The sequence below is a fragment of the Caulobacter sp. HJHS_5 genome (assembly GCF_056683955.1).
This window is the reverse complement of sequence record NZ_JBWZNC010000003.1, coordinates 276,084-384,973: the sequence shown is the minus strand read 5'-3', so window position 1 is coordinate 384,973 and position 108,890 is coordinate 276,084. Positions and strand designations below refer to the sequence as shown.

The 108,890-nt window shown below is 69.7% G+C and carries 114 protein-coding genes (2 of these 114 cut by a window edge); 61 read left to right on the top strand and 53 right to left on the bottom strand.

Translation table 11 applies throughout. The features are described 5' to 3' along the window. Nucleotides 1-432, bottom strand: the 5' end (the start) of a protein-coding gene (rpoN, locus tag ACFLIT_RS08135) for an RNA polymerase factor sigma-54 (protein WP_479910708.1). 1,068 nt of this gene lie to the left of the window's left edge; 432 of the gene's 1,500 nt are visible here — the first part of the coding sequence; its start codon is at nt 430-432; the stop codon falls past the left edge of the window. 165 nt (nt 433-597) lie between these two features. Here rpoN and ACFLIT_RS08130 point away from each other — a divergent pair, with 165 nt between their 5' ends. Beyond that, nucleotides 598-1,419, top strand: a complete 822-nt coding sequence (locus ACFLIT_RS08130) for an enoyl-ACP reductase FabI (RefSeq protein WP_479910707.1) — start codon at nt 598-600, stop codon at nt 1,417-1,419. A gap of 12 nt (nt 1,420-1,431) precedes the next feature. Here ACFLIT_RS08130 and dut read toward each other — a convergent pair whose 3' ends face one another. Further along, on the bottom strand, nt 1,432-1,881 hold the full coding sequence (gene dut, locus ACFLIT_RS08125; RefSeq protein WP_479910706.1) for a dUTP diphosphatase: 450 nt from the start codon (nt 1,879-1,881) through the stop codon (nt 1,432-1,434). A 110-nt stretch (nt 1,882-1,991) separates the two neighbouring features. Between dut and ACFLIT_RS08120 the strand changes: the two genes are divergently transcribed. Next, nucleotides 1,992-2,570: a hypothetical protein gene (locus tag ACFLIT_RS08120; protein ID WP_479910705.1), complete on the top strand. Its 579-nt coding sequence runs from the start codon at nt 1,992-1,994 to the stop codon at nt 2,568-2,570. Here the strand turns inward: ACFLIT_RS08120 and ubiB are convergent. After that, nucleotides 2,567-4,069, bottom strand: a complete 1,503-nt coding sequence (ubiB, locus tag ACFLIT_RS08115) for a 2-polyprenylphenol 6-hydroxylase (RefSeq protein ID WP_479910704.1) — start codon at nt 4,067-4,069, stop codon at nt 2,567-2,569. The two genes, ACFLIT_RS08120 and ubiB, sit on opposite strands and share 4 nt — an antisense overlap. Nucleotides 4,070-4,072: 3 nt before the next feature. Further along, on the bottom strand, nt 4,073-4,828 hold the full coding sequence (locus ACFLIT_RS08110) for a class I SAM-dependent methyltransferase (protein WP_479910703.1): 756 nt from the start codon (nt 4,826-4,828) through the stop codon (nt 4,073-4,075). Nucleotides 4,829-4,861: 33 nt separating this feature from the next. Here ACFLIT_RS08110 and mutM point away from each other — a divergent pair, with 33 nt between their 5' ends. From mutM to dnaA, 5 genes are all read left to right on the top strand, one after another. Beyond that, a complete protein-coding gene (mutM, locus tag ACFLIT_RS08105; protein ID WP_479910702.1) occupies nt 4,862-5,728 on the top strand; it encodes a bifunctional DNA-formamidopyrimidine glycosylase/DNA-(apurinic or apyrimidinic site) lyase in 867 nt (288 codons plus the stop codon). Nucleotides 5,729-5,736: 8 nt separating this feature from the next. Then, nucleotides 5,737-6,594 (top strand): TraB/GumN family protein, encoded by an 858-nt coding sequence (locus ACFLIT_RS08100; protein ID WP_479910701.1) that lies wholly within the window; start codon nt 5,737-5,739, stop codon nt 6,592-6,594. A 30-nt stretch (nt 6,595-6,624) separates the two neighbouring features. Further along, a complete protein-coding gene (locus ACFLIT_RS08095; RefSeq protein ID WP_479910700.1) occupies nt 6,625-7,413 on the top strand; it encodes an enoyl-CoA hydratase in 789 nt (262 codons plus the stop codon). 132 nt (nt 7,414-7,545) lie between these two features. Continuing rightward, nucleotides 7,546-7,815: a 30S ribosomal protein S20 gene (gene rpsT, locus ACFLIT_RS08090; RefSeq protein WP_479910699.1), complete on the top strand. Its 270-nt coding sequence runs from the start codon at nt 7,546-7,548 to the stop codon at nt 7,813-7,815. 408 nt (nt 7,816-8,223) lie between these two features. After that, on the top strand, nt 8,224-9,681 hold the full coding sequence (gene dnaA, locus ACFLIT_RS08085; protein ID WP_479910698.1) for a chromosomal replication initiator protein DnaA: 1,458 nt from the start codon (nt 8,224-8,226) through the stop codon (nt 9,679-9,681). A 4-nt stretch (nt 9,682-9,685) separates the two neighbouring features. Here dnaA and ACFLIT_RS08080 read toward each other — a convergent pair whose 3' ends face one another. Both ACFLIT_RS08080 and ACFLIT_RS08075 read right to left on the bottom strand, forming a co-directional pair. Continuing rightward, a complete protein-coding gene (locus ACFLIT_RS08080) occupies nt 9,686-10,972 on the bottom strand; it encodes an NAD(P)/FAD-dependent oxidoreductase (protein WP_479910697.1) in 1,287 nt (428 codons plus the stop codon). 180 nt (nt 10,973-11,152) lie between these two features. Continuing rightward, a complete protein-coding gene (locus ACFLIT_RS08075) occupies nt 11,153-11,764 on the bottom strand; it encodes an alpha-ketoglutarate-dependent dioxygenase AlkB (RefSeq protein ID WP_479910696.1) in 612 nt (203 codons plus the stop codon). A 68-nt stretch (nt 11,765-11,832) separates the two neighbouring features. Between ACFLIT_RS08075 and ACFLIT_RS08070 the strand changes: the two genes are divergently transcribed. From ACFLIT_RS08070 to dnaJ, 3 genes are all read left to right on the top strand, one after another. Further along, the gene (locus ACFLIT_RS08070) at nt 11,833-14,418 is read left to right on the top strand and encodes a M1 family metallopeptidase (protein WP_479910695.1); all 2,586 of its coding nucleotides are present in this window, start codon (nt 11,833-11,835) and stop codon (nt 14,416-14,418) included. A 255-nt stretch (nt 14,419-14,673) separates the two neighbouring features. Further along, nucleotides 14,674-16,578, top strand: coding sequence for a molecular chaperone DnaK (gene dnaK / locus ACFLIT_RS08065; protein WP_479910694.1), 1,905 nt, complete (start codon nt 14,674-14,676; stop codon nt 16,576-16,578). 180 nt (nt 16,579-16,758) lie between these two features. Beyond that, complete coding sequence (dnaJ, locus tag ACFLIT_RS08060; RefSeq protein ID WP_479910693.1) at nt 16,759-17,913, top strand: molecular chaperone DnaJ; 1,155 nt, start codon at nt 16,759-16,761, stop codon at nt 17,911-17,913. A gap of 8 nt (nt 17,914-17,921) precedes the next feature. Here the strand turns inward: dnaJ and ACFLIT_RS08055 are convergent, their stop codons facing one another. Next, entirely contained in the window at nt 17,922-18,752 is an 831-nt protein-coding gene (locus ACFLIT_RS08055) for a TonB family protein (protein WP_479910692.1), read from the bottom strand. Nucleotides 18,753-18,871: 119 nt separating this feature from the next. Then, a complete protein-coding gene (locus tag ACFLIT_RS08050; protein ID WP_479910691.1) occupies nt 18,872-19,342 on the bottom strand; it encodes a TonB family protein in 471 nt (156 codons plus the stop codon). Nucleotides 19,343-19,440: 98 nt separating this feature from the next. On the opposite strand from ACFLIT_RS08050, the gene mutS reads away from it, so the two are divergent. The 19 genes from mutS to ACFLIT_RS07955 all read left to right on the top strand — a co-directional run bounded on the left by mutS (nt 19,441) and on the right by ACFLIT_RS07955 (nt 41,238). Next, on the top strand, nt 19,441-22,143 hold the full coding sequence (gene mutS, locus ACFLIT_RS08045) for a DNA mismatch repair protein MutS (protein ID WP_479910690.1): 2,703 nt from the start codon (nt 19,441-19,443) through the stop codon (nt 22,141-22,143). 188 nt (nt 22,144-22,331) lie between these two features. Next, a complete protein-coding gene (locus tag ACFLIT_RS08040) occupies nt 22,332-25,145 on the top strand; it encodes a [protein-PII] uridylyltransferase (protein ID WP_479910689.1) in 2,814 nt (937 codons plus the stop codon). A gap of 46 nt (nt 25,146-25,191) precedes the next feature. Continuing rightward, on the top strand, nt 25,192-26,859 hold the full coding sequence (murJ, locus tag ACFLIT_RS08035) for a murein biosynthesis integral membrane protein MurJ (RefSeq protein WP_479910688.1): 1,668 nt from the start codon (nt 25,192-25,194) through the stop codon (nt 26,857-26,859). A 20-nt stretch (nt 26,860-26,879) separates the two neighbouring features. Further along, on the top strand, nt 26,880-27,914 hold the full coding sequence (trpS, locus tag ACFLIT_RS08030) for a tryptophan--tRNA ligase (RefSeq protein WP_479910687.1): 1,035 nt from the start codon (nt 26,880-26,882) through the stop codon (nt 27,912-27,914). A 15-nt stretch (nt 27,915-27,929) separates the two neighbouring features. After that, on the top strand, nt 27,930-28,403 hold the full coding sequence (locus ACFLIT_RS08025; RefSeq protein WP_479910686.1) for a universal stress protein: 474 nt from the start codon (nt 27,930-27,932) through the stop codon (nt 28,401-28,403). Continuing rightward, on the top strand, nt 28,404-29,054 hold the full coding sequence (locus ACFLIT_RS08020; protein WP_479910685.1) for a DUF6629 family protein: 651 nt from the start codon (nt 28,404-28,406) through the stop codon (nt 29,052-29,054). It abuts the gene before it with no gap. Nucleotides 29,055-29,069: 15 nt separating this feature from the next. Continuing rightward, nucleotides 29,070-29,639 (top strand): NifU family protein, encoded by a 570-nt coding sequence (locus ACFLIT_RS08015; protein WP_479910684.1) that lies wholly within the window; start codon nt 29,070-29,072, stop codon nt 29,637-29,639. Nucleotides 29,640-29,719: 80 nt separating this feature from the next. After that, complete coding sequence (locus tag ACFLIT_RS08010; RefSeq protein WP_479910683.1) at nt 29,720-33,082, top strand: glycosyltransferase; 3,363 nt, start codon at nt 29,720-29,722, stop codon at nt 33,080-33,082. A gap of 60 nt (nt 33,083-33,142) precedes the next feature. Then, on the top strand, nt 33,143-33,730 hold the full coding sequence (locus tag ACFLIT_RS08005) for a malonic semialdehyde reductase (RefSeq protein ID WP_479910682.1): 588 nt from the start codon (nt 33,143-33,145) through the stop codon (nt 33,728-33,730). A gap of 19 nt (nt 33,731-33,749) precedes the next feature. Further along, nucleotides 33,750-34,355: a tRNA (adenosine(37)-N6)-threonylcarbamoyltransferase complex dimerization subunit type 1 TsaB gene (gene tsaB / locus ACFLIT_RS08000; protein ID WP_479910681.1), complete on the top strand. Its 606-nt coding sequence runs from the start codon at nt 33,750-33,752 to the stop codon at nt 34,353-34,355. Beyond that, nucleotides 34,259-34,819 carry a GNAT family N-acetyltransferase gene (locus tag ACFLIT_RS07995; RefSeq protein WP_479910680.1) on the top strand — a complete coding sequence of 187 codons (561 nt, stop codon included), beginning with the start codon at nt 34,259-34,261 and terminating at the stop codon, nt 34,817-34,819. Before tsaB ends, ACFLIT_RS07995 begins: the two co-directional genes overlap by 97 nt. Nucleotides 34,820-34,831: 12 nt before the next feature. Further along, complete coding sequence (locus ACFLIT_RS07990) at nt 34,832-35,239, top strand: Fur family transcriptional regulator (protein WP_479910679.1); 408 nt, start codon at nt 34,832-34,834, stop codon at nt 35,237-35,239. A 3-nt stretch (nt 35,240-35,242) separates the two neighbouring features. Next, on the top strand, nt 35,243-35,446 hold the full coding sequence (locus ACFLIT_RS07985) for a hypothetical protein (RefSeq protein WP_479910678.1): 204 nt from the start codon (nt 35,243-35,245) through the stop codon (nt 35,444-35,446). A gap of 45 nt (nt 35,447-35,491) precedes the next feature. Next, on the top strand, nt 35,492-36,844 hold the full coding sequence (gene miaB / locus ACFLIT_RS07980; RefSeq protein WP_479910677.1) for a tRNA (N6-isopentenyl adenosine(37)-C2)-methylthiotransferase MiaB: 1,353 nt from the start codon (nt 35,492-35,494) through the stop codon (nt 36,842-36,844). A gap of 10 nt (nt 36,845-36,854) precedes the next feature. Then, nucleotides 36,855-37,808 (top strand): PhoH family protein, encoded by a 954-nt coding sequence (locus ACFLIT_RS07975; protein ID WP_479910676.1) that lies wholly within the window; start codon nt 36,855-36,857, stop codon nt 37,806-37,808. After that, the gene (gene ybeY, locus ACFLIT_RS07970; protein WP_479910675.1) at nt 37,805-38,254 is read left to right on the top strand and encodes an rRNA maturation RNase YbeY; all 450 of its coding nucleotides are present in this window, start codon (nt 37,805-37,807) and stop codon (nt 38,252-38,254) included. The genes ACFLIT_RS07975 and ybeY overlap by 4 nt, the downstream gene beginning before the upstream one ends. Before the next feature lie 5 nt (nt 38,255-38,259). Beyond that, entirely contained in the window at nt 38,260-39,153 is an 894-nt protein-coding gene (locus ACFLIT_RS07965; RefSeq protein ID WP_479910674.1) for a hemolysin family protein, read from the top strand. Next, the gene (lnt, locus tag ACFLIT_RS07960) at nt 39,150-40,772 is read left to right on the top strand and encodes an apolipoprotein N-acyltransferase (RefSeq protein WP_479910673.1); all 1,623 of its coding nucleotides are present in this window, start codon (nt 39,150-39,152) and stop codon (nt 40,770-40,772) included. Before ACFLIT_RS07965 ends, lnt begins: the two co-directional genes overlap by 4 nt. Nucleotides 40,773-40,836: 64 nt before the next feature. Beyond that, nucleotides 40,837-41,238, top strand: a complete 402-nt coding sequence (locus ACFLIT_RS07955) for a helix-turn-helix domain-containing protein (RefSeq protein ID WP_479910672.1) — start codon at nt 40,837-40,839, stop codon at nt 41,236-41,238. 87 nt (nt 41,239-41,325) lie between these two features. On the opposite strand, the gene pnp is transcribed toward ACFLIT_RS07955, so the two are convergent. From pnp to rimP, 11 genes are all read right to left on the bottom strand, one after another. Then, complete coding sequence (pnp, locus tag ACFLIT_RS07950) at nt 41,326-43,476, bottom strand: polyribonucleotide nucleotidyltransferase (RefSeq protein WP_479910671.1); 2,151 nt, start codon at nt 43,474-43,476, stop codon at nt 41,326-41,328. A 208-nt stretch (nt 43,477-43,684) separates the two neighbouring features. Further along, the gene (gene rpsO, locus ACFLIT_RS07945) at nt 43,685-43,954 is read right to left on the bottom strand and encodes a 30S ribosomal protein S15 (protein ID WP_479910670.1); all 270 of its coding nucleotides are present in this window, start codon (nt 43,952-43,954) and stop codon (nt 43,685-43,687) included. A 15-nt stretch (nt 43,955-43,969) separates the two neighbouring features. Next, nucleotides 43,970-44,899 carry a tRNA pseudouridine(55) synthase TruB gene (gene truB, locus ACFLIT_RS07940; protein ID WP_479910669.1) on the bottom strand — a complete coding sequence of 310 codons (930 nt, stop codon included), beginning with the start codon at nt 44,897-44,899 and terminating at the stop codon, nt 43,970-43,972. After that, nucleotides 44,883-45,305, bottom strand: a complete 423-nt coding sequence (rbfA, locus tag ACFLIT_RS07935; RefSeq protein WP_479910668.1) for a 30S ribosome-binding factor RbfA — start codon at nt 45,303-45,305, stop codon at nt 44,883-44,885. The genes truB and rbfA overlap by 17 nt, the downstream gene beginning before the upstream one ends. Nucleotides 45,306-45,359: 54 nt before the next feature. Continuing rightward, nucleotides 45,360-45,917, bottom strand: a complete 558-nt coding sequence (locus ACFLIT_RS07930; RefSeq protein ID WP_479910667.1) for a hypothetical protein — start codon at nt 45,915-45,917, stop codon at nt 45,360-45,362. Next, nucleotides 45,917-46,381 carry a hypothetical protein gene (locus tag ACFLIT_RS07925; RefSeq protein WP_479910666.1) on the bottom strand — a complete coding sequence of 155 codons (465 nt, stop codon included), beginning with the start codon at nt 46,379-46,381 and terminating at the stop codon, nt 45,917-45,919. Before ACFLIT_RS07925 ends, ACFLIT_RS07930 begins: the two co-directional genes overlap by 1 nt. A 13-nt stretch (nt 46,382-46,394) precedes the next feature. Continuing rightward, a complete protein-coding gene (locus tag ACFLIT_RS07920) occupies nt 46,395-46,904 on the bottom strand; it encodes a DUF2939 domain-containing protein (protein WP_479910665.1) in 510 nt (169 codons plus the stop codon). A 123-nt stretch (nt 46,905-47,027) separates the two neighbouring features. After that, nucleotides 47,028-50,012, bottom strand: a complete 2,985-nt coding sequence (infB, locus tag ACFLIT_RS07915) for a translation initiation factor IF-2 (protein ID WP_479910664.1) — start codon at nt 50,010-50,012, stop codon at nt 47,028-47,030. 85 nt (nt 50,013-50,097) lie between these two features. After that, nucleotides 50,098-50,748 (bottom strand): RNA-binding protein, encoded by a 651-nt coding sequence (locus tag ACFLIT_RS07910; RefSeq protein WP_479910663.1) that lies wholly within the window; start codon nt 50,746-50,748, stop codon nt 50,098-50,100. 37 nt (nt 50,749-50,785) lie between these two features. Next, complete coding sequence (gene nusA, locus ACFLIT_RS07905; protein WP_479910662.1) at nt 50,786-52,465, bottom strand: transcription termination factor NusA; 1,680 nt, start codon at nt 52,463-52,465, stop codon at nt 50,786-50,788. A gap of 2 nt (nt 52,466-52,467) precedes the next feature. Beyond that, nucleotides 52,468-53,016 (bottom strand): ribosome maturation factor RimP, encoded by a 549-nt coding sequence (rimP, locus tag ACFLIT_RS07900; RefSeq protein WP_479910661.1) that lies wholly within the window; start codon nt 53,014-53,016, stop codon nt 52,468-52,470. Nucleotides 53,017-53,258: 242 nt separating this feature from the next. On the opposite strand from rimP, the gene ppa reads away from it, so the two are divergent. The 3 genes from ppa (at nt 53,259) to ACFLIT_RS07885 (ending at nt 55,987) form a co-directional block, all read left to right on the top strand. Then, the gene (gene ppa, locus ACFLIT_RS07895) at nt 53,259-53,792 is read left to right on the top strand and encodes an inorganic diphosphatase (RefSeq protein WP_479910660.1); all 534 of its coding nucleotides are present in this window, start codon (nt 53,259-53,261) and stop codon (nt 53,790-53,792) included. Between the two features lie 123 nt (nt 53,793-53,915). Further along, nucleotides 53,916-55,697, top strand: a complete 1,782-nt coding sequence (gene fliK, locus ACFLIT_RS07890) for a flagellar hook-length control protein FliK (protein WP_479910659.1) — start codon at nt 53,916-53,918, stop codon at nt 55,695-55,697. Then, entirely contained in the window at nt 55,694-55,987 is a 294-nt protein-coding gene (locus tag ACFLIT_RS07885; RefSeq protein ID WP_479910658.1) for an EscU/YscU/HrcU family type III secretion system export apparatus switch protein, read from the top strand. Before fliK ends, ACFLIT_RS07885 begins: the two co-directional genes overlap by 4 nt. A gap of 4 nt (nt 55,988-55,991) precedes the next feature. Here the strand turns inward: ACFLIT_RS07885 and trmB are convergent, their stop codons facing one another. The 4 genes from trmB to ACFLIT_RS07865 form a co-directional block, all read right to left on the bottom strand. Further along, a complete protein-coding gene (gene trmB / locus ACFLIT_RS07880) occupies nt 55,992-56,666 on the bottom strand; it encodes a tRNA (guanosine(46)-N7)-methyltransferase TrmB (protein ID WP_479910657.1) in 675 nt (224 codons plus the stop codon). Between the two features lie 3 nt (nt 56,667-56,669). Beyond that, on the bottom strand, nt 56,670-57,896 hold the full coding sequence (fabB, locus tag ACFLIT_RS07875; protein WP_479910656.1) for a beta-ketoacyl-ACP synthase I: 1,227 nt from the start codon (nt 57,894-57,896) through the stop codon (nt 56,670-56,672). A gap of 51 nt (nt 57,897-57,947) precedes the next feature. Next, the gene (gene fabA / locus ACFLIT_RS07870; RefSeq protein WP_479910655.1) at nt 57,948-58,454 is read right to left on the bottom strand and encodes a 3-hydroxyacyl-[acyl-carrier-protein] dehydratase FabA; all 507 of its coding nucleotides are present in this window, start codon (nt 58,452-58,454) and stop codon (nt 57,948-57,950) included. A 63-nt stretch (nt 58,455-58,517) separates the two neighbouring features. Next, nucleotides 58,518-58,988 (bottom strand): SH3 domain-containing protein, encoded by a 471-nt coding sequence (locus ACFLIT_RS07865; protein WP_479910654.1) that lies wholly within the window; start codon nt 58,986-58,988, stop codon nt 58,518-58,520. 111 nt (nt 58,989-59,099) lie between these two features. Here ACFLIT_RS07865 and ACFLIT_RS07860 point away from each other — a divergent pair, with 111 nt between their 5' ends. Both ACFLIT_RS07860 and ACFLIT_RS07855 read left to right on the top strand, forming a co-directional pair. Then, the gene (locus tag ACFLIT_RS07860) at nt 59,100-60,086 is read left to right on the top strand and encodes a 2-hydroxyacid dehydrogenase (RefSeq protein WP_479910653.1); all 987 of its coding nucleotides are present in this window, start codon (nt 59,100-59,102) and stop codon (nt 60,084-60,086) included. 8 nt (nt 60,087-60,094) lie between these two features. Further along, nucleotides 60,095-60,859 carry an FkbM family methyltransferase gene (locus ACFLIT_RS07855; protein WP_479910652.1) on the top strand — a complete coding sequence of 255 codons (765 nt, stop codon included), beginning with the start codon at nt 60,095-60,097 and terminating at the stop codon, nt 60,857-60,859. Here ACFLIT_RS07855 and ACFLIT_RS07850 read toward each other — a convergent pair. Continuing rightward, entirely contained in the window at nt 60,856-61,605 is a 750-nt protein-coding gene (locus ACFLIT_RS07850; RefSeq protein WP_479910651.1) for a DUF6065 family protein, read from the bottom strand. The two genes, ACFLIT_RS07855 and ACFLIT_RS07850, sit on opposite strands and share 4 nt — an antisense overlap. Before the next feature lie 44 nt (nt 61,606-61,649). On the opposite strand from ACFLIT_RS07850, the gene ACFLIT_RS07845 reads away from it, so the two are divergent. The 4 genes from ACFLIT_RS07845 (at nt 61,650) to ACFLIT_RS07830 (ending at nt 64,064) form a co-directional block, all read left to right on the top strand. Further along, nucleotides 61,650-62,159 carry a prolyl-tRNA synthetase associated domain-containing protein gene (locus tag ACFLIT_RS07845; protein ID WP_479910650.1) on the top strand — a complete coding sequence of 170 codons (510 nt, stop codon included), beginning with the start codon at nt 61,650-61,652 and terminating at the stop codon, nt 62,157-62,159. Nucleotides 62,160-62,247: 88 nt separating this feature from the next. Beyond that, nucleotides 62,248-63,171: a tetratricopeptide repeat protein gene (locus ACFLIT_RS07840; RefSeq protein ID WP_479910649.1), complete on the top strand. Its 924-nt coding sequence runs from the start codon at nt 62,248-62,250 to the stop codon at nt 63,169-63,171. 22 nt (nt 63,172-63,193) lie between these two features. Then, on the top strand, nt 63,194-63,850 hold the full coding sequence (locus tag ACFLIT_RS07835) for an LON peptidase substrate-binding domain-containing protein (RefSeq protein WP_479910648.1): 657 nt from the start codon (nt 63,194-63,196) through the stop codon (nt 63,848-63,850). Nucleotides 63,851-63,860: 10 nt separating this feature from the next. Continuing rightward, nucleotides 63,861-64,064 carry a Trm112 family protein gene (locus ACFLIT_RS07830; RefSeq protein WP_479910647.1) on the top strand — a complete coding sequence of 68 codons (204 nt, stop codon included), beginning with the start codon at nt 63,861-63,863 and terminating at the stop codon, nt 64,062-64,064. 106 nt (nt 64,065-64,170) lie between these two features. Here the strand turns inward: ACFLIT_RS07830 and ACFLIT_RS07825 are convergent, their stop codons facing one another. Both ACFLIT_RS07825 and ACFLIT_RS07820 read right to left on the bottom strand, forming a co-directional pair. Next, nucleotides 64,171-64,563: a VOC family protein gene (locus tag ACFLIT_RS07825; RefSeq protein ID WP_479910646.1), complete on the bottom strand. Its 393-nt coding sequence runs from the start codon at nt 64,561-64,563 to the stop codon at nt 64,171-64,173. 49 nt (nt 64,564-64,612) lie between these two features. Then, nucleotides 64,613-65,872 carry a UbiH/UbiF/VisC/COQ6 family ubiquinone biosynthesis hydroxylase gene (locus ACFLIT_RS07820; RefSeq protein WP_479910645.1) on the bottom strand — a complete coding sequence of 420 codons (1,260 nt, stop codon included), beginning with the start codon at nt 65,870-65,872 and terminating at the stop codon, nt 64,613-64,615. A 134-nt stretch (nt 65,873-66,006) separates the two neighbouring features. Between ACFLIT_RS07820 and ACFLIT_RS07815 the strand changes: the two genes are divergently transcribed. The 4 genes from ACFLIT_RS07815 (at nt 66,007) to ACFLIT_RS07800 (ending at nt 70,543) form a co-directional block, all read left to right on the top strand. Next, complete coding sequence (locus ACFLIT_RS07815; RefSeq protein ID WP_479910644.1) at nt 66,007-68,400, top strand: FtsK/SpoIIIE family DNA translocase; 2,394 nt, start codon at nt 66,007-66,009, stop codon at nt 68,398-68,400. A gap of 139 nt (nt 68,401-68,539) precedes the next feature. Beyond that, nucleotides 68,540-69,178, top strand: a complete 639-nt coding sequence (locus tag ACFLIT_RS07810) for an outer-membrane lipoprotein carrier protein LolA (protein WP_479910643.1) — start codon at nt 68,540-68,542, stop codon at nt 69,176-69,178. A gap of 229 nt (nt 69,179-69,407) precedes the next feature. Next, on the top strand, nt 69,408-70,214 hold the full coding sequence (gene xth / locus ACFLIT_RS07805) for an exodeoxyribonuclease III (RefSeq protein ID WP_479910642.1): 807 nt from the start codon (nt 69,408-69,410) through the stop codon (nt 70,212-70,214). Further along, a complete protein-coding gene (locus ACFLIT_RS07800) occupies nt 70,211-70,543 on the top strand; it encodes an SMR family transporter (RefSeq protein ID WP_479910641.1) in 333 nt (110 codons plus the stop codon). The genes xth and ACFLIT_RS07800 overlap by 4 nt, the downstream gene beginning before the upstream one ends. Nucleotides 70,544-70,555: 12 nt before the next feature. On the opposite strand, the gene ACFLIT_RS07795 is transcribed toward ACFLIT_RS07800, so the two are convergent. Both ACFLIT_RS07795 and ACFLIT_RS07790 read right to left on the bottom strand, forming a co-directional pair. Further along, the gene (locus ACFLIT_RS07795; RefSeq protein WP_479910763.1) at nt 70,556-71,242 is read right to left on the bottom strand and encodes a response regulator transcription factor; all 687 of its coding nucleotides are present in this window, start codon (nt 71,240-71,242) and stop codon (nt 70,556-70,558) included. A 69-nt stretch (nt 71,243-71,311) separates the two neighbouring features. Next, nucleotides 71,312-71,965, bottom strand: a complete 654-nt coding sequence (locus ACFLIT_RS07790) for a YggS family pyridoxal phosphate-dependent enzyme (RefSeq protein WP_479910762.1) — start codon at nt 71,963-71,965, stop codon at nt 71,312-71,314. A 72-nt stretch (nt 71,966-72,037) separates the two neighbouring features. Between ACFLIT_RS07790 and ACFLIT_RS07785 the strand changes: the two genes are divergently transcribed. Next, a complete protein-coding gene (locus ACFLIT_RS07785) occupies nt 72,038-72,580 on the top strand; it encodes a thiamine phosphate synthase (RefSeq protein ID WP_479910640.1) in 543 nt (180 codons plus the stop codon). Here the strand turns inward: ACFLIT_RS07785 and ACFLIT_RS07780 are convergent. Next, the gene (locus tag ACFLIT_RS07780) at nt 72,577-72,981 is read right to left on the bottom strand and encodes an NtrZ family periplasmic regulatory protein (RefSeq protein ID WP_479910639.1); all 405 of its coding nucleotides are present in this window, start codon (nt 72,979-72,981) and stop codon (nt 72,577-72,579) included. The two genes, ACFLIT_RS07785 and ACFLIT_RS07780, sit on opposite strands and share 4 nt — an antisense overlap. A gap of 297 nt (nt 72,982-73,278) precedes the next feature. On the opposite strand from ACFLIT_RS07780, the gene ACFLIT_RS07775 reads away from it, so the two are divergent. Genes ACFLIT_RS07775 through holA form a run of 4 tightly spaced genes read left to right on the top strand, consistent with a single transcriptional unit; the run spans nt 73,279 to nt 77,986 of the window. After that, nucleotides 73,279-73,773, top strand: coding sequence for a DUF3576 domain-containing protein (locus ACFLIT_RS07775; RefSeq protein WP_479910638.1), 495 nt, complete (start codon nt 73,279-73,281; stop codon nt 73,771-73,773). 36 nt (nt 73,774-73,809) lie between these two features. Next, a complete protein-coding gene (gene leuS / locus ACFLIT_RS07770) occupies nt 73,810-76,407 on the top strand; it encodes a leucine--tRNA ligase (RefSeq protein WP_479910637.1) in 2,598 nt (865 codons plus the stop codon). Nucleotides 76,408-76,426: 19 nt separating this feature from the next. After that, nucleotides 76,427-76,933 (top strand): LPS assembly lipoprotein LptE, encoded by a 507-nt coding sequence (lptE, locus tag ACFLIT_RS07765; RefSeq protein WP_479910636.1) that lies wholly within the window; start codon nt 76,427-76,429, stop codon nt 76,931-76,933. A gap of 12 nt (nt 76,934-76,945) precedes the next feature. Further along, nucleotides 76,946-77,986 carry a DNA polymerase III subunit delta gene (gene holA, locus ACFLIT_RS07760; RefSeq protein ID WP_479910635.1) on the top strand — a complete coding sequence of 347 codons (1,041 nt, stop codon included), beginning with the start codon at nt 76,946-76,948 and terminating at the stop codon, nt 77,984-77,986. Nucleotides 77,987-78,126: 140 nt separating this feature from the next. Here the strand turns inward: holA and ACFLIT_RS07755 are convergent, their stop codons facing one another. From ACFLIT_RS07755 to ACFLIT_RS07730, 6 genes are all read right to left on the bottom strand, one after another. Next, a complete protein-coding gene (locus ACFLIT_RS07755; protein ID WP_479910634.1) occupies nt 78,127-79,023 on the bottom strand; it encodes a ParB/RepB/Spo0J family partition protein in 897 nt (298 codons plus the stop codon). A gap of 10 nt (nt 79,024-79,033) precedes the next feature. Further along, nucleotides 79,034-79,822, bottom strand: a complete 789-nt coding sequence (locus ACFLIT_RS07750) for a ParA family protein (RefSeq protein WP_479910761.1) — start codon at nt 79,820-79,822, stop codon at nt 79,034-79,036. Between the two features lie 46 nt (nt 79,823-79,868). Then, nucleotides 79,869-80,507: a 16S rRNA (guanine(527)-N(7))-methyltransferase RsmG gene (gene rsmG, locus ACFLIT_RS07745; protein ID WP_479910633.1), complete on the bottom strand. Its 639-nt coding sequence runs from the start codon at nt 80,505-80,507 to the stop codon at nt 79,869-79,871. Nucleotides 80,508-80,559: 52 nt separating this feature from the next. Beyond that, entirely contained in the window at nt 80,560-82,416 is a 1,857-nt protein-coding gene (gene mnmG, locus ACFLIT_RS07740) for a tRNA uridine-5-carboxymethylaminomethyl(34) synthesis enzyme MnmG (RefSeq protein ID WP_479910632.1), read from the bottom strand. Nucleotides 82,417-82,588: 172 nt separating this feature from the next. Continuing rightward, nucleotides 82,589-83,929 (bottom strand): tRNA uridine-5-carboxymethylaminomethyl(34) synthesis GTPase MnmE, encoded by a 1,341-nt coding sequence (mnmE, locus tag ACFLIT_RS07735; protein ID WP_479910631.1) that lies wholly within the window; start codon nt 83,927-83,929, stop codon nt 82,589-82,591. Beyond that, nucleotides 83,926-84,195 (bottom strand): DUF6489 family protein, encoded by a 270-nt coding sequence (locus ACFLIT_RS07730; protein ID WP_479910630.1) that lies wholly within the window; start codon nt 84,193-84,195, stop codon nt 83,926-83,928. The genes mnmE and ACFLIT_RS07730 overlap by 4 nt, the downstream gene beginning before the upstream one ends. A 122-nt stretch (nt 84,196-84,317) precedes the next feature. Here ACFLIT_RS07730 and ACFLIT_RS07725 point away from each other — a divergent pair, with 122 nt between their 5' ends. Together ACFLIT_RS07725 and ACFLIT_RS07720 are read left to right on the top strand one after the other, a co-directional pair. After that, the gene (locus ACFLIT_RS07725) at nt 84,318-85,025 is read left to right on the top strand and encodes a dienelactone hydrolase family protein (RefSeq protein WP_479910629.1); all 708 of its coding nucleotides are present in this window, start codon (nt 84,318-84,320) and stop codon (nt 85,023-85,025) included. Between the two features lie 6 nt (nt 85,026-85,031). Beyond that, entirely contained in the window at nt 85,032-86,000 is a 969-nt protein-coding gene (locus ACFLIT_RS07720) for a quinone oxidoreductase family protein (protein WP_479910628.1), read from the top strand. A 201-nt stretch (nt 86,001-86,201) separates the two neighbouring features. Here the strand turns inward: ACFLIT_RS07720 and rho are convergent, their stop codons facing one another. From rho to hemE, 4 genes are all read right to left on the bottom strand, one after another. After that, nucleotides 86,202-87,581 (bottom strand): transcription termination factor Rho, encoded by a 1,380-nt coding sequence (rho, locus tag ACFLIT_RS07715; RefSeq protein WP_479910627.1) that lies wholly within the window; start codon nt 87,579-87,581, stop codon nt 86,202-86,204. Between the two features lie 240 nt (nt 87,582-87,821). Then, entirely contained in the window at nt 87,822-88,295 is a 474-nt protein-coding gene (locus tag ACFLIT_RS07710) for a CopD family protein (protein WP_479910626.1), read from the bottom strand. Further along, nucleotides 88,295-89,275, bottom strand: coding sequence for a ferrochelatase (gene hemH / locus ACFLIT_RS07705; protein WP_479910625.1), 981 nt, complete (start codon nt 89,273-89,275; stop codon nt 88,295-88,297). Before hemH ends, ACFLIT_RS07710 begins: the two co-directional genes overlap by 1 nt. A 2-nt stretch (nt 89,276-89,277) precedes the next feature. Next, the gene (gene hemE / locus ACFLIT_RS07700; RefSeq protein ID WP_479910624.1) at nt 89,278-90,342 is read right to left on the bottom strand and encodes a uroporphyrinogen decarboxylase; all 1,065 of its coding nucleotides are present in this window, start codon (nt 90,340-90,342) and stop codon (nt 89,278-89,280) included. Between the two features lie 471 nt (nt 90,343-90,813). On the opposite strand from hemE, the gene ACFLIT_RS07695 reads away from it, so the two are divergent. The 6 genes from ACFLIT_RS07695 (at nt 90,814) to ACFLIT_RS07670 (ending at nt 94,784) form a co-directional block, all read left to right on the top strand. After that, nucleotides 90,814-91,740, top strand: a complete 927-nt coding sequence (locus ACFLIT_RS07695) for a pyruvate, water dikinase regulatory protein (protein ID WP_479910623.1) — start codon at nt 90,814-90,816, stop codon at nt 91,738-91,740. Further along, the gene (locus ACFLIT_RS07690) at nt 91,737-92,336 is read left to right on the top strand and encodes a Maf family protein (protein ID WP_479910622.1); all 600 of its coding nucleotides are present in this window, start codon (nt 91,737-91,739) and stop codon (nt 92,334-92,336) included. The genes ACFLIT_RS07695 and ACFLIT_RS07690 overlap by 4 nt, the downstream gene beginning before the upstream one ends. Next, nucleotides 92,333-93,157: a shikimate dehydrogenase gene (gene aroE / locus ACFLIT_RS07685; protein WP_479910621.1), complete on the top strand. Its 825-nt coding sequence runs from the start codon at nt 92,333-92,335 to the stop codon at nt 93,155-93,157. The genes ACFLIT_RS07690 and aroE overlap by 4 nt, the downstream gene beginning before the upstream one ends. Beyond that, the gene (gene coaE / locus ACFLIT_RS07680; RefSeq protein WP_479910620.1) at nt 93,154-93,756 is read left to right on the top strand and encodes a dephospho-CoA kinase; all 603 of its coding nucleotides are present in this window, start codon (nt 93,154-93,156) and stop codon (nt 93,754-93,756) included. Before aroE ends, coaE begins: the two co-directional genes overlap by 4 nt. Nucleotides 93,757-93,787: 31 nt before the next feature. Continuing rightward, the gene (gene dnaQ / locus ACFLIT_RS07675) at nt 93,788-94,492 is read left to right on the top strand and encodes a DNA polymerase III subunit epsilon (RefSeq protein WP_479910619.1); all 705 of its coding nucleotides are present in this window, start codon (nt 93,788-93,790) and stop codon (nt 94,490-94,492) included. A 67-nt stretch (nt 94,493-94,559) separates the two neighbouring features. Beyond that, nucleotides 94,560-94,784, top strand: coding sequence for an Ada metal-binding domain-containing protein (locus tag ACFLIT_RS07670; RefSeq protein WP_479910618.1), 225 nt, complete (start codon nt 94,560-94,562; stop codon nt 94,782-94,784). A 17-nt stretch (nt 94,785-94,801) separates the two neighbouring features. Here the strand turns inward: ACFLIT_RS07670 and secB are convergent, their stop codons facing one another. Further along, nucleotides 94,802-95,299 (bottom strand): protein-export chaperone SecB, encoded by a 498-nt coding sequence (secB, locus tag ACFLIT_RS07665; protein ID WP_479910617.1) that lies wholly within the window; start codon nt 95,297-95,299, stop codon nt 94,802-94,804. A 163-nt stretch (nt 95,300-95,462) separates the two neighbouring features. Here secB and timA point away from each other — a divergent pair, with 163 nt between their 5' ends. From timA to ACFLIT_RS07650, 3 genes are read left to right on the top strand one after another with little or no spacing between them, the layout of a single operon-like run. Then, complete coding sequence (timA, locus tag ACFLIT_RS07660; protein WP_479910616.1) at nt 95,463-96,077, top strand: TIM44-related membrane protein TimA; 615 nt, start codon at nt 95,463-95,465, stop codon at nt 96,075-96,077. Next, nucleotides 96,078-97,223: an MltA domain-containing protein gene (locus ACFLIT_RS07655; RefSeq protein ID WP_479910615.1), complete on the top strand. Its 1,146-nt coding sequence runs from the start codon at nt 96,078-96,080 to the stop codon at nt 97,221-97,223. Nucleotides 97,224-97,229: 6 nt separating this feature from the next. Beyond that, nucleotides 97,230-97,757, top strand: coding sequence for a Smr/MutS family protein (locus ACFLIT_RS07650; protein ID WP_479910614.1), 528 nt, complete (start codon nt 97,230-97,232; stop codon nt 97,755-97,757). Here the strand turns inward: ACFLIT_RS07650 and ACFLIT_RS07645 are convergent. The 7 genes from ACFLIT_RS07645 to nth form a co-directional block, all read right to left on the bottom strand. Then, complete coding sequence (locus ACFLIT_RS07645) at nt 97,754-98,095, bottom strand: phosphoribosyl-ATP diphosphatase (RefSeq protein WP_479910613.1); 342 nt, start codon at nt 98,093-98,095, stop codon at nt 97,754-97,756. The two genes, ACFLIT_RS07650 and ACFLIT_RS07645, sit on opposite strands and share 4 nt — an antisense overlap. Continuing rightward, entirely contained in the window at nt 98,092-98,877 is a 786-nt protein-coding gene (gene hisF / locus ACFLIT_RS07640) for an imidazole glycerol phosphate synthase subunit HisF (RefSeq protein WP_479910612.1), read from the bottom strand. Before hisF ends, ACFLIT_RS07645 begins: the two co-directional genes overlap by 4 nt. Further along, nucleotides 98,877-99,599 carry a 1-(5-phosphoribosyl)-5-[(5-phosphoribosylamino)methylideneamino]imidazole-4-carboxamide isomerase gene (gene hisA / locus ACFLIT_RS07635; RefSeq protein ID WP_479910611.1) on the bottom strand — a complete coding sequence of 241 codons (723 nt, stop codon included), beginning with the start codon at nt 99,597-99,599 and terminating at the stop codon, nt 98,877-98,879. Before hisA ends, hisF begins: the two co-directional genes overlap by 1 nt. 16 nt (nt 99,600-99,615) lie before the next feature. Beyond that, entirely contained in the window at nt 99,616-100,260 is a 645-nt protein-coding gene (gene hisH, locus ACFLIT_RS07630; protein ID WP_479910610.1) for an imidazole glycerol phosphate synthase subunit HisH, read from the bottom strand. 10 nt (nt 100,261-100,270) lie between these two features. Continuing rightward, nucleotides 100,271-100,864, bottom strand: coding sequence for an imidazoleglycerol-phosphate dehydratase HisB (gene hisB / locus ACFLIT_RS07625; RefSeq protein ID WP_479910609.1), 594 nt, complete (start codon nt 100,862-100,864; stop codon nt 100,271-100,273). Next, nucleotides 100,864-101,856: an adenosine kinase gene (locus ACFLIT_RS07620; RefSeq protein WP_479910608.1), complete on the bottom strand. Its 993-nt coding sequence runs from the start codon at nt 101,854-101,856 to the stop codon at nt 100,864-100,866. The genes hisB and ACFLIT_RS07620 overlap by 1 nt, the downstream gene beginning before the upstream one ends. A gap of 120 nt (nt 101,857-101,976) precedes the next feature. Then, nucleotides 101,977-102,654, bottom strand: coding sequence for an endonuclease III (gene nth, locus ACFLIT_RS07615; RefSeq protein ID WP_479910607.1), 678 nt, complete (start codon nt 102,652-102,654; stop codon nt 101,977-101,979). Between the two features lie 31 nt (nt 102,655-102,685). Here nth and ACFLIT_RS07610 point away from each other — a divergent pair, with 31 nt between their 5' ends. Together ACFLIT_RS07610 and ACFLIT_RS07605 are read left to right on the top strand one after the other, a co-directional pair. Continuing rightward, on the top strand, nt 102,686-103,150 hold the full coding sequence (locus tag ACFLIT_RS07610; RefSeq protein WP_479910606.1) for a DUF2244 domain-containing protein: 465 nt from the start codon (nt 102,686-102,688) through the stop codon (nt 103,148-103,150). A 51-nt stretch (nt 103,151-103,201) separates the two neighbouring features. Beyond that, a complete protein-coding gene (locus ACFLIT_RS07605) occupies nt 103,202-104,122 on the top strand; it encodes a methylated-DNA--[protein]-cysteine S-methyltransferase (RefSeq protein ID WP_479910605.1) in 921 nt (306 codons plus the stop codon). A 453-nt stretch (nt 104,123-104,575) separates the two neighbouring features. Here ACFLIT_RS07605 and hslU read toward each other — a convergent pair whose 3' ends face one another. Both hslU and hslV read right to left on the bottom strand, forming a co-directional pair. Then, the gene (hslU, locus tag ACFLIT_RS07600) at nt 104,576-105,871 is read right to left on the bottom strand and encodes an ATP-dependent protease ATPase subunit HslU (RefSeq protein ID WP_479910604.1); all 1,296 of its coding nucleotides are present in this window, start codon (nt 105,869-105,871) and stop codon (nt 104,576-104,578) included. Continuing rightward, nucleotides 105,871-106,428: an ATP-dependent protease subunit HslV gene (gene hslV / locus ACFLIT_RS07595; RefSeq protein ID WP_479910760.1), complete on the bottom strand. Its 558-nt coding sequence runs from the start codon at nt 106,426-106,428 to the stop codon at nt 105,871-105,873. Before hslV ends, hslU begins: the two co-directional genes overlap by 1 nt. 31 nt (nt 106,429-106,459) lie before the next feature. Between hslV and ACFLIT_RS07590 the strand changes: the two genes are divergently transcribed. Beyond that, nucleotides 106,460-107,218, top strand: coding sequence for a HesA/MoeB/ThiF family protein (locus ACFLIT_RS07590; protein ID WP_479910603.1), 759 nt, complete (start codon nt 106,460-106,462; stop codon nt 107,216-107,218). Here the strand turns inward: ACFLIT_RS07590 and ACFLIT_RS07585 are convergent. The 4 genes in view from ACFLIT_RS07585 to ACFLIT_RS07570 are tightly spaced (at most 46 nt apart) and all read right to left on the bottom strand, a layout consistent with a single transcriptional unit that may run on beyond the window. Continuing rightward, entirely contained in the window at nt 107,191-107,592 is a 402-nt protein-coding gene (locus ACFLIT_RS07585; RefSeq protein WP_479910602.1) for a YkvA family protein, read from the bottom strand. The genes ACFLIT_RS07590 and ACFLIT_RS07585 overlap by 28 nt on opposite strands. 4 nt (nt 107,593-107,596) lie before the next feature. Continuing rightward, nucleotides 107,597-108,178 (bottom strand): CC0125/CC1285 family lipoprotein, encoded by a 582-nt coding sequence (locus ACFLIT_RS07580; RefSeq protein WP_479910601.1) that lies wholly within the window; start codon nt 108,176-108,178, stop codon nt 107,597-107,599. Between the two features lie 46 nt (nt 108,179-108,224). After that, entirely contained in the window at nt 108,225-108,857 is a 633-nt protein-coding gene (locus ACFLIT_RS07575; RefSeq protein WP_479910600.1) for a LysE family translocator, read from the bottom strand. A 4-nt stretch (nt 108,858-108,861) separates the two neighbouring features. Continuing rightward, nucleotides 108,862-108,890, bottom strand: the end of a protein-coding gene (locus tag ACFLIT_RS07570) for an MAPEG family protein (RefSeq protein WP_479910759.1). It continues 379 nt past the right edge of the window; the window shows 29 of its 408 coding nt (coding positions 380-408); its start codon lies off the right edge, out of view; it ends in the stop codon at nt 108,862-108,864.

Below are 108,890 nucleotides of genomic sequence, written 5' to 3'. Positions count from 1 at the left end.
ATGTTCGTGCAGGGTCTTGTCGCGGGCCAGGGCGCCTTCCAGGCCCTCCTCGCCCTCGAAGCCGCCGCCGCGGCCGGCGCGGGACCAGTCGATCTGGCCGCCGGCCTGTTCGGGCTGGGCCGCCTCGCCGCTGTGGCGTTCGCCGGGCGAAGCGTCCTCGCCGCCCCCGTCCATTTCCGCCTGGGCGGCGCTGTCGGGCACGTGATCGGTGTCGTAGTCCATGGCCGAGCCGACGGCTTCGCCGTCCGACGCCTCGGGCGCCTCGGCGGCCGGCTCTTCGCGCGCGAGCAGGGGGTTACGCTCCAGCTCGCCCTCGACATAGGCGTCGAGCTCGAGATTCGACAGTTGCAGCAGCTTGATCGCCTGCTGCAGCTGCGGCGTGATGACGAGGCTCTGCCCCTGCCTGAGCTCTAGACGCGGACTGAGCGCCACAGCGCTGCCCCCTTTGGCCTGTTTCTTGCTCAAGCCTAACCGGCCGGGCTGAGCGATTAGTTAACCGCCGCGCGGGGCCTTCCGCGCGCCTTGCGTCTTGCGCGCGCCGCCGCCTCTGCTTACCCAACGCCCATGGAGGCGCCGTTCGGCGCGAGGAGAGACCCCATGGCCGACGAAACCGTCTTCCCCACCGGCGACCTGATGAAGGGCAAGAAGGGCGTGGTGATGGGGGTCGCCAACCAGAATTCCATCGCCTGGGGCATCACCCAGCAGCTGGCCGCCCAGGGCGCGGAGATCGCCCTGACCTATCTGGGCGAAGGCCTGGAGCGCCGCGTGCGGCCGCTGGGCGAGAGCGTCGGGATCAAGACCTTCATCCAGGCCGACGTTTCCGACGACGCCTCGATGGACGCCGCCTTCACCGAGATCGAGACGGCCTTCGGCGGCGAACTCGACTTCCTCGTCCACTCGGTGGCCTTCGCCAACAAGGACGAGCTGAAGGGCAGCTTCATCGACAACACCACCCGCGAGGGCTTCCTGACGGCGATGAACATCTCGGTGTTCAGCTTCGTGGACGCGGCCCGCCGCGCGGCCAAGCTGATGAAGCCGGGCGGATCGATCGTCACCATGACCTATCTCGGGTCCGAGCGGACGATCCCGAACTACAACACCATGGGCGTGGCCAAGGCCGGACTGGAAGCGGCCACCCGCTACGCGGCGCGCGACCTCGGGGCCAAGGGCGTCCGCGTCAACGCCATCTCGGCGGGCGCCATGCGCACCCTGTCGCTGGCCGGCATCAGCGGCGGCCGGGGCATGATCGCCCAGGGCCGCTCGTTCAGCGCCCTGAAGGAAGACACCTCGATGGAGGGCGTGGCCGGGGCCGCGCTGTGGCTGCTGTCGAACCTCGGCATGTCGACCACCGGCGAGGTGGTCCACGTCGACGCCGGCTTCCACATCATCGGCCTGCCGGAAGACCTCGGCGCCGAGTAACGCGCAAAAGCGTCAGGCGCGGCCGGTCGATCCGAAGCCGCCCGCGCCGCGCGCCGTCTCGTCGAGGCTCTCGACCTCGGCGATCCGCGCCTGGGCGACCGGCGTGATGATCATCTGCGCGACGCGCTCGCCGCGGGCGATGACGAAGTCGTCCTGGCCGAGATTGATCAGCACCACCTTGATCTCGCCGCGATAGTCGCTGTCGATGGTGCCGGTCAGGGTGGTGATCCCGACGCGGACCGCCAGGCCCGAGCGCGAGCGCACCTGGCCCTCGAAGCCGGCCGGGATGCCGAAACAGAGGCCGGTCGGCACGGCCGTGCGGGCGCCCGGCGCCAGGACGATCGGCTCGCCCTCCGGCACGGCGGCGCGCAGATCGAGGCCCGCCGAGCCGGCGGTCTCATAGGCGGGCAGCGGCAGGCCTTCGGCGTGCGGCAGACGGGCGATCGGCAGGTTCGGAGTCATGCCTCCGCTCATAGCGGATTCTGCGGCTTGAAAAAAAGACTCGACAGCCAAGCTGCATTGTTCTTCCTTTGTTCCATCGTTCCAGCGCGCATGAAGGGAGGGCTCTTGTCATGCGAAACCAGATTGGCCGCGGCGGCGCGGCGGGTGTGTTGCTTACGCTTTCGATGCTGTCCCTCACGGCCCTGGGCCTGTCCGCCTGCGACGGCGGCGGCTCGGCCGCCCTGGCCGCGCGCGACCACGCCGCGGCGGGCGCCTTCCCGAGCGCCGAGGAGGCCCGGCTCGCCTCCCGCGACGTGAACCTGACCTCCTCGCCGATCCGCCTGTCGCGCCCGACGGCGGAAGACAGCGACATCGCCTGGGCCTCCAGCCGCCAGGCCAGCGGGGCCGAGAACGCCCAGGCCCGCTTCGAGAAATACGGGGCCGAGTTCGACGCGGCGACGCCGGACGCCTATGCGGCCAAGGCGGCCGCCTTCCTGAAGAAGCCGCCGGCGGGCGCCCAGACCATCGAGCGGTCCAACGGCGACCGGCTGGTCTACGATGCGAAGTCCAACGTCTTCGCGGTCGGCAACGAGGACGGCCTGCCCCGCACCTTCTTCCACCCACGCGACGGGGCCGCCTACTGGACGCAGCAGAAGGCGGTGGAGGCGAAGCGGACGGCGAGCGCCTCGCGCGGCAGTTCGGACAGCTAGGTCATCCAGACCGCCAGCAGGAAGGCGAGGCCGGCGACGGCCGCGCCGATGGCGAAGCCGAGCGCGGCGCGCGAGCGCGGCGCCTCGACCACCGCCACGGCGGGGGGCGGGGCCTCGGCGAGGCGGGCCAGGGCCTTGATGGCCTTCACGGCCTCGGCGGTGAAATCGCGGGCCTTGGCGACCGGCGACAGTTCGCGGGCGATCCAGGCCTGGACCACCGGCTTGGCGGCGGCCCACAGGTCGTGGTCGGGATAGATGCGGCGGGCGACGCCCTCGACCGTGACCATGGTCTTCTGCAGCAGCACCAGCTCCGGGCGCAGCCGCATCTCGAAAAGGGCGGTGATCTCGAACAGCTGGGCCAGCAGCCGGCCCATGGAGACCTGGCTGGCGGCGCGGCCGAACACCGGCTCGCCCACCGCCCGCAGGGCCTGGGCGAAGGCGTCGACGTCCTGCCCGGCCGGCACGTAGCCGGCGTCGAAGTGCACCTGGGCGATGCGCGGATAATCGCGGTTGAGGAAGCCCCAGAGGATTTCCGCCAGGTAGCGCCGCTCGACCGGCCCCAGGCGGCCGACGATGCCGAAGTCGATGGCCGTCACCTCGGCCGGAGCGGCGACGAACAGGTTCCCCTCGTGCAGGTCGGCGTGGAACACCCCGTGGTCGAGGGCCTGGGCCAGGAAGCCGCGCACGATGTTGTCGGCCAGTTTCGGACGGTCGAGGCCGTCCTGGGTCAGGGACGCCGGATCGGAGAGCGGGACGCCGTCGGCCCAGCCGAGAGTGAGGACGCGCTTGCCGACCCCGTCCCAGATCACCGGCGGGCAGCGCATGTAGCCGTCCTTGGCCGCGACCTCGCCGAGCTCGTCGCCGCCGGCCGCCTCGAAGCGCAGGTCGAGCTCCAGCATCATGGCGCGCAGGACCACGGCCGCGAAGGCGCGCGGCTCCAGCCGGCGGGCGGGCGGCGCGAGGGTGTCGACCAGTTTGGCGGCAAGCGTAAGGCTGGCCGCCTCCTCGGCGACGCGGCGCTCGATCCCGGGCCGCAGCACCTTCACCGCCACGCGGCGGCCGTCGAGCAGCCGGGCCTGGTGGGCCTGGGCCAACGAGGCGGCGGCGACGGCCGGGCCGAACTCCGAGAACAGCGCCCCAATGGGGCGGTCGAGCGCGCGTTCGACTTCCGCCTGAGCCTCCGCGTGCGGGAAGGGCGGCAGGCGGTCCTTCAGGTGCGAGAGGTCGTCGGCGAATTCCTTGCCGAAGATGTCGGCGCGGGTGGAGAGGAACTGGCCGAGCTTGATGGCCACCGGCCCCATGCCCTCGAGGGCGCCCGCCAGACGCTGGCCCGGACGGCCCTGCCGCGCCTTCGGGCCGGCGACGAGCCTCACCAGCTTGCCGAGCAGCCGCGCGTTGGGCGGCAATACGGAATCCAGCTCGCGCGGGATCAGGGCGTCGACGCGCGCCAGGGTCCAGCCGGCGGCCACCAGCCGCAGGAAGGCCATGACGCTATCCATGGCTCAGATCGCCCGCCCGGTGTGCAGCGCCGCGACGCCGGCGGTGAAGTTGTCGAACCGCACCTGGCTGAAGCCCGCCTCGCGCATCATCCGCGCGAACTCTTCCTGCACCGGGAAGCGGCGGATGCTTTCGACGAGATACTGATAGGAGGCGCGATCCTTGGCGACCAGTTCGCCCATGGCCGGGATCAGGCCGAAGGAATAGGCGTCGTAGGCCGAGGCCAGGGCCTCGGTGACCGGGCGCGAGAATTCCAGGCAGGCGAAGCGGCCGCCCGGTTTCAGCACCCGGCGCGCCTCGCGCAGGGCGGCGGAAATGTCGGTGACGTTGCGGATGCCGAAAGCGATGGAATAGGCGTCGGCGCAGGCGTCGGGCAGCGGCAGCCGCTGGGCGTCGCCCACCGACCAGACGATCTCGGGCTCGCCGCCCTTGGCGATTCCGGCTGCGATCATCTCGCCGTTGTAGTCGATCACCGCCACCTGGGCGTCCGGACCGCCGCGCCGGGCCTGGGCCGCGCGGGCCAGCCTGGCGTAGCGCCGCGCCATGTCGCCGGTGCCGCCGGCCACGTCGACGATGAACTCGCCGGGCTGCGGGTTGATCTTGGCGGCCATGGCGTCCTTCCACAGGCGGTGGACGCCGAGGCTCATGACATCGTTCATCAGGTCGTAGCGGCTAGCCACGCGGTCGAAGACGCCGCGCACCAGTTTCGGCTTTTCGGCCGGATCGACGTCCTGATATCCGAAGGTGGCCCGAGTGTTCATGCGGGCGTCATAACTCTGCCGGCGCTTCCCGTCATGCCTGAACTGCCCGAGGTTGAAACCGTTCGTCGCGGTTTGGCGCCCGCCCTGGAGGGCCGCCGGCTGGCGCGCGTCGAGGCGCGGCGGCCAGACCTGCGCTTTCCCCTGCCCGACGGCTTCGTCCAGCGCCTGACCGGCGCGCGCATCGAGCGGCTGGACCGGCGGGCGAAATATCTGCTGGCCCCGCTGGATCGCGGCGACACCCTGGTGATGCATCTCGGCATGACCGGACGCTTCGACGTGACCACCCCGCGCGGCGAACGCCTGCGGCCCGGCGAATTCCACGAGGCCGTGGGCGACAATCCCAAGCACGAGCACGTGCTGTTCGTGACCGACGAGGGGACCCGCGTCGCCTATTCCGACCCCCGCCGCTTCGGCTTCATGGACCTGGTCGCCACCGACCGCCTGGCCGAACACCCCTGGTTCAGGGGCATGGGCCCGGAGCCCCTCGGCCCCGACTTCACGGTCGTGACGCTCGCCCGCGCCTTCGAGGGCCGCAGGCAGGGGCCCAAAACCCTGCTGCTGGACCAGCGCATCGTCGCGGGCCTGGGCAACATCTATGTGTGCGAGGCGCTGTGGCGGGCGCGCATCGACCCGTTCAAGCCGGCCGGGAACATCGCGAAGACACGGCTCGGCCCGTTGGTGGAGGCGATCCGCCAGGTTCTGGCCGAGGCCATCGAGGCCGGCGGCTCCACCCTGCGCGACTTCGCCCACGCCGATGGGGCGCTGGGCTATTTCCAGCACCGGTTCAACGTCTACGACCGCGAGGGCGAGCCCTGCCGGACGCCGGGATGCAAGGGCGTGGTCGCGCGGCAGGCGCAGGCCGGGCGCTCGACGTTCTTATGCCCCGTTTGCCAGCGCTAGATCGCCCGATGCTGCGCCGCCTTTTCGCTCTCGCCCTTCTGGCCCTGCCCGCCCCGGCGCTGGCCATGCCGCCGATGTGGGTGGTGCGCGACGCCGACAGCGAGATCGTGCTGTTCGGCTCGGTGCACGTGCTGCCGCGCGACCTGAACTGGCGCCCGCCGGCGCTGGGGGCCGCGCTCGCCCGCGCCGACGACCTGTGGTTCGAGATTCCGTTCGACGCCGCCACCCAGGCCCGGTTCGGCGCCCTGGCGCGTGACCATGGCCTGCAGCCGCCGGGGCGACGCCTGTCGTCGCAGCTTTCCCCCCGCGGCAAGGCGCGCCTGAGAACGGTCTGCGCCCGGCTGGGGCTCAGCGAAAACGCCATCGAGACGATGCGCCCCTGGCTGGCTGAGGTGCAGATCTCGCTCGCGGCCCTCGCCCGCTACGAGGCCGGCGCCGCCGACGGCGTGGAGCAGAAGCTTTCCGCCGAGGCGCCGCGCGCCGCGCGCCGGGAGGCGTTCGAAACGCCGGAGCAGCAGATCGCCATGTTCGCCGACGCCCCGGCGGCGGAGCAGATCGCCTCGCTGGAGCAGACCCTGCGCGAGGTGGATGACGATCCCAAGAGCTACCAGCGACTGCTCGACGCCTGGATGAGCGGCGATCCCAAGAAGATCGAGAAGGAAGGGCTGACCCCCCTGCGCCGAGCCTCCCCCGCCCTCTATCGCCGCCTGGTCACCGAGCGGAACGCCCGCTGGGTGCAGACCATCGCCCAGCGCATGAAGGGCTCGGGGCGGACGGTGATGGTGGTCGGCGCGGGCCACCTGGCCGGGCCGGACGGAGTGCCGGCGCGCCTGCGGGCGCTGGGCTTCAAGGTCGAAGGCCCGTAAATATCGGGGGCAGCGCGAGGAGCTCCCCCCATGGCCTACGAGACATTGATCGTCGAAACCGCGCCGGAGGGCGCGGATGGGGTCGTCCTCATCCGCCTCAACCGGCCGGAAGCGCTGAACGCCTTCAACGACGCGCTGATGAACGAGCTGACCGAGGCCCTGGACAGGACCGAGGCCGACGACGCCGTCGGCGCCATCGTCATCACCGGCTCCGACAAGGCCTTCGCCGCCGGGGCCGACATCAAGGCCATGGCCGCCAAGACCTATGCCGAAGCCTATGGCGAGGATTTCATCACCAAGAACTGGGAGCGGGCCGCCCGCTGCCGCAAGCCGGTGATCGCCGCGGTGGCCGGCTACGCCCTGGGCGGCGGCTGCGAACTGGCGATGATGTGCGACTTCATTATCGCCGCCGACAACGCGAAGTTCGGCCAGCCGGAGGTCTCGATCGGCGTCTCGCCCGGCGCGGGCGGCACCCAGCGCCTGCCGCGCTATGTCGGCAAGGCCAAGGCGATGGACCTGATCCTCACCGGCCGGATGATGGACGCCGCCGAGGCCGAGCGCTCCGGCCTGGTCAGCCGCGTGGTTCCCCTGGCCGATCTCGTGCCCGAGGCCCTGAAGGCCGCCGCCAGGATCGCCGCCCAGCCGCCGATGGTGGTGCGGATGACCAAGGAGATGATCGAGGCCGCCTTCGAGACCCCGCTGTCGGCCGGCCTGAAGCTGGAGCGGCGGCTGTTCCACTCCCTGTTCGGGCTGGAGGATCAGCGCGAGGGCATGGCGGCCTTCGTCGAGAAGCGGAAGCCGGTCTTCAAGGGCCGGTGACGCCGCCGAGGAATCTCGCCTCGTCCGGCCGCAGCGCATTGACCGGGGGCGGTCCTTGTCCTATAGGCGCGCCCTTCGAATTTTTTCCGTGCGTCGCCATGGGGCGATGCGCGCTACCGACTGGGAACACCGATGGCCAATAACCCCGGCGCCAAGAAAGCGATCCGCAAGATCGAACGCCGCACCGAGGTGAACGGGGCGCGCCGCTCGCGCGTTCGCACCTTCATCCGCAAGTTTGAAGAGGCCCTGGCCGGCGGCGACGCGGCCGTCGCCAAGACCGCCTTCGTCCAGGCGGAGTCGGAACTGATGCGCGCCGTCTCCAAGGGCGTGGTTCACAAGAACACCGGTTCGCGGAAGGTCTCGCGCCTGGCCGCCCAGCTGAAGAAGCTGGCCACCGCCTAAATATGCAGCGGCCATTTAAGGCTGCGCTATAATTCGAGCTATTTCAAACCCCTATGGGGTTAAGGCCGCCGTGCACCGGCGGCCTTTTTCGTGCCTGAAAGTTCGCCTTCCAGGGTAAAAACGCCGCATCACAAATTCGCCTCAGAAGCTTTCCCTTGGCGTTTCCACACCTTGTGAGAGTCAACAGGATTATCGCCGCGAAGAGTGATTCTTTGCGCTTGAAGGCGGCTCCCGCACGGCTAATTTGAACACCTCGACGGTTCTTCTTCCTTCTTTTGACGGTTGAATGACGGTGACGGCGAGCGCGTGCGTTCGGCGATTAAGTCTCTGTATTTGCTACATTTCAGCGGTCGCTTGGGGGCGGCCTCTGAACGTGTCGGCGGACTTCTGCTAAGGGGCGACCAAGGAATGACGATCAAGGGACATGCAGGCCAGACCGCCCCCGTGGGCGCCGTGTGGATCAAGGCTTGCCAGACCCTGAAACACGAGCTGGGCGACGCCGCCTTCGGCTCGTGGCTGGCTCAAGCCGCGCTGCGCGAAACCGCGACCGGTGATCTGGTTCTGGTGACGCCGACCGGCGTGGCGCGCGACTGGATTCGCCGCAACGCCTGGCGCCGCATCGGCGAGGTGTGGGCGCAGAACGACCCGGCTCACCGCCACATCGATCTGAAGTCGCGCCGCGAGTTCGAACTCGAGAGCGGCGCCGACGCCCCGTCGGGCCCGGTCGCCGAGATCATCGAGATCGCCCTGCCGGTGTCCTCGGACGTTCCGGCCGTGGCCCCGGCCTTCGGTCCGGCGGCCGTCGCCGGCGCCCAGCGTCCGCAGCGCCTCGCCGGCCTGCAGGAACGCCTGACCTTCGACAGCTTCGTACCGGGCCCGGCCAACGAATTCGCCCACGCCGTGGCCCGCCGCGTCGCGTCCTGGAGCGACGGCCACTTCAACCCCGTGCTGTTCCACGGCCCCTACGGCTTCGGCAAAACCCACCTGCTGAACGCCCTGGCCTGGGAAGCCATGCGCGCCGCGCCCGACAAGCGCGTGGTCTACCTGACCGCCGAGCGCTTCCTGTCGACCTTCGTGCGGGCGGTGATGGATCGCCAGACCTCGGCCTTCAAGGACGAGTTGCGCGCCGCCGACCTCCTGATCATCGACGACGTGCACTTCGTGGGCGGCAAGCAGTCGACCCAGGAGGAGCTGTTCCACACCCTGACCGCCCTGGTGGAGGACGGCCGCCGGGTGGTGTTCTCGGCCGATAGAGCGCCGAGCGCCCTGACCGAAATCGACGCCCGCCTTCGCTCGCACCTGCAGTCGGGCCTGGTCTGCGGCATCGAGCCGGCCGACCGCACGCTCCGCCTCGGCATCCTGGAGCGCAAGCTCGAGCAACTGGGCCGCCAGCAGAACTTCTCGGGCGCCGCCCGAGGCGAGGTGCTGCAGTTCCTGGCCGACCGCTTCACCGACAGCGTGCGCGAGCTGGAAGGCGCCCTGAACACCCTGGTCGCCCGCGTGGGCGACGGCGTGGCCACCCTGTCGCTCGACGAGGCCCAGGCGATCCTGCGCCCGCACCTGCGCGGCGCCGAGAAGCGCATCACCATCGACGACATCCAGAAGGCCACCGCCGAGCACTACGGCATGAAGCAGGCCGACCTGATCTCCGAGCGCCGCAACCGCTCGATCGCCCGTCCGCGCCAGGCGGCCATGTGGCTGGCCAAGCAACTGACCACCCGCAGCCTGCCCGACATCGGCCGCCGCTTCGGCGGTCGCGACCACACCACGGTGCTGCACGCGGTGCGCCGCATCGAGGCCCTGCGCGGCGAGGACGCGGGCCTGGCCCGCGATCTGGAAGCCCTGACCCGCAAGCTGCGGGGCTGAGACCTTAGGGGACCTTCGGCGGCGGAAGCTTTCCGCCGCTGGAGCCCTGGGTGATCAGCCGCGCGCTGCGCTGGTTGCGCGCGTGAATCCACAGCCAGTTGACGGCGACGTTCAGGCGCGTGCGCACCCCGATCAGGAAGTAGATGTGGGCGATGCCCCACAGCCACCAGGCCAGGGCCCCGCGCAGCTTGAGGTCGCCGAAAGCGATCACCGCCCGCTTCTTGCCGATCTGCGCCAGACCGCCCTGATGCCGGTAGCGGAAAGGCCCGCTCGCGGGGCGGGCCGAGAGGCGGCGGCGGATCGCCTCGGCGACATAGAACCCTTCCTGCTTGGCGGCCGGAGCGATGCCGGGCGCGGGCCGCCCGTCCGGCCCGGCGATGCTGACCGTGTCGCCGATGGCGAAGATCTCGGGATGGCCGGGGACGGTGAGGTCGGGCTCGACCAGCAGGCGGCCCGCCCGGTCGGCCGGAGCCCCCAGCCACTCCGCCGCCGGGGAGGCGCGCACGCCGGCCGCCCAGAGGATGGTGCGGGCCGCCAGATGCTCCTCGCCGAGGGCGACGCCGTCGGCGTTGACGTCGGTCACCGCCTGGCCGAGACGCACCTCGACCCCAAGCCGCTCCAGCGAGCGCCGCGCGTAGTCGGAAAGGTCGTCGGGATAGCCGCCGAGCACGCGGGGCCCGGCCTCGACCAGCAGCACGCGGGCGCCGGCGGTGTCGATGTTGCGGAACTCGGGCGGCAGGGTGTCGCGCGCCAGCTCGGCGATGGTCCCGGCCAGCTCGACTCCGGTCGGCCCGGCCCCGACGATGACGAAGGTGAGGAGCGCCGCTTGGCGCGCCGGGTCGGTCTCGCGCTCGGCCGCCTCGAAGGCCAGCAGCATGCGGCGCCGGATGGTGGTGGCGTCCTCGATGGTTTTCAGGCCGAGGGCGAAGGGCTCCCACTCGTCGTGGCCGAAATAGGCGTGCCGGGCGCCGGTGGCCAGGACCAGGGTGTCGTAGGCCAGGGTCGAGCCGTCCTCGAGGCGCACTTCCCGGGCGGCGGCGTCGACGCCGGTCACCGTGGCCAGCAGGGTGGTCACCTCCGGGCGGTCGCGCACCAGGCTGCGGATCGGCCAGGCGATCTCCGAGGTCGCCAGGGAGGCGGTGGCCACCTGGTAGAGCAGCGGCTGAAAGAGGTGGTGGTTGCGGCGGTCGACGAAGGTGATCCTTGTCGGTGCGCCCGCCAGGCCCTTGACCACCGAGAGGCCGCCGAAACCGCCCCCGACAACAACGACGTGATGCGCTTCGTTCGGCATGGGCGGCTCCAGCTTTGCTGGAGGCGCATCTAGACCCGACGCGGCCCGCAAGGCGAGGCCTAGAGCCTTTTAGGGCCAGATGGAATCATCTGGCCCGTTGAAAAAGGCTCTACTTTCTAATGTTTAGAGCGCGCCCGGGCGGGTTAACCGCGCACACTTAACCCTGGCGCGCTCTAAGCCTCAGCGCGCCCGGCGCAGGGTCAGGTTGATCCGCCCGCCGCCGGGGATCAGGCGCGAAGAGCCGGTCAGCACCCGGTCGATCCCATGCCGCGCTAGCCGCGCCTCGCCGGCCAGGGCGCAGACGTCGCCCGAAGCCAGGCGCACGCTCCGGGTCGGCCCGGCCTTTCCATTTTCCGGGGCCGGTCCGATGCGGAAGATCGCCGTGTCGCCGAGCGAGACCGACAGCACCGGCGCGGTCATGTCGGCCTCGTCGCGATCCTGGTGCAGGCCCATGCGGGCGCCGTCGCGGTAGAGGTTGACGAGGCAGGCGTCGGGCGGCCGGTCCGCATCGGCGAACTCGGCCCAGAGGTCGAGCAGAACCCCTGGGATCGCCGGCCAGGGGCGCCCGGTGACCGGATGGGTCGCCTGATAGCGATAGCCGCGCTCGCGATCCGTAACCCAGCCTAGCGGGCCGAGGTTGGTCATCTCCACGCTCATCGGACGCCCGCCGGGCGTTACCGGGCGGTAGAAGGGCGCGCCTTGCGCCGCCGCCAGCACCTCGGCGACCACCGCCGCCTGGGCCGCCGCGTCCAGCCGACCGGGCCATAGCCCGAATCCTGACAAAACCTTCATGTTGCCTATCTGGTCCCCTCACCGGCCCGGGCCTAGGGTGGCCGGCAAAAATTGGGAGCGAGCGCCGCATGAAGCGACTGGCGATGATCCTCACCGCCGCCGGACTGATCCTGGCGGCCTGCGGCGGCAAGACGAGCGCCCCGGCCCCGGAACGACACGTCCTACCCGAGGGGGTCACGCCCAGACACTATGACATCTCGGTGGTCCCCAACGCCGAGGCCCTGACCTTCACCGGCCGGGCGGGAATCGACATCGACGTCGCCAAGGAAACCTCCGAGATCACCCTGAACGCGGCCGACCTGCAGTTCGGCGCCGTGGTGCTCGACGGCGGCAACGCCGCGCCCACGGTCAGCTACGATGCGCCCAGGCAGCGCGCGACGATCGCCTTCGACAAGCCGGTGACCGTGGGCCGGCACCGCCTGGTCATCGACTACACCGGCAAGATCAACCAGCAGGCCATCGGCCTCTTCCGCATCGACTACGACAAGGACGACGGCTCCAAGGACCAGGTGCTGGCCACCCAGTTCGAGGCGCCGGACGCGCGCCGCTTCGCGCCCATGTGGGACGAGCCGGCCAAGAAGGCGAGCTTCACCTTGTCCGTCACCGGGCCGGCGAACCGCGCCTTCTATTCCAACATGCCAGAGGCCAAGAGCGAGACCCTGGCCGGCGGCCTCAAGAAGGTGACCTTCGCCCCCACGCCGAAGATGTCGTCCTATCTGCTGTTCATGGCCATCGGCGACCTGGAGCGCATCTCGCGCAATGTCGACGGGGTGGACGTGGGCGTCGTCGCCCGGCGCGGGGCCGGCGAGCAGGGCCGCTACGCCCTCGACAGCGCCGAGCGCCTGCTGCGCTACTTCAACGACTATTTCGGCGTGAAATACCCGCTGCCCAAGATGGACCTCCTGGCCGTGCCCGGCGGCGCCGTGCAGTTCGCCGCCATGGAGAACTGGGGGGCGATCCTCTACTTCGAAAAGTACCTGCTGCTCGACCCGAAGGTCTCCACCGAGGCCGATCGCCAGGACGTGTTCTCGACCGTCGCCCACGAGATGGCCCACCAGTGGTTCGGCGACCTGGTGACCATGAGCTGGTGGGACGACCTGTGGCTGAACGAGGGCTTCGCCGAATGGATGGCCAACAAGGCCACCGGCGACCTCAACCCGACCTGGGCCAACGCCGCCGGCTACATCGGCACCAGCGACCGGGCCGTGCGCCTCGACAGCCGCTCGGCCACCCACCCGATCGTGCAGCCGGTGGTCGACGCGGCCGACGCCCCCTTCGACCTGATCAGCTACCAGAAGGGCATGTCGGTGATCGGCATGATCGAGGACTACCTCGGGGCCGAGAAGTTCCGCGACGGCATCCGCGCCTACATGAAGTCGCACGCCTATTCGAACACGGTCTCCAGCGACCTGTGGGGCGCCCTGGCCAAGGCCTCGGGCCAGGAGATCGACGCGGTCGCTCGCGACTTCACCACCCAGCCGGGGGTGCCGCTGATCAACGTCGAGACCCAGAACGGCGGCCTGCGCCTGACCCAGGGCCGGTTCGGCGTCGACGCCGAGTCCAAGAAGGCCGAGACCTGGCTCGTTCCCGTCACCGCCCAGCCGGTCGGCGGCGTGGCCTGGCGCGGCCTCGTCTCGTCCGACAAGCCGGCGCGCGTCGAGGCGACCGGCCCCGTGGTCGTCAACGCCGGGGCCAAGGGCTATTTCCGCACCGCCTACGACCAGGCCAGCTTCAACGCCCTGCGCGACCGCTTCGGCGGGCTCGCGCCCGTGGACCAGCTGAAGGTGCTCTACGACTATTGGGCGTTCGGCCAGGAGAACACCCGGCCGATCGGCGACTATTTCGCCCTGGCCGACAAGCTGCCGGCCAACGCCGACCCGCTGGTCTGGATCCAGATCGCCGAGACCCTGCGGGAGGTGAACCTGCTCTACGCGGGCGATGCGCGCCAGACCGCCTTCCGCGCCGCCGGCCGCAAGCTGCTGGCGCCCGCCTGGGCTCAGGTGGGTTGGACGCCCAAGCCCGGAGAGAACGTCAACACCGCCCTCCTGCGCGCCGACCTGATCGCCACCCTCGGCCGCCTGGACGACGAGGCGGTCGTGGCCGAGGCCAACGCCCGCTTCCGCCGCATGGACAGCGACCCGAACGCCCTGCCCGCCGCCATCCGCGAGGCGACCCTGAGCGTGGTGGCCAGCCACGCCGACCGGGCGATGTTCGACCTCTATCGCGCCAAGGCCCGCGCGGCCCGAGGCCAGGAGAAGGAGCGCCTCTACACCCAGATCGGCCAGGTGCGCGACGAGGCCCTGGCGCGCGAAGTGCTGCAGATGAACCTCGGCGACGAGCCGCCGAAGACCCAGCGCAACCTCGCCCTGAGGTGGGTGGCGACCAACCATCCGCGCATGGCCTGGGACTTCATGAAGGCCAACGCCAAGGCCATCGACGCGCTATTCGCCCCGGAAAGCCTGCGCACGGCCATGAGCCGCATCGCCGCCGACTGGACCGACGCGGGCCTCGCCGGCGAGGTGCGGGACTACGCCAAGGCCAACGGCGGCTCGCCGCAGAGCCTGGAGGCGACCCTGTCGCAGATCGAGTACCGCGCCCGGGTGAAATCCGAACGGCTGAGCGACATCGACGCCTGGGTGAAGTCCAAGGGCTAAGCCCCGAATGTGCGGCTCGCCGGGCTCCGGCGGGCCGCAAACCCCGGATAACGCGGGTCAAAATTCCCATAGGCCGCGAAGGGTTTCCCTTGCGCGAGCCGACTCCTTTCCCATATCCGGCCACAAGCGCGATGGCGGGCGATGTGCCTGCCGGAGCGATATGTGTTTAACCGGGGACGGTTTGAGAAAAACCGGGGCGCTCAGAGCCTGAGGCCCTCAACCGCCGTCCGCCACGAACGGAGTGAAGAAGCGAAGATGAGCAGGATCATCGGGATCGACCTTGGCACCACGAATTCGTGCGTCGCCATCATGGACGGCAAGTCGCCGAAAGTGATCGAGAACGCCGAGGGCGTTCGCACCACCCCCTCGGTGGTCGGCATCCTGGAAGACGGCGAGCGCCTGATCGGCCAGCCCGCCAAGCGCCAGGCGGTGACCAACCCGTCGAACACCTTCTTCGCCATCAAGCGTCTGATCGGCCGCAACTTCAACGACCCCATCGTGTCCAAGGACAAGGACATGGTGCCCTATGAGATCGTCGGCGGCCCCGGCGGCGCGGCCTGGGTGAAGGCCCACGGCAAGGACTATTCCCCGCAACAGATCAGCGCCTTCATCCTGGCCAAGCTGAAGGAGGACGCCGAGCGTCACCTGGGCGAGACGGTCACCAAGGCGGTGATCACCGTTCCGGCCTACTTCAACGACGCCCAGCGCCAGGCCACCAAGGACGCCGGCAAGATCGCCGGCCTGGAAGTGCTGCGCATCATCAACGAGCCGACCGCGGCGGCCCTGGCCTATGGCCTGGAAAAGAACGACGGCAAGAAGATCGCCGTCTACGACCTCGGCGGCGGCACCTTCGACGTCTCGATCCTGGAGATCGGCGACGGCGTGTTCGAGGTGAAGGCCACCAACGGCGACACCTTCCTGGGCGGTGAGGACTTCGACCTGCGCGTCGTCGATTACCTGGCCGAGGAGTTCAAGAAGGAGACCTCGGTCGACCTTCGCAAGGACAAGCTGGCCCTGCAGCGCCTGAAGGAAGAGGCCGAAAAGGCCAAGAAGGAGCTCAGCTCCACCACCCAGTACGAAGTGAACCTGCCGTTCATCAGCATGAACGCGTCGGGCCCGCTGCACCTCAATATCAAGCTGTCGCGCGCCAAGCTCGAAGCCCTGGTCGAGGACCTGATCAACAAGACCATCACGCCCTGCGAGCAGGCGCTGAAGGACAGCGGCCTGAAGAAGAGCGACATCGACGAAGTCGTGCTCGTCGGCGGCATGACCCGCATGCCGAAGGTGGTCGAGGCGGTGAAGGCCTTCTTCGGCCGCGAGCCGCACAAGGGCGTGAACCCGGACGAAGTCGTGGCGCTGGGCGCCGCGGTGCAGGCCGGCGTGCTGCAGGGCGACGTGAAAGACGTGCTGCTGCTCGACGTGACCCCGCTGACCCTGGGCATCGAGACCCTGGGCGGCGTGTTCACCCCGCTGATCGAACGCAACACCACCATCCCGACCAAGCGCAGCCAGGTGTTCTCGACCGCCGAGGACAACCAGAACGCCGTCACCATCCGGGTCTTCCAGGGTGAACGGCCGATGGCGCAGGACAACAAGATGCTCGGCCAGTTCGACCTGGTGGGCATTCCGCCGGCCCCGCGCGGCGTGCCGCAGGTGGAGGTGACCTTCGACATCGACGCCAACGGCATCGTCAACGTCGGCGCCCGCGACAAGGCGACCAACAAGGAGCAGTCGATCCGCATCCAGGCGAACGGCGGCCTTTCGGACGCCGACATCGAAAAGATGGTGCAGGAAGCGGAGTCGCACAAAGCCGACGACGAGAAGCGCAAGGCGCTGGTGGAGGCCCGCAACCAGGCCGACGCCATCGTCCACTCGACCGAAAAGGCCCTCGCCGAGCATGGCGACAAGGTCGACGCGGCCGACAAGGGCGCCATCGAGACGGCCCTGGCCGATCTGAAGTCGGCCCTTGAAGGCGAGGACGCGGAAGCCATCTCGACCAAGACCCAGGCCTTGATCCAGGCTTCGATGAAGCTGGGCGAGGCCATGTACAAGGCCCAGGACGGCGGCGCGGCCGCCGGATCCGAAGACTCGGCCGCCGCCGACGATGACGTCGTCGACGCCGAGTTCGAAGAAGTCGACGACAGCAAACCTGCTGCGTGACGCCGTGCCGCATCGCGGATCAGGGGGCGAATCGGCTAATCCTCTTTTCGGGGACGTCGCCGCCGCCTACCGCGAGAGCGAACGCATTTCGCCCCGCTGCGCCAAGGACTTAAGGCTTGCAGCGGGGCGGGATCGCACCCACCTCACTCATAGTGTTTTCGTGAAGAGCCGACGCTGACCATGCGCGACTATTACGATGTTCTGGGCGTGCAGCGCGGCTGCGACGACGCGGGCCTGAAATCCGCGTTCCGCAAGCTGGCGATGGAGCACCACCCCGACCGCAACGGCGGCTGCGGCGACGCCGAAGGCCGCTTCAAGGAAATCAACGAAGCCTACAGCGTGCTGTCCGACCCGCAGAAGCGCGCGGCCTACGATCGCTTCGGCCACGCGGGGGTGAACGGCCAGGGCGGCGGCCCCGGCGGGTTCGGCGGCGGCTTCGCCGGCGGCGACATGAACGACATCTTCAACGAGGTGTTCGGCGACGTCTTCGGCGACATGTTCGGCGGACGCGGCCAACGCCAGGGCGGCCCGGCCCGCGGCGCCGACCTGCGCTACGACCTGGAGATCAGCCTCGAGCAGGCCCACGCGGGCGCCGAGGTGGAGATCACCGTCCAGACCTCGATCACCTGCGAGACCTGCGACGGCTCCGGCGCCAAGGCCGGCACCCAGCCGACGGTCTGCGGCTCCTGCGGCGGGGCCGGGCGCGTGCGCGCCACCCAAGGCTTCTTCGCGGTCGAGCGCACCTGCCCCCGCTGCGGCGGCGCCGGCAAGCTGATCCTCGATCCCTGCCAGACCTGCCACGGCCACGGCCAGGTGCGCCGCGAGCGCACCCTGCAAGTGCGCATCCCCGCCGGCGTCGACGACGGCGCCCGTATCCGCCTGGCCGGCGAAGGCGACGCGGGACAGCGCGGCGGGCCGCGCGGCGACCTCTACATCTTCCTCTCCGTCGCCCCGCACGACCTCTTCGAGCGCGACAACCTCGACCTGCACGTCACCGTGCCCGTGCCGATGTGCACGGCGGCGCTCGGCGGCGAGATCGAAGCCCCCTGCCTGTGCGGCGAGGAGGGCGTCAGCCGGGTGAAGGTGAAGATCCCCGAAGGCAGCCAGACCGGCCGCTCGGTGCGCCTGAAGGGCAAGGGCATGCCGAGCCTGCGCTCGCGCGACCGCGGCGATCTGGTGGTGGAACTCTACATCGAGACGCCCACCAAGCTCTCGGCCCGCCAGAAGGAACTGATGGCCGAACTCGCCGGCCTCTGCGGCGACCAGCAACACCCCCAGGCCGCCGGCTTCGTCGGCAAGGCCAAGAAATTCTGGGACAACGTCACGGGGCAGTAGGCGGCGGGTCAGTCACGCCCCAACAGAGCCGACATCGACTTTCGGTCCCGCTCTTCGTCCAAGGTTCTGTCGGAATACTGAAGGCGGTGCCAGCCGTCACGAAGGCGGAGCCACGTCATAAGGCTTCCGAACGCTAAAAATCCGACGAACATCACGGCGCTGAACAGAAAGTCGAGCACCTCGCCCCACCAGGCCCGGCTGCCCATCGGCGACGGCAAACGCGGCGCTGGCGGCGGGGCCTCGGGTGGCGCGCCACTGAAGGTCATCGGCAAGCGCACGGTCTCCCCGACGGCCGTACCCTCCGGCGTCCGCATCTCAGCGGCGCGACGCAAGGCGGGCATGGCGTAGCCAGAGCCGAGCGGCTGTTCGTCGACCACCGCGCAGGACCCCAGGCCCCCATCGGCCAGCGCCAGGCATTGAACCAGCACCGAGCCATGGGTCGGTGGCGGAGGCGGGCCATCCATCATGCGGAAACTGAGGGGGATGACGACCTTGCCGTCGGCGACAGGCACGCCGTCGACCGTCTTGGGCTTCATGCGGAACGAGGGGGCCATCTTCACGGCCGCCTCGCCGAAACCCCAGCCTTGCGGACTCTCGTTGGTCACGACGCAGGCCTCGAGCCCGCCTTCGACATTCACCCGGCACGAAATGGAGGCTTGGCCCGCCATGCCAGCCTGCGACGCCCGGGCGGGATAGAACCGCGCCACATCCTCACCGGTGGGTCGCGACAGCCAGTCCGGATTGGTGATCGGCCGCGACGCCTCAGTCGGCTGCACCGCACCGGTCGCGTCCGACGGCGTGACAATCGCCAACGCCAACATCGTCAAGTTCAGGATCATGCCCACTCCCCAGCGGCAGAGTTTCGCAACTCCGGCTGCGGGACAAGTCGGCGACTAGCCTTAAAGCCGTTGCCAAGGGTGACGCCGACCAAGGGGACTCCGAGAGCGCGCCTCCAGCCTCAGGTCCGTTCGCGGCGGGGCAGCGGTACGCGGCCGTCGCGCGGCACGAAGCCCGGCGGCAGGCGCTCGACGTCCGGCGCCTGGCTTGCGTCAGGGCGGAAGCGGACCGGCACCAGCACCCGGCGATCCGAGGTCACCCACACCGCCGCCCGTTCGGGTCGGATGGCGTAGGTCTCCACGAGCTTGAGCGCCGCCTCGCCGAAGCCGTAGCCCTGGGGCGTCTCGGTCGAGACCTTGCAGCCGTTGAGCGCGCCGTTCTTGGCCACCGCGCAGGCGAGGCTGACGTCGCCGCCGACCCCTTCCCGCGTCGCGCGCTCGGGATAGAACCGCGCCATGTCTTCGCGGCTCGGCCGCTTGGCCCAGTCGGCCTCGGCGACGGGAACGGGGGTGACGGCCGGTTTGGCGGCGGTGGCGGGGGCGTCCGGAGCCTGAAACGCGGCCGCGATCGCCAGCACGGAAATCCAACTCATCATGACTTGGCCTCCTGTGGAGGGAAGGATTCGCCAACTCTGGGGATGACGCAAGCGTCGCGCTTCCGCCGCCCCGCCCCACACGTTAACAAAGGGCGGTGAACGCCGCCGCGAATCCCCCCGTTTCCAGCATCGACGCCACCGGCGCCTCGCCGGTGATGGCGCAATATTTCGCCGCCAAGGCGCGGCAGCCGGACGCCCTGGTGTTCTTCCGGATGGGCGATTTCTACGAGCTGTTCTTCGAGGACGCGATCCAGGCCGCGGCGGCGCTGGGCATCGCCCAGACCTTTCGCGGCAATCACAACGGCCAGCCGATCCCGATGGCCGGGGTGCCGGTGCACGCGGCCGAGGCCTATCTGGCCAAGCTGATCCGCTCGGGTTTCAAGGTGGCCGTCTGCGAGCAGGTGGAAAGCCCGGCCGAGGCCAAGAAGCGCGGGTCGAAGTCCATCGTCCGCCGCGAGGTGGTGCGTATCGTCACCCCCGGCACCCTGACCGAGGACAGCCTGCTCGATGCGCGCGGCGCCAATCGCCTGGCGGCCGTGGCCGTGCGGGCCGGCGCGGCGGCGGTGGCCAGCGTCGAGCTTTCCACCGGCGAGGTCGACACCCTGGCGGTGGGCCGCGACGGCCTGGCCTCGGCGCTGGCGGCCATGGGGGCCTCCGAGATTCTGGTGCCGGACCGATTGTTCGCCGACGAGGGCTTCTCGACCGCCCTGAAGTCGGTCGGCGGGCTGGTGCAGCCGATGGCCAGCGCCCTGGCCGAACCGATGGCCGCCGAGACGCGGGTCAAGCGGCTGTACGGCGTCGACACCCTGGACGGCTTCGGGGCGCTGAGCGGCGCGGAAGTCTCGGCCCTCGGCCTGGTGGCCGCGCACCTGGAGGTCACCCAGGCCGGACGCCTGCCGGCCCTGCGGCCGCCGCGACGCGCGGGCGAGGCCGACGTCATGGCCATCGATCCGGCCACGCGGACCAGCCTGGAGATCGAGCGCACCACCACGGGCCAGCGCGAGGGCAGCCTGCTGGCCGCCATCGACCGCACCATCACCGCGCCAGGAGCCCGCCTTCTGGCGGCAAGACTCGCCCGGCCGCTGATCGACCCGGCCGCCATCGACGCCCGCCTCGACGCCGTCGCCTGGCTGGTGAAGCGGCGACCGCTGCGGGAGAAATTCCGCGAGAGCCTGCGCGCCTCCGGCGACGTGGCCCGCGCCATCTCGCGCCTGGCCCTGGGCCGGGGCGGCCCGCGCGACCTGGCCGCCCTGCGCGACGGGGTTAAGACCGGCGAGGTGCTGTGCGCCCTGGCGGTCGGCGAGCGCCGCGACGCCCTCGACCCGCCGCCGGGTGAGATCGAGGCGGCCCTGCAGGCCCTGACGCCCTCGAACCACGCCGGGCTTTCGGCCTTCCTCGCCGCGCTGAACGAGGGCCTCGGCCCCGATCTGCCGGCCCAGGCCCGCGACGGCGGCTATGTGGCCCCCGGCGTGCGCCCCGAACTCGACCAGGCCCGCGCCCTGCGCGACGACAGCCGCCGGGTGATCGCAGCCCTGGAGGCCCAGCTGGTCGCCGAGAGCGGCGTGCCGCTGAAGATCCGACACAACGCCGTGCTCGGCTATTTCCTGGAGTGCACCGCCCAGAAGGCCGAGCCGCTTCTGAAGCCGCCGTTGAACGCGACCTTCATCCACCGCCAGACCATGGCCGGCGCCGTGCGCTTCACCACCGTGGAGCTGGCCGAGCTGGACGCCCGCATCGCCCAGGCCGGCGAGCGGGCCCTGGCCATCGAGGTCGAGGCCTTCGAGGCCTGGCGCGAGGAGGCCTGCGCCCTGGCCGGCGCCCTGCAGGCCGTGGCCGAGGCGTTGGCCGGGCTCGACGTCTACGCCGCCCTGGCGGAATGGGCGGAGGAGGCCTCCGCCGTGCGGCCGGTGATCGACCGCAGCCTGACCTTCGAGGCCGAACAGGCGCGCCATCCCGTGGTGGAAGCCGCCGTGAAGCGGGCGGGCGACGCCTATACGCCCAACGACTGCCGCCTGGACGCCGCCGGCCGCGACCGCGCCGACAGCTGCCCGCGCCTGGCCATCGTCACCGGCCCGAACATGGCCGGTAAGTCGACCTTCCTTCGCCAGAACGCCCTGCTGGCCGTGCTCGCCCAGTCCGGCTGCTTCGTGCCGGCGCGGTCGCTGAAGCTGGGGGTGGTCGACCGCCTGTTCAGCCGCGTGGGCGCGGGGGACGATCTGGCGCGCGGCCGCTCCACCTTCATGGCCGAGATGGTCGAGACGGCGGCGATCCTTTCCCAGGCGACGCCGCGCAGCCTGGTGATCCTCGACGAGATCGGGCGCGGCACCGCCACCTATGACGGCCTGGCCATCGCCTGGGCCTGCGCCGAGGCCCTGCACGACACCAACCGCTGCCGCGCCCTGTTCGCCACCCACTACCACGAACTCGCCAAGCTGGAGGACCGGCTGGCCCATGTCGGCAACCTGTCGCTGAAGGCCAAGGAGTGGAACGGCGACCTGATCTTCCTGCACGAGGCCGTCGAAGGCCCGGCCGACCGGTCGTACGGCGTGCAGGTGGCCAAGCTGGCCGGCGTGCCGACGCCCGTGGTCGCCCGCGCTCGCGAGGTTCTGGAACGGCTGGAGCGCGAGGCCGGCGACAAGGCGCACCTCGACGATCTGCCGTTGTTCGCCGCCACGGCCCCAGCGCCCGATCCGGTCAGCGCCGCCCCGGTGGCCAAAGTCCTGGCCGACCTCGACCTCGACGGCATGAGCCCGCGCGAGGCGCAGGAGGCGCTCTACCGCCTCAAGGGCATGCTGTAGGTTCACGGCCTTCGTCATCCTGAGCGGGCCGCGCAAGCGGACCAGTCGAAGGACGCACGGCGGCGACGCGTTGCGTCCTTCGACTGCGCTGCGCGCGCTCAGGATGACGAAATTTAGTGAAGCGCCACCGAGCGACGAGCTGCGTTAGGGACTCAAACTTAGGCCCGAACCGGGCCATATAGCGGCCCATGGCTCGCCGTCTGAAACCCACCCGCCTGGAACACGTCGTCGACGGCGTCGCCCTGCGCGCGCGCCTCTCGGCGGCGGCGCTGGATGCGCTGCAGGATCCGGTCGAGCAGCGGCGGCGCGCGCTGGAAATTCTGCGCCAGGCCCTGTTTCGCGGGCGGATGATCGTCAAGGAGCGGCTGGAGAACGGCGCCGGCGGCATCGAGACCGCCCGGCTGCTTTCGGGCGTGACCGACGAGGTGGTCACGGCGCTCTACGACTTCACCACCGTGCACATGATCCGGGCCCGCAACCCCACGGAGGGCGAGCGCCTGGCGGTGGTGGCGGTGGGCGGTTACGGGCGCGGGGCGCTGGCGCCCTACAGCGACCTCGATCTGCTGTTCGTGCGGCCTTACAAGCAGACGGCCCACGTCGAGAGCGTGATCGAGTTCATGCTCTACGCCCTGTGGGACCTGGGTTTCAAAGTCGGCCACGCCTCGCGGACGATCGAAGAGTGCATCAAGCTCTCGCGCGAGGACTTCACCATCCGCACCTCGATCCTCGAGGCCCGCCGCCTGACCGGCGACGAGCGCCTGTTCGACGAGCTGCAACGCCGTTTCCGCGCCGAGGTGGTCAAGGGCACCGAGGCCGCCTTCGTCACCGCCAAGCTGAAGGAGCGCGACGAGCGCCAGACCCGGGCGGGGGCGAGCCGCTACATGGTCGAGCCCAATGTGAAGGAGGGCAAGGGCGGCCTGCGCGACCTGCACACCCTGATGTGGATCGCCGAATACCTGCACGCGGTCGACCGGCCTGACGACGTCTTCCAGCTCGACATGTTCGAGCGGCGCGAGACCAAGACCTTCATCCGCGCCTTCGATTTCCTGCACGCCGTTCGCGCCCACCTGCACTTCACGACCGGCCGCGCCGAGGAACGCCTGACCTTCGACCTGCAGCCGGAAATCGCCCGACGCATGGGCTACGGCGACCGCGGCGACGCCCCGGCGGTGGAGCGGTTCATGCGCTTCTACTTCCTGGTGGCCAAGGACGTGGGGGCGCTGACCCGCACCTTCGCCGCCAAGCTGGAAGCCGAGCATCTGAAGAAGCAACCGAAGGGCATCTCGCGCTTCCTGCCCGGCAAGACCCGCCGCATGAAGCCGATCGAGGCCGAAGGCTTCTTCGAGGACGGCGGCCGCCTGAACGTCGACGGCGCCTGGGTGTTCGAGCGCGACCCGGTCGACCTGATCCGCATCTTCAAGATCGCCGACCAGCGCGGCCTCGACCTGCACCCCGACGCCTTCACCGCCATCACCCGCAGCCTGGGTCTGATCACCTCGCGGGTGCGGCGCGACCCGGACGCCTCGCGCGCCTTCCTCGACGTGCTGGCGCGCGGCAAGGAAACCTACCGGGTCCTCACCCTGATGAACGAGAGCGGCGTGCTGGGCCGCTTCCTGCCGGAGTTCGGCCGGGTCGTCGCCCAGATGCAGTTCAACATGTACCACTCCTACACGGTGGACGAGCACACCCTGCGCGCCGTGGGCGTGATCGGCGACATCATCACCGGCCGCCTGGACGAGGAGCATCCGCTGTCGGCCTCGGTCATGCCGCTGATCGGCGACCGGGAGACCCTGTTCCTCGCCATGCTGCTGCACGACACCGGCAAGGGCGGCGTCGGCGGCCAGGAGAAGGCGGGCGCCCGCTCCGCCCGTTCGGCCTGCGAACGCCTGGGGCTGGAGCGCAGCAAGGTCGAACTGGTCGCCTGGCTGGTCGAGCACCACCTGGTGATGAGCGATTACGCCCAGAAGCGCGACGTCGCCGACCCGCGCACCATCGAGGCCTTCGCCCGCATCGTCGAGAATCCCGAGCGGATGCGCCTCTTGCTGGTGCTCACCGTGGCCGACATCCGCGCCGTTGGCCCGGGCGTCTGGAACGGCTGGAAGGGCCAGCTGCTGCGCGAGCTCTACACCGCCACCGAGGCGGTGTTCCGCGGCGGCCGCGGCTCGGACGCCGCCGCCAGCGTCATGCGTTCGCACGAGCGGCAGGCCGCCGAGGCCCGCGCCCAGCTGGTCGCCATCGACGCCTCCACCGCCGACTGGGCGGGGGCGATGGAGAACGCCTATTTCGTGGGCTTCAAGGCCGATGAGCTGGCCGCCCACGCGGCCCTGGCCCGCCGCGCGGCCGCCGAGGGCGGCGTCGCCGCCGAGGCCTTCATTCCTCCCGGCTCGCCGGCCGCCGAGATCGTGGTCGCCGCGCGCGACCGGCGGGGCCTGTTCGCCGACCTGACCCTGGCCATCTCGGCCCTGGGCGGCAACGTGATGGGCGCGCGGGTCTTCACCTCCCGCCAGGGCGAGGCGCTGGACGTCTTCTATGTGCAGGACGGGGCCGGCCAGCCGCTGGGCGGCGACAACCCCCGGCAACTGCAGCGCATGGCCGAGGCGGTCGAGGCGGCCGGTCGCGGCGAGGCGGTGACCGCCGAACGGCGCCGCGCCAGCGACCTCGGCCGCGCGGCGGCCTTCAAGATCGCCCCGGCGGTGACGCTGGATAACGAAGCCTCGCAGGAGGCCACGGTGGTCGAGGCCTCGGGCCGCGACTGGCCGGGGCTGCTCGAAGCCCTGGCCCGCACCCTGGCCAACGCCGGCTATTCCATCCAGTCGGCCCACGTCGACGGCTACGGCGAGCGGGCGGTCGACACCTTCTATGTCCAGACCGCCGATGGAGCGAAGGTGACCGATGTCCGCAAGATGGCCTCGCTGAAGACCGCCCTGCTGGCCGCCATGGACCGCGACAGTCCCAACCCGAGGCCCCGGCTGCAGCGGGCGACGGCGAGCGTGGCGCGTTAACTCACGTTCGCTTGACCCCCGACCACCGTCAGCGCAGAAGCCGGACGTGACCGAAACCCCGCCCGCGCCGACGACTCCCGCCGCTCCGCCGGCCCCAGGCGGCGGCAAGAAGGGCGGCCTCTTCCGTTCGTCGCTGATCTATTCCAGCCTGACCCTGGTCAGCCGGTTCCTGGGCTTCGCGCGCGATCTGGCGGTCTCCTATCGCATGGGCGCCAGCGCCTCGGCGGCGGCCGACGCCTACAACGCGGCACTGGCCTTTCCGAACCTGTTTCGCCGCTTCTTCGCTGAGGGCGCCTTCTCGGCCGCCTTCGTGCCGGCCTACGCCAAGGCGATCCAGACCGACGGCGAGGAGAAGGCCGACATCATGGCGGCCGACGCCATGGCCACCTTGGCGGCCGCCACCATCGTCATCACCGTGGCCTGCCAGCTGGCCATGCCCTGGCTGATGATGCTGATCAGCCCCGGCTTCGCCGCCGACCCGGCCAAGTACAAGCTTGCGGTGCTGCTGACCCAGATCACCATGCCCTACCTGCCGTGCATGGCCATCGTCGCCCACCTGTCTGGCGTGTTGAACGCGCGGGACCGCTTCATCCTCTCGGCCGCCGCGCCGGTGCTGCTCAACGTCTTCACCCTGGCGTTCATCCTGCCGCAGAGCAGCGCCATCGGCGCCGCCACCTACGGCTCGATCGGCGTCATCGTCGCCGGCGTGGCCCAGGCGCTGCTGCTGGTCTGGGGCGTCAACAAGTCCGGCGCCAAGGTCCATTGGCGGCTGCCGCGCCTCACCCCCGAGGTGAAGGCCCTGATCGGCAAGGCCATCCCCGGCGCCCTGGCGGCCAGCGCCACCCAGGTGAACATCTTCATCTCCGGCAACCTGGCCAGCCATGTGCCCGGCGGCCGCTCCTGGCTGGCGACCGCCGACCGCCTCTATCAGTTGCCGCTCGGCCTCGTCGGCGTGGCCATCGGCGTCGCCCTGCTGCCCCGCCTGTCGCGCGCCGTGCATTCGGGCGACGGTCATGACGCCCAGAGCGCCATGGACGAGGCCATCGCCCTGGCCATGGCCCTGACCCTGCCGGCCGCCACCGCCCTGGTCGCCATGCCCGGCTTCCTGTCGGACGCCCTCTACACCCGCGGCCAGTTCACCAGCTTCGACGCCAGCCAGACCGCCCAGGCGCTGTTCTTCTACGGGCTCGGCACCCCCGCCTTCGTGCTGCAGCAGCTCTATTCGCGAGCCTTCTTCGCGCGCGGCGACACCAAGAGCCCGATGCGCTTCGCCCTGATCTCGGTGGCGGTGAACATCATCGCCGGCATCGCCCTGTTCAACCTGATGGGGGTCAAGGGCATCGCCGCCGCCACCGCCATCGCCTCCTGGCTGAACGTCGCCCAGATGGCGATGGGCTTGGCGCGCAAGGGACACTACAGCCCCTCGCTCGCCATCTGGTCGCGGGTGGCGCGCATCCTGGCGGCCAGCGTCGGCATGGGCCTGGCCCTAGCCGCCGCCGCCCACTGGCGCCCGCTGATCGAGGCCCCCCTGCGGGCCGCCGGCCTCACCGGCCAGGCCGTGGGCGCCAAGGAAGCCGCCCTGCTGCTGACCGTGCTGGCGGGCGCCGCGCTCTATCCCCCGCTGGTCCTGCTGTTCCGCGGAGTCACCTTGGCCGAGATCAAGGGGGTCCTGCGGCGCAAGACGTCCGACCCCGCTCCCTTGCCCGAGGCCTAAGGCGGGGGTAGAGCCCGCCCATGAGCCAGCCCGCCGCCCCCGCCTACACCGGTCCCGAACGCGTCCTCTCCGGCGTGCAGCCCTCCGGAGCCCTGCACCTCGGCAACTATCTCGGCGCCCTGGTGAAGTTCGCCCGTCTGCAGAATGAGCGCGAGACCTTCATCTTCGTCGCCGACCAGCACGCGATCACGGTCTGGCAGGAGCCCGCGCTGCTGGCCCAGCAGACCCGCGAGATCGCCGCCGCCTACCTGGCCGCCGGGCTCGATCCGGCCAAGGCCGCCATCTTCCCGCAATCGGCGGTGCGCGAACACGTCGAGCTGGCCTGGATCTTCAACTGCGTCGCCCGCCTCGGCTGGCTCGACCGCATGACCCAGTTCAAGGAGAAGAGCGGCAAGCACAAGGAGCGCTCGAGCGTCGGCCTCTACACCTACCCGGTGCTGCAGGCCGCAGACATCCTGGTCTACAAGGCCACCCACGTGCCGGTGGGCGAGGATCAGCGCCAGCACCTGGAGCTGACCCGCGACGTCGCCGCCAAGTTCAACCACGACTACGACGCGCCCGGCTTCTTCCCCCTGACCGACGCCCTGACCCAGGGCCCGGGCGCGCGGATCATGAGCCTGCGCGACGGCTCGGCGAAGATGAGCAAGTCCGATCCCTCGGACCTGTCGCGCATCAACCTGACCGACGACGCCGACGCGATCGCCTCGAAGATTCGCAAGGCCAAGACCGATCCCGAGCCCCTGCCCGAGGCGGTCGAGGGCCTGGCCGAACGGCCGGAAGCCAGGAACCTGGTCGGCATCTACGCCGCCCTGGCCGGCAAGACCGACGCCGAGGTGCTCGCCGAGTTCGGCGGCCAGGGCTTCGGCGCCTTCAAGCCGGCGCTGGCCGACCTGGCGGTGGCGCAACTGGCCCCGGTGGGCGAGCGGATGCGGGGCTACCTGGCCGATCCAGGCGAGATCGACCGCATCCTCAAGGCCGGCGCCGAGCGCGCCCGCGCCGTGGCCGCCCCGGTGGTCGACGAGGTGCGCCGCAAGGTGGGCTTCATCGCGCTTTAGGGTAAGCTCACGCTCATGAGCCCGCGCAAGTTCCTGGTCGTCGCCGACGACAGCCCGGAGTTCGAAGCCGCCCTGCGCTTCGCCTGCCGCCGCGCGCGGTCGGTCGGCGGCCGGGTGGTGCTGCTCAAGGTGCTGGAGCCCGCCGAGTTCGAGCACTGGTCGGGCGTGCGCGACGAGATCGAGCGGCAGGAGCGCGAGGAGGCCGAGGCCGTGTTGCAGAAGCTGGCCGTGCAGGTGGCCGAGGCTTCCGGCGCGGCCCCGGAGTTCGACATTCGCTCCGCGGAGTCCCTGCGGCTCGGCATCCGCGCGGCGGTGGCCGACGACCCCGAGATCAAGATCCTGGTGCTGGCCGCCGCCGTCGGCGGACGCGGCCCTGGGCCACTGGTGGCGTCGCTGGCCAAGGAAGGCGTTTCCTGGGGCGGCCGCAAGCTGCCGGTCACCGTCGTGCCCGGCGACCTGACCGACGACGAGATCACGGCGCTGGCCTAGATGTGCTTCTCGCCCCAGGTCAGCTTCGCCGCCGCCGGGGTTCTGGGAGCGCTCGGCGCCGTCTGCATCGGCCAGGCCTCGCAGCTTCGTGAGAAGCCGCTGGCGGCCATCCCGCTGCTGTTCGCCGCGCAGCAGGCGCTGGAGGGGTTCATCTGGCTGTCGCCGCTGCACGGCGGCCACGTCAGCAACGCCTGCGTGATCGGCTATCTCGGCTTCGCCAAGGTGCTGTGGCCGACCTATGCGCCGCTCGCCGTCCTGCTGGTCGAGCCGTCGGCCGTGCGACGGCGGATCATGGCGGTGTGCGCCGCCATCGGCGCCCTGGTCTCGACCTACCTCGCCTGGGGCCTGGCGACCTGGCCGCAATGGGCGGAGCTGCGGCGTGGCCACATCGTCTACACTACCGAACAGCCGATCCCGCTGTGGGTGGGCATGGTCTACCTCGCCTTCGTCAGCCTGGCGTTCGTGGCGGCGTCGGAGCCTCTGATCGTGACGTTCGGCGCGATCCTGTTCGGCGGCGCGGTGATCATCCGCCTGCTGGCGCCCTTCGCCTTCCCCTCGATCTGGTGCTTCTTCGCGGCCATGGCCAGCAGCATCCTGGTGCTGCATTTCGTCCGCGCGCGGCGGCGACGGCTTGCGCCGGCCGGGGTCTGAGGCCATCTGTCGCCTATGTTCATCCAGACCGAAGCCACCCCGAACCCCGAGGTTCTGAAGTTCCTGCCCGGCCGCGAAGTGCTGGGCTCGGGCGCGCGGGAGTTTCGCGACGCCGAGGACGCCGCCGCCTCGCCGCTGGCCAAGGCGCTGTTCGATCTCGACGGGGTGGAGAAGGTCTATTTCGGGCCGGACTTCCTGACCGTCGGCAAGGACGTGCACCACGAGTGGCCGCACCTGAAGGCTCCGGTGCTGGCGGCGATCATGGATCACTTCACCAGCGGCCGGCCGGTGTTGAACGAGGCCGCTGAAAGCGGTCACGACGAGACGGTCTATGACGACGAGACCCAGCAGATCGTCACCGAGATCAAGGAACTGCTCGACAGCCGCATCCGCCCGGCCGTGGCGCAGGACGGCGGCGACATCGTCTTCTCGCGCTTCGAGCCGGACACCGGCGTCGTGTGGCTGAACATGCGCGGCGCCTGCTCGGGCTGCCCGTCGTCGACCGCCACCCTCAAGGCCGGGGTCGAAAACATGCTGCGGCACTATGTGCCGGAAGTGACCCGGGTCGAGCAGACCCTGGGCTGACCTGGCCTTCGCGGCCGGGTCTCCACGCCGTAAAAATCCGAGCAAGCTTCTGACGCAATTGGGGCGTCATGGGTCGGTGCATGATCGCGCCGATCTTCCACGACCCTTCCGGCAAGCGCGCCCAGCGGACGAACCTGGTCGCCGGGCTGCTGCTGTCGCTGGCGGTGTTGGTCGTGGCCGGCTTCTTCGCCACCCTGGCCTTCGCGCCGCGTTTGCCGACCCTGTCGCTGCGCGATCCGCAGACCCTGCGCGGCCTGCATGTGGAAACCAGCCACAAGGGGCGCCATTACCGCCACAAGCCGGTGCGCGTCGCCGCGCCTCACGCCGGCGACCCGGCGGCGCGTCCGATCTCCGTCGGCTTCTATGTGCCGTGGGACGAGACGTCCCGCGCTTCGCTGCGCGACCACCTCGCAGACCTCGACGTCGTCTCGCCGCAGTGGATCGCCCTTAAAGGCTCCGCCGGGGACGTGCAGGTGGCGGCCGATCCGCAGGGCGCGGCCCTGATCGCCCACGCCAAACGGCCGCCCTCGGTCATCCCCCTGGTGCACAATGCGCACGACGGACTGTCGGACGGCGCCTTGGCCGACAAGCTGCTGATCGACCCGGCCGCGCGCGCCGCCCTGATCGCCCGGCTGAAGACCCTGGCTCAGGGGCGCGGCTACGCCGGCTATCTGTTCGACTTCGAGAACCTGTCCGGGCGCGGCCTCGCCCAATACCCCGCCCTGCTGCGCGAGGCGCGAACCGCCTTCAGACCGCTGGGGCTGGAGGTTTGGGTCGCGACCCCGGTCGGCGACGACGCCTGGCCGCTGAAGGCGCTGCAGGCCGCCTCCGACACCGTGGTGCTGATGGCCTACGATCAGCATTATTCGACCGGCGGGCCCGGCCCCGTGGCCGGTCAGCCCTGGTTCGAGAGCGTCGTGGCGCGGGACATGAAGTCGCTCGACCCGGCGCGCACCGTGCTCGCCCTGGCCGCCTACGGCTACGACTGGACGCTCCCGGACAAGGTTCATTCCCATCCGGCGCCGGCTGAGACAGCCCTGTTCTACGAAGCCGTGCAAGCGGCGCACGACGCCGGCGCCGAGGTGCGCATGGACGACGACGCCCTCAATCCGACCTTCGGCTACCAGGACGACGACGGACGACGGCATGCCGTCTGGTTCCTCGACGCGGCCACGCTGCGCAACGAGATCAAGACCGCCGACGACTGGCGGCCGCGCGGCTACGCCCTGTGGCGGATGGGCGGCGAAGACCCTGCCGTCTGGCGATTCTTCCGCCAGCCCTACGGCGCGTCGAGCACGGCGGGCCTGGAGACCATCGCCCCCAGCACCGGCGTCGACTTCAACGGCGCGGGCGAGGTGCTGCATGTCGCCGCCCGGCCGACCGGCGGCGCCCGCACCCTGGAGTTCGATCCCGACGACGGCCTGATCTCCGGCGAGACTTATACCGCCCTGCCGACCTCCTACGTCATCGACCGCTACGGCGCCCATCCCGGCAAGGCAGCCCTGACCTTCGACGACGGACCGGACCCGCGCTGGACGGCGAAGATCCTCGACATCCTGAAAGCGAAGCACGCCCACGCCACCTTCTTCGTGATCGGCCAGAACATGCAGGCCGAGCCCGGCCTGGTGGCTCGCGAGGTGCGCGAGGGCAATGTCGTCGGCAGCCACACCTGGACCCACCCCAACATCGGGGAAATTCCCGTCGCCGAGGTCGGGCTGGAGCTGAACGCCACCCAGCGGCTGTTCGAGGTGATCACCGGCCGCTCCATGCGGCTGTTCCGGCCGCCCTATTTCGGCGACGCCGAGCCCTCGACCCCGGCCGAGATCGAGCCCCTGCTGGTCGCCCAGCGCCTGGGCTACATGGCCGTCGGCCTGCGGATCGATCCGGACGACTGGAAGAAGCCCGACGCCCGGCTGATCGTGCAGCGCACGCTGGATCGCCTGGACGACGTAGGCCCGCGCGCCGGACAGGTGGTTCTGCTGCACGATTCCGGCGGCGACCGCCGGCGCACCATCGAAGCCTTGCCCACCCTGATCGACGCCCTGCGCGCCCATGGCTACGAGTTGGTGACCATCGACCAGCTGGCCGGCATGACGCCCGCCGAGGCCATGCCGCCGACCGACCGCAACGCCTTGGCGCTGACGCTCGACCGCATCGGCTTCGGCCTCTTCGAAGGGCTCGACAAGGCGATGGCCGCCCTGTTCGTCACCGCCATCGCGCTCGGCCTCGCCCGCCTGCTGTTCCTCGCCGTGCTGTCGCTATGGCAGCGGTTCGTCGCCGCCCCGCGTCGGACACCGCCGGAAATCGACCCGCAGGCCGGACCGCTGGTCAGCGTGCTGATCCCCTGCTTCAACGAGGAGCAGGTGATCGTCTCCTCGGTGCGCCGCATCCTCGCCTCGCGCTGGCGGCGGCTGGAGGTGCTGGTGCTCGACGACGGCTCGACCGACGCCACCTCGGCGGTGGTGCGCGAGGCCTTCGCCGGCGAGCCGCGCGTGACCCTGCTGACCTTCGAAAACGGCGGCAAGGCCGAGGCCCTGAACCGCGGCCTGCGCCAGGTGCGCGGCGACATCATCGTGGCCCTGGACGCCGACACCCAGTTCGCACCCGACACCATTGGCCTGCTGGCCCGCTGGTTCGCCGATCCGAAGGTGGGCGCCGTGGCCGGTAACGCCATCGTCGGCAACCGCGTGAACATCGTCACCCGCTGGCAGGCGCTGGAGTACGTCACCGCCCAGAACCTGGAGCGGCGGGCCCTGGCGGCCCTTGGGGCGGTGACCGTGGTGCCCGGCGCGGTCGGCGCCTGGCGGCGCGCGGCGCTGGACGCCCTCGGCGGCTATCCCGCCGACACCCTGGCCGAGGACCAGGACCTGACCCTGGCCTGTCAGGCGGCGGGCTGGACCGTGGAATTCGACCCCGCCGCCCGCGCCTATACCGAGGCGCCCGACACTATCGCCGGGCTGCTGAAGCAGCGCTTCCGCTGGTCGTTCGGCACCCTGCAGTGCCTGTGGAAGCACCGCGCCTGCCTGTTCAGCCGAAAGCATCCGGTGCTCGGCTTCGTGGCCCTGCCGCAGATCTGGCTGTTCCAGATCGTGCTCACGGTCGCCGCGCCGCTGGTGGACCTGGCCATCGTCTCCAGCCTGGCCTGGTCCATCTACGCCTGGGGCTACCACCCGACCGAGTGGTCGCCGGACGACCTGTTCCGCGGCCTGTTCTACTGGGCGGCCTTCATCTGCCTCGACCTGTCGGCCGGCGCCCTGGGCATGGCCATGGAGCGGCGCGCGCCATGGAAGGACCTCGTCTGGCTGCCGGTGCAGCGGTTCGGCTATCGCCAGCTGATGTACTATGTGGTGGTCAAGTCGGTCGTCACCGCCATCAAGGGCCGGCGGGTGGGCTGGGGCAAGCTGGAGCGCCGAGCCAGCGTGGCGCTCGACGCGGCCGCCTGAAACTTGCCGGTCACGACATGGGTCTTAACTAGGGGCGACGCGTCGCCCCTGGAGTTCCGCATGGCCACCCTTCCCGATCCCGCCCTCGACCAGCTGTTCCGCTCGGCGCGCACCTACAACAGCTGGGACCCGGCGCCCCTGCCGGAGAGCCTGCTGCGGGAGATTTATGACCTGGCCAGGTGGGGTCCCACCGCCGCCAACTCGACCCCCGCCCGCTTCGTCTTCGTGACCAGCGAGGAAGGGCGCGCCAAACTGGCCGCCTGCGCCCACGGCTATAACCGCGACAAAATCCTGCAGGCGCCCTGCACTGTGGTGGTGGGCTACGACCTCGACTTTCCCGAGTACCTGCCCCGTCTGTTCCCGCACAATCCGTCGGTGAAGGACGACTTCCCGGATCCCGACCATCGCCGCACCGTCGCCCTGCGCAACGGCTCGCTGCAGGGCGGCTACTTCATCATGGCGGTCCGTTCGCTCGGCCTCGACTGCGGCCCGATGGGCGGCTTCGAACACGACGAAGTGGATGCGGCCTTCTTCGCCGGGACCAACATCAAGTCGAACTTCATCTGCTCGATCGGCCATGGCCGCCAGCACAAGCTGCGCGCCCGAGGCCCGCGCCTGGACTTCGAAGAGGCCTGTCAGATCGTCTGATCTGGGCTATGTGCGGCGCGTGGTCATCCTAACGATCGACACCTGTTTCGCCGCCTGCCAGGTCGCCGTGCTGCACGGCGGCGCTGTGACGGCGCGCAGCGAGGCGATGGAGCGCGGCCATCAGGAGCGACTGGCCGGCATGGTCGCCGAGGCCCTGGCCGAGGCCGGCGCCGGCTTTTCGGACCTCTCCCGCATCGGCGTCACCGTCGGGCCCGGCTCGTTCACCGGGCTGCGCGTCGGCCTCGCCTTCGCCAAGGGCATGGGCCTGGCGCTGGGCGTCCCGGTCGTCGGCGTCGGGGCGCTCCAAGCCCTGGCCGCCGGTCGCGACGGCCGCATCGCCGCCGTGCTCGATGCCCGGCGGGATCAGGTTCACCTGCAGGTGTTCGACGAAGGCGCTTCACTGGCCGCGCCCGAGGCCGTCGATATCCCCGTCGCGCTCGAGCGCCTCGCCGCCTTGCCGGACGGCGTCCTCATCGGCCCCGGCGCGCCCCTGCTCGCCGCCTCGGGCTGGAGCCTAGACGCGACGCCGTGGCCGAACATCGCCGCGGTCGCCGCCCTGGCCGCCGAGCTCGACCCCGCCGGCGCCCCGCCGACGCCGCTCTATCTGCGGGGGGCCTACGCCTGAGCGACCTGACCGCCCTATCGAGCGCCGACGCCGAAGCCCTGGCGGGCGCCCACGCCCTCAGTTTCGAGCGGCCCTGGTCGGCCGAGGAGTTCGCGGCCCTGCTGGCCTCGCCGGGCGTGTTCGGCTTCGGCGGTCCGAACGGCTTCATCCTCTGCCGCGCCGCCGCGGGCGAAGCCGAGATTCTCACCCTGGCCGTGGACCCGGCCGCCCGCCGCGCCGGCCTCGGCCGCGCATTGGTCGAGACGGCCATGGGCGTCGCCGCCCTGGCGGGCGCCGAGAGCGCGTTTCTGGAAGTCGCCGAGGACAACGCGGCCGCCCAGGCGCTCTATGCCGCCGCCGGCTTCGGCCTCGCGGGCCGCCGCCCGCGCTACTATCGTCGCGCCGACCGCGAAATCGACGCCCTCGTCATGCGCCGCGATCTTAACAGCAGCGATGTCGCACCCTATGCTGGGCCGACCGCGTAAGGGAGATCGCCTTTGGACCGCCTTGAACAGCTCTGCGTCGAAAAGGGCATGCGGATGACCGACCAGCGCCGGGTGATCGCCCGCGTGCTGTCGCAGGCCAATGACCACCCGGATGTCGAGGAGCTGCACCGCCGCGCCCACGACATCGATCCGCACATCTCGATCGCCACCGTCTACCGCACCGTGCGTCTGTTCGAGGAGAGCGGCATCATCGAGCGCCACGACTTCCGTGACGGCCGCTCGCGCTACGAAGAAGCGCCCGATCATCACCATGACCACCTGATCGACATGAAGACCGGCAAGGTCGTCGAGTTCATGGACGAGGAGATCGAGCGCCTGCAGCAGGCCATCGCCGAGCGTCTGGGCTACAAGTTGGTCGACCACCGGCTCGAGCTCTACGGCATGCCGATCGAGGACTAGGCTTTGACCCCCGCGGTCAGGAAGTGGGCGCCCATCGGTTTGGCGGCCGTGGTGCTCGCCCTCGGCCTGATCATCGGCTTCGTGCTGCTGCGGCCGAAGCCGGCCCCGCCCGCGCCGCCGCCTCCGCCGCCGAAATGGGACTGCGGCACGGCCTACGGCGAAGAAGTCTGCGAGCGCCAGCTGCCGCCGGCGCGGCCCGCCTCCTGAGCGGCCAAGCTTGCGGACGCGCCCCACCGACCCCATAACCCCGCGATGACCGAGACAGGCCCCGGCGCCGAGAAGAAGCGGCTGTTCATCAAGAGCTACGGCTGCCAGATGAACGTCTACGACAGCGAGCGCATGGCCGATGTGCTGGCGCCGCTGGGCTATGAGCCGGTCGACGCGCCCGAGGGCGCGGACCTGGTGGTGCTGAACACCTGCCACATCCGCGAGAAGGCCACCGAGAAGGTCTATTCCGAGCTTGGCTTCATCAAGCAGATGAAGGCCGACCGCAAGGCCGACGGCGGCGGCATGCAGGTGGTGGTCGCCGGCTGCGTGGCCCAGGCCGAGGGCGAGGAAATCATGCGCCGCCAGCCGGCCGTGGACCTGGTGGTCGGGCCGCAGAGCTATCACCAGCTGCCCGAGCTGATCGCCCGCGCCAGCCGCGCGCGCGGCGAGCGCCTGGCCACCGACTTCGCGCCGGAGGCCAAGTTCGACGCCCTGGCCAAGGCCCGCACCGCCGGCGGGGTGACCGCCTTCCTCACCGTGCAGGAAGGCTGCGACAAGTTCTGCAGCTTCTGCGTGGTGCCCTACACGCGCGGGCCCGAGTGGTCGCGCCCGGTCGACGCCATCCTCGCCGAGGCTCGGGGTCTGGCCGAGCGCGGCGTGCGCGAGGTGACCCTGCTGGGCCAGAACGTCAACGCCTACGCCGGTGAGGGCGGTCTCGCCGGCCTGGTGCGCCAACTCGCCCGGATCGATGGCCTGGACCGCATTCGCTACACCACCAGCCATCCCAACGACATGGACGACGCCCTGATCGCCGCCCACGCGGAGGTCGAGGAGTTGATGCCCTATCTGCACCTGCCCGTGCAGGCGGGATCCGACCGCATCCTCAAGGCGATGAACCGCAGCCACACCGCCGACAGCTACCTGAAGGTGATCGAGAAGATTCGCGCCGCGCGGCCGGACATGGCGATCAGCGGCGACTTCATCGTCGGCTTCCCCGGCGAACGCGAAGCCGACTTCCAGGCGACGCTCGACTTGGTGGAGGCCGTCGGCCATGCGGCCGCCTTCTCGTTCAAATACTCTCGCCGCCCGGGCACCCCGGCCGCCGCCATGCAGGGCCAGATCGCCGAAGAGGTGAAGGTCGAGCGGCTGGCGCGGCTGAACGCCCTGCTCGACAGCCAGCAGGCCGCCTTCAACCAGGCGCAGGCCGGCCGCACCCTGGGCGTGCTGTTCGAACGCGCCGGCCGCCGCCCCGGCCAGGTGGTCGGCCGCAGCCCCTATCTGCAGCCGGTGCACATCGAGGGTGGGACAGAGCTGATCGGCCGGATCCTGCCCGTCGACATCGTCTCCGCCACCAAGGGCAGCCTCACCGGCGCCCTGCTTTCCCAGGTCGCCGCCTAGTGGACGCTGCATGAGCGCCAAACCCTCCGACTTCCTGCCCCTCTCGGACGCGGCCGCCCGCGCCGTCGCCGGCGATCGCGGCCGCCACGCCGCCCTGATCGAAGACGCCTTCCGCGTGCTGATCGAGACGCCCGGCGGCGGGGTCTCCATCGGCGGCGACCCCAAGGACCGCCAGGTCGCCCGCCGGGCCGTGGCCCTGCTGGCCGAGCGCGCCGACGCGGGCGACGACGTCAGCGAGGCCGACGTCCGCGTGGCCATCAACGAGGCGCGCAGCGGCGGGCCGGGCGTGCAGAATGCGGCGCGCGGCGCCAGCCGCCGTGGTCCCGTTGGCCCCAAGACCGCCGCCCAGGCCCGCTATCTGGAAGCCCTCGGGTCGCACGAACTGGTGTTCGGACTCGGCCCTGCCGGCACCGGCAAGACCTTCCTGGCCGTGGCCCACGGCGCGGGCCTGCTGCTGCGCGGCGAGGTCGAGCGGCTGGTGATCACCCGCCCCGCAGTCGAGGCCGGCGAGCGCCTCGGCTTCCTGCCCGGCGACCTGACCGAGAAGGTCGACCCCTACATGGCGCCCGTGTGGGAGGCCCTGACCGACATCATCGGGCCCGAGCAGCTGCGCCGCCGCCGCGACAAGGGCGAGATCGAGGTCGCCCCCATCGCCTTCATGCGCGGCCGCACCCTGAGCCGCGCCTTCGTCATCGTCGACGAGGCCCAGAACACCTCGCGCCTGCAGATGAAGATGGTGCTGACCCGCCTGGGCGAGCGCGCGCGCATGGTGGTGACCGGCGACCCCAGCCAGGTCGACCTGATGAACGCGGCCGACAGCGGCCTCGCCCATGCCGTCTCGATCCTCGAAGGGGTGGAAGGCGTGGCGGTCGCCCGCTTCTCCAGCTCCGACGTGGTGCGGCACCCGCTGGTCGAACGCATCGTCAAGGCCTACGACGCCGCGGCCAGCGGCGGGGTGCGATGAACACCGTCGATATCGAGGTCGAGGACGCCGCCTGGGCCGCCGCCCTGTCGGACGCCGAGGCCCTCACCCGCTCGGCCGCGGAGGCGGCCTTCGCCGCCATCGAACCCATCGTCGGCTCGGTGGTGGTGCTGCTGACCGGCGACGACGAGGTCGCGGCGCTGAACCAGCAGTTCCGCGACAAGACCGGCCCGACCAACGTCCTGTCCTTCCCCGCCCCGGTCGGCCCCGAGGACCATCTGGGCGATATCGCCCTGGCCTACGGCGTCTGCGCCCGCGAAGCCGTCGAGCAGGGCAAGACTCTCGCCGCGCACCTGCAGCACCTTGTGGCGCATGGAGTGCTGCATCTTGTAGGCTATGATCACCAGACCGAGGCCGAGGCCGAGGACATGGAGGCCCTGGAGCGCGAGATCGTCGCGAACCTCGGCCACCCCGACCCTTACGCATAAGGCCGATGGCTGACCCCGACCCAAGCAGTTCCGCCGCAGAGCGCCCGTCCCGGGGCCTGCGCGCGTTTTTCCGGCGGCTGAAGAAGGCCAACCGCAACGGCGCCGCGAGCGGCCACGGCGTGGACAGCCCGCCGCACGCACCCGGCGAGGTCGACATGGTCGACCAGGCCCATGCTTTCCAGGCCCTGCGCATCGCCGACGTGATGACGCCGCGCGCCGACATCACCGCCGTGGACGTGAGCATTCCCTTCGACGAGCTGGTCGCCCAGTTCGTGGAGGCCGAGCATTCGCGGATGCCGATCTACCGCGAGACGCTCGACGACCCGATCGGCGTCGTCCACGTGAAGGACGTCTTCAAGCTGCTGGCCGGCAAGGCCCGGCGGCCGGCCTCGGACGACGCGGTTCTGAAGCGCCTGCGCCGTCTGCGCCGCCCTGTGCTCTATGTGCCAGCCTCGATGCGCGGCGCCGACCTCCTGCTGCGGATGCGCACGAGCCGCACCCACATGGCCCTGGTGATCGACGAGTTCGGCGGGGTCGACGGCCTGGTCACCCTGGAGGACCTGGTGGAGGCCGTGGTCGGCGAAATCGACGACGAACATGACGAGGCTCAGAGCAGCGGCGTGGTCGAGCGCCCGGGCGGCGTCTTCGAGGCCCACGCCCGGGCGCCGCTGGACGAGCTGCAGGCCGCGCTGGGCGGCGTCGACCTGGCGCCCAGCGACCTGGAGGAGGAAATCGACACCGTCGGCGGGCTGGTGACCGCCGTCGCCGGCCGCGTGCCCCAGCGCGGCGAGGTGATCGCCCACCCGGCCGGCTTCGAGCTGGAAGTGACCGACGCCGACCCTCGCCGCGTCAAGCGCGTGCGCGTGCGGCCCGCCGCGCCTGAGGCGCCTTCCGCTTGAGCGACGCGGCGACGCCCGTTTCAAAATTCGTCGCGTGGCGGCGACGCGGCCTGGCGGTTCTCGCCGGCCTGCTGGCCGCGCTCGCCCATCCGCCGTTCGGCGTCCTGCCCGGGCTCCTCGCCTACGGCTGGTTGATGCACCTGTGGGACCGGCCGGACGCGCCGCGTCCGCTGCGCTCGGCTTTCCTGACCGGCTGGCTGGCCGGCGTCGGCTATTTCGGGCTGGGCGTCTGGTGGGTGGCCGAGGCCTTCATGGTCGACGCCGCCAATCAGGGCTGGATGGCGCCGTTCGCCGTCGCCGCCCTGGCCGGCGGCCTGTCGCTGTTCTGGGGCTTGGCCGGCGTGATCTATCGCGCCCTGGCGCCGAAGGGGCCGCTGCGCGTGTTGGTGTTCGCCGGCGCCCTGGCGGGGATGGAATGGCTGCGCGGCCATGTGCTGACCGGCTTTCCCTGGAACCTGCCGGGTGAGACCTGGGCGGCCGGCTCGGCCCCCTCGCAGGCGGCGGCCATGGTCGGCGCCTACGGCCTGACCTGGGTCACCTTGGCCATCGCCGCGGGCCTGACCGTGGTGCTGGAAGGCGCGAGGGGCCGCAATGTCGCGCGCATCGCGGTCGCCGTGCTCGCCGGCCTCTATCTCGGTGGAACGCTGATCCTCATCCGATCGGCCCCCGAGCCCTCCGGGGTGACCGTGCGCATCGTGCAGCCGAACATTCCTCAGGAGAGCAAGTACGACGCCGCCGCCTTCAGCAGCATCGTCGACCGCTACCTGACCCTCACCGAACGGCCGCCGCAGCGGAAGGGCGCCAAGGTCGCCGATGTGGTGATCTGGCCCGAGGGCGCCATTCCCGCCGCCGCCAACGACTATTTGGCGCCCGGAACCTGGACCCGCCGCGCCATCGCCGGCGCCCTGGGCCACAACCAGACCCTGCTGGTCGGCGCATACCGCGTCGAGAGCGGCGCCCAGGGCGACGTCTACTACAACAGCCTGATCGCGGTCGGCTGGGGCGAGGAGACGCTGGAGGTGAAGGGCGTCTACGATAAGCACCGCCTGGTGCCGGGAGGCGAATTCCTGCCCTTCGACGCGCTGTGGGAGAAACTGGGGATCAAGGCCCTGGTCCATGTCGGCGACGGCTTCAGCCCAGGCCCCCGGCCCCAACCGCTGGCCCTGCCCGGCCTGCCGACGACGCAACCCCTGATATGCTATGAGAGCCTGTTCCCCGGCCTGGCCCAACATGTCGCACCCGGCGACATGCGGACGCGTCCGCTTTGGATCGTCAACGTCTCGAACGACGCGTGGTTTGGGGCGACCTCAGGGCCGCTGCAGCATCTCAACCTGGCCAGCTATCGCGCGATTGAAGGAGGACTGCCGATGGTCCGGGCCACGCCTACGGGCGTGTCGGCCATGATCGACGCCCAAGGGCGCACGATCGCTCGGCTCGATCCCGGTCGAGACGGCGTCATCGACGCCGACTTGCCGGCCGCCGGCGGGCCGACCCTTTTCTCGCGCATCGGCGATGCGGCCCTGGCCGTGATGCTGCTCGTCTCCATCGCCTTCACGGCGCCGGTTGTTCGCTTGAACGGCCGCCGCGGTGGCGCGTTGAAGCTGAGCAGGAAGGCGTAAACCACGCTTTTCCGCATCCTCGCCCACGCACCCGCCTGGGCGGCGCCTTGCGAATGACGATGAGATGACTGCACTCAGAGACGGTGATCGATCCCCCAGCCCCATCGATGTCGGAGTCGGCTGGAAAATCCGCGAACGACGCAAGCTGATGAAGATCAGCCAGGAACGCCTCGCGGACGCCCTCGGCCTCACCTTCCAGCAGGTTCAGAAGTACGAGCGCGGCGCCAACCGGGTCAGCGCCTCGAAGCTCTATGAGATCGCCGGAGCGCTCGGCGTGCCAGTGGGCTATTTCTTCGCCGACCTGCCGGGCGGCGCGACCCCCGAGGGCCCGACGGACAGCGACCTGCTCTCCAGTCCGGACAGTCGCGAACTGGCCACCCTCTATGCCCGCATCACCCGCCCGCGCGTGCGCGACCAGGTGCTGCAGCTGGTGCGAATGATGGCCGAGGACGAAGGCCTCGCCTGACGAGGACGGATCCCATAGCCGAGCCGCAAACAAAAACGGGCGGACCGCGAGGTCCACCCGTTCACGTTCAGGGATGACGCCTGAGCCTCAGGTGGTGACCGCGTCTTCCGGCGCGATGGTTTCCTGCTTCGACAGGTCTTCGCCGGTCTCCTGATCGACCACCTTCATCGACAGCTTGGTCTTGCCGCGGTCGTCGAAGCCCAGGAACTTCACCTTCACCATCTGGCCTTCGCTCAGCACGTCCTGCGGGCGAGCCACGCGTTCCTTGCTGATCTGGCTGACGTGGACGAGGCCGTCCTTGGCGCCGAAGAAGTTCACGAAGGCGCCGAAGTCCACGACCTTCACCACCTTGCCGGTGTAGATCGTTCCGACTTCCGGCTCCGAGGCGATCGACTTGATCCAGTCGACGGCGGCCTTGATCTTCTCGCCGTCGCTGGCCGAGACCTTGACCACGCCGTCGTCATTGATGTCGACCTTGGCGCCGGTCTGAGCGACGATCTCGCGGATCACCTTGCCGCCGGTGCCGATCACTTCACGGATCTTGTCGGTGGGGATGGTGATGGTCTCGATCTTCGGGGCGAACTCGCCGACGTCGGCGCGGGGCGCCTCCATGGCCTTGTTCATTTCGCCGAGGATGTGAGCGCGACCGTCCTTCGCCTGGGCGAGGGCCTGCTTCATGATCTCCTGGGTGATGCCGGCGATCTTGATGTCCATCTGCAGCGAGGTGATGCCTTCGCTGGTGCCGGCCACCTTGAAGTCCATGTCGCCGAGGTGGTCCTCGTCGCCGAGGATGTCCGACAGCACGGCGAAGCCGTCCGATTCCAGGATCAGGCCCATGGCGATGCCCGAGACCGGACGAGCCAGCGGCACGCCGGCGTCCATCATGGCCAGGGACGAGCCGCAGACCGTGGCCATCGAGGATGAGCCGTTGGACTCGGTGATCTCGGAGACCAGGCGGATGGTGTAGGGGAAGTCTTCCTTGCTCGGCAGCATCGGGCGGATCGCCCGCCAGGCCAGCTTGCCGTGACCGATTTCGCGACGGCCCGGCGAGCCCATGCGGCCCGTCTCGCCCACCGAATAGGGCGGGAAGTTGTAGTGCAGCAGGAAGCTTTCCTTGTAGGTGCCTTCCAGGGCGTCGATGAACTGCTCGTCGTCGCCGGTGCCCAGGGTGGCGACCACGATCGCCTGGGTCTCGCCGCGCGTGAACAGGGCCGAGCCGTGGGTGCGCGGCAGGACGCCGACTTCGCCGAGGATCGGGCGCACGGTGCGCACGTCACGACCGTCGATGCGCAGGCCGGTGTCGAGGATGCCGCGACGGACGACGTCCGCTTCCAGTTCCTTGAACACGCCGGCCAGCTTCAGCGGATCGGCGCCGGCCGGATTGGTGTCCGACAGCCCCATGGCGGCGATGGCCTTCTTCTTGGCCGCGCCGACCGCTTCGTAGCGGTCCTGCTTCTTCTGGATCTTGTAGGCGGCGGCGATGTCGGCGCCGACGAGGCCCTTCATCTCGGCCTTGATCGCGTCGGTGTCTTCCGGCGTGAAGTCGAAGGGCTCCTTGGCGGCGTGCTCGGCCAGCTCGATGATCGCATCGATCACGGCCTGCATGCCCTTGTGAGCGAAGTCGACGCCGCCGAGGACGATTTCCTCGCTCAGTTCCTGGATCTCGGATTCGACCATCATCACGGCGTCGGCGGTGCCGGCGACCACGAGGTCCATCTTCGAATCCTTCAGCTCGTCGAGCGTCGGGTTCAGGACGTACTCACCGTCGACGTAGCCGACGCGCGCGGCGCCGATCGGGCCCATGAACGGGGCGCCCGAGAGGGTCAGGGCGGCCGAGGCGGCGACCATGGCCAGGATGTCGGGGTCGTTCTCGAGGTCGTGCTGCAGCACGGTGGTGACGACCTGGACCTCGTTCTTGAAGCCCTTGACGAACAACGGGCGGATCGGACGGTCGATCAGGCGGGAGACCAGGGTCTCCTTCTCGCTCGGACGGCCTTCACGCTTGAAGAAGCCGCCGGGAATCTTGCCGGCCGCGAAGGTCTTTTCCTGATAGTTGACGGTCAGGGGGAAGAAGTCCTGGCCGGGCTTTTGTTGCTTGGCGAAGACGGCGGTGGCCAGAACGACGGTCTCGCCCAGGGTGGCGAGCACGGCGCCGTCGGCTTGGCGCGCGATGCGGCCGGTTTCCAGGGTCAGCGTCTTGCCGCCCCACTCGATGGTCTTCTTTTTGATATCGAACATTTTTCTTCTTTCGGTTCCGGCGGGCGAATTCCCGGCGGGGGTGCGGACAGGGGCGAAGCGGCTGGGTTCAGCGGATCCGGTGATCCTCGGTCCTTAGGCAGATCGGTGAGGGGCTTTGCGCCCTCAGCGGAGGCCTTGTCGCATGTCGCGAGAGGCCGGACCACCGCGCTCTCGTCTGCCGAAGAGCGCGGTGGGTAGGGACTTCGACCTAGCGGCGCAGGCCGAGGGTCGAGATCAGGGCCTGATAACGCTCAGGCGCCGACTTGTTCAGGTGGTCGAGCAGCGAACGACGCTGCGAAACCAGCTTCAGAAGGCCACGACGCGAGTGGTTGTCCTTCTTGTGGGTCTTGAAGTGCTCGGTGAGGTTGGCGATCCGCTCAGAGAGGATCGCGACCTGCACTTCGGCGCTTCCGGTGTCACCCGCGCCGCGGGCGTGGGTGTTGATGAGTTCGGCCTTGCGGTCCGGCGTAATCGACATCGGTCATGTCTCCGCTCAGGTGAGATTGAAGACCCGCACGGGATTGAGCCGTCCCGCGCGCATCTCGCACAGGGCCGCCAACCTGCCGTTCGCCATGGCCGAAACAGTTCTCGCGTCACCCGTGAGACGGGCGGAGAGCGTTTCGACATCGCGAGGAAGCAGGACGATGGAGCGTCCCTGCGCTAGCTGGAAGGCGTCATCTTCGGTGATGGCCAGTGCCGGGATGTCGTCCAGCGCGGTCTCGACCGGAAGCAAACCCTCCAGAGCGCGGGCCTTATGCCTCAGATCCTCCAGTGTTTCCAGTGATATCGCCGAGGCTTCGGTAAACGGTCCGACGCGCGTCCGGCGCAGGACGGCGACGTGGCCGCAGGTCCCGAGGGCGGCGGCGATATCCCGCGCCAGCGACCGCACATAGGTCCCCTTGCCGCAGTCGACCTCGAAGGTCGCCGCGTCCGGTTCGGCCGAGAGCAGCCGCAGGGCGTCGATGCGCACGGGACGCGGCGCGAGGTCGACCGTCTCGCCGGCGCGGGCGAGGTCGTAAGCCCGTTCGCCATCGACCTTGATGGCGGAGAAGGCCGGCGGCGCCTGCATGATCTCGCCGACGAAGGCGGGCGTCGCCGCCTCGATGGCCGCGCGGCTCGGCCGCACGTCGGAGGTTTCGACGACCGCGCCCTCGCGATCGAGCGTGGTGGTGGTCTCGCCCCAGGCGACGGTGAAACGGTAGGACTTCGCCGCGTCCATCATGAAGGCGACGGTCTTGGTGGCCTCGCCCAGCGCGATGGGCAGGACGCCGGTGGCGAGGGGGTCGAGGGTGCCGGCGTGGCCCGCCTTCTGGGCGTCGAACAGCCAGCGCAGCTTACCGACGGCCTGGGTCGAGCCCATGCCCAGCGGCTTGTCGAAGCAGACCCAGCCGTTGACGGCCTGGCCCTTACGCTTCCTCGCCATCGTCGTCCTGTTCGAGATCCTGGCGCACGCGCGGGTCGTCGAACAGCTTGGCCATCCGGTCGACCTCGTCAAAGCTCTCGTCGTGGCGGAACTTCAGGTCGGGGGTGAATTTCATGTCGATCAGCCGGCCGAGCCGGCCGCGCAGGAACTTGGAAACGCGGTTCAGGCCATCGACCACGTCCTGCGAATGACCACCGCCCAGCGGTTCGACATAGGCGGTGGCGTGCTTCAGGTCCGGGCTCATCCGCACCTGGGAGATGGTCACGGAGACCCCGGCCAGGGCCGGCTCGGCGAACTCCTCCTCGCGCAGGATGTCGACCAGCGCGTGGCGCACCAGCTCGCCGGCGCGCAGCTGGCGCTGGCTGACGGCCGCAGGTTCGCCGCGATTGTTGGACTTGTGCTTCATGAGGGGCGGGCTTCTAGCGCCGGAGGCGGCGCGAGTCCATCGCCGCCCGTCGCGTCAGAGGCCGGCGCCCTGCAGGCCCGGACCGTCGAGCGGGTCCTCCATCGGGTCCGGCGCGCCGCGGCCGGGCAGCTTCCATTCGCCCTTCCAATCGAAAGCCATGCGCGAACAGACGCGGACCCCGCCCTGAACCTTGGGATCGTCGCCGATGGCCACGACCGGTAGCGGCTGGCCGTGGTCGAAGCGCGGAATCGCCATCCACAGCCTGGTCGAGCCTGGACACCAGGCGCGGACGAACACCCGACCCTGGCTGCGCGTGGCGTCCACCTCGTAAAGCTGACCCTCGATCGGATCGCCACCGAGCGCTACGCGCCCGCCCTTGCCGAGCACGCTATCGCCCGCCGGCTTCAGCAAAGCCTGAGCCGATACGGCGGTGGCCATCACCCGCTTGGCGCGGGAGCGCATCATGGATCGCTCGAAGATGAAGGTCAGGCCGCGGCCGGTCAGCCGCTTGGCCTCGGGGGAGGCCGGTTCATAGGAATACATGCGGTCGGCCGCTGCGGCGGCAGTGGGCGCCGACAGCGCCAGCAAGACCAGCGCGGAAGCAAGGCGCATCATTCGAACCTCAGGCTATCCGGCTCGGCGCTGATGAGTTTCCAGCCGTCGGGGCTTCCCGAAGCGAACGTCAACAAGCAAGTTTTCGAGCGCCGCTTCTGCACGCAGACTTGATCGTAGGACAGCGACCTCATCTGGAGAGCGAGCGCCAGAGGCGCAGGGCGATCGGGCGCATAGCCGAGCTCGGCGGCGATTGTCCGGAACGCCTCGGGCGTCAGAGAAAGCCGTTCACCGCGCCGGGAATCGGCGCAATCGCGCATCGCTCGATCCCGATGTCCTGCATTGTAGCACTGCTGGCGGATGATGTTGTCCGTCGGACCACCGTCCTCGACGAAGCGGTCGAAGGTCGCGCGGTCGTCATTACGGACGGCCATAAGGAAGGCGTGTGCGTCGTCCACCGACGCGTACATGCTGACGGTGTTGCAACCGCCGAGCATGATGGCCGTCACCGCGGCGGCGAGCATTGTTCGCATCCGCCTATCTTAACCCCAGCATGGCCGGATCGCCGTCGAAGCTGACCAGGCGCCAGACGCCGTTCTCCAGGGCGAAGGTCAGCAGGCAGGGGCCGTCCTTGGCGCGCTTGGCGCAGACGCGGCCGCCGCTGGCCGGCTGCAGGGCGCCGGCGATGGCCATGCGACCCGGGATCGGCTTGTCGGGGGTGTAGCCGTAGTAGGCCGCGGCGGTGCGGAAGGTGCGCGGCCGCAGCAAGGTCTCGCCCGCCAGGTCGGCGGCCGGACCGGCGAGGAAGACGCCGAGCGCCCGCATCCCATCGCTGGTGTCGGCTCCACGAGCGCGGTCGATCAGCCGGGATTCAAGCTGGCGTTTGAGCGACTCCTTGTCGACCCGGGCGTCGAAGGCGGCCTGATCGTCGTCGCGGATGGCGATCAGCAGGGCGTGCACGTCGCCGGCCGCGTCGACGCGATTGACCGTCGAGCAGGCGGCGGCGAGCAGCGAGAGGGCGAGGGCGGCGATCGTCAGCTTGCGCATGCGACGGGCTCTAAGGGCGGAAGCGGGCCTAAGTTGGGCCGGACCTTAGCCGTGAAGGGCCGATACGGAAACGCCCGCGCGGTGTCCCGCGCGGGCGCTCTCGATCTCACGACCAGGCGGGCTCTAGGCGAGCTGGCGCTTGATCTCCTCGACGGTGAAGCACTCGATCTCGTCGCCTTCCCGGATGTCCTGGAAGCCGGCGAAGGCCATGCCGCACTCCTGGCCGGAGGGCACTTCGTTGACCTCGTCCTTGAAGCGCTTGAGGGTCTGCAGGGTGCCGAGTTCGAGCACGACGATGCCGTCGCGCACGATCCGGACCTTGGCGCCCTTGCGGACGACGCCTTCGAGCACCCGGCAGCCGGCGACCTTGCCGACCTTGGAGATGTCGAAAGCCTGCAGGACCTTGGCGTTGCCAAGGAAGGTTTCGCGCTGGATCGGCGCCAGCATGCCCGAGAGCACGCCTTTGATGTCGTCCAGCAGGTCGTAGATGATCGCGTAGTAGCGGATCTCGACCCCTTCGCGCTCGGCCAGGGCCCGCGCCTGGGCCGAGGCCCGGACGTTGAAGCCGATGATCGGCGCGCCGGCGCCCTTGGCCAGCTGCACGTCGCTTTCGCTGATCGCCCCGGCGCCCGACAGGATGATGCGCGCGCGCACCTCGTCGGTGGCCATCTTGTCGAGCGAGCCGACGATGGCTTCGGCCGAGCCCTGCACGTCGGCCTTGAGGACCAGCGGCAGTTCCGAGACCTTCTTGGCCGAGAGCTTGGCCATGATGTCGGTCATCGAGGCGCCGGCCGACGGCGCGAGGTTCTTCTCGCGCTTCACCCGCAGACGGTACTCGGTGAGCTCGCGGGCGCGGGCTTCGTCTTCCACCACGGCCAGCAGGTCGCCCGGCGACGGCGTGCCGTCGAGGCCGAGGATTTCGACCGGGGTCGAGGGACCGGCTTCGGTCAACTGTTCGCCGCGCTCGTTGAGCAGGGCGCGCACCCGGCCCCACTGGGCGCCGGCCACGACGATGTCGCCACGCTTCAGGGTGCCGCGATTGACCAGCACGGTGGAGACCGCGCCACGGCCCTTGTCGAGCTTGGCTTCGATCACCACGCCTTCGCCGGTGCGATCCGGGTTGGCCTTCAGGTCGAGGACTTCGGCCTGCAGCAGGATGCGCTCGATCAGTTCGTCCAGGCCCTGGCCGGTCTTGGCCGAGACTTCGACGAGCTGGGTGTCGCCGCCGAGGCTTTCGACCACGATCTCATGCTGCAGCAGCTCGTTGATCACCCGCGTCGGATCGGCGCCGGGCTTGTCCATCTTGTTGACGGCCACGATCAGCGGCACTTGCGCCGCCTTGGCGTGCTGGATGGCCTCGACGGTCTGAGGCATCACGCCGTCGTCGGCCGCCACCACCAGCACCACGATATCGGTGATGTTGGCGCCGCGGGCGCGCATGGCGCTGAACGCCGCGTGGCCCGGGGTGTCGAGGAAGGTGACCTTCTGGCCGTCTTCCAGCCGCACCTGATAGGCGCCGATGTGCTGGGTGATGCCGCCATGCTCGCCGCCGGCCACGTCCGCCTTGCGCAGCGCGTCCAGCAGGCTGGTCTTGCCGTGGTCGACGTGACCCATGACGGTGACCACCGGGGGACGGGTCTCCAGGTGATCGTCGTGGTCCTGCTCTTCGCTGATGAAGCCGGTTTCCACGTCGCTTTCCGAGACGCGCTTCACGGTCATGCCGAATTCGGCCGCGACCAGTTCGGCGGTGTCGCTGTCGATCACGTCATTGATCTTCAGCATCACGCCCTGACGCATCAGGAACTTGATGATGTCGACGCCGCGCACCGCCATCCGGTTGGACAGCTCCTGCACGGTGATGACGTCGGGGATGACCACTTCGCGGGCCGCGCGGGCCTGCTCGGCGGTGCCGCCCTTGCGCTTTTCCTTTTCCCGCTCGCGGGCGCGGCGCACCGAGGCGAGCGAGCGCATGCGCTCGGCGCTGTCCTCGTCGCCGGCCACGGCCTGGATGGTCAGGCGGCCCTGGCGGCGGATCGGCTCGCCGCGCGTGCGGGAGACGGCCTTGCCGGGGACGGCGGCCTTGGCGCCGCCGCGACGATCATCATCGTCGGGACGACGGTCGAGGTTGGCCGAGCCGGGGCGCGGGGCCTGGCGCGTGGCGCGCTGGATTTCGGGGCCGGCCGGAGCGGCGGGCGGCGGGCGACCGGCGCCGGGGCGCGGACCGCCCGGACGGGCGCCGTCGCGCGGACCGGCGGGGCGGGGGCTGAGCGCGGAGTAGCGGACGGTGCCGCCGCCTTCCGGACGCCCGGCGCCGCCCTGCGGACGGTCGCTCGCGCCGCGATAGACATTGCCTTCGCGCGGCGCGCGATCGCCACGGTCCTCGCGCGGACGGCCCTGATAGCCGCCGCCTTCCGAACGCGGCCCACGCTCGCCGCCCTCGCGCGGGGCGCGCTGGTTGTACGGGCCGCTGCTCTGCGGACGCTCGGGGCGATAGGTGGTCGTGGTCGGCCGATCGTCGCGACGCTCGCGGCTCGGCTCGTAGGTGCGGGTCTGGCCGGCGCCTTGCTGCGGCGCGGCCGCGGCGGCGGGAGCCGCCGGAGCCTCAGCGCGCGGGGCGGGCGTCGGGACCGGCGCGGCGGGAGCCGCGGGGGCGCTGGGCGGCGGCGGGGAAGCCGCGGCGGCGGCGGCGGCCGCGGCTTCGGCCCGGGCGCGGGCTTCGGCGGCGGCGCGACGCTGATCTTCCTCGGCGCGGGCGCGGGCCTGGCGTTCCTGCTGCTCGCGGGCGGCGTCGATCGCGCGACGACGACGGGCCTCCTCGTCGGTCGACAGGTGACCGGCGCTGGACGGCGGCGGAGGCGCGGCAGGGCGCGACGGCGGAGCGGCCGCCGCCGGGGGCGGCGCGGTCTCGCGGCGTTCGGCCTGGCTCGGGGCGGCAAGGTTCCCCGCGGGCGTATCGAAACGCCGGCGCTTGGTTTCCACCACCACGGTCTTCGACCGCCCATGGCTGAAGCTCTGCTTCACCACGCCTGCGCTCACCGATCCGCCCGGACGGGGCTTCAGGGTGAGAGAGGGTCTGCCGGGCCGGCCGTTTTCGTTGTCGTCGCTCATTCGCTCGCTTGACTTGCACCCGTCGGAGAAACGCCCGACGCACCAATGGAAAAGGGGACGGGTGCGAGGGTTCGCACCGTCCCGATCACGGCTCCTCGCGCCAACTCGAGGGAAGGAGCGGGCTAAATCCGGCGAGGCGCCGGACTTCCGAAGCCCAGCCCTCGGAGGCGCGCCCCGCAAGGAGGGCCGTGTGTATCACATTCTCCGCGCCCAAGGCCAAACCCAATTCATCGGACGTGAAAACGCCGAGAACGCCGGGCTCAGGCCGGATGTTGCGGGCGAGGCCGAGAACCTTGGATCGGCCGTCGGACGCGCCGTCGGACGCCTCGATCAGCCAGAGGACCTGGCCGTCATTGAGGGCGGCGCGGACCTTGTCGAACCCCGAGGTAAGCGCTCCCGACCGTTTCGCAAGCCCCAGTCCGTCCAAGACACGACGCCGCAGCAGGGCCTCGACCCGGTCGGCCAGGTCGGCCGGCGCCGAGACCTTGGTCTTGGCGGCGCGCGAGAACAGACCCTTGCGGGCCGCCGTCTCGACGCTGGCGCGGTCGGCCGCCACCCAGAGGCCGCGACCCGGCAGCTTGCGCGCCAGGTCGGCGACCACGGCGCCGTCGGGGCCGACCACGAAACGGATCAGCCGCGCCTCGTCGCGCACCTCGCCGGAGACGAGGTCACGCCTCTCCCGAGAGGCCGCCGCATGGGTGGCGGGGCCCTTGGGGTCGACCTGGTTTTCGGCCACGGCGTCCATCCGGACGGGCCCACGACGCGCTACGCCATCAGGCGTCGCGCGAGGCTCCCTGGCCGAGCGAGAGCTCGAAGCGCTCTTCCTCGGTGAGTTCGGCGTTGGGATCGAGATCGTTGTCGTCCAGCGACTCCGGCTCCGGTTCCGGCGGGGCCTCGACCCAGCCCATGGCGATGCGGGCGCGCATGATCAGGGCTTCGGCGTCTTCCGGCGACAGGGCGAAGCTGTCGAGGATGCCGGCTTCGCGCACGCGCTCTCCGCCCTTGCTCTCGAACCAGCCGCGCAGGTCGTCCGGCACCAGGCCGGCGAGATCTTCCACCGACTTCACGTCGCCCTGGCCCAGGGCCACGGCCATCGGCAGGGTCACGCCGTCGATGTTGAGCAGGTCGTCCTCGACGCCGAGTTCGCGGCGCTTGGCGTCCTGTTCGGCGGCTTCCTTCTCCAGGAATTCGCGGGCGCGGGCCTGCAGCTCCTCGGCGGTGTCCTCGTCGAAGCCCTCGATGCCGGCGACTTCCTCGCTGTCGACATAGGCCACTTCCTCGACCGAGCTGAAGCCTTCGGTGGCCAGCAGCTGGGCGATGACCTCGTCGACGTCCAGGGCTTCCTGGAACAGGGCGGTGGTCTCGGTGAACTGACGCTGACGGCGCTCGCTCTCCTGGCTCTCCGTCATGATGTCGATCTGCCAGTTGGTCAGCTGGCTGGCGAGGCGCACGTTCTGGCCGCGACGGCCGATGGCCAGCGACAGCTGGTCGTCCGGCACCACCACTTCGACGCGCTCGTCCTCTTCGTCCATCACCACCTTGCTGACTTCGGCCGGGGCGAGGGCGTTGACGATGAAGGTCGCCTCGTCGGGGTTCCACTGGATGATGTCGATCTTCTCGCCCTGCAGTTCGGCGACCACCGCCTGCACGCGGCTGCCGCGCATGCCGACGCAGGCGCCGACCGGATCGATGCTGCCTTCGTTCGACACCACGGCCATCTTGGCGCGGCTGCCCGGATCGCGGGCCACGGCGCGGATCTCGATGACGCCGTCGTAGACTTCCGGCACTTCCTGGGCGAACAGCTTGGCCATGAAGCCGCCGTGGGCGCGGCTCAGCATGATCTGCGGGCCTTTGGTCTCGCGGCGCACGTCGTAGATGTAGCTGCGGATGCGGTCGCCGACCTGGAAGGCCTCGCGCGGGATCGACTGGTCGCGGCGCATGATGCCTTCGCCCCGGCCGAGGTCGACGATGACGTTGCCGTACTCGACGCGCTTCACGGCGCCGTTGACGATCTCGCCCACGCGGTCCTTGAACTCTTCATACTGACGCTCGCGCTCGGCCTCGCGGACCTTATGGGTCACCACTTGGCGGGCCATCTGGGTCTGCACCCGGCCGAATTCGAAAGGCGGCAGGATTTCTTCGTAGGTCTTGCCGACGAAGGCTTCCTTGTCGCGCAGCAGGGCCTCGCTGATCGCCAGCTTGCCGACGTCGCCTTCTTCCAGCTCGACGCCGTCCTCGATGACGGTGACCACGCGCTTCAGCTCGAGCTCGCCGGTCTTCGGGTCGATCTTGGCGCGGATGTCGTTGTCGGCGCCGTAGCGGTTGCGGGCCGCCTTCTGGATCGCGTCCTCGATGGCCTCGATGACGATCTCCTTTTCGATCGCCTTTTCACGCGCGACCGCGTCGGCGATCTGCAGGAGTTCGAGCCGGTTGGCGGAAATGCCGGTGGCCATGGTCAGTCCTCTTCGTCTTCGGACGGGTTTTCGTTTTCGATGCGGGCGGCGCGCTGGGCGGCCCCCCGTTTCATCAATTGGTCGCTGAGCACCAGCTTGGCGTCGACGATCCAGGCGAACGGGATCAGGGCGGTGTGCTCGTCGCCCTCCAGGTCGATGCCGATGTTGTCGCCGTCGACGCCGGCCAGCACGCCCTTGAAACGCTTGCGGCCCTCGGCCATGCGGTCCAGCTCGACGCGGGCCTCCAGGCCTTCGTAGGTGTCGAAATCCTTCAGGCGGGTCAGGGGGCGGTCGACGCCGGGACTGGAGACTTCCAGCATGTATTCGCCGGCGATCGGATCGGCGGCGTCCATGATCTGCGAGATGGCGCGCGACAGGCGGGCGCAGTCCTCGACGTTCATGTCGCCATCCGGGCGTTCGCCCATGATCTGCAGCCGACGCTGCTCGTCGCCGCCCATCAGACGCAGGCGCACGATCTCATAGCCCGCCGCCTCGGCCACCGGGTCGAGCAGGTCGAGCAGCTGACGGTCTTCGGCGGTCTTTCCGCGCAACGCCTTGCCTCACGCCGACCTCCCCAAAGGCGGGGCGGGCCGGAAAATCCAACAAAAAAGCGGCGGGCCTTTCGGCCGCCGCTCGAAAGCGCCATCCAGCGCAGACGATCGATGTGAAGCCTATATAGCCTCCCCGACAGGCTTTGTCAGCCCCGTGTGAGCGTTGAAGGCGCGTGCCCTCTTTCGCAGCGCACAATTTCGGTCCATAGACCCGCGCCATTATCACCGCCTCGTGAGTGCTCATGGACCTCTCCAAGATTGCCGTTGGCGTCAATCCCCCCTGGGATCTCAACGCCGTCATCGAAATCCCGCAGGGCGGCGAGCCGGTGAAGTACGAGATCGACAAGGCCTCCGGCGCCTTGATGGTCGACCGCTTCCTGCACACGGCCATGTTCTATCCGGCCAACTACGGCTTCATCCCCCACACCCTGGCGGACGACGGCGATCCCGCCGACATCATGGTGGTGGGTCCGACCCCGGTGGTGCCCGGCGCGATCATCCGCTGCCGCCCGATCGGCGCCCTGATGATGGTCGACGAGGCGGGTTCGGACGAAAAGATCCTGGCCGTGCCGGTCGACAAGCTGCATCCGTTCTACACGGGCGTCTCCAGCTGGCGGGACCTGCCGACCATCCTGACCGAACAGATCGCCCACTTCTTCAAGCACTACAAAGACCTGGAGAAGGGCAAGACCACCAAGATCAGCGGTTGGGCCGACCCGGAGGAGACGGCCGAGATCATCCGCACGTCGATCCGTCGTTTCGACGAAAGCTACTAGAATCCGGAAGGGCGGCGCGAGCCGCCCTTTTTCTTTGCGGCCCATGCTCCGGCTCGATCCTTCAGGATTCTTAAGGCCTTGGCCCCAGGCTGGCGGGCATCGTCGTCCGCCGCCAGGCCCCGCATGAGCCCCGATCCGCTATCGCCGATCGCTCCGATCTCGTCGTCGACGGTGGTCGCGCCGGCCCTGCCCCTGCCGGAAGACCGCCCGGTCGCCGCGCAGCAGCTGGCGGGTCAGACCCCGGCCGCCGCCGCGACGCCCGGCGTCGAGACCGCCGCCGGCGCGCCCGCGGCGACGCCGACGGAGACGACCCCGGATCCCATCGTTCAGGCGATGATCGACAGGCGCGCGACCGCCGCCGCGCGCCAGACCAGCCTCGCCCCGCTGTTCGCCGACCTCGGCGAGGCCTCGGCCGCCAGCCAGCCGGCCACGGCCGCTCTGCCCGCCGATGTCCGCGCCGCCGTGAACCGGGTGCTCTCGCAGAGACTGTCCGTTGAGAACGGGCTCAGCGCCCAGACCTTGCGGGACGCCGTCGCCCGCTCGGGCCTGTTCCTGGAAGCCAACCTCGCCGGCCCGGCGGCGTTCGACCCGGCCGGCGACCTCAAGGCCGCCCTGCTCAGCCTGCGCCAGACCCTGGCGACCGCGCAGCAGGCGCTCATCGGCGACGAAGCCGCGATCCCGCCCGCGCCGTCACCGCCGCAGCCGACGCCCGTAACCCCGCCGGGGACGACGGCCACGCCAACGACCGTTCCGACGGAGCAGGCCGCGACTCAGACGCCGGGCCAAACGACGGGTCAGGCGGCCCCGGTCCGTTCGCCGGCCACGCCGCCCACGATCCCGCCGCCGCAACAGACCGCCGCCCATGCGGTCGACTCGCCGCTGGCGGTAAGCCAGCCCAGCCTGCTGCTCGCCGCCCAGACAGCCGCGACGCCGGAAACCGCCGACGCCCTACTCGACCCCGCCATCCAGGGCGCCCAGCGCGCGCAGCAGCAGGCCCAGGTCCAGACCCAGATCGAGGCCTTGCGGCAGACCGCGACGGCCGCCGCAGCGGCGGCGAGCCAGCTGGAGCGCGCCGCCGGCTCCCCGCCGGCCGAGGCGACGCCGGTTCCGAACGATGACGCCGCCCCGACCCCCGCCCAAACCACGGCCCAGAACGCCCTGGCCCTGGCGCAGCAGGCCGCCGCCCAGGCGGCTCAACTCGCGGCGGGCTCGGTGAACGCCCAGCGCACGATCAGCCAGTCCAGCCTGCTGCTGGCCGCCCAGGCCGCCGCCATCAGGCTTGAGGATGACGAGCCGAGCCCCCTGCCGCCGCGCCCCGCGCTGGCGCGCGAGACGCCGCCGCCCGTCGAACCCGTCACCCCGACCACGCCGGCCCCGCCGGTGCGAGGCTCAACCCTTGCCGGTCAGCCCCCGGTCCCATCCACCCTGCCCACCCAGGCCGGCGAGGCGGCGGTGGTCCGCCACCTGGCCGAGCAGGTCGATCAGGCCCTGGCGCGTCAGGCCCTCCACCAGCTTGCCTCGACACAGGCCGCTCAGCCCGCCGAAGGGGCGGAGACCGCCGCCTGGATGTTCGAAATTCCCATCGCGACGCCGCAGGGTACGACGATCGCCCAGTTCGAGATCGACCGCGACGGCCGCGAGTCCGGCGGTGAGGCCGGGGCCGCCGCCTGGCGGGCGCGCTTCTCGCTCAACTTCGAGCCCCTGGGTCCCGTGCATGTGCAGCTCAGCCAGGTCGGGCCGCGCACGGCGGTCAATCTCTGGGCCGAGCGCGAGGGCAGCCTCGATCTGCTGCACGCCCAGAGCGCCGGCCTCGCGCGCGACCTCGGTGGCGAGGTGAGGATTCAGGGCGGCGCGCCGCAGCGGCCCACGCCGCCACGGGGTCAGTTCGTGGACCGGCTGACATGAGCGACAAACCCACGCCCGGGCCCGCCCTCGCCGTCGCCCTCAAATATGACGCGGCCAGCGCCCCCAGGGTGGTGGCCGTCGGGCGGGGCGAGACCGGCGAGAAGATCATCGAGAGGGCGCGCGAGCATCAGGTGCCGCTGGAGGTCAACGCGCCCCTGGCCGAGGCCCTGTCGACCATCGAGCTCGACAGCGAGATTCCCGAGGCGCTCTATAAAGCGGTGGCGACCGTGATCGCCTTCGTCCTGAAGGTCTCGCAGCAGGCCGCGCCTCCGCCGCCGCAGCATCGCTGAAGCGTCAGACCCGCTCGAAGTCGAGGAACACCGGCGCGATGTCGCCGAGCTTCTTTTCCTCGTAGCGGGTGGTCACGTGATCGGCGGGCGGGATTCGCCAGTCGTCGGCCCGCTCGGCCGTCCAGCGGAAGTCCGGCGAGGTGGTGACGCGCTCCAGGGTCCAGTCGACATAGTCGGCCCAGTCGCTGGCGAAGCGGAAGCGGCCGCCAGGCTTCAGCACCCGCGCGAAGGCCGCCAGGGTCTCGGGCTGCACGATCCGGCGCTTATGGTGCCGCGCCTTCTGCCAGGGGTCTGGGAACATCAGGAAGATGCGGCTGAGCGAAGCGTCCGGCAGGGCGTCGACGATCGGGCGGGCGTCGTCCTGGCGCAGCCGCACATTGGTCAGGCCCGCCGCCTCGATGTGGCCGAGCGCGCTGGCCACGCCGTTGATGAAGGGTTCGGCGCCGAGCACCAGCACGTCGGGCCGCCTGGCGGCCTGAGCGGCCAGATGCTCGCCGCCGCCGAAACCGATCTCCAGCCAGACCTCGGTCGCCCCCGGCATCAGCGCCTGGGGATCGAGCGGGCCGTCGGGAATGGCGAGCTGCGGCAGCAGGCCGTCCATGCGGGCGGCGGCGTTCGGCTTGAGCACGCGGCTCTTAATGCGCCCGAACGAGCGCAGCGGGCCGTGCGGCTGCTGCACCGTCTAGATCCGGTTGAGGATCAGGCAGCCGTTGGTGCCGCCGAAGCCGAAGCCGTTGGACATCACCGTCTCGACCTGGCGGTCGGCGCGGGCGCGCAGGATCGGCAGGCCCTCGAACTCGGGGTCGAGGTTGTCGATGTGGGCGCTCTCGGCCAGGAAGCCGGCCTGCATCATCAGCAGGCAGTAGATCGCCTCCTGCGCCCCGGCCGCGCCGAGGCTGTGACCGGTCAGGGACTTGGTCGAGGAGATGGCCGGGATCTTGTCGCCGAAGACGTTGCGCACCGCGCCCATCTCCTTGGCGTCGCCGACCGGCGTCGAGGTGCCGTGCGGGTTCAGATAGTCGATGGTGCGATGGCCGGCGCTTTCCAGGGCCAGGCGCATGCAGCGCTCGGCGCCTTCGCCCGAGGGGGCGACCATGTCGAAGCCGTCGGAATTGGCCGCGTAGCCGACGATCTCGGCGAGAATCTTGGCGCCCCGGGCCTTGGCGTGCTCCAGCTCCTCGACGACGACGACGCCGGCGCCGCCGGCCGGCACGAAGCCGTCGCGATCGACGTCATAGGCGCGCGAGGCCACGGCCGGGCGGTCGTTGTAGTGGGTCGACATGGCCCCCATGGCGTCGAACAGGTTCGACAGGGTCCAGTCCAGCTCCTCGGTCCCGCCGGCGAAGATCACGTCCTGCTTGCCGAGCTGAATCTGCTCGTAGGCGCTGCCGATGCTGTGGGTCGAGGTGGCGCAGGCCGAGGAGATCGAGAAGTTCAGGCCGCGAATCTTGAACCAGGTGGCGAGCGCCGCCGAGGGGCCGCTGCTCATCGCCTTGGGCACGGCGAAGGGGCCGACGCGCTTGGGCCCCTTCTCGCGGGTGACGTCGGCCGCGGTGACGATGGCGCTGGTCGACGGGCCGCCGGCGCCGACGATCAGGCCGGTGCGCTCATGAGAGACCTCGGCCTCGGTCAGGCCGGAGTCGGCGATGGCCTGCTCCATGGCGATGTGGGCGTAGCCGGTGCCGGGCGCCAGGAAGCGGGCGGCGCGGCGGTCGACCAGGCTCTCCCACTCCAGCAGCTGGCCGTCCTTGTGAGGCGGCGCGTGCACCTGGCAGCGGAAGCCCATCTTCTCGTATTCGGGAGCAAAGACGACGCCCGAGCGCGCGTCGCGCAGGGAGGCGGTCACTTCGTCGGCGCCCGTGCCGATCGACGACACGATGCCCAGGCCCGAGATAACGACGCGGCGCATGGATACTCCTTCTTCCTCTCGGCGAACGGCTGAGCCTAGACGCCCGAGGCGTTAGGCGAGTTCGCGGCCGAACAGGCCGACCCGAAGGTCCTTGGCCTCGTAGATGACCTTGCCGTCGGCCTCCAAGACGCCGTCGGCGACGCCCATCACCAGCTTGCGGATGATCACCCGTTTCAGATTGATCTTGTAGACCAGCTTCTTGACGTCCGGAGTCACCTGGCCGGTGAATTTCACTTCGCCGACGCCGAGCGCGCGGCCCCGGCCGGGCGCGCCGGACCAGCCCAGGAAGAAGCCGACCAGCTGCCACATGGCGTCCAGGCCCAGGCAGCCCGGCATCACCGGGTCGTTGATGAAGTGGCAGGCGAAGAACCAGAGGTCCGGATTGATGTCGAGTTCGGCCTCGACATAGCCCTTACCGGCGACGCCGCCGTCGTTGTTGATCTCGACGATGCGGTCGAACATCAGCATCGGCGGGGCCGGCAGCTGGGCGTTGCCCGGTCCGAACAGGTCGCCGCGGGCGCAGGCCAGCAGCTCTTCGTAGGCGAAACTCGATTTCATGTCGCAGGGCCTAGCACGGTGTGCGCCACGTCCTCAATGCGGTTTGGGGGCGGCGCGGTCGGGTCAGCGGCACTGCTGGGCCGGCGCCGCGCCCCAGATATCGCCGGCGGGGGTCCAGCCGGATACGCCCTGCACCTTCAACCTGCACCAGCCCTTCTCGCAGCGATCGACGGCGGCGATGGACTGCGGCCGAAGATAGGCCTGGACATGCGACTGGGCTTCGGGCCGGGCGCGCAGCGGCAGCGGGCCGCCGTTCATCCGCATGGCGGTACGGGCGCCGTCGATGCCGCGCTTGTGCACCCAGGCCGCCTGGCCCTCCGGATCGCACACGCGGCGCCAGTCCGCCGTCTCGGCGATGATCTGCAGCGGCAGATCCTTGGCGCGATAGACCCAGAGCAGGCGGTAGTCCTCGCCCGGGCCCGACCGGGCGTTCACCTTGCCGAACTTCAGGGAGACATAGCGCGGCACCGGCAGGCCCGAGGGCGTGACCTTGGGAACCGCCGCCGCGGGGCCGGCCAGCACGACCAGCAGCATCGCCGTTGCTCCCCCGATCGCTCTCATCCGGCTCTCGCCCATGCCTCGCCCTTGCTGGCTCCCAACGCAGCCCTTTGACCTCGGGCGCGCCCGCCCTTACAGACCCGAGGCATGGCCGCCCGCAAGCCCAAAGTCATCGTCACCCGTCGCCTGCCGGATTCGATCGAAACCCGGATGCGCGAACTGTTCGACGCCGAGCTGAACCTCGACGACAAACCCTTGACGGCGGATGAACTGAAGGCCGCCGTGGCCCGGGCGGATGTTCTCGCCCCGACCATCACCGACCGCATCGACGCCGAGGTCATCGCCGCCGCCGGCCCGCAGCTGAAGCTGATCGCCAACTACGGCGCCGGGCTCGACCACCTGGACGTGGTCGCCGCCAACGCCCGCGGCGTCACGGTCACCAACACCCCCGGGGTGCTGACGGAAGACACCGCCGATCTCGCCATGGCCCTGCTGATGGCCGCCTCGCGCCGCATGGTCGAGGGCGTGAAGATGATCGAGGCCCAGGAGTACAAGGGCTGGGCGCCCACCGGCATGCTCGGCCGGCGCATCACCGGCAAGCGCCTCGGCATCGTCGGCATGGGCCGCATCGGCCAGGCCCTGGCCAAGCGGGCCCAGGCCTTCGGCATGCAGGTGCACTATCACAACCGCAAGCCGCTCAGCCCGGCCATCGCCGAGGCGCTCGGCGCCACCTGGTGGGAAAGCCTCGACCAGATGCTGGCGCGCATGGACTTCGTCAGCCTGAACTGCCCGCACACGCCGGCGACCTACCACCTGATGTCGGCCCGCCGGCTAAAGCTGATGCAGCCTCACGCCATCCTCATCAACACCGCGCGCGGCGAGGTGATCGACGAGGCCGCCCTGGCGACCATGCTGGCGGCCGGCGAGCTCGGCGGCGCGGCGCTGGACGTCTACGAGCACGAGCCCTCGGTGCATCCGAAGCTGCTGACCCTGTCCAACGTCGTGCTACTGCCGCACCTCGGCTCGGCCACGGTCGAGAGCCGGACGGAGATGGGCGAGAAGGTGATCGTCAATATCCGCGCCTTCCTCGACGGCCACCGGCCGCCGGATCGCGTGATCCCCACCATGCTTTAGGAGCGCCCGTGGAGCTTTCTCCCCCCTGGACGCTCGACGACGGCAACCCCAAGCGCGGCAAGCTGGTGCACCACCTCCTGCAGCATATGCGGATGACCGGCGACCGGGTGAACCTCGACGACCTCAACCATTTTGTCGCCTTCGCCGCGCCCCTGGCGTCCCGCAGCCACTCGCAGCTGTTTCAGGAACTCTGGGCCCTGTGGCGGGCCGGCGGCAAGCGCGGCGGCTATTTCGTGGAGTTCGGCGCCGCCAGCGGCATCAAGCTGAGCAACACCTACTTCCTCGAAACCGGCATGGGCTGGAAGGGCATCCTGGCCGAGCCCCACCCCGTCCAAGTGGAGCGCGTTCGCAACGCAAGGATGTGTCACGTCTCCGACCTCTGCGTCTATTCGCGCAGCAACGAGACCCTGACCTTCCGCATGGTGGCCAAGGGCGACCTGTCGCGCATCGCCGACATCAATCCCGAGGATGGCCACGAGGAAACCAATCGGGCCAGCTACAAGGAAACCCAGGTCCGGACGATCTCGCTGAACGACCTGCTGACGGCCTACGACGCGCCACGCGAGATCGACTACATGTCGGTCGATACCGAAGGCTCCGAGGTCGAGATCCTGCAGGCCTTCGACTTCGATCGCTGGCGGGTCAACGCCTTCACGGTCGAGCACAACTACACTGAAGCCGAGGCGCAGCTCGACGCGCTGTTCGCGGCCAACGGCTACCGTCGCGTCTGGAACGCGATCAGCCGCTACGACGCCTGGTACGTCCGAAACTAGATCCCGAGCTTCGGGCCCTTCAGGCGTCGCTTGTTGACGTGGGTCGCCGACAGGTTGGATTCCGGCGCGCCCTCCGGCACCTCGCCCTTGAAGTAGAAGCGCTGCCACGCCTCCCGCATCGCCTCGGGCTCGCGCTTGAAGATGCGGGCGTTGAACTCCTCCCGCTTGGCGTACCAGGTGTCGTACTGGTCGCGCAGGACGGCGTTGTTCTCCATGTTCTTGATCACCGGCTGGAACTCGGCGATCGCCTTGTCCTGAATCAGAGTGATGAAGCAGAACGGCTCGCCCTTTTCGAACCGCACCTTGCCGGGGGTCGTGAAGATCCAGTTCATCGTGAAGGGGAAGGGCAGCCAATCGGTCTCGACCAGGCCGGTCAGCGGCTGAATGCCGTCCTTCACATGGTTCGGCGGGCCCGAGCACCACATCGACCAGCCCGGCGGCGTCTTGAACAGATAGCCCGGATGGAAGGTGACCACGCCGCGGCTGAAATGGCTCTTCACGAACTCATGGAAGGTCGGATGCGGATGGTCCGACTTCAGGGTGATGCCCTGCTGGTGGGGCGAGCCGTCCCATTCGGCGGTGAAGGCCATGGGGCAGAGGATTTCCCAGCCCGTGGTGTTGGCCATGGTCAGCGGCAGGCAGCGATAGGGATGACGATCGGCGAACTTGTCCATCCAGGCGCGCTGCGGGCGCCCGGGGGTGATCTCCGGCGGCTGGCCGGTGGTGGGGTAGCACTCGAGCTCCATGAGGCCCTTCCGCTGGTGGCGCTTGGCTGTCTATTAGCGGGGTGATGAAGACGCGCGAAGACCTGTTCGCTTTCCTCGACGCTCAGGGCATAGCCCACCGCACCCTGGAACACCCTGCGGTGTTCCGCGTGGAGGAAGGCCATGAGATCAAGGCCGGCCTGCCGGGCGGACACACCAAGAACCTGTTTCTCAAGGACCACAAGGGCCAGCTCTGGCTGATCTCGGCGCTCGGCGAGACGACGATCGACCTGAAAAAGGCGCCGGCGACCATCGGGTCGGCCCGGCTGTCGTTCGGCAATGAGGCGCTGATGCTGGAGACCCTGGGGGTGACCCCCGGCTCGGTCACGGCGCTCGGCCTGATCAACGACGCCGAACGCCGGGTGCGCTTCGTGCTCGACGCCGCCCTGGCCGCCGCCGACCCGGTGAACTTCCATCCCCTGACCAACACCGCCACCACCGCCCTTTCCCAAGCCGGCTTCCGCCGTTTCCTGGCGGCCCTGGACATCACGCCGCTGATCGTCGATTTCGAGCGGATGGCGGTGGTCGACGGCTGACGAACGGTTGCGGCCACGACATCGGGCGACCATCTTGCGGCCCGAACGTTAGATGAGGCGCGCCAGCGCCCGAACTTCAGGACCGATCATGAGCCTCATCGGAGACACCCGGCCCCAGCCTTCGCCGACGAGCGGCCCCGGCGCCGACGACCTGATCGTCGAGGGCGGCGATGCGACCTTCATGCGCGACGTGATCGAGGAATCGCGCACCCGCCCGGTGATCGTCGACTTCTGGGCCACCTGGTGCGGCCCCTGCAAGCAGCTGACCCCGGCGCTGGAAAAGGTGGTCCGCGCCGCCGGCGGCGCGGTGAAGCTGGTCAAGATCGATGTCGACCGCAACCCGGGCTACGCCGGCCAGCTGCGCGTGCAGTCGATCCCCACCGTCTACGCCTTCGTCAACGGCCAGCCGGTCGACGGCTTCATGGGCGCCAAGCCCGAGAGCGAGGTGAAGGCCTTCGTCGACCGCCTGGCCAAGCCGCCGGGCGAGGCGGAGCTGGAAGAGATTCTGACCCTGGCCAAGGAGTCGCTGGATCTCGGCGATCTGGGCAGCGCGGCCCAGGCCTACGCCGAGGCCCTGCAGCTGGCCCCCGAGAACGTTAAGGCCCTGGGCGGCCTCGCCCGCGTCTATCTGGCCGGCGGCGACGCCGAGCGGGCCCGCGAAATCGCCGACATGGCCCCGGCCGACGCCAAGGACGCAGACCTGGAGAGCGTCCGCGCCGCCCTGGCCCTGGCCGACAGCGCCCCGGCGCTGGAGGAGGCCGCGCCGTTCGAGGCCCGCCTGGCCAAGGACGCCGACGATCACGAAGCTCGCTTCGAACTGGCCAAGGCCCTGGCCGGCGCCGGCCGTTTCGAGGAAGCCGCCGACCATCTGCTCACCATCGTGGCGCGCGACCGCGCCTGGAACGACGAGGCGGCGCGCAAACAGTTGCTGACGGTCTTCGAGGCGGCCGGACCGATGTCCGACGTCGCCAAACAGGGTCGTCGCAGGCTATCTTCGATCCTGTTCTCCTGAGGTCTCAGAAGAGAGGGCCTTCATGGCCACCGGCTACCGCAAGGCGTCCGACCTGCCGCAGGTGATCCCGGTCTTTCCGCTGGACGGCGCCCTGCTGCTGCCGGGCGGGCAGCTGCCGCTCAACATCTTCGAGCCGCGCTATCTCAACATGTTCGACGACGCCATGGCCGGCGAGCGGATGATCGGCATGGTGCAGACGCGCGGCGGCGACGACGAGACGCGCCCTCCCCTCGCCCCGGTCGGTTGCGTCGGCCGGGTGACCAGCTTCGCCGAGACCAGCGACGGCCGCTATCTCGTCACCCTCACCGGCGTCTGCCGCTTCCATACCGGCGAGGAGCTGTCGGTATTGACCCCTTATCGCCAGGTGCGCGCGCGCTTCGCCGCCTTCGAAGCCGACCTGCAGGAAGGCGTCGTGCCGGAGGCCTTCGAACGTGCGCCGTTCCTTTCGGCCCTGCGCCGCTATCTCGACCATCGCGGCCTCGACATCGACTGGGAGAGCGCCGAGGGCGCCCCGGCCGACGCCCTGATCAACAGCCTGTCGATGGCCCTGCCCTTCGAGCCGGGCGAAAAGCAGCTGCTGCTCGAGGCCCTGACCCTCGCCGATCGCCGCGACGCCCTGATCGCCCTGCTGGAGATCGACGCCGCCATGGACGATGACGGACCGCCGTCGATCCAGTAGAAACACCGCCATGGATGACGCCGCTTCCTTCTCCGCCCCCGGCCCCGAGGTCGATCCGCGCCTGCTGGAGGTTCTGGTCTGTCCGGTCAGCCGCACGCCGCTGGAGTATGACCGCGCCGCCGGCGAACTGATCAGCCGCGCGGCCAAGCTGGCCTATCCGATCCGCGACGGCGTGCCGGTGATGCTGCCGGAAGAAGCCCGCGAGCTGGGCTAGAGCGCGCCAGGGTTAAGTGTGTGCGGTTAACCCGCCCGGCGCGCTCTAAACATCGGAAAGTGGAGCCTTTTCAAAGCCAGATGAGTCCATCTGGCCCGAAAAGGCTCTAGCCGCCGCGGTAGCACGCCTCGATGTTGTTGCCGTCGGGGTCGAGCACGAAGGCGCCGTAGTAGTCCTTGACCCCTTCGCGTGGTCCGGGCGGACCGTTGTCGCGGCCGCCAGCGGCCAAAGCCGCCTTGTGGAAGGCGTCGACGCTCGCCTCGCTGTCGGCGGTGAAGGCGAAATGCATCTGGTTGAGGCCGGCGCGGGAACCCTCGACCCAGTAGGACGGCCTGAGCGTGCCGATCCACAGATAGGGGTATTCGGTGACGCCGCGGCCGAGCAGGAACGCCTGGTCGCCGTTGTCGGCGGTCATCAGGCCCAGAGGCTTGGCGATGGCGTCGTAGAAGCGACGCGCGGCCGCAAGGTCGGTGACGACGAAACCGGAATGATCGAGCATCGGAACCTCCGCATCTGGCGGAAGAAAGCCGTCAACGGCCGGCGCGTTCCTAGATCCGCTCGCCCCGCAGCAGCTTGGGCAGGTCGCCGACCGCGCCGCCGGCTTCCTGCATGAAGAACTTCCGCGCCGGGCCGATGTGGTTCACCGCCGCCATGCCGACGCCGCGCGCCAGGCGCAACACCGGATTATCGTTGGAAAACAGGCGGACGAAGAGGTCGCTGGAGACGGCGATGGCCGCATTGTCGAAGCGGCGCCAGCGGGCGTAGCGCTCCAGCGTCGCCTCGGCGCCGATATCCTCGCCGATCCGCCGCGCCTCGACCGCCACCTCCGCGAGGGCCGCCGCGCCCTTGAGACCGAGGTTGAGACCCTGGCCGGCGATGGGGTGGATGCCCTGGGCGGCGTCGCCGAGCAGGGCCACGCGCGGGGCGACCAGGCGCTCGGCCATGGCCAGGGACAGCGGATAGACGAAGGTCGGGCCCAGCTTCTCGACCTCGCCCAGGAACTCGCCGAAGCGGCGCGTCAGGTGGGCATGGAACGCTTCGGGGCTGGCCTCGCGCAGGGCCTCGCCGCGCGCCGTCGCCTCTGTCCACACCAGGCTGGCGCGATTGTCGGTCAGGGGCAGGATGGCGAACGGGCCGCCGGGCAGGAAATACTCGTGGGCGACGCCGCCGTGGTCGCGCTGCATCCGCACGGTCGCGACCACGCCGGACTGGCCGTAGCGCCAGCCGATGTCGCCGATGCCGGCGGCGCGGCGCACCGTCGAGCCACGGCCCTCGGCCCCGACCACCAGGGCGCAGGTCAGGGTGCGGCCGTCATCCAGGGTCACGACAGCGTGGCTGGGCGTAACCTCCAGGCCGGCCAGGCGCGCGGGCGCCAGCACCGCGATGTTCGAACGGCCGACGCCGACCGCCAGGCCGGCGCGGATGCGGCGGTTCTCCAGCATGTAGCCGAGCGGTTCGCCGTCCGAGCGGTCGGCGATCTCGGCGGATTCGAAGCGCAGGTAGGCGGGCAGGGCCGGCGGGCCGGACGCGCCGGGGGTGCGCCCGTCGGTGACGAGGATCTGCTCGATGCGCTGGGCGTGCGGCTCCAGCTCGGCGGCGAGGCCGAGGGTGCGCCACTGGCGGAACGAGGCGTAGGCGATGGCCGAGGCGCGGCCGTCGAAGGTCGGGGCCACCTGGTCGTCGAACGGCAAAGGATCGACCAGGATCACCTTCAGCCCGCCCTGCGCCAGGGCCAGGGCCAGGGTCGCCCCGGCCATGCCGGCCCCGGCGATGAGGACGTCTGCGTCGAGCTGGGGCGCGTTCGGCATGGGCGGATATGTCGCCTCCCCGTCCCCTAAGTCCAGCCGCTTTCGACGCGATCGGCCGCATCGAGGTAAACGCCCCTTAACCCTCTCGGCCGCAGAAGGGTGGGACGACCCGTTGTCTGTTGGAGACTCCCCGCATGGCGCGAAGCGCGCGGCCCGCCGCCGAGCTTTCCGGACCGGCTTTCGCCTGGCGCCTGGCGCGCGTGACCTGGAGCCATCCTATGGTCGCGCGTTTCCGTGGCGGCGTCGTCGCGACGCTGGGGGCGGCCCTGCTGTTCTCCGTCGCCACCTACAACGCCGCCGATCCCAGCTGGAACGTCGCCACCGCGCTGGCGCCGTCCAACGCCCTCGGCGGGGCGGGCGCCCTGGCGGCCGACGCGGCCATGCAATCCCTGGGCCTCGGCGCCTTCGTCCTGGCCGCCGTGCTGGTGGTCTTCGGCGTGACCCGCACCCTGCAGGTCGATCCCGACGGCGCTCGCGGCCCCCTGCGCCGCCGGGCCCTGATCGCGATCCTCGGCCTCGTCACCCTCGCCGGGGTCTTCGCCCTGCCCGCCCCGCCCGCCGCCTGGCCCTTGGCCCGCGGCCTCGGCGGGTTCTGGGGCGATTTCGTCCTGCGCGGCCTCGCCGGCGTGCTCGCCTACGCCCACGTGCCCGGCGCCACGGCCATCGCCGCCCTCCTCCTCCTTGTCGCCGCTGTCTGGACCCTGGCGTTCGCCCTCGGCGCGCGTCGCCTGGATGTCGCCGGCGGCCTGACCTGGCTGTCGCAGGCGACCGCCCGCCGCCCGGCGCCGGAAGCCGATCCCTATGCCGAGGCCGCGCCCGTCGCGCCGCGAGCGCGCAAGCCGCGCGCGGCGGCCGTCGAGCCCGAGCCGCTGGAGCCGCAGATCGCCGCCCCGCAGGCGGCCAACGCCTACGACGCCGCCGTGGCGGAAGACGAGCGGCCCCTGACCGTGCGCCAGCCCAAGGCCCAGCCGCGCGACTCCGGCCGCGAGCTGCGCGAGAAGCAGAAGACCTTCGATTTCGTCCAACCGGGCGGCTTCGCCCTGCCGGAGCTGGCCATGCTGGCCAAGCCCAAGCCCCGCGCCTCGCAGTTCGACGAAGGCTCCCTGAAGCAGAACGCCCGCCTGCTCGAAAGCGTCCTCTCCGAATTCGGCGTTCGCGGCCAGATCGACCAGATCCGCCCCGGGCCGGTGGTCACCCTCTACGAACTGGCGCCCGCCCCCGGCGTGAAGCACGCCCGCGTGGTCGCCCTGTCGGACGACATCGCCCGCTCGATGAGCGTCGCCGCCTGCCGCGTCTCGGTGGTGTCGGGACGCAACGCCATCGGCATCGAGCTGCCCAACCAGCGGCGGGAGACCGTCTACCTGCGCGACCTGCTGTCGAGCAGCGACTACGAGAAATCCTCCCAGAGCCTGCCCATGGCCCTGGGCGAGACCATCGGCGGCGAGCCCTACATCGCCGACCTGGCCAAGATGCCCCACCTGCTGATCGCCGGCACCACCGGCTCCGGCAAGTCGGTGGGCGTCAACGCCATGATCCTGTCGATCCTCTATCGCCTGCCGCCGGACCAGTGCCGCTTCATCATGATCGACCCGAAGATGCTGGAGCTTTCCGTCTACGACGGCATCCCGCACCTGCTGGCGCCGGTCGTCACCGATCCGAAGAAGGCCATCGTCGCCCTGAAGTGGACGGTGCGCGAGATGGAGGACCGCTACCGCCGCATGTCGAAGATCGGCGTGCGCAACGTGGCCGGCTACAACGAAAAGGCCCGCGAGGCCCTGTCGCGCGGCGAGCACTTCGAGCGCACCGTGCAAACCGGGTTCGACGAGGCCGGCAAGCCGATCTACGAGAGCGAGAAGATCCGCCCCGAGCCCATGCCCTTCCTCGTCGTGGTCATCGACGAGGTGGCCGACCTGATGATGGTCGCCGGCAAGGACATCGAAGGCGCGGTGCAGCGCCTGGCCCAGATGGCCCGGGCCGCCGGCATCCACCTGATCATGGCCACCCAGCGCCCGTCGGTCGACGTCATCACCGGCACCATCAAGGCCAACTTCCCGACCCGGATCAGCTTCCAGGTCACCTCGAAGATCGACGCCCGCACCATCCTGGGCGAACAGGGCGCCGAGCAGCTGCTGGGCCAGGGCGACATGCTCTACATGGCCGGCGGCGGTCGCATCACCCGCCTGCACGGCCCGTTCGTCTCCGACGGCGAGGTCGAGGCCGTGGCCAAGTTCCTGCGCGAACAGGGCGAGCCGCAGTACCTCGAGGAAGTCACCGCCGGCGGCGATGAAGAAGACGCCGAGGCCATCGAGGGGGCCTTCGCGGGCGAGGGCGGCGCCAACGACCTTTACGACCACGCCGTGGCCGTCGTCACCCGCGACCGCAAGGCCTCGACCAGCTACATCCAGCGCCGCCTGCAGATCGGCTATAACCGCGCCGCCTCACTGATGGAGCGGATGGAGCGCGAGGGGGTGGTCGGCCAGGCCAACCACGCCGGCAAGCGCGACATCCTGGCTCCGCCGCCGCCCTAGCGCGCCCTGGAGAATGACCGCCGGCTGAACGGATCGCTTCGACGGCCTTCAGCCGGGATGTGGAAGATTCTCGGTCACACCGGAGCCTCCCTTTCGCCCTTCTCGCGCGTTATGGCTCGGACCAACCGGAGCTTGACCTTTGACGACCCTCGACCGCCGCGCCCTTCTCGCCGCCCTCCCCCTCGCCGCAGTCTCGACCCTTGGCGCCTCCCCGGCCTTCGCCCAACTGGCGGCGGCCGACCAAGCGCTCGCCGACAAGGCCGTGGCCTATCTCGAGGGACTGAAGGAGGCGCAGGGCCGTTTCGTGCAGACCGACAATCGCGGCGCGACGACCCAGGGCAAGATCTTCATCAGGCGGCCGGGCAAGGCGCGGTTCGAGTACGAGCCGCCGTCGGGACTGCTGGTCGTCGCCGACGGCCTGAACGTCAGCGTGTTCGACGCCCGGCTGAAGACCTTCGACCGCACCCTGCTGCGCGCCACGCCGTTGAACCTGTTCCTGGCCCGCCGCGTGCGGCTCGATGGCGGCGTGCGAATCACCCGCGTGGCGCAGCTGGCCGACGGTTTCTCGATCACCGCCGAGGATGTGAAGCGCGAGACGCGGGGCAGCATCACGCTGAATTTCTCCAACGATCCCGTCAGCTTGCTGGGCTGGACGGTCAACGACGCCCGAGGCTCGTCGACGCGCGTTCGGCTGACCGAATTCCGCCCCACCAGCGGTCTCGATAACAAGTTGTTCCTCTTGCGCGATCCAAGGCCGAGGCCTTCGCCCGTACGTTGATCGTGGTGAAAACGTCACAATCAAGAACGGACCGCTTTTTCATTGACTTTTAATTTGGCCGTGGCCATTGTGCCACATCGCGTCGCTCTCCGACCAGCGACACGTCCGCCCGGCCAGTATTCCCCTCCTGGACCGGGCCTTGCGAGACGACCCCTTTAGACCCGGGCGCGCCCTCCGCGCCCGGGTCTTTTTTATTCGCGCCGTCGGCGGAGCGTTCTAAGACCGGGTCATGCGCCTTCGCCTCGTCACCTGGAACGTCAACTCCGTCCGCCTGCGCATGGAGCAGGTCGCCCGCTTCGTCGACGAAGCCGCGCCGGACGTCATCGCCCTGCAGGAAATCAAGTGTCAGACGCACGAGTTTCCGCGTGAGGCCTTCGAGGCCATCGGCCTGCCGCACCTGAAGATCGCCGGCCAGAAGGGCTGGCATGGGGTGGCGATCGCCTCGCGCCATCCCATCGAGGATGTGACGCCGCTCAACGCCTGCCGCGAAGGCCACGCCCGCTGCGTCAGCGGCCGGATCGCCGGCGTGGAGCTGCACAACTTCTACATCCCGGCCGGCGGCGACATCCCCGACCGGGCGCTGAACCCGAAGTTCGACCACAAGCTGGACTTCTACGAGACCCTGACCGCCGAGATGGCGCGCCGTGATCGCCGCGCGCCCCTGGCCCTGGTCGGCGACCTCAACGTGGCCCCGGGCGAGAACGACGTCTGGAACCACAAGTACATGTCGAAGATCGTCAGCCACACGCCGGTGGAGGTCGAGGCCATGCGGCGGCTGCATGAAAGCCTGGAGTTCACCGACATCACGCGTGAGGCCTACCCCGAGCCGCAAAAGCTGGCCTCCTGGTGGAGCTATCGCGCCGCCGACTTCCGGCAATCCAACCGCGGCCTGCGGCTCGACCACATCCTGCTGAGCCCCGGACTACGGGACGCCGCCTTCGACGGCGGCCAGGCGCGCAGCCGCATCCATGACGACGTGCGCGAGTGGGAGCGGCCCAGCGACCACGCCCCGGTCAGCGCCGACCTGTCGCTGTGAACGGCTACGTCTTCCTGGCCGGCGCGATCCTGGCGGAGGTGATCGCCACCACCGCGCTGAAGGCGTCGAACGGCTTCTCGAAGCCGGCGCCGTCGCTGATCGTGGTGGTCGGCTACGCGATCGCCTTCGCCTGCCTGTCCCAGACGCTGAAGACCATCCCGACCGGCGTCGCCTACGCCATCTGGTCCGGAGTCGGCATCGTGCTGATCAGCCTCGCCGCCTGGGCTCTGCAGGGCCAGAAGCTCGACCTGCCCGCGATAGCCGGCATGGCGCTGATCGTCGCCGGCGTGGCGGTGATGAACCTGTTCTCGAAAACGGCCGGCCACTAAGGCCGCGAGCCGCTACGGCGCCAGCCGATAGCCGCCCTGTTCGGTCAGCAGCAGGCGCGCGGCGCCGGGCTCTGGCTCGATCTTCTGGCGCAGGCGGTAGACGTGGGTCTCCAGGGTGTGGGTGGTCACCCCGGCGTTGTAGCCCCACACCTCGGCCAGCAGTTCCTCGCGCGACACCGGTTTCTCGCCGGCCCGATAGAGGTACTTGAGGATCGAGGTTTCCTTGTCGGTCAGACGCGTCTTCTTGCCCTTGTCGTCGATCAGCAGCTTGCCGGACGGGCGGAACTCATAAGGGCCGATGCGGTAGTGCGCGTCCTCCGAAGCCTCATGGCTGCGCAGCTGGGCGCGGATGCGGGCCAGCAGCACGCCGAAGCGGAAAGGCTTGGTCACATAGTCGTTGGCCCCGGCGTCGAGGCCGAGGATCTGATCGCTGTCGCTGGCGGCGGCGGTCAGCATGATCACCGGCGCGGTCACCCCGCCCTTGCGCATCAGGCGGCAGGCCTCGCGGCCGTCCATGTCGGGCAGGTCGACATCGAGCAGGACGAGATCGGGGCGGATTTCCTTGGCGAGCCGCACGCCCTCGCCGGCGGTCCCCGCCTCGGTCGCCGAGAACTCCTCGTGGAGCTGCAGTTGCTCGGCCAGAGCGCCGCGCAGGTCGATGTCGTCGTCGATGATCAGCAGGGTCTTGCGTTGCGCCATGACCGGAATGTGCAACAGCCCGCCCGCGCGACCAACCCTTAAGGTCGCAAGCTTGAGCTCAGGGTGCGGTTATCGCGCGCCGAACAGGGCCGATCCCACCCGCACGGCGGTGGCGCCGAAGCGGATCGCGGTCTCGAAGTCCCCGCTCATGCCCATCGACAGCTTCGCGACGCCGTTACGTTCGGCGATCTTGCGCAGCAGGGCGAAGTGCGGCCCGGGCGGCTCCTCGGCCGGGGGGATGCACATCAGGCCTTCGATGCTGAAGTCGTAGGTCTTTCGCAGGTCGGCGATGAAGGCGTCGGCATCGAGGGGCGCGACGCCCGCCTTCTGAGGCTCCTCGCCCGTGTTGACCTGCACATAAAGGCGCGGGGCGCGGCCCTCGCGCTGGATCGCGTCGGCCAGGGCCTTGGCCAGGCTCGGCCGGTCCAGGGTCTCGATGACATCGAACAGGGCGACGGCGTCGCGCGCCTTGTTGCTCTGAAGAGGCCCGATCAGCCTCAGCTCGAGGCCTTCGCGCCGGTGCGCCCAGCGACCCTGGGCCTCCTGCACCCGGTTTTCCCCGAACACCCGCTGGCCCTCGGCGAGAACCGCGTCGATCCGATCGTCCGGCTGTTGCTTGGAGACCGCGGTCAGGGTCACATCCGCCGGTTCGCGCCCCAAAACTTCGGCGGCGGCGCGGGCGGCCTTTTCGATGCGGGCGAGGATTTCGGCGCGGTGGGACATCAGGCGAGCGATCTGGCGAGGGCGGCGGCGCACATGCGCCATGCCGGCGCTTCTAGATCGGCGAGGGCCGCCTTGCCCACCCTGCTCTTCTTCACCGACCCCCAGCGCACGCCCGATCCCGTCGCCATCGCCGAGCGTCTGCCGCACGGGGCGGGCGTCGTCTTCCGCGCCTTCGGAGCCTCGGACGCCGTCCAGACCGGCCTTCGCCTGGCCGCCGTCGCGCGGCGGCGACGGCTCATGCTGCTGGTCGGGGCCGACCCCGCCCTCGCCGCCGCCATCGGGGCCGACGGCCTGCATCTGCCCGAACGCCTGGTTCGCCGGGCGCCGCGTCTGCGTCGGCCGGGCTGGATCGTCACCGGCGCCGCCCACAGCCCGGGCGCGGCGAAAGCCGCCGCGCGGGCGGGCCTAGACGCCGTGGTGATCTCGCCGGTGTTTCCCAGCCGCAGCGCTTCGGCGACGCGGCCGCTCGGCGTGCTGAAGTTCACGGGACTGGTTCGCCAGGCGGGCTTGCCGGCCTACGCCCTCGGGGGCGTCACGCGATGCACCGCGCGCAGGCTTCTTCGCTCAGGCGCGATCGGCCTGGCGGCGGTCGAAGCCGTGGCTTCGTCGTCTTAGAACTTGAAGGCGGTTTCCAGCCGCACGCGCGGCGTCGGTCCGACCGGCACGCGGCGCTGCGGCGCCAGGTCGTTCTGACCCGCGACGCCGGCCGAGGCGCCGACGCGGACGTTCGGGGTCACTTTGAAGTAGGCGCCCGCCTGGACGTCCTTCAGCTGCATTTCGCGGTAGGCCGGCTGGTCGAGATCGAGCTTCAGGCCCCAGCGGCCCTGTTCGGCGTCGAACTGCAGGGTCTGGCCCGGGCCGAGCGGCGACTGCCGGGCGAAGTCGCTTTTCACCGTGAAATCGGTGGTCGAAGACTTGCTGGTCGACTGCGAGATCGACTGGGCATGCGCCACCGACGCCGATCCCGCCAGGATCGCCGCTGCAGCCACAGCCTTCAGCGTCACGCCGCGCGACACTTTCAACTCTCCAAACAGCCCGTACACAAAACGCCCCACGCCCCTGGACGCTCCGTGAGGACCGTCCGTCGACTCGATTAAAGCGCTCAGTTCTCCGGGGTCAACGCCCCACCGCCCGACTCCTTCTGGTTTAACCACGTTTGATGGCGACTCTGTGGCTGTAAGGTCACGCGAAGCCCCGTCCACGCGCGGGCGCGATTTCGGTTTGGAGCAAACGCGGCCATGTTATAGACCGCGACCGGGGGGTGCGGCGTCGCAAAACGCGCGGGCGCGCGTCGCGAAACGATGGAGCAAAGTATGCCTCTGGTTGACCGGGCTTGGATGCGGACGGCGCTGCGGCGTGGGGCGATCGGCGCCCTGACGCTGGCGACGCTGGGGCTGACGGCCTGCGGCGCGGTTTCCAAGATCAATCCGTTTGACGGCGGCGGTTCGCGGACGGTCTCCTCCGCCGCGGCCGGCGACGCCGCCCTGGGCGTGAACGCCTATCTGTGGCGCGCGACGCTCGACACCCTGGCCTTCATGCCCCTGGCCTCGGCCGACCCGTATGGCGGCGTGATCATCACCGACTGGTATGTGAATCCCGAGAAGCAGGACGAGCGCTTCAAGGTGACCACCTACATTCTCGACACCCGCCTGCGCGCCGACGGCCTCAACATCACGGTGTTCAAGCAGACCCGCAACGCCAGCGGCGCCTGGGTGGACGCCCCGGTCACCGACCAGACCGAGGTCGATCTCGAGAACGCCGTCCTGACCCGGGCGCGCCAGTTGCGCCTGTCCAACATCGGCAGCTGATCCCAGCCGCCTTCGCTTCCTAGGCCTCAAGGTTCCATGGCCCGGTACAATCCGAAAGACACCGAACCCAAGTGGCGCGCCGCCTGGGCCGAGGCTGACGTTTTCCGCACCGCCGACCTCGGCGACGGCCGTCCGAAGTACTACGTGCTCGAGATGTTCCCCTATCCGTCGGGGCGCATCCACATGGGCCACGTGCGCAACTATGCGATGGGCGACGTGGTGGCCCGCTTCAAGCGCGCCCGGGGCTTCTCCGTGCTGCATCCGATGGGCTGGGACGCCTTCGGCATGCCGGCCGAGAACGCGGCCATGGAACGGGGCGTCCACCCCGCCGGCTGGACCTGGGACAACATCGCCGCCATGCGTGGCCAGCTGCAGCAGCTGGGCCTGTCGATCGACTGGAGCCGCGAGTTCGCGACCTGCGACCCGGCCTACTACGCCAAGCAGCAGGCGTGGTTCCTGGACCTCTGGGCCCGGGGCCTGGCCTACCGCAAGGAAGGCGTCGTCAATTGGGATCCGGTCGACAACACCGTGCTCGCCAACGAGCAGGTGATCGACGGCCGCGGCTGGCGCTCCGGCGCGGTGGTCGAGAAGAAAAAGCTGACCCAGTGGTTCCTGCGGATCACCGACTACGCCGACGACCTGATCGAGGGGCTCAAGACCCTGGACCGCTGGCCGGACAAGGTCCGGCTGATGCAGGAAAATTGGATCGGCCGGTCAAAGGGGCTGCGCCTCAGCTTCCTGTTCGACGGCGCCGTTCCGGGCGGCTTCGAGGACGGGATCGAGGTCTACACCACCCGTCCGGACACCCTGTTCGGCGCCGCCTTCGTGGGCGTGGCGCCGGACCATCCGCTGGCCGAGCAGCTGGCCGCCGCCGATCCCCAAGTCGCTGATTTCGTGTCGAAATGCCGGGCCGGTGGTACGTCCGAGGCCGAGATCGAAGGCGGCGAGAAGCTCGGCTACGACACCGGCCTGCGCGTCGCCCACCCGCTGGAGCCGGGCCTGACCCTGCCGGTCTGGATCGCCAACTTCATCCTCATGGACTACGGCACGGGCGCCATCTTCGGCTGCCCGGCGCACGACCAGCGCGACCTCGACTTCGCCCGCAAGTACGACCTGCCGGTGCGCCCCGTGGTCCTGCCGTCCGGGGAAGACGCCGCGAGCTTCGCGGTCGGCAAGGAGGCCTATGTCGGCCCCGGCAGGATCTTCAATTCGCGGTTCCTCGACGGGCTGGAGATCGAGGCCGCCAAGGCGGCGGTGATCGACCGCGTGGAAGCCGCCGGCCAGGGCCAGGGCGCGACGGTCTATCGCCTGCGCGACTGGGGCGTTTCGCGCCAGCGCTACTGGGGCTGTCCGATCCCGGTGATCTATTGCGAGGAATGCGGCCCGCAAGCCGTGCCGAAGGCCGACCTGCCGGTGAAGCTGCCCGACGACGTCACCTTCGACCGCCCGGGCAACCCCCTGCTGCGCCACCCGACCTGGCGTCACGTAACCTGCCCGGGTTGCGGCGGCCCGGCCGAACGCGAGACCGACACCCTCGACACCTTTGTCGATTCCAGCTGGTACTTCGCCCGCTTCACCGACCCGACCGCCGACGCGCCGATCGACAAGGCCGCCGCCGACCACTGGATGCCGGTCGATCAGTATATCGGCGGCGTCGAGCACGCGGTGCTGCACCTGCTCTACGCCCGCTTCATCACCCGCGCCCTGAAGGACGAGGGCATGCTGAGCGTGGCCGAACCGTTCGCCGGCCTGTTCACCCAGGGCATGGTCACCCATGAGACCTACAAGGATCCGGACGGCCTGTGGGTCGAGCCGGCCGATGTGGAGCTCTATGCCGAGGGCGGCGAACGCAAGGCGCGTCGCGCGCCGCATCACGGCAACGCCGGCGAACCGCTGACCATCGGCGACATCGAGAAGATGTCGAAGTCCAAGAAGAACGTCGTCGCCCCGGAAGACATCTTCCAGGCCTATGGCGTCGACGCCGCGCGCCTGTTCGTGATGAGCGACAGCCCGCCGGAGCGCGACGTGCAGTGGACCGCCTCAGGCGTCGAAGGCGCTGGGCGCTTCGTCAACCGCGTCTGGGCCGAGTTCGACGGCTATGAGGCGGGCTCGGCGGCGCATGACGCCAATGACGCGGCGGCCACGGCCCTGCGCAAGGCGGCGCACCAGGCCATCGGCGCGGTCACCGACTCCATCGAGGGCTTCCGTTTCAATAGCGGCGTCGCCAAGCTCTATGAATTCCTCAATGTTCTCAAGGCCTCGCCGGCCGAGGGCGCGAGCGAGGGCCTGAAGGCCGCACGCGCCGAGGCCCTGCACATCCTGGCTCGCCTGATCGCGCCCTTCACCCCCCACCTGGCTGAAGAATGCTGGGCGCGTCTGGGGGAATCCGGCCTGGTGGTCGATGCGCCGTGGCCCGCCGCCGACGCCGCCCTGGCCGCCGACGACAGCCGCACCCTGCCCGTGCAGATCAACGGCAAACGCCGCGCTGAGATCGTGGTGCCGGCCGGTCTGGCCGAGGCCGAGGTGGAGAAAATCGCTCTGGCGGATTCGTCTGTGGCGCCGCACCTTGCGGGCCTGACGGTGCGCAAGGTGATCGTGGTCAAGGACCGCATCGTCAACATCGTCGCCGCCTGACGGGAAGCCTGGAGAGCCGATGCGCCGTCGCGCCGTTCTGATCGCCGCCAGCCTGAGTCTCGCCGCCGTGGGACTGTCCGGCTGCGGCTTCACGCCGCTCTACGCGAGCCCGGGCGTGACGCCGGGGCTGTCGTCCATCGAGGTCGAGCAGCCGCAAGGCCGCCTCGGTTTCCTGATGCGCGAGCAACTGGACGACGCCTTCGCCCACAACCAGGGCGCGCCGCCGCAGTGGAAGATGACGCTGAAGCTGAACGAGTCCCGCTCGTCGCTCGGCGTGCGGGTCGACAACGTCGCCGACCGCTTCCAGTACCGCGTGCAGGCCGACTATGCGCTGAATGATATCACCACCGGCCGCCGCGTGACCGGCGGAACGGTGCGGGTGTCGGTGACCTACGCCAACCCGACCCAGCCCTACGCCGCCATCGCCGGCGACCAGGAGGGGCAGGAGCGGGCCGCGACCGAGGCCGCCCGCCAGATTCAGATGCAACTGGCCACCTGGCTCGCCGGCCAGCGCACCGTTCGCTGACCCTCACGACCGATGATCGTCTCCAAGCGGCCCGACGTTGAGCGCCTTCTGAAGGCGCCGGACGCGGCCCTGCGGGCGGTGGTCATCCATGGCCGCGACCGGGCGATGGTGCGCGAGCGGGCCGATACCCTGGCGCGCAAGATCGTGCCGCGCATCGACGATCCTTTCGATGTCTCCGTGCTCAGCGACACCGAGACCGACGCGCTCGACGAGGCGCTCAGCGCCCAGTCCCTGACTGGAGGTCGACGTCTTATCCGCCTGCGCCTGGGCGACAAGGCCGGTCCGGACAAGGCGGCGGCCGAGGCCCTGAACCGCCACCTCGCGGGGGACTTCAATCCCGAGGCCTTCCTGCTGATCGAGGCCGACGCCCTCGGCCGCGAGTCCGCCCTGCGCAAGGCCGCCGAGAAGGCGGCTCAATCGGCGGCGGCCATTCCCTGCTATGACGACGAGCCGGGCGACGTCGCCCGCCTGGCCCGCGAGGCCCTGGCCGGCGATCGGGTCGGCCTCGACGCCGAGGCCCTGGAACTGTTCGTCAGCCGCCTGCCGCGCGATCGCGGCGTGGCTCGGCAGGAGATCGAGCGCTTGGCCCTGTGGCTCGGCCCCGGCAGCGGCCGCATCGCCACCGCTGCCGACCTCATCGACTTCATCGGCGTCGAACCCGAAGCCAGTCTCGCCGAGGCCGCCATCGACGCCTTCGGCGCGCGGCTGGGCGCCGCCCAGGCGGGCCTGCGTCGCGCGGCGGCCGAAGGGGAGGGGGGACCCGCGGCGGTCAGAGCCATGGGCTATCACCTGGCGCGCCTGCGCCGCGCCCTGACCCTCGCCGCCAACGGCGTCGGCCTGCAGGAGGCGGCCAAGGCGGCCGGCGTGTTCTGGAAGGCGGAGCGCGAATTCCTGCGTCAGGCCCGCGCTTGGTCGCTGCCTGAACTCGACGCGATCCAGCCGCAGGTGCTGGCGGCCGACAAGGCCTGCAAATCGGCCGGGGCTCCGGACGACCTGATCGCTGAACGGCTCGCGCTCAGCATCGCCGGGAAGGCCCGGCGCCTCGGTCTGTAGGGTCGGTTACACCCGGGTATAACCAGGCCGGCGAAATCGCCTCTGTGGCGCACGGAGCAGCGGCGGCCGGGGGTCTGGACGGCTCCGTGCGCGACAGCGCGAGGCCGCCTCGCAAACCATTGAAATTCAACAGCTCTTTATCATCGCGTCAGGCGACGACAAAGGTCGTCGAGTTGTTCGAGCGTCTGATAGCTGAGCACCACCGTCCCGGCGCCGTTCCGGTCGTTGATCTCGACGCCGACGCCGAGCACGGCCGAGATGTCGGCTTCGAGCGCTTCGGTGTCCGCATCCTTGCCCGGTCGGATCGCCGCGGTCCTGCCGCCGGCCCTGGGCTCGGCGCCCCTGCGGGTGAGCGCCTCGGTGTCGCGGACGTTCAGACCCTTGCGGACGATTTCGTCGGCGAGGGCCTCGGCGTCGTCGCGGCCGACGAGGGCGCGGACGTGACCGGCGGTCAGGCGACCTTCGGCCAGGTGGTCCTGCACGGAGGCCGGCAGGGTGAGCAGGCGCAGGGCGTTGGCGACATAGGGACGGCTCTTGCCGACCGCCTGGGCCACCGCCTCCTGGGTGCGGCCGAAGCGATCGATCAGGGCCTTGTAGCCGAGCGCCTCTTCCAGCGCCGTCAGGTCGGCGCGCTGCACATTCTCGATGATGGCGATCTCGAGCACCTGCAGGTCGTCGAGTTCTCGCACCACCGCCGGCATCACCCTGACGCCGGCTCGCTGGGCCGCGCGCCAACGACGCTCGCCGGCGACGATCTGATATTCGCCGTCGATCCCGGGGGCGGGGCGCACCAGGATCGGCTGCAGCACGCCCTTCTCGCGGATCGACTCCACCAGTTCGGCGAGATCTTCCTCGCGGAAGGTGCGGCGCGGCTGGTCCGGGTTGGCGGCGATCAGCTCGATCGGGATTTCGCGCGCGCCCGCCACGGCGGCGGCGGGCGCGGCCGAGGGCGTCGCCGCCCCGGCGGCGGCTTCCACGGCGGCTTCGTCGAGCAGCGCCGACAGACCCCGGCCCAGACCTCTGCGTCCCTCGCTCACGATATTCTCCCTAGGCCGCTTCGGCTTGACGTTGGCGCTCGCGGCGGACGACCTCGCGCGCGAGCTTCAGATAGGCCTGGCTGCCGGCGCACTTCAGGTCATAGACCAGCACCGGCTTGCCGAACGAAGGGGCCTCCGAGACGCGCACATTGCGCGGGATGACCGTCTCGTAGACCAACGGCCCGAAGTGGGCGCGGACGTCGGCGGCCACCTGGTCCGACAGGCGATTGCGTTTGTCGTACATGGTCAGCACCACGCCCTGGATTTCCAGGTGCGGGTTGAGGCTGCCGCGCACCAGATCGATGGTCCGCAGCAGCTGCGTCAGGCCTTCGAGGGCGAAGAACTCGGTCTGCAGCGGCACGAACACCGCGTCGGCGGCGCTCATGGCGTTGACGGTCAAAAGGTTGAGCGACGGCGGGCAGTCGATCAGCACATAGGTGTAGCGACCGGATTTGCGCACGGCGGCCAGGGCGTCGCGCAGGCGGAACGAGCGACGCTGCGCCTGGCCGAGCTCCATCTCGACGCCGGACAGATCCGGGTCGGAGGGAATGATGTCGAGGCCGGGGAGGTCGGTCTTCACCACCGCGTCGAGCGCCGCCTTCTCCTCCAGGAGCACGTCGTAGAGGGTGATGTTGCGGCGCGCCTTGGGCACGCCAAGGCCGGTCGAGGCGTTGCCCTGCGGGTCGGTATCGATCAGCAACACGCGTTCGCCGACGGCGGCGAGGGCGGCGCCGATGTTGATCGCCGTGGTGGTCTTGCCGACGCCGCCCTTCTGGTTGGCGACGGCGAGCACGCGCATGGGCGGGCCCCGGTCGTCCTGGGGCTTACCGGCGTAGGGCTTAGGGTCAGACTCGGCGTTCAACGACAGGCCCCTTCACGCTGACGACACGGCCCCGATTATCGCTCAAACTCGGCGACAAGTCCGCGTCGAATTTCCAATATCTTGTGGCGTCCTCAAGCTCGGACGCGACATCTTGACCCTTGAGGAAGAGTCCAACCGCGCCGGCCTTAAGGTAGGGCCGCGCGTATCCGAACAGCCGGCCCATGGGGGCGCAGGCCCGGGCGGTCACCACCTCGACCTTCAGCGACAGATCCTCGGCGCGGGCGTTGTGCACCGTGGCGGGCAGGCCCAGCGCCTCGACAACCCGGCTCAGGAAGCGGCAACGCTTGGACACGCTCTCGACCAGATGCACCTGAGCGCCAGATTCGGGTTTCAATAGGATCGCCAGGACCAGACCGGGGAAGCCCGCGCCGGCCCCCAGGTCGGCCCAGGTCCGCGCCTCGGGCGCCTGCTTCAGCAACTGGGCGCTGTCCCACGCGTGGCGCGACCAGAAGTCGGGCAGGGTGGCCGGCCCGACCAGATTCATCTGTTCGTTGCCTTCGATGAGGAGCTGTCGGAAGCGTTCGAGATCGGCCATGGCCGCGTCCGAAGCGCCGCTCAGCCCCTGGAATTCGGCCGCCGTCATCGGCTCGACGGCCGGCATATAGGGCGCGTTCAGCGCCGACCCGCCCATCGGGCCCTTGGGCAGGCTCAGCTCAGGCGGCATTGGCGCGGCGAACATGGGCGAGCAGGGCGGTGAGCGCGCCCGGGGTCACGCCTTCGATGCGAGCGGCCTGGCCGAGGGTGTGAGGGCGCACGGCGGCGAGCTTCTGGCGAGCCTCGTTGGAGAGGCCGCCAACGTTGGCGTAGTCGAGATCGGCGGGCAGGCGCAGGGCCTCGTCGCGACGGAAAGCGTCGACGTCGGCCTGCTGCCGGTCAAGATAGCCGGCATAGGCAGCGTCGATTTCGATCTGCTCCCGCACCGCCGGGTCCCATTGGGCGAGCTGCGGCCAAAGCCGGGCGAGGTCGTCAAAGCTGATCTCAGGATAGGCCAGCAGCTGGGTCACGTTGCGACGCTGGCCGTCGGCGTTGACCTTGAAACCTGCCTTCTGCGCTTCGGCCGGCGTCAGCGTCAGGCGGGCGCCCTCCGCCCGGGCCGCTTCCAATGCCGATTGTTTCACGTGAAACGCCGCGCGTCTCTCGGCCCCAACCACACCCAGGGCGACGCCTCGGCCCGTCAGCCGCTGGTCGGCGTTGTCTGCCCGCAGCAGCAAACGGAACTCCGCCCGGCTAGTGAACATGCGATAGGGCTCGCTGACGCCCCGGGTGACCAGGTCGTCGATCATGACCCCGAGGTAGGCTTCGTCCCGCGCGAAGCTGACAGCCTCGCCGCCACCCGCCGCCAAGGCGGCGTTCAGCCCGGCCACCAGGCCCTGTGCACCGGCCTCCTCATAGCCGGTCGTGCCGTTGATCTGGCCCGCAAGATAGAGGCCCGGCAGGCGCTTTACTTCCAAGGCAGGGGTCAATTCGCGCGGATCGACATAGTCGTACTCGATGGCGTAGCCGTAGCGCTTTACCTGCACCTGCTCGAGGCCGACGATGGTGCGCAGGAACAGGTCCTGGGTTTCTTCCGAAACCGAGGTCGAAATCCCGTTGGGATAGACCGTGTCGTCGTCCAGCCCCTCCGGCTCCAGGAACACCTGGTGTTCGGTCTTGTCGGCGAAGCGGACGACCTTGTCCTCGATGGACGGGCAGTAACGCGGGCCGATGCCGGTGGCGCGGCCGCCGTAGACGGCGCTCTCGCCCAGGCGTTCGCCGATGATCCGATGGGTCTCGGCGTTGGTCCAGGTCACCCCGCAGGACACCTGGGGCGTCTCGATGGCGCGGGTCAGGAAGGAGAACGGGACGGGGACGTCGTCGCCCGGCTGCATCTCCAGCCGGTCCCAGGCGATCGTCTTGCCGTCCAGCCGCGCGGGGGTGCCGGTCTTCAGCCGCCCCATGTCGAGACCGAGGCTGTAGAGACGATCCGAAAGGCCGATGGACGGCGCGTCGCCGACCCGGCCCGCCGGAATGCGGGTCTCGCCGCGGTGGATCACGCCCTTTAGGAAGGTGCCGGTGGTCAGGACGACGCGCGGCGCGCGGTATTCATTTCCGTCGGCGTCCACGGCGCCGCCAACGACGCCGTCAACGACGAGCAGATCTTCAGCCGCCGCGGCCCTAACTTCGAGGTTCGGATAGTCCAGCAGCGTCCGCTGCATCGCCTCGCGGTAAAGACGCCGGTCGATCTGGGCGCGAGGACCGCGCACGGCCGGGCCCTTGGAGCGGTTCAGCAGCCGGAACTGGATGCCGGCTTCGTCGGCCAGCCGCCCCATGAGCCCGTCGAGGGCGTCGATCTCCCGAACCAAGTGCCCCTTGCCCAGGCCGCCGATGGCCGGATTGCACGACATCTCGCCGAGGGTTTCGATCTTGTGCGTAAGAAGAAGCGTGCGCGCGCCGACGCGCGCGGAGGCCGCCGCGGCCTCGCAGCCGGCGTGACCGCCGCCGATGACAATGACGTCCCAGGAACTAGGCAATTGGGAAACCGCGATGATTGGAGGCGCCCCGGGGTCTCTCGCGGGCGCGGGCCTTCTTATAGCGGAAGGGGCGGGGAGCGTCGACTCGTCGGGGGACGCGTCAACAGGTCGCCCACCGATGTTTCAGGTGAAACCTGGTGCTACCGCAACCCGCGCTGTTTCACGTGAAACACTACTTTCCGATGCAGAAGCTGGAAAACACCCGGTCGAGCACGTCTTCTGGATCGACCCGCCCCGTCACCCGGGCCAGGGCGCGCGCGGCGAGACGTACGTTCTCCGCCGCCAACTCCGGCTCGGTCAGAACTTCGAACGCACGGTCAAGATGGCGCTGGGCCTCCAGCAGGCTGTCCCGGTGGCGCAGGCGCGTCGCCGCTGGCGCTTCGGAACCGCTGAGGGCCGCCACGACCCGCTCTTCGATTACCGCCTCCAGGGCGTCAAGGAACAGCCCGCTCGCCGCTGAAATTGCCAGCTCCACAGGCCCGCCATCCGATTGGAGGCCGGGTCGCGGCGACAAGTCCAGACGAAGATCGATCTTGTTGAGTAGAAGGATATCGCCGGCCGACAATCGGCCTTGCAGCGCCCCGCGCCCTCCAGGTTCGTCGGTCACATCGACCAAGCCCAGTCGCAGATCGGCGGCTTCGGCGGCGGCGGCGGCGCGGCGCACGCCCTCGGCTTCCACCACGTCCGCCGTGTCCCGAAGTCCGGCGGTATCCGCCACCACGACCTTGTAGCCGGCGATCACCATCGGGACCTCGATCACGTCCCGCGTGGTCCCCGCGATGTCGGTGACGATGGCGGCGTCCCGCCGGGCCAGAGCGTTCAGCAGGCTGCTCTTGCCGGCGTTGGGCGCCCCGATCAGGGCGATGCGAAAGCCTTCGCGTACGCGCCGGCCGCGATCGGAATCCTCCAGGGCGGCGGCGATTTCGCCGCGCAGCACCCGCAGGCCCGGCCGCGCGCGCTCGGCGACCGCCTCCGGCAGATCCTCGTCCGGAAAGTCGACAGCCGCTTCCAGCATGGCGAGGCTGTGGATCAACCGGTCCCGCCAAGCGTCGTAGCGTTCCGACAGCGAACCGCCGAGTTGAGCGAGCGCCTGGCGCGCCTGCGCCGCCGTCTCGGCGTCCACCAGATCGGCCACGCCCTCAGCCTGGGCCAAGTCGAGCTTGCCGCCCTCGAAGGCGCGGCGTGTGAACTCGCCCGGCTCGGCCAGGCGCAGTCCGAGTCCTCGCAGGGCCTGCAGCACGCCGTCGACCACGGCCGGACCGCCGTGCACGTGAAACTCGGCGCTGTCCTCGCCGGTGTAGCTGCCCGGTCCGGGGAACCAGAGCACCAGGGCCTGATCGAGCGCCTCGCCGCTGGCGGGATCTCGCAGGCTGCGCAACGAGGCGCGGCGAGGGGAGGGGAGGCGGCCACCGAGGGTCTCGAGTGCTGACGCGGTTCCGGGCCCCGAAAGCCGCACGACGGCGACTGCGGCGCGGCCCGGCGCCGTGGCCGCCGCGAAGATGGTGTCGGTCATCCGCCGCCGGGCTTCGATCCGCCGAAGCCGCCACCCAGACCCGCGCCGGCCGCCGCGGTCATCATCTGGCGGAATTGCTCCTGGGCGTTCAGCCCGAAACCGGTCCACGCCTTCATGATCTCTTCCGGCTTCATCATCGCCATGTTGGCGTCCATGCGCTTGGTCATCTCAGTGACCATATGGTCATTCAGCGCGGTGACATCCGGCAGACCCAGAAAGGTCCTGGCTTCCTCGGGGGTGCAGTCGATCTCGACCTTGACCTTCATTCGGCTTTCTCCGGCGGGGCGCACACCTTCGCCTCACGCGTTCCGCCTGTTATGGGCGAGGCGAGCGGGGCGCGCCAGAGGCCAGGTCGCGTAACCTAGCAGCGTATCAGGGAGCAGCCATGATGAGCGAGACTATCACCTTCACCGTCCCGGATGGGACGTTCACCGCCTACCTCGCCCGCCCCGATCGTCAGGAAGACCGAAAGCCCGGCCCGGCCGTCGTGGTCATCCAGGAGATCTTCGGTGTCAACGCGGTGATGCGCGGGGTCTGCGACGCCCTGGCGGCCCAGGGCTATCTCGCCGTTTGCCCGGACCTGTTCTGGCGTCTGCAGCCGGGCGTCGACATCAGCGATCAGACCCAAAAGGAGTGGGATCAGGCGCTCGACCTGATGAGCCGCTTCGATGTCGACCAGGGCGTGAACGACCTGCAGGCCGTCATTACCGCCGTGCGCGACAGGCCCGAGTGCGACGGCAAGGTGGGCGCGATCGGCTACTGCCTCGGCGGCAAGCTCGCTTTCCTGGTCGCCACCCGCACCGACGCCAACGCGAGCGTCTCCTACTACGGCGTCGGTCTCGAACCGCTGCTGCCCGAGATCGAGGGCATGACCCATCCGCTGCTGGTGCACATCGCCGGCGAGGACGGCTTCACCCCGCCCGACTCTCGGCAGCGGGTCATCAAGGGCCTCGAACACCAGCCCATGGCGACCGTCCACGTCTACCCTGGCCGCGACCACGCCTTCGCCCGACCCGGCGGCAAGCACTATCACGCCGAGGACGCCGCCCTCGCCCAGAGCCGCAGCCTCACCTTCTTCAAAGCCTATATCGGTTGACCTGACATGCTCGCGATCCAAGCCCTCCGCGCCGGCGGCCCTGACGTTCTCGAAGCCGCCGACCTGCCGGTCCCGACGCCGGGCGTCGGCCAGGTGCTCGTTCGCCACAAGGCGATCGGCCTCAACTTCATCGACACCTATCAACGCAGCGGCCTCTACCCAATCAGCTACCCCGCCACCCTGGGGCTTGAGGCCTCCGGCGTGGTTGAGGCGGTCGGGGAGGGGGTGACCCGCGTCGTCCCCGGCGATCGCGTCGCCTATGGCAACGGTCCGCTCGGCGCCTATGCGGAGTTTCACGTGGTTCCGGCCGAGCGGCTGGTGAAGGTTCCCGAGAGCATCGACTTCCCGACCGCGGCCGCCGCCATGCTGAAGGGCATGACCGCCGAGTTCCTGCTGCGCCGCTGCCGCCCGACCTCCGCGGGCGACGTCATCGTCGTGCACGCCGCCGCCGGCGGGGTCGGGTCGATCCTCTGCCAATGGGGCAAGGCGCTCGGCGCCACGGTGATCGGCACGGTCGGCTCGGAGGCCAAGGTCGCTATTGCCCAGGCCAACGGCTGCGATGCGGTGCTGCCGCAGGACAGCGACTGGCCGGCCAAAGTGCGCGAGCTGACCGGCGGGGTCGGGGCCGACGCCGTCTATGACGGGGTGGGCGCCGCCACCTTCGATGGCGACATCGCCGCCCTCAGGCGTCGCGGCATGGTGGCGGTGTTCGGCAACGCCTCCGGTCCCGTGCCGCCCGTCGATCCTCTGCGGCTGTCGCGCGGCGGCTCGCTCTACATGACCCGCCCGACCCTGTTCGACTACATCGCCACGACCGAGGAATTGGACGCCGCCGCCGCCGCGGTGTTCGAGGTGCTGGCGGCCGGCAAGGTGAAGATCGAGATCGGCCAGACCTTCCCGCTGGCTGAAGCCCGAGGCGCCCACGAGGCGCTCGAGGGCCGCCGCACGACCGGCGCGACGGTGCTGCTGCCTTGATCTCCGCTCTTCCCGGCGAAGGCCGGGATCCATACCGAGCTACTCGAGACGGCTGGCAGGTGTAGCTGAAACGGCGGCTTCCTTCCGGCGAGGCAGTTTGGGCCCCGGCCTTCGCCGGGGAGAGCGGATTAGTGTGATCCCAAAGCAAAAGGGCCGCTCCTTGCGGGGCGGCCCTTTTCTCTGTTCTGGACTGCTTCAGTCCTAAGTGTTCATCGACTGGAAGAAATCGGCGTTGTTCTTGGTGTTCCTCAGTTTGTCCATGAGGAACTCGATGGCGTCCTGCGCGCCCATCGGACCCATGATGCGGCGGAGCACATAGCTCTTCTGCAGCTGATCCTTCGGGGTAATGAGTTCTTCTTTCCGCGTACCCGACTTGATGATGTCGATGGCCGGGAAGATGCGCTTGTCGGCCACCTTGCGGTCGAGGATGATTTCCGAGTTACCCGTGCCCTTGAACTCTTCGAAGATGACCTCGTCCATCCGGCTGCCGGTCTCGATCAGGGCCGTGGCGATGATCGTCAGGCTGCCGCCTTCCTCGACGTTCCGCGCGGCGCCGAAGAAGCGCTTCGGGCGCTGCAGGGCGTTGGCGTCGACGCCGCCGGTCAGCACCTTGCCCGACGAGGGAACGACGGTGTTGTAGGCGCGGCCGAGGCGGGTGACCGAGTCCAGCAGGATGATGACGTCGCGCTTGTGCTCGACCAGGCGCTTGGCCTTCTCGATGACCATCTCGGCCACCTGCACGTGGCGCGTCGCCGGCTCGTCGAAGGTCGAGGAGATCACCTCGCCCTTCACCGTGCGCTGCATGTCGGTGACTTCTTCCGGCCGCTCGTCGATCAGCAGCACGATCAGGTAGCACTCGGGATGGTTGGCGGCGATCGACTTGGCGATGTTCTGCAGCATCACCGTCTTACCCACGCGCGGCGGGGCGACGATCAGGCAGCGTTGGCCTTTGCCGAGCGGCGAGACGATGTCGATGATCCGGCCCGAGCGGTCCTTCAGGGTCGGGTCCTCGATTTCCATCTTCAGGCGCTGCTCGGGATAGAGCGGCGTCAGGTTGTCGAAGTGAACCTTGTGCCGGACGTTCTCCGGCGGCTCGAAGTTGATCTGGGTGACGGTGACCAGGGCGAAGTAGCGTTCGCCTTCGCGCGGGGCGCGGATGGCGCCGTCGACGCTGTCGCCGGTGCGCAGGCCGTAACGGCGGATCTGCGAGGGGCTGACGTAGATGTCGTCAGGGCCGGGCAGGTAGTTGGCTTCCGGGCTGCGCAGGAAGCCGAAGCCGTCCTGCAGCACTTCCATGGTGCCGCCGCCCGAGATCTCGATCCCCTCTTCGGCGAGGGTCTTGAGGATGGCGAACATCATGTCCTGCTTGCGCATGGAGTTCGCGTTCTCGACCTCCAGCTTCTCGGCCAGGGCCAGGAGATCGGCCGGCGAGGTGGCCTTCAGCTCCTGCAGCGACATGCGGGTGATATTCAGCGCCGCGATCGTGGCGGTGATCTCGCTGGCGTCCTCACCTTCATCGCCGGCCAGATCGGCGGCGACGTCGGGGGTGAGGTCTTCGGTTTCGATGGTTTCGTCGGTCATTGGATAATCTTCGTGAGGGATCGCGAGCCGCGTCGCGGCTGGCGGGAGGGATGGAGCCGGGTCTTGATGGGCCGGCGAATGGCGGCGCGGATCGCGCCTGGAAAATCGGGAGCCGGCGGTCAGGCGCTCAGGACGAGCGCGGCCGGAGAAGGGAAGGGCGTCCGGTCGAACCGGACGCTTCGAGGGAGGAAAACCACGCGGCGGCCCGAGGGTCAAGCGTGGCTGAAGCGGACGGCGCGGCTAGCGGCCGAACGTCCATTCCGTGGTCACCGACAGCACCATGATCACGGCGGCCAGGAACGGCAGTTCATTGGTCATCCGCCAAAACTTTTCCGAGCGGGTGTTGGTCCCGGCGGCGAACTGTTTGCGGGCCTTGGCGAGGAAGCCGTGCCAACCGGAAAGGAAGAATACGCCCGCCAGCTTGGTGATCATCCAGGGCTCGGCCAGGTAGCTCCAGCCGCCGCGCAGCACGCTGTCGGACAGGATCAGCAGAATGCCGAAGATCCAGGTCAGGCCCATGGCCGGGTTGATGATGATGCGCAGCAGCTTCACCTCCATGGTCTGGAAGGTGAGATCCATCTCCGAGCCGCGCGCCGCCTTGGTGTGATAGACGTAGATTCGCGGCAGATAGAGCATGCCCGCCATCCAGGCGATCACGCCGATGATGTGCAGCCCCCGCCACAGGTTGTAGTGGCCAGCCAACCAATCGAGCATCACGTTCCCTCCGGCCGCGCTGGGCCCGGCCCCGCGCCCTCGACCAATCGCGCCAGGCCGGCGATGAAGGCCGGCTGCACCCCCGGCGTCGGCGCCCGCAGATAAGTCGCGCAACCCAGGCCCTTGGCCAGCTCGGCGTATTCATGGTCGAGCTCAACCAGGGTTTCCACATGTTCCGAGACGAAGGCGATCGGGCAGATCAGCACGCCCTTGCCGTCCGCCTGGGCCTGGGCGATCGCCTCGGGCGTCGAGGGGCCCAGCCATTTCATCGGCCCGACGCGGCTCTGATAGCAGATCCGCCAGTCGGTCCAGCCGAGACGGGCGGCGATGGCCCGCGCGGTGCGCTGGATGTGGGTCTCGTACGGATCGCCGGCGTCGATCACCTTTTGCGGTAGGCCATGGGCGGAAAACAGCAGGCGGATGTTGTCAGGCGAGCCGGCGGCCTCGAAGGTTTCGGTGATCTTGGCCGCGTGCGCCTCGATCAGACCGGGCTCCTCCGGATAGCTCTCGATCACCTCGACGACGCCCGAACCCCGATAGGCCTTGCGCCACGCCTTCAGGGACGACGCCGTCGTGGTCGTCGAGTACTGCGGATAGAGCGGCAGCAGGACGACCCGGTCGGGCTGGAAGCCGGCGACCTCGCGCGCGGCCTGTTCGGTGAACGGCTTCCAGTAGCGCATGGCGATATGCACCTGCACCTCCAGGTCCGGCCGCCGCGCCGCCAGGGCGGCCTGAAGGGCCTTGGCCTGAGCCTGGGTCTCGGCCAGCAGCGGCGAGCCGCCGCCCATCAACGCGTAGTTGGCCTTGGCCGCCTTGTTGCGCGACACGGCGATCAGGCCGGCAAGCAGGGGGCGGATCACCGGCGGCAGGGGAATGATCGCCGGGTCGTTGAACAGGTTGAACAGAAACGGTCTGACCGAGGTCTGACCGTCGGGTCCGCCCAGATTGAACAGCACCACCGCCAGGCGGGGCTTGCCCATGTTCAGTAGTCCATTTTCGGGGTGAAGCCGGGCGTTGGATCCTTGCCGGTCACCCGCTTGAGCACGCGCTCGACGTGGGCGATCGGGGTGTCGGGCAGGATGCCGTGTCCCAGATTGAAAATGTAGGGACCCTCGCCCCATTGCGCCAGAAGGGTCTCAACCCTTTCATCCAGCGCCGCCCCACCGGCCCGCAGCAGCAGGGGGTCGAGCGCGCCTTGGATCGGCTTGGCGGCTTGCACGCGCTGCCCGAGGGCGGCCGGGGCGGTGGTGTCCAGCGCCACGGCGTCGACCGGGGTGACCACCGCGTAGCGATCGACCATGGCCGAGGCGCCGCGCGGAAAGCCGATCACCGGCGTGGTCACGCCCCGGGCCCGCAGGCCCTTGACGATGGCGGTGTGCGGCCGGATCACCAGGCGTTCGAACAGGTCCTCGGAAAGACCCTCCGCCCAGCTCTCGAACAGCTTCAGCACCTGGGCGCCCGACGCCGCCTGCATGGCCAGGTAGTCGACCGTCGCCTCGACCAGCACGTCGATCAGGGCGTCCAGCGCCTCGGGATGCTCATAGGCGTAGGTGCGGGCGCCGGAGCGATCCGAGGAGCCGCCCTCGATCATGTAGGTCGCCACGGTCCAGGGCGCGCCGGCGAAGCCGATCAGCGCCTTTTCGGGATCAAGGGCCGCCCGGACGCGTGAGAGGGTCTCGCCGACGTTCTTAAGCGCCTCCCCGGCGGCCGGCGCCAGATCGCGCATCCGCTCGATGGACGGCAGGGCGCCGAGCTTCGGGCCTTCGCCGGCCTCGAACCAGACCTCCTGCCCAATGGCGCGCGGGATCAGGAGGATGTCGGCGAAGACGATGGCGGCGTCGAACGGCAAACGCCGCATCGGCTGCAGCGTCGCCTCGGCCGCCTTCTCGGGATCGAGGCAAAAAGCGATGAAGTTCGGCGCCGTCGCCCGTAGCGCCCGGTATTCCGGCAGGTAGCGCCCGGCCTGACGCATGAACCACACGGGTGGTCGGCTCTGCTTTTCACCCGCCAGGACGGACAGGAACTTCGGTCGGCTTTTCTCGGACATCTGCGCCTTAAACCCGCTCGTCTCGCCCGGCTCAAGCCCGAAGCGTCTTACGAGCCCCCGAAGACTCACAGACCCCGTCTGCCCTCCTTCTTCTCTTTAAGAATTTATTAAGGAAGAGGATGAGGCGGCGGGACACGGGCGCCGCGGGGATGAGCGCTGGCGTAACGGAATCGTCAAACCGCCATGGGCCCGCGGCGCCCGTCTCCTCCACAGCGCGGAGGTCGCCTGTGAATTGCGGGGATGGTTCCGGAGGCGCCGGAAATCGTTAAGACTTCCTTAACCCTTGTCCGAGGATCGCCGCGAGGACGACTGTTTTGCTCCCGGGGCTGTCGACATCGGTCGTCCCGACCGCCCCAATGACTCTCATCCTTGGGGATGAACCGCGACGCCGAGAGGACTTCTGTCCCCCACCGCCTTGGCAAAGCGCCCGCCAGAGCGTTTTCTGCGGTTCGATCCCCAGGGGACTATGATTTGATCCGCTCCTCGTTCACCGACCGTCCACAGTCCGGCCCCGCCCCCCACGGCGACGCCCTCCCGCCTCGCCCCAGCGCCGACGCTCGCTTCGCCACCTATTTCCATGTGCATCTCGTCTCGGACTCCACGGGCGAAACCCTTAACGCCATGGCGCGCGCGGTCTGCGCCCGCTTCGCCGACGTGCTGCCGATCGAGCATATCTACGCCCTGGTCCGCTCCGACCGCCAGCTCGAGCGCGCGCTGGAGGAAATCGCCGGCGCCCCAGGCGTGGTGATGCACACCATCATCGACCCGACCCTGCGCACGGCGCTGGAGGAAGGCTGCCGCCGGCTGGAAATGCCCTGCATCGCCGCCCTCGACCCGGTGGTGTCGGCGATGTCGCGCTATCTCGGCGCCCGCATCTCCACGCGGGTCGGCGCCCAGCACGCGCTGGACAACGACTACTTCGACCGCATGGAGGCGCTGAACTACGCCATCGCCCACGACGACGGAAACGGCGGCCAGGACCTGAACCTCGCCGACGTTATCCTGGTCGGGGTGTCGCGCACTTCCAAGACCCCGACCTCGATCTACCTGGCTCACCGTGGCATCCGCGCCGCCAACGTTCCCCTCGTCCCCGGGGTCGACTCCGAGCCGCAGCTCGCGGCCCTGGGCCAGCGGGGCAAGCTGATCGTCGGCCTCACCGCCTCGCCCGACCGTCTGATCCAAATCCGTCGCAACCGCCTGCTCTCCCTGCGTGAGGAGCGGGAAAGCACCTATGTCGACGCGGATTCAGTGCGCGAGGAGATCGTCAGGGCGCGCCGGATGTTTGAGCGCCATGGCTGGCCGGTGATCGACGTCTCCCGCCGCTCGGTGGAAGAGACCGCCGCCTCGATCATCAACCTCCTGTCCGGCGGCCGCGGCCAGGTCGAGGTGCTCGGTTGAGCGCGCCTCAGGTCACCCTGGCGTCGGCCAGCCAGATCCGAGCCGCCTTGCTGCGCGGCGCGGGCGTCGAGTTCGAGGTGTTCAGCCCCGGCGTCGACGAGGCCGCCATGAAAGCCGGCTTGCTGGCCGAGGGCGCGGGCCCGCGCGATGTCGCCGACGCCCTGGCCGAACTGAAGGCCGCCCGCGCCGCCCGTTCGCGCCCTGGCCTGGTGATCGGCGCCGACCAGACGCTCGATCTCGACGGCGGTCTCTACGACAAGGTCGCCACCCTGGAGGAGGCCGAGACGCGCCTGCGCCTGCTGCGCGGCAAGGTGCACAAGCTGCACGCCGCCGTGGTCGTGGCCAAGGATGGCGCGCCGATCTGGCGCGAGGTCGTCACCACCAAGCTCTCGATGCGCCCGTTCACCGACGCCTTCCTGGAAGGCTACCTCGCCCGCGAAGGCGAGGCCCTGCTCTCCTCGGTCGGTTGCTACCGGCTGGAAGGCGAAGGTCTGCAGCTGTTCGACCGGATCGACGGCGACTACTTCGCCATCCTCGGCCTGCCGATGATCGGCCTGCTCGACCTGCTGCGTCGCCATGGAGTCCTGGCGCTGTGACCACCGTTGCCGGGGTCTGCGGCTGGCCCGTCAAACATTCGCTGAGCCCGCTGATCCATGGCGCCTGGCTGCGGGCGGCCGGCGTCGACGGCGCCTATGAGCGTTTCGAGGTCGCGCCCGACGATTTCGCCGCCTTCGTCGCCGACGCTCGGGGCCGCCTGTCCGGCGTCAATGTCACCGTACCGCACAAGGAGGCGGCCCTGGCCCTGGCGGAGACCGTCAGTCCCGTGGCGCGCGCCGCCGGGGCCGCCAACGTCCTCACCTTTCGCAACGGCGCCATCCAGGCCGACAATACCGACGGCGTCGGCCTGCTGGCCGCCCTGGCTGAACAGGCCGGTTTTGCTCCGAACAAGACCACCCAGGCCGTGATCCTCGGCGCCGGCGGCGCGGCGCGGGGCGCGGCGGCGGCGCTGCTGGCGGAGGGCGCGTCGGTGGTCGTGGCCAATCGCACGCTCGGGCGGGCCACGGCGCTGGCCAAGGAGCTCGCGGCGCTCGGACCCATCCGGGGCGTGAGCGAAGCCGATGTCTCGACCGCCGACCTGATCGTCAACGCCACGACCCTGGGCCTCGGTGGCGGCCCCGGTCCGGCGATCGATCTGGCCGCAGCCCGGCCGGGCTGCGTGGCGATGGACATGGTCTACAAGCCCCTGCGCACCGAGTTCCTCGAACGCGCCCGAACCCTCGGCCGTCCGGCGGTCGACGGCCTCGCCATGCTGATCGGCCAGGCGGTCCCCAGCTTCCGGGCCTTCTATGGCCAGGCGCCCGATCCGGCCGTCGATGTCCGCGCCCTGGCGCTGCGGGCCCTGGGCGAGGCGGGATGATCGTCGTCGGCCTCACCGGATCGATCGGCATGGGCAAGTCGACGACGGCCCGGCTGTTCGCCGAGGCCGGCGCGGCGGTGCACGACGCCGACGAAACGGTCCAGCGGCTCTACGCCCCGGGCGGCGGCGCGGTCGGTCCGGTCTCGGCCGCCTTTCCCGACGTGCTGGGCGAGGACGGCGGAATCGATCGCCGCAAACTCAGCGCCGCGGTGACCACCGACCCCGCGGCCCTCGCCCGCCTGGAAGCCATCGTCCATCCGCTGGTCACCGCCGACCGCGAGGCCTTCCTCGCGCGGGCCCGCGAGCAAGGCCGCCAGCTGGCGGTGCTGGAGGTGCAGCTGCTATTCGAGACCGGACTCGACGCCCAGGTCGATGCGGTGGTCGTGGTTTCCGCCGCGCCCGACATCCAGCGCGCCCGGGTCATGGCCCGACCGGGCATGACTGAGGCCAAGTTCCAGGCCCTGCTGGCCCGACAGACGCCGGACGCCGAGAAGCGCGCGCGCGCCGATTATGTGATCGACACCGGCTCGGGGATCGAAGCCGCCCGCGAACAGGTGCGCGACATCATCGCCCTGTTGAGAACCCGCGGCCAAGCTTGAGCCGGCCACCGAAACGGCCCATCTAGGACCGATGGCCCGCGCCGTTGTCCTCGATACCGAAACCACCGGCCTCGATCCGCAGAGCGGTCACCGCCTGATCGAAGTCGCTTGCGTCGAGATCGACGACTACATCCCGACCGGGCGGAATTTTCACCGTTACATCCACCCCGAGCGCGATATCGACGCCGATGCCCAGCGGGTTCACGGCATCAGCCTGGAGTCGCTGAAGGGCAAGCCGAAGTTCAACGACCCCGACGTGGTCGACGCCTTCCTGGAGTTCGTCGGCGACGCGCCGATCGTGGCCCACAACGCCGCCTTCGACCGGGGCTTCATCAATCACGAACTGACGCGGATCAACCGCGCCATCCTGCCCGAGCCGCAGTGGATCGATACCCTGGCCCTGGCCAAGAAGCGCTTCCCGGGGATGTACAACTCTCTGGATTCGCTCTGCAAACGCTTCAAGATCAGCCTCGCCGACCGCAAGCTGCACGGCGCCCTGATCGACGCCTCGCTGCTGGCGCAGGTGTATCTGGAACTGCAGGGCGGTCGCGAGCGCGGCCTGGAGCTGACCCAGGTTGTCGCCGTCAAGGCGGTGACCGCCGCGGTGCAGAGCGCCTACGGCGCCCGACCGCGTCCGTTGCCCTCGCGGATCACCGACGACGAACGCGCGGCCCACGAGGCTTTCGTCAACGGCGTGCTGAAGGACAAGGCGGTCTGGCTGAAGGTCGGGCTCTAGCCTGGCGCAAGAACCGGGCTGACCCGCCGGACGCCCGGGCGCAAGTCTTCCTGCGGGAGGACCGAGCATGATCGAAGCCGAGGTCGACGACGCCCGCTGGGAGCAGGTGCAAAACCGCGATCGCGCGGCCGACGGCCGTTTCTGGTGCGTGGTCAGAACGACGCGGATCTACTGCCGCCCGTCGTGTCCGGCCCGGCCGCATCGCCGCAATGTCAGCTTTCACGACAGTCTGGCGTCGGCCCGGGCGACCGGCGCCCGAGCCTGCAAGCGTTGCGATCCGGACGCGGCCTGAGCCGCGTCCCTTCGGGATCAGGCGTTGCCGACGGTCTCGCCGAGCGCGCCCTGCGCCTTGCGCGAGGCGTAGATCGCCCCGAAGTCGATCGGATCGACCATGAAGGGCGGGAAGCCGCCTTCGCCGGTGACGTCGGCGATGATCCGGCGGGCGAAGGGGAAGAGGAAGCGCGGGCACTCGATCAGCAGCACCGGCTCCATGTCGTCCGGCGAGACGTTGTCGATGGCGAACAGGCCGCCGTAGACCACCTCGACGTGGAACACCGGATCGTCGCCGCGCGCGGCGCGGGCCGAAAGCTTCACGTCCACCTCGAACAGGCCGTCGTCGCGGCCGCGGGCGCCGAGCTCGACATTCATGTCGATCTGCGGCTGGGCCTCGTTGGCGCGCAGGGATTCCGGCGCGCGGGGGTTTTCGAACGACAGGTCGCGAACGAACTGGGCCACGATGCGCAGGCCCGGCGGGCCCGCCTGGGCCTCGGGAGCGGCGGCGGGGGCGCCGGATTCGGTGTCGGTCATGAGCTGAAGGTTCCGTTCGTCGGGCGGCGTCGCCGCAATATCCAGGCCGCGGCGACTATCATGCGGGTTCGGCGGGCGCAACGCGGCGGCGCGCGGTGACGTGGCCGAAACGCAAGCCTATATAGAGGCGTTGGTTTCTCTCTAGGAATTGGACACGCTCGCCTTGCAGGCTCTTGAACTGATCATCTTCGCGGTGCTGGCGGGCGTCGTGCTGTACCAGCTCTATGCGGTGCTGGGCCGCCGGGTCGGCCGACAGCCGGAGGACGCGCCCCAAACCCAGGCCGCCCCGCCGGCCTCGACGCAGATCGGGCCGCGCGACCTCGGCGACGAAGCCGCCGCAGGCCTTACCGGCGTCGCCGCGCTGCGCGCCCGCGACCCCAGCTTCGAAGCCGGCCGTTTCCTCGACGGCGCGCGTCAGGCCTATGAGATGGTGGTCAAGGCCTTCGGCGCGGGCGACCGCGAGACCTTGCGCAATCTGCTGTCGCCGCCGGTGTTCGACGGCTTCGACGGCGCCATCGCCGCGCGTGAGGCGGAAGGTCGCAGCGAGCAGATCGAATTCCCCCACGCCCCGCGCGCCGATCTCGAAAAGGTCGAGGTTCACGGCGATTTCGCCGAGGCCACCGTGCGTTTCCTGGCTGAATTCCGCAGCCGCTCGAAAGGTCCGGAAGGCGAGGCGGTGGACGACAAGCGCACCGCCGAACTCTGGACCTTCCAACGTAATCTTAAGAGCCGCGACCCCAACTGGGTGCTGATCCATGTGGACGCCGCGGAGGCGTAGTTGCGCTTATTCGTTCTCGGCGCGGGCCTTCTCGCCGCGCTGACCCTCGCCGGTTGCGTCAGCGCGCCGATGCCCGTCCGACCGCCCGGCGGCCCGATCCCGCCGCCGGCGGAAGTTCCACCCGCCGAGGCTCCGATCAAGTCCGCCTCCAACCTGCCGGGCCTGCCCGGTTGGGCGATGGAGGATCACGCGGCGGCGCTGGAAGCCTTCCGAGCCGGCTGCGGCGTCTCGAAAGATTCGGCGACGCTCGACCTCTGCGGCCGCGCCCGCGCGTTACGAGCGTTCGGCGACCGGGAGGCCCGGCTTTTCCTGGAAACTCATTTCCGCGCCGAGCCGGTGGGCGGCGAGGGCCTGCTCACCGCCTATTTCGCCCCGCAATACGAAGCCCGCGCCCGCCGCAGCGCCGAATTCAGCGCTCCGGTGCGGCCGAAGCCCGACGACATGGTCTCGGTCGCGCTCAGCGCCTTCGACCCGGCGACCCCCGATCAGACGCTGATCGGCCGTGACCGCGACGGCAAGGTCGAGCCCTACCCGGATCGCGCCGCCATCGAGGCCAGTCCGGCCAACAGGGTTTCCGCCTGGATGCGCCCGGAAGATCTGTTCTTCCTGCAGATTCAGGGATCCGGCGTCCTGACCTTCGAAGACGGCCGGCGGCTGCGCGCCACCTTCGCCGCTCACAACGGCAAGCCCTATGTCGGCATCGCCATTCCCATGCGCGAGCGCGGTCTGCTGCCGGACAACAACACCTCCGGCGACAATATCCGGCGCTGGCTGGCCGACCATCGCGGCCGCGAGGCCGATGCGGTGATGGCTCTCAATCCGCGCTACATCTTCTTCAACCTCGGACCCGACGACGGGCGTGAGCCGGGAGGCGCGGCGGGCGTAGCCCTGCCGGCGGGTCGCGCCATCGCCGTGGATCTTTCGCAGCACGATCTCGGCGGCTTTTACTGGATCGATGCCGAGGCGCCGAAGCTGGCCGGCGCCTTCCCGACCTATCGCCGCGCCGCCATGGCGCTCGACACCGGCGGCGCCATCAAGGGCGCGGTGCGGGCCGACCTCTACATGGGCACTGGCGACGCCGCGGGCACCGAGGCCGGGCGGGTACGTCATACCCTGCGTCTCTACCGCCTGGTTCCGCTATCTTAAGCAGCCATGACCCGCCGGCCGCCGCAGCTTCCCCTTGACGACCTGAAGCTTTGGGCCCGGGTGACCTCCACCGTGCGCCCCCGTCCGGGCAAGGCCCAGCCGGTCATCCCCGAAACCCGGCCGCCCGCGCCCAAGACCGAACCGATGGCCGCGATGCACGTGCCGGTCGGCCCGTCGCCGAAGGTGAAGCGCAAGGGCCCGAAGGCGATTCCGCCGCCGGAGGTCATCGAGCCCAACCGCAAGCGCCGCATCGTCCGCGACCGGCCCGAGGCGCGGCTCGATCTGCACGGCCTCGACCAGGATCGCGCCCGCGCCGTGCTTGAAAGCTTCGTCCTGCGCGCGGTCGACGACGGCTATCGCGCCTGTCTGGTGATCACCGGCAAGGGCTCGCGCGGCGAGGGCGTGCTGCGGCGCTATGTTCCCGAATGGCTGGCGGCCGCGCCGCTTCGGGGGGTCGTGGCCGGCGTGTCGGAGGCGGCGCGCCATCACGGCGGGGCCGGGGCGCTCTACGTGGCGCTAAAGCGGAAAGGTTAGGACGTCCGCGAGGCCTTCTCGGCGACGCCCGACTGGCCCTCACGGGCCTCGAGCTTGGCGGCGACGGCGTCGAGGTCCAGGCCCTTGGCGGCGGCCAGCGCCAACCAGTGGTAGAGCAAGTCGGCGCTTTCGGCGGCCAGGGCGTCGCCCCCCCCTCCAGCATTGTCCGGGCTGACTGCGGCGATCACCGTCTCCGTGGCTTCCTCGCCGAGCTTCTTGGCGGCCTTGGCCGGGTCGCTCAGCAGTTGGGCCGTGTAGGAGGCCTTGGGGTCGCCGCCCTTGCGGCTCTCGATGGTCGCGGCCAGACGGGCGAGGGTGTCGAACAGGCGCGTGGTCATGCGGCGGCTCCCGGCTGACGGCCAGGAACCCTAACAGGCAGGCCGGCGGAGGCCAGGGCGGCCTTGGCCTCGCCGATGCTGATTTCGCCGAAGTGGAAGATCGAGGCGGCCAGCACGGCGTCGGCGCCCCCGTCGCGGGCGGCGTCGACCAAGTGCTCCACCTTGCCGGCCCCGCCCGAGGCGATGACGGGCACGCTGACGGCGCCGGTCACGGCCTTCAGCAGCGCGATGTCGTAGCCGATCTTGGCCCCGTCGCGGTCCATGGAGGTCAGCAGGATTTCGCCCGCGCCTCGCTCCACCGCCTTGGCGGCGTAGTCGACAACGTCGATGCCGGTGTCCTTGCGGCCGCCGTAGGTGAACACGCCCCAGGAGCCGTCCTCGCGCCGCTTGGCGTCGATGGCCACCACCACGCACTGGGCGCCGAAGGCGTCGGCCCCGGCGGCGATCACATCGGGGTTCTCGACCGCCGCGGTGTTGATCGAGACCTTGTCTGCCCCGGCCAGCAGCAGGCGGCGCATGTCGTCCACCGAGCGCACCCCGCCGCCGACCGACAGCGGCATGAAGCAGACGTCGGCGGTGCGGGCCACCACGTCGAGGATCGTGCCTCGGTTCTCGTGGCTGGCGGTGATGTCCAGGAACATCAGCTCGTCGGCCCCGGCGGCGTCATAGGCGCGGGCCTGCTCGACGGGATCACCGGCGTCGCGCAGGGCCACGAAATTGACCCCCTTCACGACCCGACCGTCCTTCACGTCGAGGCACGGAATGACCCGCAGATTGAGCATCAGGCGGCGGCCTCAAGCGCCTCGGCCGGCTTGATGGCGCCGGTATAGAGCGAGCGGCCGAGCACGGCGCCGGCGATCGGAACCCCGTTCCGTGCCTTCAGGGCTTCGAGGTCGCCGACGCCCGCGATGCCGCCCGAGGCGATCACTGGAATGCTCACGGCGTCGGCCACCTCGCCGGTGGCCTCGACATTGACGCCCACCAGGGCGCCGTCACGGCCGATGTCGGTGACGATCAGGGCGGCGACGCCCGCGTCCTCGAAACGCTTGCCTAGGGTCACGGCGTCGAGGTCGGAGCCGCCGACCCAGCCGTCTACCGCCACCTTGCCGTCGCGCACGTCCACGGCCACGGCGATCTGCTCGGGCCATTCGCGGGCCGCCTTGCGGACGAGTTCGGGCTCACGCACCGCCAGGGTTCCGAGGATCACACGGCTGACGCCGGCTTCGATCCAGCGCTCGATATCGGCCAGGCTGCGGACGCCGCCGCCCAACTGCACCGGAATGGAGACGGCGTTGAGGATGGACTCCACGGCCGCCGCGTTCACTGGCTTGCCCTCGATGGCGCCGTTGAGGTCGACCACATGCAGCCACTCGAAGCCGTCGGCGGCGAAGCGGGCGGCCTGGTCGGCGGGCGAGGCGTTGAACACCGTCGCCTTGTCCATGTCGCCGTACAGCAGACGAACGCACTGGCCGTCCTTCAGGTCGATGGCGGGATAGAGGATCATCGGTCTTGGTCTTTTTTCAGGGCCGCCAGGCCAGGAAGTTGGCGAGCAGGGTCAGGCCCGCCTGTTGCGATTTCTCGGGGTGGAACTGGACGCCGGCCACATTGTCCCGCGCCACCGCCGAGGTGAAGCGGCCGCCGTGGTCGCTGGTCGCCAGCACGTCGTCCGCGTCCGCCGCCGTCAGGGCGAAGGAGTTGGCGAAATACATCGGAGCGTCCGGTTCGACACCCTCAAAAAGCTTGTGTTGGCGCGTCCGCTCGACGGCGTTCCAGCCCATGTGCGGGATGGTCAGGGTCGGATCGGAGGGTTCGAGCTTCTTCACCTCGCCCGCGATCCAGTCGAGCCCGGGGGTGACGCCGAACTCCAGGCCGCGGCTGGCCAGCAGCTGCATGCCGACGCAGATTCCGAGGAAGGGAACGCCGCGCTGCGTCACCGCCTCCCCCAGCGCCTCGACCACGCCCGAGGCGTCGAGCCCCGCGCGGCAGGAGGCGAAAGCCCCCACGCCGGGCAGCAGGATGCGGTCGGCCGACGCCACGACCTGCGGGTCGGCGGTCACACGCACGGCGACGTCGTCGCGGCCGGCGCGGCGGGCGGCCTCGACAAGCGCCTTTTCGGCCGAACGAAGGTTGCCCGACCCGTAGTCGATCAGGGCGACGCTATTCATGGTCTAAACCCTACAGCACGCCCTTGGTGGACGGCGCTTGGCCGCCGGTCTTCGGGTCGTATTCGATGGCGACGCGCAGGGCGCGGGCCAGGGCCTTGAACCCGCTCTCGGCGATATGGTGGCTGTTTTCGCCATACAAAGTTTCGAGGTGCACGCAGGCGCCCGCGTTCATGGCGAAGGCGTGGTGGAATTCCTTGAACAGCTCGGTGTCGACGTCGCCGACCTTCGGGCGCGAGAACTGCACCTTCCAGATCAGGTACGGCCGGTTCGACAGGTCGAGGGCGCAGCGCGTCAGGGTTTCGTCCATCGGGATATAGGCCGAGCCGAAGCGGCGGATGCCCTTGAAACCGTCGAGCGCCTCCTTGATCGCCTGACCCAGCACGATGCCGGTGTCCTCGATCGTGTGGTGCATGTCGATGTGCAGGTCGCCCTTGGTCTCGATCTCCACGTCGATGCCGCCGTGCCGCGCGAAGCTCTCCAGCATGTGGTCGAAGAAACCGATGCCGGTGGCGATCTTCGAGGCGCCCGCGCCGTCCAGGTCCACACGCACGCGGATCTGGGTTTCCTTGGTGTTGCGGACGACTTCCGCCGTACGGTTGGTCATCAGATCAGTCCTTGCGCGGCCGCCAGGTCCTTCAGGGAGACCGCGGGGCGGGGGCCATAGTGCGAGATCACCTCGGCGGCGGCCAGCGATCCGAGCTTGCCGCACACCTGCAGCGAACGCTCGCGCGCCAGGCCGAACAGGAAGCCGGCGGCGTATTGGTCGCCCGCGCCCGTGGTGTCGACCAGCTGGGCCACCGGGGCGGCGGCGATCTCATGACGCTCATTGCCCGAAAGCACCAGCGAGCCGGCGGCGCCCCGGGTGACGGCGGCGATGGCGACCTTGTCGGCCAGGGCCTTGGCGGCGGCCTCGAAGTCGTCGGTCTGGAACAGGGCCTTCACCTCCACCTCATTGGCGAAGACGATGTCGCACTGGGTTTCGATGAAGCCCATCAGGGCCTCGCGGTGACGCTCGACCACGAAGGCGTCCGATAGGGTGATGGCCATCAGGCGCTGCTGGGCGTGGGCCAGGCCCGCGGCCTTGGCGAAGGCGCGGCGGGCTTCGTTCGGATCGAAGAGATAGCCTTCAAGGTAGACGATCTTGGCCTGCTCGACGACCTCGACGCTCACGTCGGCCGGCGTCAGCTCGGTCGAGGCGCCGAGATAGGTGCACATGGTGCGCTGGGCGTCGGGGGTGACGTTGATCATGCAGACGGCGGTCGGCGAGCCGCCGACCAGACGCGCGGTGTCGAAGCGCACGCCCTGGGCGCGCATGTCGTTCTCGAACACGTCGCCGAAGGCGTCGTCGGCCACCTTGCCGAGATAGGCCGCCTTGCCGCCCAGGCTGGCGACGCCGGCGATGGTGTTGCCGGCCGAACCGCCCGAAGCCTCGATGGCCTTCGCCATGCGGCTGTAGAGGTCCGCGCTGCGGGCGGCGTCCACCAGCTGCATCGAGCCCTTCACCAGGCCTTCGCGCTCGAGGAAGGCGTCGTCGCACGGCGCGATCACATCGACGATGGCGTTGCCGATGGCGGCGACGTCGTAAAGCGCGGTCATGTCTTACGTTTTTCCCGGTGGAGCTCGCGGGGGCTCGTTAGCCGCGAACGCTGCGGAAAGCTAGAACCGTTTCCCCCTCGAACGGGTAAACGCCCTACCCTTTGGGTGAAAGCTGCCCCCTCAGGCGCCGATGAACAGTTCGCGCGACGGACAGAGGTCGGCAACGATGCAGGCCTCGCATTTCGGCCGCCGGGCGACGCAGGTGTAGCGCCCGTGCAGGATCAGCCAGTGGTGGGCGCGGGTGAGATACGGCTCGGGCACGATGGCCGTCAGATCCGCTTCCACCGCGTCGGGCGTCTTGCCGTTCGACAGCTTCAGGCGATGGGCGACGCGGAACACGTGGGTGTCGACGGCGATGGCAGGCTCGACGCCGAGTTCGTTCAGCACCACGCTGGCGGTCTTGCGGCCGACGCCCGGCAGGCTCTGCAGCGCCTCGCGGTCGGTGGGCACCTGGCCGCCGTAACGGTCGACCAGGATGTGGGCGGCGGCGATCACATTGCGGGCCTTGGCGCGGTAGAGGCCGATGGTGCTGATCGTCCGCATCAGCTCGGCCTCGCCGAGGGCCAACATCTGCTCGGGCGTATCGGCCAGCTTGAACAGCTTGTCGGTGGCTTTGTTGACGCCCTTGTCCGTCGCCTGGGCGGACAGGGCGACGGCCGTCACCAGGGTGTAGGGGTTATGGTAATTCAGCTCGGTCTGGGGATTCGGCTCGGCCGCCGCCCAGCGGGAAAACAGCTCGTCGACACGCTGGCGTTCCTTCGGCGAAAGGCGTTTCTTCGGGGCGGGACGTTTGACCATGGCGTCCTGTGTGTGAAGCGGATTTCGAAGCGTGACCACCCTCTACATGGACGCCGTGATCACCCCCAACCGCTCGCTGGGCGAAACGGGCCGCAAGGTGCTGATGTACGCCCTCTGCTTCGCCTCCAGCCTGATCGCGACCTTCCTGTTCGTCATCGGCGCCTGGATGGCGCCGTTCTTCCTGGGCGTCGACATCCTGGCCCTCTGGTGGGCGTTCAAGATCGCCGCCCGGCGGGCCGAGCGTAATGAGCGGGTGCGCGTGTCGGCCGACGCCGTCACCGTGACGCATGAGGACAAGACCGTCTGGACCTCGCCGACCGCCTTCACCGGCGTGCGCGTCGACCGGGCCGGCGAACATGACGCTCGTGTGCGCCTAACCCTCTCGGCCAAACGCCTGACCGTCGGCGCCGCGCTGAGCCCCGAGGAGCGGGAGGCTTTCGCCGACGCCCTGAAGCAGGCGATCCTGGCGGCGCGGGCCGAGCGATATTCTCGATAGGTCAGCAAGAACCGGGCGGCTTTCGTCGCGGCGCGGGCCTAGCCTGGGATCATGGCATACGACAACGATAGACCCATGACCGATCTCGCCCCCGCCGATCGCTTCGCGGCCCTGACCGAACGCTCGGCCGACTATCACCGCATGGACAAGGCCCTGGCCTGGCTGGCCGAGCACTGGCGCGACCGGCCCTCGCTCGACGACGCGGCCGAGGTGGTCGGCCTGTCGCCCTTCCATTTCCAGCGCGTCTTCACCCGCTGGGCGGGGGTCAGCCCCAAGACCTTCATGGCCGCCATCGCCCACGCCGAGGCGCGGCGCTCGCTGGAGGCCGGCGAGAGCGTGCTCGACGCGGCTTACGACGCCGGGCTTTCCGGCCCCTCGCGGCTTCACGACCTGTTCATCGCCCAGGAGGCCGTCACCCCCGGCGAGGCGCGCCGTCGCGGCGAAGGCCTGACCCTGACCTGGGGCTGGGCGCCGACGCCGTTCGGCAGGGGCCTGTTCGTCATGGCCCCGCGCGGCCTCGCCGGTCTCGGTTTCGCCGAAGGCCTGCGCACCGGCGGCGCCGGCGATCCCGAGGCGGAAGCGTTGGAGGACATGCGCCGTCGCTGGCCGGCCGCCGACTGGGTGCGCGATGACGCCGTCGCCGCCAAGGCCGCCCGCCAAGCCTTCCTCAGTGAGGAAGGTCCGCTGCCGATCCAGCTGATTGGCCCGCCGTTCCACATCCAGGTCTGGAAGGCCCTGCTGCAGATCCCGTCCGGCGCCACCGCGACCTACGCCGACGTCGCCCGCTGGGCCGGCAAACCCGGCGCCTTCCGCGCCACCGGTGCGGCGGTGGGAGCCAACCCGATTTCGCTGCTCATCCCATGTCACCGCGCAATCGCCCGAGATGGCCGGCTGACGGGCTATCACTGGGGGTTGGCGAGAAAGGCGGCGATGCTGGGGATCGAGGCGGTTGGGCGGTTCGAAGCGGCGTGAGGCACGGGAGTGCTTCCCGATGCCTGTGCTTTGCCGCTTCCAATCGCCAAGCCTGCCCACTTCATCACTGCGACGACTACGACCAGAGCGACTAGGGCGACAATTCCCCATCCGCTGGCTTCAGCATGCAGCCAACGACCTAGCCGAATGGTCACGGTGTGAGGCGTGTAAGACTCTTCGGGGAGAGTTCGCTTCTTGGGCACCGGGCAAAGCTCGCCATTGATCGAATCGATCAGGGCAACCCAAGGGGTATGGGGGCAAAATTTCCGGACGATGCAAGGGGGTAAGAAAGTGGTCTTGCTGTCGTCCGCCCTAAAAGAAAAGCTCTTTCTTCAAACAAAACAATGATTTGCTCGGTCGCTAATTATCCACAGCTATGACGCGCCGCGTTCCCTAAACGTTCGCTATTCGGCGGCCGCGCCCACACCGGCGTTAGCACTCACCAAGCGTTCCTCAGAGAATGAACCGGCTCAGGTCCGTGTCCGCCGCCAACGCTCCGATGCGCTCGCGCACATAGGCGGCGTCGATGGTCACCGTCTCGCCGGACTTGTCGCCAGCGGTGAAGCTGATGTCCTCGACCACCTTTTCGAGGATGGTCTGCAAACGTCTCGCGCCGATGTTCTCGACGCTGCCGTTCACGGCCACGGCGGCGTCGGCCAGGGCGTCGATGGCGTCGTCGGTGAACACCAGCGTCAGGCCCTCGGTGGCCATCAGCGCCTGGTGCTGGCGGATCAGATTGGCTTCCGGCTCGGTAAGGATGCGGCGCAGGTCGTCGCGGGTCAGGGCCTTCAGCTCGACGCGGATCGGCAGGCGGCCTTGCAGCTCGGGCAGCAGGTCCGAGGGCTTGGCCACGTGGAAGGCGCCCGAGGCGATGAATAGCACGTGGTCGGTCTTCACCGGCCCGTGCTTGGTGGAGACGGTCGTACCCTCGATCAGCGGCAGCAGGTCGCGCTGCACGCCTTCGCGGGAGACGTCGCCGCCGCCGCGATCCTGGCGGCTGGCCACTTTGTCGATCTCGTCGAGGAAAACGATGCCGTGGTTCTCGGCCAAGGCCAGGGCTTCCTGGGTCAGGGCCTCCTGATCCAGCAGCTTGTCGCTCTCCTCGGCGATCAGCGGGGCGTGGGCCCCGGCGACGGTGGTCTTGTGGGTCTTGGTGCGGCCGCCGAACGCCTTGCCCATCATTTCCGACAGGTTCAGTACGCCCATGCCGCCCGGCTGGCCGGGAATCTCGAAGCTCGCGCCGCCGGTATCGGCCAGTTGCAGCTCGACTTCCTTGTCGTTCAGCTCGCCGGCCCGCAGCTTCTTGCGGAAGCTCTCGCGCGCGGCGGTCGAGCCGGGGCCGGTGAGGGCGTCGAGGATGCGCTCCTCGGCGGCGGCCTCGGCGCGGGCCCGCACGCCGGCGCGGCGTTTGTCGCGCACCATGGCGATGGCGCTTTCCACTAGGTCGCGCATGATCTGGTCGACATCGCGGCCGACGTAGCCGACCTCGGTGAACTTGGTGGCCTCGACCTTGAGGAACGGGGCCTGCGCGAGACGCGCCAGGCGGCGGGCGATCTCCGTCTTGCCGACGCCGGTCGGCCCGATCATCAGGATGTTCTTCGGGGTGATCTCGTCGCGCAGATCCTCCGGCGTGCGACGCCGGCGCCAGCGGTTGCGCAGGGCCACGGCCACGGCGCGCTTGGCTTCGGCGTGGCCGACGATGAAGCGGTCCAGTTCGGAGACGATTTCGCGGGGAGAGAACTCGGTCATCAGAGCGTCTCCACCGTGAGAGAACCATTGGTATAGACGCAGATGTCGCCGGCGATCTTCATGGCGCGACGGGCGATCTCCTCGCTGTCGAGGTCGAAATCGGCCAGGGCCGTAGCTGCGGCCAGGGCGTAGGAGCCGCCCGAGCCGATGGCGGCCACGGCGTGTTCCGGCTCCAGCACGTCGCCCATGCCGGTGACGGTGAAGATCTGATCCTTGTCGGCGACCAGCAGCATGGCCTCCAACCGGCGGAGATAGCGGTCGGTCCGCCAGTCCTTGGCCAGGTCGACGCAGGCGCGGGCCAGCTGGTCGGGATACTGTTCGAGTTTGGCTTCCAGCCGTTCGATCAGGGTGAAGGCGTCGGCGGTGGCGCCCGCGAACCCGGCCAGCACCTTGCCGCCCGCCAGGCGACGCACCTTGCGGGCGTTGCCCTTGACGATGGTCGGGCCGAGAGACACCTGTCCGTCGCCGGCGATGGTGGTCTTTCCATCCTTGCGCACGGCGAGGATGGTGGTGCCGTGCCAAGACGGCATCGAATTAGCTTCGCTCATGACCCGCATGTGGTCGGGCGCAACCGAAGGGTCAAGCGGCATGGCGTTTTCGCCGGAGGAGGTCGAGCGTTACGCCCGCCATCTGGTGCTGCGCGAGATCGGCGGCCCGGGCCAGCAGGCGCTGGCCGCGGCGCGGGTGCTGGTGGTCGGGGCCGGCGGCCTCGGCTCGCCCGCGGTCCTCTATCTGGCGGCGGCGGGGGTCGGGACCCTGGGGATCGTCGATCCGGACGCGGTTTCGCTTTCCAACCTGCAGCGCCAGGTGCTGTTCACCGCCGCCGATGTCGGTCGGCCGAAGGTGACGGCGGCGGCCGAGGCGCTCGGCGCCCTCAATCGGCATGTCGTAGTCGAGCCGCATCTCGCCGCCCTCGACGCCGGCAACGCCGGCGAAATGGTCGCCGACTATGATCTTGTCCTCGACGGCACCGACGACTTCGCCACCCGCTTCTGCGTTTCCGACGCCTGCGTCGCCCACCGCAAACCGCTGGTTTCCGGCGCCCTCGGTCGATGGACCGGTCAGGTCGGGGTGTTCGAGGGCCGGCCCTGCTACCGTTGCCTGACGCCGGAAATCCCGCCGGACGCCGAGACCTGCGCCGTCGTCGGCGTGGTCGGAGCCCTGGCCGGGGTGATCGGATCGATGATGGCCCTGGAGGCGGTGAAGATCATCACCGGCGCCGGCGAGCCGCTGGCCGGCCGCCTGCTGATCTACGATGGGCTGAGCGGTGAAAGTCGTACGGTGAAGATCGGGGCCGACCCGGAGTGCCCCAGCTGCGGTCAGTCCCCGGCGATTTTGGTCAGGTAAGCCTGCGCCGCGTCCTTGTGCTTGGGCTTCACGTTCTTGCCGACCACCGCCATCAGCGCCGCCATCACCGCCGCGTCGTCGGTGAAGCCGAAGCCGGCGATGAAGTCGGGCACCGCGTCGGTCGGCAGGACGAAATAGGCCAGGGCCGCCAGCATCAACCCCTTGGCCGCCGTCGGCGTCTCCTTGTCGCGCACGCACCAGAACACCGAAAGGGCGTCGGCGGCGAAGGGAATCCTCGCCGCCACCTTGCGGATCTTGGGCAGGAAGCCGCGACGCACGCGCGCCTCGTTGACCCTCACCGTGATCGGGGCGAGGGCCTTGGAGGGATCGAGGACGTCCGAGACGTCCGGGCTCGTGGCGTCGCCTAAGGTCATGCGTTTAGGGCTGCGGCCGCTGGATGCTCGGGCCGAGGTTCGACATCACCTGGCGGGCGTCGAAGGCGCGGGGGTTGTCCTGCGGCGTCGGCCCGCGGCGCAGCAGAATCTCGGCCGTGGCCTCGAAACGCTCCACCGTCCGGGTGTCCATGCTGTTGGCCCAGAACGGGCTGCCCCAGAATGGGTCCCAGGTGCGCCAGCCGTAACGCGGACCGTAGTAGCGCCACGACGGTTGCCAGTAGCCGTAGCCCCAGCCGCCGAAGCCCGGCCCCATCATGCTGGGCGTCGTATAGGTCCGGCGGTCGCGGTCCGTGGTGCGGTCGACGATCTCGAACCAGTCATAGCCGGTCTGGGTGGTCAGCTCGGCGGCGCGGTAGAGCAGATAGCGCTCCACGGTCTCGCGCGAGGTCAGGGTATTGCCGGCGAAGGTCACGCGGAACCGGTTCTCGGTGATCCGCGCGTCGGAGAAGCCGCCGGAGACCGACGTGCCGCGCACGGCCGGTTGGTAGGGCGTGGGCGTCGCGCAGGCGGCCAGCCCGGCCGCGAGGGCCAACGCAGCAAGCGTGGCTATTGGTTTGATCTTCATCACAAACTCCTGCCCCGAAGAACACACTGGCCGAAAACACGTTGCGTCAGCCACGCCATAAGATGAGCGCTGCCGCAGACAAAAGTAAGGCGCCGACAACAAAGGAAAAATTGCGACGAAACGTTGCTTGGGTCATCCGCGCGGAGAGGGCGCCGCCGCTCAGTCCATAACTGGTCATGGCCACCATATCCAATCCGATCGTGGCGACCGCGAACATGGCCAACTGAGGTCCCGGCGGCCGTGCCGTGTCGAGAAACGGCGGCAGCACCACGGAGAAGAACAGCAGGAGCTTGGGATTGGTCGCCTGGACGAGAAAGCCGTCGCCGAAAGCCGTGCGCCCGACGGGCCGCGCCGTCGCTTTCGCCGCCGAGTCCCCACGCAAACCGGCGCGGATCGCCTGAACCCCCAGCCAGGCGACGTAGAGACCGCCGACGACGGCGAGGACGCGGAAGGCCAGCGGAAAGGCCACGACCAGGGCCCCCAGCCCGAGCGCGGCCGCCGCGAACCACATGAGGCTGGCGCAGTTCATGCCGATCACGCCCGACAGCGCCGCCCGGCGGCCCCGGTTCAGTCCCATGGCGATGGCGAAGAGGTTGGCGGGGCCGGGCGTGACGGCCATCACCGTCATGGCTCCGAGGAAGGCGACATAGCGAGCCGGATCGACGGGCAGACCGCCCAACGGGCTAGACACCGCCGGTCACCAGCAGCGCGC

What these genes read in the sequence shown, in the direction of transcription:
- ACFLIT_RS08130 (WP_479910707.1), top strand. Translation starts at nt 598, where the DNA reads ATGGCCGACGAAACCGTCTTCCCCACCGGCGACCTGATGAAGGGCAAG.
- dut (WP_479910706.1), bottom strand. Translation starts at nt 1,881, where the DNA reads ATGACTCCGAACCTGCCGATCGCCCGTCTGCCGCACGCCGAAGGCCTG.
- ACFLIT_RS08120 (WP_479910705.1), top strand. Translation starts at nt 1,992, where the DNA reads ATGCGAAACCAGATTGGCCGCGGCGGCGCGGCGGGTGTGTTGCTTACG.
- ubiB (WP_479910704.1), bottom strand. Translation starts at nt 4,069, where the DNA reads ATGGATAGCGTCATGGCCTTCCTGCGGCTGGTGGCCGCCGGCTGGACC.
- ACFLIT_RS08110 (WP_479910703.1), bottom strand. Translation starts at nt 4,828, where the DNA reads ATGAACACTCGGGCCACCTTCGGATATCAGGACGTCGATCCGGCCGAA.
- mutM (WP_479910702.1), top strand. Translation starts at nt 4,862, where the DNA reads ATGCCTGAACTGCCCGAGGTTGAAACCGTTCGTCGCGGTTTGGCGCCC.
- ACFLIT_RS08100 (WP_479910701.1), top strand. Translation starts at nt 5,737, where the DNA reads ATGCTGCGCCGCCTTTTCGCTCTCGCCCTTCTGGCCCTGCCCGCCCCG.
- ACFLIT_RS08095 (WP_479910700.1), top strand. Translation starts at nt 6,625, where the DNA reads ATGGCCTACGAGACATTGATCGTCGAAACCGCGCCGGAGGGCGCGGAT.
- rpsT (WP_479910699.1), top strand. Translation starts at nt 7,546, where the DNA reads ATGGCCAATAACCCCGGCGCCAAGAAAGCGATCCGCAAGATCGAACGC.
- dnaA (WP_479910698.1), top strand. Translation starts at nt 8,224, where the DNA reads ATGACGATCAAGGGACATGCAGGCCAGACCGCCCCCGTGGGCGCCGTG.
- ACFLIT_RS08080 (WP_479910697.1), bottom strand. Translation starts at nt 10,972, where the DNA reads ATGCCGAACGAAGCGCATCACGTCGTTGTTGTCGGGGGCGGTTTCGGC.
- ACFLIT_RS08075 (WP_479910696.1), bottom strand. Translation starts at nt 11,764, where the DNA reads ATGAAGGTTTTGTCAGGATTCGGGCTATGGCCCGGTCGGCTGGACGCG.
- ACFLIT_RS08070 (WP_479910695.1), top strand. Translation starts at nt 11,833, where the DNA reads ATGAAGCGACTGGCGATGATCCTCACCGCCGCCGGACTGATCCTGGCG.
- dnaK (WP_479910694.1), top strand. Translation starts at nt 14,674, where the DNA reads ATGAGCAGGATCATCGGGATCGACCTTGGCACCACGAATTCGTGCGTC.
- dnaJ (WP_479910693.1), top strand. Translation starts at nt 16,759, where the DNA reads ATGCGCGACTATTACGATGTTCTGGGCGTGCAGCGCGGCTGCGACGAC.
- ACFLIT_RS08055 (WP_479910692.1), bottom strand. Translation starts at nt 18,752, where the DNA reads ATGATCCTGAACTTGACGATGTTGGCGTTGGCGATTGTCACGCCGTCG.
- ACFLIT_RS08050 (WP_479910691.1), bottom strand. Translation starts at nt 19,342, where the DNA reads ATGAGTTGGATTTCCGTGCTGGCGATCGCGGCCGCGTTTCAGGCTCCG.
- ACFLIT_RS08040 (WP_479910689.1), top strand. Translation starts at nt 22,332, where the DNA reads ATGGCTCGCCGTCTGAAACCCACCCGCCTGGAACACGTCGTCGACGGC.
- trpS (WP_479910687.1), top strand. Translation starts at nt 26,880, where the DNA reads ATGAGCCAGCCCGCCGCCCCCGCCTACACCGGTCCCGAACGCGTCCTC.
- ACFLIT_RS08025 (WP_479910686.1), top strand. Translation starts at nt 27,930, where the DNA reads ATGAGCCCGCGCAAGTTCCTGGTCGTCGCCGACGACAGCCCGGAGTTC.
- ACFLIT_RS08020 (WP_479910685.1), top strand. Translation starts at nt 28,404, where the DNA reads ATGTGCTTCTCGCCCCAGGTCAGCTTCGCCGCCGCCGGGGTTCTGGGA.
- ACFLIT_RS08015 (WP_479910684.1), top strand. Translation starts at nt 29,070, where the DNA reads ATGTTCATCCAGACCGAAGCCACCCCGAACCCCGAGGTTCTGAAGTTC.
- ACFLIT_RS08010 (WP_479910683.1), top strand. Translation starts at nt 29,720, where the DNA reads ATGATCGCGCCGATCTTCCACGACCCTTCCGGCAAGCGCGCCCAGCGG.
- ACFLIT_RS08005 (WP_479910682.1), top strand. Translation starts at nt 33,143, where the DNA reads ATGGCCACCCTTCCCGATCCCGCCCTCGACCAGCTGTTCCGCTCGGCG.
- miaB (WP_479910677.1), top strand. Translation starts at nt 35,492, where the DNA reads ATGACCGAGACAGGCCCCGGCGCCGAGAAGAAGCGGCTGTTCATCAAG.
- ACFLIT_RS07975 (WP_479910676.1), top strand. Translation starts at nt 36,855, where the DNA reads ATGAGCGCCAAACCCTCCGACTTCCTGCCCCTCTCGGACGCGGCCGCC.
- ybeY (WP_479910675.1), top strand. Translation starts at nt 37,805, where the DNA reads ATGAACACCGTCGATATCGAGGTCGAGGACGCCGCCTGGGCCGCCGCC.
- ACFLIT_RS07965 (WP_479910674.1), top strand. Translation starts at nt 38,260, where the DNA reads ATGGCTGACCCCGACCCAAGCAGTTCCGCCGCAGAGCGCCCGTCCCGG.
- ACFLIT_RS07955 (WP_479910672.1), top strand. Translation starts at nt 40,837, where the DNA reads ATGACTGCACTCAGAGACGGTGATCGATCCCCCAGCCCCATCGATGTC.
- pnp (WP_479910671.1), bottom strand. Translation starts at nt 43,476, where the DNA reads ATGTTCGATATCAAAAAGAAGACCATCGAGTGGGGCGGCAAGACGCTG.
- rpsO (WP_479910670.1), bottom strand. Translation starts at nt 43,954, where the DNA reads ATGTCGATTACGCCGGACCGCAAGGCCGAACTCATCAACACCCACGCC.
- truB (WP_479910669.1), bottom strand. Translation starts at nt 44,899, where the DNA reads ATGGCGAGGAAGCGTAAGGGCCAGGCCGTCAACGGCTGGGTCTGCTTC.
- rbfA (WP_479910668.1), bottom strand. Translation starts at nt 45,305, where the DNA reads ATGAAGCACAAGTCCAACAATCGCGGCGAACCTGCGGCCGTCAGCCAG.
- ACFLIT_RS07930 (WP_479910667.1), bottom strand. Translation starts at nt 45,917, where the DNA reads ATGCGCCTTGCTTCCGCGCTGGTCTTGCTGGCGCTGTCGGCGCCCACT.
- ACFLIT_RS07925 (WP_479910666.1), bottom strand. Translation starts at nt 46,381, where the DNA reads ATGCTCGCCGCCGCGGTGACGGCCATCATGCTCGGCGGTTGCAACACC.
- ACFLIT_RS07920 (WP_479910665.1), bottom strand. Translation starts at nt 46,904, where the DNA reads ATGCGCAAGCTGACGATCGCCGCCCTCGCCCTCTCGCTGCTCGCCGCC.
- infB (WP_479910664.1), bottom strand. Translation starts at nt 50,012, where the DNA reads ATGAGCGACGACAACGAAAACGGCCGGCCCGGCAGACCCTCTCTCACC.
- nusA (WP_479910662.1), bottom strand. Translation starts at nt 52,465, where the DNA reads ATGGCCACCGGCATTTCCGCCAACCGGCTCGAACTCCTGCAGATCGCC.
- ppa (WP_479910660.1), top strand. Translation starts at nt 53,259, where the DNA reads ATGGACCTCTCCAAGATTGCCGTTGGCGTCAATCCCCCCTGGGATCTC.
- fliK (WP_479910659.1), top strand. Translation starts at nt 53,916, where the DNA reads ATGAGCCCCGATCCGCTATCGCCGATCGCTCCGATCTCGTCGTCGACG.
- ACFLIT_RS07885 (WP_479910658.1), top strand. Translation starts at nt 55,694, where the DNA reads ATGAGCGACAAACCCACGCCCGGGCCCGCCCTCGCCGTCGCCCTCAAA.
- fabB (WP_479910656.1), bottom strand. Translation starts at nt 57,896, where the DNA reads ATGCGCCGCGTCGTTATCTCGGGCCTGGGCATCGTGTCGTCGATCGGC.
- fabA (WP_479910655.1), bottom strand. Translation starts at nt 58,454, where the DNA reads ATGAAATCGAGTTTCGCCTACGAAGAGCTGCTGGCCTGCGCCCGCGGC.
- ACFLIT_RS07865 (WP_479910654.1), bottom strand. Translation starts at nt 58,988, where the DNA reads ATGCTGCTGGTCGTGCTGGCCGGCCCCGCGGCGGCGGTTCCCAAGGTC.
- ACFLIT_RS07860 (WP_479910653.1), top strand. Translation starts at nt 59,100, where the DNA reads ATGGCCGCCCGCAAGCCCAAAGTCATCGTCACCCGTCGCCTGCCGGAT.
- ACFLIT_RS07850 (WP_479910651.1), bottom strand. Translation starts at nt 61,605, where the DNA reads ATGGAGCTCGAGTGCTACCCCACCACCGGCCAGCCGCCGGAGATCACC.
- ACFLIT_RS07845 (WP_479910650.1), top strand. Translation starts at nt 61,650, where the DNA reads ATGAAGACGCGCGAAGACCTGTTCGCTTTCCTCGACGCTCAGGGCATA.
- ACFLIT_RS07840 (WP_479910649.1), top strand. Translation starts at nt 62,248, where the DNA reads ATGAGCCTCATCGGAGACACCCGGCCCCAGCCTTCGCCGACGAGCGGC.
- ACFLIT_RS07835 (WP_479910648.1), top strand. Translation starts at nt 63,194, where the DNA reads ATGGCCACCGGCTACCGCAAGGCGTCCGACCTGCCGCAGGTGATCCCG.
- ACFLIT_RS07830 (WP_479910647.1), top strand. Translation starts at nt 63,861, where the DNA reads ATGGATGACGCCGCTTCCTTCTCCGCCCCCGGCCCCGAGGTCGATCCG.
- ACFLIT_RS07825 (WP_479910646.1), bottom strand. Translation starts at nt 64,563, where the DNA reads ATGCTCGATCATTCCGGTTTCGTCGTCACCGACCTTGCGGCCGCGCGT.
- ACFLIT_RS07820 (WP_479910645.1), bottom strand. Translation starts at nt 65,872, where the DNA reads ATGCCGAACGCGCCCCAGCTCGACGCAGACGTCCTCATCGCCGGGGCC.
- ACFLIT_RS07815 (WP_479910644.1), top strand. Translation starts at nt 66,007, where the DNA reads ATGGCGCGAAGCGCGCGGCCCGCCGCCGAGCTTTCCGGACCGGCTTTC.
- xth (WP_479910642.1), top strand. Translation starts at nt 69,408, where the DNA reads ATGCGCCTTCGCCTCGTCACCTGGAACGTCAACTCCGTCCGCCTGCGC.
- ACFLIT_RS07795 (WP_479910763.1), bottom strand. Translation starts at nt 71,242, where the DNA reads ATGGCGCAACGCAAGACCCTGCTGATCATCGACGACGACATCGACCTG.
- ACFLIT_RS07790 (WP_479910762.1), bottom strand. Translation starts at nt 71,965, where the DNA reads ATGTCCCACCGCGCCGAAATCCTCGCCCGCATCGAAAAGGCCGCCCGC.
- ACFLIT_RS07775 (WP_479910638.1), top strand. Translation starts at nt 73,279, where the DNA reads ATGCCTCTGGTTGACCGGGCTTGGATGCGGACGGCGCTGCGGCGTGGG.
- leuS (WP_479910637.1), top strand. Translation starts at nt 73,810, where the DNA reads ATGGCCCGGTACAATCCGAAAGACACCGAACCCAAGTGGCGCGCCGCC.
- lptE (WP_479910636.1), top strand. Translation starts at nt 76,427, where the DNA reads ATGCGCCGTCGCGCCGTTCTGATCGCCGCCAGCCTGAGTCTCGCCGCC.
- holA (WP_479910635.1), top strand. Translation starts at nt 76,946, where the DNA reads ATGATCGTCTCCAAGCGGCCCGACGTTGAGCGCCTTCTGAAGGCGCCG.
- ACFLIT_RS07750 (WP_479910761.1), bottom strand. Translation starts at nt 79,822, where the DNA reads ATGCGCGTGCTCGCCGTCGCCAACCAGAAGGGCGGCGTCGGCAAGACC.
- rsmG (WP_479910633.1), bottom strand. Translation starts at nt 80,507, where the DNA reads ATGCCGGCCGTCGAGCCGATGACGGCGGCCGAATTCCAGGGGCTGAGC.
- mnmE (WP_479910631.1), bottom strand. Translation starts at nt 83,929, where the DNA reads ATGACCGACACCATCTTCGCGGCGGCCACGGCGCCGGGCCGCGCCGCA.
- ACFLIT_RS07730 (WP_479910630.1), bottom strand. Translation starts at nt 84,195, where the DNA reads ATGAAGGTCAAGGTCGAGATCGACTGCACCCCCGAGGAAGCCAGGACC.
- ACFLIT_RS07725 (WP_479910629.1), top strand. Translation starts at nt 84,318, where the DNA reads ATGAGCGAGACTATCACCTTCACCGTCCCGGATGGGACGTTCACCGCC.
- ACFLIT_RS07720 (WP_479910628.1), top strand. Translation starts at nt 85,032, where the DNA reads ATGCTCGCGATCCAAGCCCTCCGCGCCGGCGGCCCTGACGTTCTCGAA.
- rho (WP_479910627.1), bottom strand. Translation starts at nt 87,581, where the DNA reads ATGACCGACGAAACCATCGAAACCGAAGACCTCACCCCCGACGTCGCC.
- ACFLIT_RS07710 (WP_479910626.1), bottom strand. Translation starts at nt 88,295, where the DNA reads ATGCTCGATTGGTTGGCTGGCCACTACAACCTGTGGCGGGGGCTGCAC.
- hemH (WP_479910625.1), bottom strand. Translation starts at nt 89,275, where the DNA reads ATGGGCAAGCCCCGCCTGGCGGTGGTGCTGTTCAATCTGGGCGGACCC.
- hemE (WP_479910624.1), bottom strand. Translation starts at nt 90,342, where the DNA reads ATGTCCGAGAAAAGCCGACCGAAGTTCCTGTCCGTCCTGGCGGGTGAA.
- coaE (WP_479910620.1), top strand. Translation starts at nt 93,154, where the DNA reads ATGATCGTCGTCGGCCTCACCGGATCGATCGGCATGGGCAAGTCGACG.
- dnaQ (WP_479910619.1), top strand. Translation starts at nt 93,788, where the DNA reads ATGGCCCGCGCCGTTGTCCTCGATACCGAAACCACCGGCCTCGATCCG.
- ACFLIT_RS07670 (WP_479910618.1), top strand. Translation starts at nt 94,560, where the DNA reads ATGATCGAAGCCGAGGTCGACGACGCCCGCTGGGAGCAGGTGCAAAAC.
- secB (WP_479910617.1), bottom strand. Translation starts at nt 95,299, where the DNA reads ATGACCGACACCGAATCCGGCGCCCCCGCCGCCGCTCCCGAGGCCCAG.
- ACFLIT_RS07650 (WP_479910614.1), top strand. Translation starts at nt 97,230, where the DNA reads ATGACCCGCCGGCCGCCGCAGCTTCCCCTTGACGACCTGAAGCTTTGG.
- ACFLIT_RS07645 (WP_479910613.1), bottom strand. Translation starts at nt 98,095, where the DNA reads ATGACCACGCGCCTGTTCGACACCCTCGCCCGTCTGGCCGCGACCATC.
- hisF (WP_479910612.1), bottom strand. Translation starts at nt 98,877, where the DNA reads ATGCTCAATCTGCGGGTCATTCCGTGCCTCGACGTGAAGGACGGTCGG.
- hisA (WP_479910611.1), bottom strand. Translation starts at nt 99,599, where the DNA reads ATGATCCTCTATCCCGCCATCGACCTGAAGGACGGCCAGTGCGTTCGT.
- hisH (WP_479910610.1), bottom strand. Translation starts at nt 100,260, where the DNA reads ATGAATAGCGTCGCCCTGATCGACTACGGGTCGGGCAACCTTCGTTCG.
- hisB (WP_479910609.1), bottom strand. Translation starts at nt 100,864, where the DNA reads ATGACCAACCGTACGGCGGAAGTCGTCCGCAACACCAAGGAAACCCAG.
- ACFLIT_RS07620 (WP_479910608.1), bottom strand. Translation starts at nt 101,856, where the DNA reads ATGACCGCGCTTTACGACGTCGCCGCCATCGGCAACGCCATCGTCGAT.
- nth (WP_479910607.1), bottom strand. Translation starts at nt 102,654, where the DNA reads ATGGTCAAACGTCCCGCCCCGAAGAAACGCCTTTCGCCGAAGGAACGC.
- ACFLIT_RS07605 (WP_479910605.1), top strand. Translation starts at nt 103,202, where the DNA reads ATGGCATACGACAACGATAGACCCATGACCGATCTCGCCCCCGCCGAT.
- hslU (WP_479910604.1), bottom strand. Translation starts at nt 105,871, where the DNA reads ATGACCGAGTTCTCTCCCCGCGAAATCGTCTCCGAACTGGACCGCTTC.
- hslV (WP_479910760.1), bottom strand. Translation starts at nt 106,428, where the DNA reads ATGCGGGTCATGAGCGAAGCTAATTCGATGCCGTCTTGGCACGGCACC.
- ACFLIT_RS07590 (WP_479910603.1), top strand. Translation starts at nt 106,460, where the DNA reads ATGGCGTTTTCGCCGGAGGAGGTCGAGCGTTACGCCCGCCATCTGGTG.
- ACFLIT_RS07585 (WP_479910602.1), bottom strand. Translation starts at nt 107,592, where the DNA reads ATGACCTTAGGCGACGCCACGAGCCCGGACGTCTCGGACGTCCTCGAT.
- ACFLIT_RS07580 (WP_479910601.1), bottom strand. Translation starts at nt 108,178, where the DNA reads ATGAAGATCAAACCAATAGCCACGCTTGCTGCGTTGGCCCTCGCGGCC.